This window comes from Nostoc sp. DedQUE12b (assembly GCF_034530835.1).
Lineage (GTDB): Bacteria > Cyanobacteriota > Cyanobacteriia > Cyanobacteriales > Nostocaceae > Nostoc.
In genome coordinates, this window is the sequence record NZ_JAVRCI010000002.1 from 57,672 (window position 1) to 173,014 (window position 115,343).

Below are 115,343 nucleotides of genomic sequence, written 5' to 3' on the forward strand. Positions count from 1 at the left end.
ACTGTTGATACCCTCAACCAAAGAGAGAGTTTTGGCCAAATGTATGGCTGAAATGGTTTCATAGAAACTTTGAGGAATGCAGTGCAGGTGCTTGAGGAAAAACTCCTTCTAAATGCGCCCAGTGGAGAGGTGCAAAGCACTTCCTGGCAACAGCGCCCGCTACGCGATCGCACTTCAGGAGATATTGCCCACAACGACAAACAGGACAAGCACAGGACTTACGCAAGTATCACAAGCAAAGGTAGAGAGTATGCTTTTCTCCAACACCTAACCACCGATATCCTTATAATCCCCTCACTCCAGACGAAATCCTGCATCAACTTCTATTTCTGCCTTAGCAATTGGGTCATCCTCATCATCATTAAAGAACCCATCATCTTCGGAATCTTCTCCCACAACATTTGATCCCACTGGTTCTGCCGTAACAGGTAACGAGACAGGACTTGGCTCAGTGGCATCAAAAAAAGAAACCGAAGGAGGAACCAAATTAGGTGAAACAGGAGTTATTCCTACTCCGTTAGTTCCAATTGTTGGTTGTAAGCCACTTGCACCCTGCGAGAAAACTCCACTATGAGGATTAACAAGAACTATCTGGGGCAACCCCTCCATCCCAAACGTCCGTTTCATCTTAATTATCTGAACTTCAAGTTGCGCGATCGCATCATGGAGGGCTGACTGCAATTCAACACCAGATACCCCCGCAGCAGATAGCGCAAACGGTAGGTAATACGCCCGCAGCGCCTCACATACTAACTCAGTTTGCCCTCGCTTCTTTGACTGGAGGTAGCTAATCACTATCCCATCCTCCATATCTTTATTCCGCATGATACGCGCCAACTCAACCGAATCAGCTGGCTTACTCGCTCTTGCCATAACTTCTCTTCTATATAACGTGCAAATCAAGCTTCCCAGTAAGCTATTTGTCAATACTCTTACTTTAACCATACGGAAGGAGAACTCACCCCCGTATTTACTCCGAACTACCCCAATTGACACACTAATTACCCCAATTAAGTGAAATTGGGTTTGATTTTTGTCAATCAAAATAAATAATTAGCTGAAAAATAAACTCTAACAATCCCCATAATTGAGGTATTCTGAGGGCAAATTAACCCAATTATTTCAGCATTACGTCGAAGTTAATCAACTTAGGATAGAACCCCACAGCCCGCTCTGCACAAGCATTTACTTCAGTCGCATTCCACTACAGACCATTGCTGTCGCCGTACAGTCCTGTCACTAAGACAAGGTATGTTTAGTAGGGTCATTTTATCACTAAGGTTATTATCAATAAACTAGATTAATTGACAGTGCCTTTAATACCAATCGTCTTATCTTGTATCACAAAATGCTACTTTTGTAATATATTTACTGTTTGATAAATAAACAGATTGAAAAAATAATACCTATAGATAATTGTAATTACGTATAATTTAATTCACGATAATGGATAGCACCCACTACGCGATAGCGAAGCGCCGACCTGTCGGTTCGCACGCTGGCGACATAACCATACAATCTCTACAACCCAACAATTGCATCATTAAAAACAAGGTTTACGGCTTCAGTGTCAGTTACAAGACGAACCATAAGATATTACCTTGTATTATCACAAGTTACAGTACTCTCACTGGCGGCATCTAAATCAAGTATAGTTTATACCAAAAATAGCAGCGATATTGTCCGCAATTGAGACCATACACTGTTGTCAGATTTCCGGTTATCCCCAACTCCCTCAGTGCAGTCTCCAACTATGCCACTCAGTCCCGCAGTGAAACAAGGTATGGTAAGTAACTCCATAAAGCGAACCAAATCCATCAAGGTATACCTCTTTGAGAAAGAGAAAATTACCATTGAAGAGAAAGCGATCGCCACAGGGGTAACTGCATCTGAGTATTTACGTTCCTGTGGGTTAAGACGGGTACTAACGGCAAAACCGTCTGCCGACTTGATAACTATCCGCGCTACTGCTGGAACCCTCAAAAGCGAACTGATGATGTTATCTCACTTAGCGAAGGAAACAAATAACCAGCAAATTTTGGATACTGTCAATAATGCGATCGCACTCGTAGATCAGACTATCGCAGCTGCATTTAACCTAGACGTTCTAGATAAATCACCCTCAAGCCAAGATAAATAAGGCATTACAGGTTCTATATCCCCCACTTTCAACTCCCTCAATTTGATTCCCGTCATCTATAAAAAACCCAATTTTCTCGACACGCTCAAGTATGTCTTGGGGAAAGATGATGCTGGGATTGTCGATACTAATATGATGGGAACAAACCCCGATGAATTCAACCAGCAGTTTCTCAACATCAAGTACACCAAAAAAGCAGTTAAACGGCAGTGTGCCCACCTGATTATCTCAATAGCACACCGCCCCAGCTATCATGAGCATTTATCGGACAGTCAATACAGCTATGTAGCAAGAGAATATCTCAAGGATATGGGATACCTGCCCAAGGAAGAATCATCTGTAGCAGCTACGAGTCAGTTCGTTGCAGTACGCCACCACGATCGCCACCACGAACACCTGCATATAATCGCCTCCCGAATTCGGTTAGATGGCAGTTTAGTTAATGATTCCTATGATTATTTCAACTCCCAAGTCTCAACTAGACGCATCGCGGCGGAACTAGGGTTAGAGGTGACACCGACAACGAATGAAGCCGTCGCCTCTAAGTTACAGCAAGAGTATGGCATAACTGCACTCACCAGCCCCAACCGCTCGAAAAGTATTAGAGCAGTCAACAGTAAGCACAAAACCCCAACAAGTAAGGAAATTATTCGCCAAGCAATAGGAGAAGCCATCAAGGATAGTCCCACTGTCTCCACCTTCATTCAACGCTTGGAGGAAAACAACATTGGGGTATTGCCTAAAATGCGGGGGGAGGAACTACTAGGCTTTACCTACATCCATAATGATGTGAAAATCGCTGGTTATCAAGTATACAAACCCTATAGTTGGAACAAACTGCTGTCTGAATACGGAATAACATACGACCAAGAGAAAGATAAGGAAGTAATTCAACAAGCTAAAGCCAGAGCAATTAACCGCATAAATATTAATACTATAAGTAATAATGAGTACTTGTATGCTGATAAACCTACTAGCAGCAGTACAAGTGATGGTAATGGCGATACCGATAGTAACTCCAAAACACTTGGGAGTACAAAAGTATTAAATAGTAATTATCCAGATAAGATTTCGATAATACAACCAAAATTAGAAGATAAATCCACGTCGGAAGCAAATAAGGTTAAGAAAAAAGTACAGCCGGATCTGAAGGAACAGCACCCACAACAGGATATTTCAGAAGAAAACCGTCTATCCACTGCTCAACAAATCCTGCAAGAGCAATCTTCCCCTACTCCCTTTTTTCCTAACCTTCTCCCTTCTAACCTCAAACATCTGCCTTCTACAATCACTGACTATATGCTTATTACCAATAATTCCCGTATCAAAGGACGGGAGTTGAGTGCCAGTTTAGATGGCAATATTCTGACTGTTTATCGTCATGGGGATAATACTCCTGTGATGCAAACCTGCTATAGTCAGGGAAACTGGTACGAAGAGATACCAACTCGACTAACAACAAACGAAATCGAGCAGATTGAAAGCTTGCGTATCTTTAGCCAACAAGCGTTAATGAATAAATCGCGATCGCAAAGAGGCATTGAGCAATAGTAAATCTGTTGGTAGAGAAAACTTAATCCACAGTGCCTCTATGACTGTGGGTAAAAAGCTGTTGGGAATTACTATCGTCTTTACGAAGTGTTCAAATTTGAATACTTCGTACAAACCATATCCTACTCAGGTGAAAAAATCCTAATATCGTTTATCTCTGTGGGTTTGCACATAACCCCATAGGAAATAACTCTACCTCGTTCTAGCTATATTAAATTATAAAAGTAACTAGAACTAAAGGATGTAAGCTATGCCTAAGAAAAAATGCGGACTTGGATTTGACTGTGCCAGTATGATGCAATACCCAGGCATAGACTCTGGCGACTGCTTAAATTACAAAACCTGTGGGAGTGCGGTTCAACTAAGCCCCGATGAAGAACTCGAACTTGTTCGTATTCGGGAAGAACAAATGCGCCAGTATCAAGAACAAATTCGCCTGACCCGTCGTTCTGCCGCTATCATGATGCTGATGAGGCGCGGTTGCCCACAATCACCAGAATCGTTAAGTGTTATCCCGGACATTGAGGCGATCGCCACCACATTAGATAATATTCGTACTGGACTTACCAACTTCGACGGACAGTACATCGCGCCACCTGGTTGCGAACTCCACATCTACAATGTCAAACGGCCGAGTGGTACGTACTCGTACTATAAATTAACCGCCGAAAACGCAATGTTTGCACCTTCAGAGAAAGAACAAGAAGTACGGGTAATTCATCTCAGTCATCAGCATGATGCGCGGTATATAGAAGCACAACTTGGTATCGAACGGCGGAACAAGTTAACCCAAGTGCGAACACTGCTTCACAACGCAAGCACATTGCTTGAGGAAGCAACACGCCTACTCGAACAAACCACAGATATGAACAGTCCAAATGCTACAGTTGAAGTTTTCAACAGTGATGAAATTATACCCATCGACTCATAAAACCAGCAAAAAGGGAAAATTTACTTCATTACTGCCACAAAATATAGATACTGAAATACAGGATTATCTTATCTGTAAAGCTGCTTTATCTACCAGTACGCTGTGACGGTTACGATCGAATTGCTCTGATAGGTATGCCAACAGGCTAAAAACCGACTAGGGAGAAATGAAAAATGACCATAAGTTTTAGAGAATGGCTCAAACAATTTAAAAATCAAGATGCACCCTTTGGTGATTTATGGAATGATGCCACATCGACTAAAAGAGGAAGATTTCAAGATAAGATTTTAGACTCTTGGCAGGGTGACACTATAGAAAGCTTGATAGAGTTTATGGTTAAAAACGAAGCATCATATCAATCTCATGGTGTTCTTAATGAAGCTAATGAGGCATATCATAATTATTTAGGTTTAGAACCTATAAAATCATCTAAATTGGAAGAGTTAGAGAACCAACTTAAAGCCAAATATTACGCAGAACGTCTACAGCACTATACAAGATTATCTATTTTATATAGGAATCCTACTTGAATCTTGCTCAGTATACTGAGAAGTCAAGCTTTGTATGTCAAGCCACTTTGTTCTGGTTACTTTAAATAAAAATAATAGCTAGAACAAAGGACAGTTCCAAATTGAAAAACTACAGAAGGGTAAAAAATTAGGTAGACATAAAATTATCAACCTGCTGCCACACTAATTTAGCTTTCTCTCTCAAACTACAAACATCGGCACAATGGCAAACATTAAGAATGTTACTACTGATTTAGCATTAAGCAAGAAGTAATTGAGAAGTTTGTATATTTTTTTCATACTTAAATTTTGAGATCACGCCGAATAGGTCTTCAGGAGCCATAGCCTAAGTAATAATTACATTAACTTGTATTAACAGTTACATTCATTTTGTAAATAGAAATTAGAAAATTGTTTAATAAATTACCGATATAGAGAAAGTAAAATCAAGCTCTAAGGGTATTTTAGTGCCAAAAAGTAAAAATTTATATTTAAATTTATAAGTTTAATTGTTTATATATGACAATTCAAGCTAAACATTTTGACACTAGGTTAAATCAGTGGATTCATACAGATGGTAATACGGTTAATCCAGATTCACTGTTAAAAGAAGAACTTAATAATACCTTAATAGAACATTTCTTTCCTGGGGTTAACTTTTCGTTCGGGCATATGGACGAAAAGTCTACTGTGGAACAATTAATTAATCATCCTGAAGATCACAAATTATTATTATCATCAAAAACACGGTTGCTATATGGGCCGGAAGAATGTCTAGATACAATTAAACAATTATGCCCTGATAACAAAGATAGAGGTGCTTACGGATCTATTTTTCTCGGTTCGTGTAAAAATAGCGTCAATAAAGAGTTAAATATTCTAATTGTTGATGACAGTAATGGTAAAAATGGTGACGTTATTAACAAGAACCAAGCATATCGGCTAACAGGAGACTGTTACGGGCAAATATCCACAGACCTATATCACGAATTAACCAAGCATCAAAAAGGTGATAAATATCGAGTAATTCAGCACCGCTTCGGCTGGACTGACCAAGACGGAGACGATAACAAATACCGCTTTGGCAAAGGTACTTTACGACCTGCAAACCTTGACCAAATCCTCAATTATTCAGATCCCAACAAATCAACTAAAATTGACTTAATTCTTCCCTTATCTGCATTCAAGGGAACTGATAAAGACAACCCTAATGGGCCAAGCAAGCCCCAAATTCAACCTGGACTGTACAGGCAAAATATCTGGCTAGGGGAAAAATCACAATCTGAACTCGGTAAAACAGCTATCTCCCAGTTACTCGCTTCATTCCCTAACGGACTGAAAGACTTTACCGAACAGCTAGAACTTGAAGCCAAAAAGCTTAAGGAAGTACAGGACGACCCCCGGCAACTTGCACAACTTTACTGCAAAAAGTACGAGAAGCGGAAAACCTTTCTTGAAGAACAAGCAACCACACTAGAAGAACAAGCAGCAGAAGATCCAACAGTAGCAGAAGATTTAGAAGCTTTGCGCGATGGCGCGGGAGCGCCCGCCGTAGGCGATCGCATTGCTACTGACTCGTTTATTTACAAACTTATCAAAGCTGACCTGCAAGGAGAGGGTCAACTTCTTGAAACTGAGAAAGTACAGCGCGAACTCGCCCGGTTCGTCCAAAACGAGTGGAAAGAAATCGCCATCGGCAAGACACTCACATTTGAGCGGGCAATGGTCATTCCCTCCAAAGACTTGCAAAATGGGGAAATCTGCATCCCGCATTATCAAGGCGGGGAAGAAGTTCTCAACTTCCGTTCCCCTTTCCTCAACTCAAATGGTCTGTGCGTCTCAACTAACAAAGTTGTAGAAGAAATCCTTGGGCCTGATGGTAAACCTCTCTTAGGTGCGATCGCTGTCTCGGACGAAACAAGCGATCGCATTTATAACCGCCTTAACGAGCAAATTAAATCTATCCTCTCAGAAGCTCAAAGTAAAAATATTCAGTTAGAAGGTATTGAAAATTACTTAGATCAAAATATCAACAAGCTCCAAACTAAAGACAAAATCGAGTTTACCAACAAATTTAATGAGTATATTTCAGAACTAAAGTCAGCTGGTTATGAACTAGAAATTCTTCCTCAAGAGTCCGAACAAGAGCGTCAGGCACGCGACTACGATGGTGATTGTATTGGCTTCGAGCGGGCAAGCAGATATCCAAACCTCACTGCCGAGGCAAGGGAGCGCAATCTGCCTGAAAACGCTTACGATCCAACTGTTAAACTCAAAAAACAATCTTTTTACCAGGAAGATGGCAGTCAGCCAGAATTTGAAGAAATCGCCATCCACATGAGCGATGGTATTTCAGATTTAACGAGTTTAGTATCACTGGCTTCGACAGAAGTAGTGAATTATTTCATGAAAATAAACCTCAAAATATTCGATTTAATCTAGCTGAAGATGGAAAAAGTGTCATTGAACTCCAGAATCAGGAAGGTAATTACGAAACATTTGGAAATATAGAACAAAGTAACGCACGACTACCAATTGGTACTACTGCTATTGCTAGCGTTGAAAAAGGGGAAGTATATACCACCTCTGTTACAACCAAAGTACCCGGACTACCAGAACTTACCTTTAAAGTAGGTGAAGTTAATAAGTTTGGAAATTCCCAGAGGTTCAATAATGAACCTGTAATGTTAACAATCGAAAAAGTTGATCTTATTCGTGAAGACTATAGCATTTATCTTCAAAATGGTAATAAACCTGAGAAACTAGGGAACATTGATAAGGAATCAATCAAAGAGGGTATTGCTGAAGGTTGGCTAGCAGAAAAACCCGGTAATGGGCAACAGTTACAGCTTAAAATTCAAACCATCATCACCGGACAAAATGCCTATGCAATAGCAGAGACATCTAAGGAAAATTTTTTACGAATTAATATTACTAATCCAAAGTACAAAAAACAGGAGATTAGCAACCAAGCATTTAAAGAAACTTTAGTTCGGGCATTTGATAAAAAGCACGTTTATATTGCTAAAATTGGCGACCAATCACTCGGCATTATTGGTCAGCATAGTGAACGCCTCGAAGCCGATTTAAATAGAGAGAATGTACAAAGACAGTGGCAAAGGAAAGAAAGTAGCACTGTACAAAAACTAATTGATACGGGTATTATCCGCTTAAACCAACAACGAACTAGTATCCCTGTACAGATTATCAGTAATGAAAGTACCTGTAAAATAACTATTAATCCAGAAACAGTACAGTATCCCGACAAATGGGTTAAGCGCAGTCAGCTTATCAGTAATGAGAAACCTGTCAGAAACGAACAGCAAGAAAAACGTAACCAAATACTCGGTAAAATTAACGAACGTCCTACAATCATATTCCAAGATAAAGAACAAAAATTAGTAGGGCTTTTAGGATTAGCAGTTGATGAACATATAGCCGGAAAAACCAAAAAATATCTAGAAAAAGTAGGAGTATCATACGAACAGCTTCCCGGATCACAAGCTCGGTTAGAAGCCAAAAAAGGTATGACTGTATTCGTACTCGATGAAAGTACCATTAGTGAGGAATTAAAACAAACATTTATTGACCGTGCTGGTGGTAATATCAAGAGCGCAGATACACCTTCACAAATCACTCCAATCATTCCAGAACAAACTGCATATTTTTATAACCCAAACCAACAATATACTTCTCCAGATGGATCGCTCTTAGAAACTAAAGAAGCTCTCGGATTAGTTGTTCCCGCACAAGACACGATCGCTGTAGCTACTTGGCTAGAATCAAAATCTACTGAAAATCATTATTTTATTGAGAGTAACACAGCTACATTCATTTTTAATAAAAATGAGATTAGTGAAAAAATAAACGAAGAACTAAATAATTTACTTGGAGAACCAATTAATATCGGTGAAGCTGATGGATTTGACCGCTACGAACAGCTTAGTGCAGAGTTAAATCAAAAAGTTGCAACTGAAGGTAGTCTTTTACAATTAAACCAAATTCCAGAAGATAGTGAGTACAAAACAACTCTACAAGCACTACTTAACCGTCCCAGAGAGCTTAATCAAGAAGATTCTCCAGTACCAATTATTCCTGCGAAAGCTGTACCAGAAAAGAATACAACTAACACTCAATCAAATACTAACGCCACAGTTGCAGGAATTTCACAAGTCTATCAAAACGCAGCTGAGATACAAGTAGTAACAGATACACAATCAGAAGCTAAGAATCAACCAATATTACTACCCAACTCGCGTCAAGCCGATCCAACTAAAGCTATCGAAATATTGGGTAAGGTAAGCGAGGAAAAAGTAGAACAATTGCGATCGCACCTTGAAACCCACCTCAAACCCGTACTTGAAAACGATAAATCCAACTACGCACTACTGAGACAAGTCGCATGGGTCGGTGCAAAATGGGATTTGAAGGATAAAGACTTCAAGCCAGGGGTACAGGACAACAAGTTAATGGAACTTGTCAAACAAGTATATCCTGACGCTGATATTGTGCTGGTAACTTATTCCAAAAACCCCGGCGCTGGCATCAACTACCACCGCGATGACTCCTACGCCGCGACGGAAGCCCGCAGCATTAATATCGGAAATTCTGATTGGGGGTATCGCGCTGCAAAGGAACGAATGGCATGGACTAGGGAGGAGAATCAGGACGCACCATACCAAGAATTTAAACTTGAGTCGGGTACAGTAACCCGCTTTAACTGCAAGAATGAACACGCTGCCCTCAATACTGAGGCTGGCAGATGGTCTATCAACATCTGGTCAATTAAAAATGACCTGGGCAGAGAAAACAGCGTTCGCCAAAAATTTGAAAACTTACTCGCCTCAAACCAACCTCCTCGTGCGATAGTCCAAAGCAACAGCGACCTTACCATCAAAACTAACGAGTGGACACCTGGGGGAGAAATTAAAGTAGAACGTAGCTATACAAGCCTCAGAGAAGTTGCTCAAAATACTCCCTCACACCCTTTAAACCAAACAACTGTAGAAGAAATTATCGCTATTGGGAATTCCACTGCGGCACGCGCTGCTAACCCTCAGATTCCAGACAACCCGACTATATCTGGAAAACCAGTACCAATGGTTTATTCGCTACATCTGCACGGCGAACCTTCCAAAGTACCAGTCGATACAACCATTGATGCCATGCGCGGATACGGTAGGATACACACCACCAGAGGTGTAGATTACCAAAAAACTTATGGTGTCAAAGAGGGAGATATTGCGATCGCCCAAGGTAAAAACGGCGAGCAAGTTGCTTTCCGGGTGGGTAAGCAGTACAAAATTCCCCCCGAAATGATTCAAGATCCAAGTTACCAGCAAGCCTGGGCGAAATGGGAAAAGCATTCACCGAAAGAACTTACCCAAACCCAGGCGAGTAAGAGTCAGGTATATGGCTTATTCATGGAGCCGCTAGGGGATTATGTCAATGGCAAAATTATTCCATTCCCAGCCATCCAAAAACAAACTGTCACCCCGATAAATATCAGCCCCGACTCCAAAGATGGACTTGGAGTAGCACTCAGCCTTGCCACTGCACTCGCAAAAGAACAAGGCAAGCTACAAAACGATTACCAAGTTTCAGTCAATAATAATCCAGAAGCCCCTGCTGGACAGTATGGAGTAGAAACCCATGTCCAAAAACCTGAAGGACTAGCATACGCATCCGCCGAACACGCATTTAATCACCAAAAGCAGTTGCATCCATCAGCTGATGAATACAAGTTAATGGTAGAAGTGCTTCAGGCTAAACTGGAGCAACACCCCCGGCTAACTGAGGCGATCGCCAAACGCGGAGGAGGTGAGTGGCTGGAAAACTGTACGGCAGTTGCTACAACGGGGGGAACCCCCACAACGCACTGCCTCACCAATATAACTAACGCCCAGGATAAACAGTGGGAAGGTAAGGGTAAAGAATCCGCATTTATTCAAGCCCTCAGCGAAGCATACACCAATGTAGTTGAAAAGTCACAACAAACTACAGTACAAACTCAGCAGGAAAAATCCGAACAGACTGATCGGCCGCTAACAAATCCACTATCCCAACTCGAACCCATAAACGCCGCCGTCGCTGAACACATGAAAAAAGATATTGCGATGGCACAAATAGCTACCCAGTTTATCGGTAAATCAGCTGCGCCCCCCGAGACACCTTCAAGCACTCGGAATTACGAGCAAGCATGGGGAGAACGCGCCAACACAGGAAATTACTCGAAAGACGACATCATTATGGTATCCGGGTCTGGCCCGTGGCGCGGAGTGACAAGCGAGCGAATTGCTCAAACTTTTGAAAATCACTACAAACCTTTACTTAATAAAGCAATAGAAGCGAAAAGCTCTTTCATAGTTGGAAATGCACAAGGAAGTGACCAATTAGTTCAAAATTACCTTCAAGAAAAAGGGTACAAGGTAGAACAAACTTCCCAAGGATACGCTGTATTTAATTCTGTAGAAAATACCAAAATTATTACTAACACTATTTCTTCCAATACACAAGTATTACATAACTCGTTTATTGCTAAAGACAAGAGCATTTTCCCTCCACAACAAAGCCAACAACCAAATATTGACCAAGCACTCGCATCACCTTCTCAACCCAGAATGCAGCAGGTTGGAGCGATGGATAGCATTATCGAGCGGATGAAAGCTAATACAATGCAAAATCTTCAAGACTGGTATGTAGCAGCTGAAAAGCTCGGTAAATCAGAAACATATCTCAATATAATTCAGGAGATAACTGATTTATACATCAAACAAAATATCAGTCTTGAGAACGCTTTTAAGGCAATGGAGCAAGATATTAAGGAGCTAGAAAAAATTAATGAAATGACCAGTCTTGCCCAAAGTTTAGTTAAAATCATTGGACAGGAAGATATCAATGGCATTATGTCAGTACAAACAGAAAAATCCCAAATTGCTACAAAAGCCCAAGACAAAATTCACTTAGTTAAAGATAAACATGACAACATATTATTATATATTAAAGAAGGAAAAACCCAAGTAAGTAACATCAGTAATGAAACATTACAGGACTTTCAACTCATGAATTCCCGTATCGATAATGCTCTCAAAGATGTCAAAAAAGATTTAGTAGAGAGGTAATTTTAGTATGAAAGAACTAATCGAACTTCCAGTAGAAGGTTTAACTCCAGCTATGCAAGCTAGTCTCCTCAGAGAATTGATCAAACAGCTTAACATCCCTGATGATAAATTTGAAGAATCTGCAAAAAAGCCTCCAACTGCTGAGGAAACAAAAGAGGCTGTGCTAAAGTTGAATTCGGAAATTAACAGAATCAGTGAAGTAGTGCAAGATGAAGCAAAAGTAAACTCTACAGAACTTGAACCTATCACTTTTGTTCATCAAGTTAATCAAGAGTCAACTTTACAAGCCGAAGCAAGCCAGTTCACAGGAACCACAATTGAACCAGAGGTTATAAAAAACCCCACAAATAAAAATGACGACAATAATGGCAACCCAGTAGAAGAGAGTCCAGAAAATAGAGTACAATCTATTACCGCAGATTCTCAAATTAGACAGTTTGTTATTCCTGTAATTTTAGACCGCTTAGATATATTTGGAAAATCAGATAAAGAGACACAAGGTATTATTTATAAAAGTGAAGAATATACTGCAAGTATAAAATTAGAAGAAGATTCGCAAACTCTTAACCTTGATAGAAATTTGCCTGATTCCGAACAAAGTCGAGAAGCACTCTTGGCATCTCGTGACAATAACTCAGAAGAGTACTCTATCACCATTAATAATCTCACCAAAGAGGAATTTGAACGTTTCAAGACTCTGTTCAATGAGCAACAAGCACGCCGCGAACAGAGTCAAAAACAATTCAAAAACCAGGATTCTGCTAAAGAACTAGATTAAATCAACCCATACCACACACCATACATAAAAGCTATAAATCCAAAAATCAGCTTTTTATTAAAACTCAGTGGAGTCTTGGGACAAATAACAACCGCAACAGCAAAATAGTAAAAAGACGCAGTAAAGTCAAACAAACTCGTCGGGTTAACAGGCAATCTGCCTAACCCGACCAAACATAGCATCCCTATTAAAGACCAAACAATAATCTTTTCTATCCATCCTAAAATTTTATCGCTCTTCATAAAAAATTATTTATTCCTCCATCAATTCGCTGATAACTATTAAAAGCAGGACTGATAAATAAAGTCATCTAGTAAATAGATTGCTTAATGAAAACTACATAAACTACCCAATAAGTTTGTAAAGTTTTTACAAATAATAATAAAGATTTTAAATAAGCTAATTATTTTATAGTAATTGTAAAGATTAAAAATTCTAAAAAAGGTAAGTGCTATAAGTATTATTATCAGGGACAATACCAATACCAAACCAAAAAAGCATATAATATGAAACCTATTAATGTTGTCATCATTGAAAATGAGAACATATCTAGGATTGGCGCGGCAACAATATTATCTGAAACTGGGAAAATCCAAGTCTGTGGCCTTGCCAAATACGGAAAGCAAGGAATAGAAATTGTTGACACAGAAAAGCCAGATATCGTAATTATAAATATTGATTTACCTGATATCGATGGCATTGATGTAATAAATGTAATTAAATCCAAACACGCATCGATTAAAATCGTGGTTATGACTGCAAATAGCAGTCGAGATACCATTAACGCAGCAATTAGTAATGGCGCAGACTGCTACTACTGTAAAAATAGTGTTAGAGAAGAAGTAGGAGAAAGATTCGTTGAAGCAGTAATGGCTGCGTACAATAATGAATCATGGATTGACCCAACTATTAATCGCATTCTAATTGATAGTCTCAGGTTAAATGAGACACCCGATAGAAATACACTAGATTTATTAAGTGATTTCTCTAATAAAGAAATAACAGTTCTTAAATTAGCTGCCGGAGGCATGAAAAATAATGAAATTGCCAATGTAATGTATGTTTCAGAAGGTACAGTAAGGTCATATCTACATAACTCATTTATCAAGTTAGGAGTCAAAGATAGGTTAAACGCTATCCGCGAAGCAATCCGCCTGGGAATCCTCAGCTTTACAGACATGAAAATCGAAGAAGAAGTTACTCAAGAAACCCACGCAAGAGTCAAAACTAACCAAAAAAGTCAAAAAGATATAGCTAAAACGAGTAATAAGGGATACAAAGGCTGGGTTGCTTAGAAAATTAATCAACTGCAATTATGCAGCCACCTGAATACTTCTTCTGCTGGCGGCAAGTTTTAATGATGGCGGCGTTTTTAACATAAATACTACGCGCTACCTTACCTTCATTGGATTTAGCCCAATCCAGAAGCTTTTTATCTTCGGGTTGTAAGATGGCAGATCCAGAAGCTGCCTGCTGAAAAGTTACACTTCCAGCGATGGTCTTGTGTGTAAAAACACCAATTGCAGTCCCTAAAGCTAGTACAAAACCCAATACCCCGGCTACTTGTGCCAATCGCCAATTACTTACATCGAAGTGAGGCAAAACCCCACCACCTTGCTTAGTCATCTTAACTAAATCCTTCGCCGCTTCTGCGATCGCACTCTTTTGTTGGTGTATAGCCACCTTAGAAGCACTATTAAGCTTATCGTCTACCATATCAGTCCAACCAACCATAAGCGAGTCCAGCCTACCTGGTAACTGCTGCAACGCAAACTGGGTTGTACCTAGTTCGGCGTATAGGTTAAACAAGGGGTCATCAGGCCGAATACCCAATTTAAGTATCCAATCAGTAACCTCTGCTTTTTTTTCTTCAGAATATTCTGCAACAACTTTTTCAACAACTTTTGCAATATTGGTCATAGGTTGTTTAGATAGCCAATTTTAAATCTCACTGTTAATTTGGTAAAACAAATAATTACCATTTCTCAGATTCAACATCTTCAGTTACATCAAGATTGGAAGGACTTTGTTTATTTGCACTTATAGAAGCCAATTCTGCATAGTTTGTACTCAACCCTAGATAATTAGAAGCTATTCCATTAGAAACAATAGAGTTATGAAAATTCTCCATCCAGTTGAATACTATCGAACGCTGAATAGTATTAAGAGGAGAGTTAGTTTCAATCAGTTGAGTATAAGGTAAACTAGCATCCTCAAGCAACTGGTAAAAGTCATTATGCAATCCGCCTAAAACTAGTTCTAAGCCGTTTAATTTTTGAATATCAGCTTGGAATTGACTCCCTTCATAGTATCGAAATTGCTTGCCAAAGTAATGATTTTGGATAATAACATAATCAACCTGACTACCAAAATGCTCATATAAATCCTGAAGATAATCTTCAACGCAGTCTTTACGGTGTGATATCGGGTGCAAGAAAGTAACACGATATCCTAGACAATTAAGATTTTCTATCAGTGAAACATCTCTCTCAAAAAACTTGAATTCTCGGAGGTTTTGACCTGGCATATCAGTCAAAATAACTTCAATTTTTGGAAACATTTCTAAGTCGAGTAATAACCTATCAGAATCACCTCTAGAGAATCCCAAATGGTTTATCTCAAAGCGTTCTGTTTGATACATCGATAGCTTATTGCGATGCCCGTGGTAGAAAACACGCACATTGAGTTTATTTTTCAAGTACAACTCTAGCAATAGCCTAGAAGCTGTAGACTTACCTACACGAGCATCACCCGATGTAATCACAAAACGCTTTCTAAACATAATAAACTAAGCAAACTACTAAATTAAGCAGCTATATTTTCAGATTTTAAATTTGAATCTTGATTTTTAGCTTTTTCTTTTTCTTCATTTTCTCTAAGCTCTTTAGATTTTTCAACAACTGCTGGATAGTAACAATCATCTGGTTGTATATCAAAGCCAAATAAATTAAATGCTGGCTTGATTTGCGCTTCAAACTCAGCAAGCCAAGATTTAATTCTCGACTTAATCACAATATTTGTTCCTTTATGAGTCTGACCTTCATTAAATGTCAGAGCATGGCGGTCAATAAAGTCGTAGGATTTGTAGAATAAATCTGGCATCACAAGTTCTACTAGACCTTCTGCAAGCATATTTTGACGTAGAAAAGCGTCATTGTATCGCTCAAATTTTTCTTCTTCACCATGAAATAAGTTCTTAACAACAATATAATCTACTTGATTTTTACAAAGTTCACGCAGTTTTTCTAGAACATTTATGGAATCAAGAACCCTACTAATCACTGAAACCATCGTAACTTGGCAATTAATATCGGTTTTAAGCACTTCAAAAAATGAAAGTTCTTTGACATAACTTTCAAAGAAACCTCCAGATTGTGCTGGTAAGTCTAATAGCGTAATAGGACAATCACTCTCATCTAAATTAATTAATAAATCGTCAGCACCACCTCTATGAAAGATATCAATGTAACGTATTATCGGTCGGTAGTCTTTTTGAAAATATCTTTCTAACTGAGGATTTCTTAAGTCAGCTTCATAAGTGACACAGGGTAAATTTTTATTAATGTACAGTTGAAATAGCGCTCGTGCAAAGGTGCTTTTTCCCACGCCACCTTTATCACCTGTGACAATTATTAGCCGCTTTTTAGGTTTACTATTATTAATATTGGTTGTATTATCCTCAGACATGGCTTTTTTACCCTTATTGTTTCTATTTGGAGACATAACATTCCTCGACAAAGCAAATACACTTTGTTGATGTAAATCAAAACTTTTAAACCTTATTTTGAAGAAAAGAATTCATTTGTAATAGTTAAAAACCATTTACTATAAGCAACCTTTAACGATAAAACTAGTTGATTATACAGGTTCTCAGCAAACCACATAAAATAGCTATATTCTTCTATGAATACTTCCAGAATAAATAATCAAAAGTATACTTATGCAAAAATGTAAATGCCTGCATCAATTCTAAAATGCTCATATCCTTGCCCTAAAAATTAGCTATATAATGGAGCAAATAAAGTCTCATTATTCAATGAACCCTAACTACTTTGTTTTATGATTGATTTTAGTATGTAACTTTTACCTCAAAAAGCCAATCAACAAAACTTCAATATTTAAGCAACATTTGTTAATATATAAATTAGTAATAAATTTTATTTAGTTTGCCTAAAGTATCATAAAATATGAAAATATATACAAAAATATAGGGAATTTACTCAGCTAAAATCTCCTCCAATCAACTTATAAAAATCACAAAAATTACCAGATGAAAGCGATGCCTAGTGTAAACTCATGGAACGCTACTCAACAAAAAGACGAAGCTACAGATATGCCGGTTTAGAATCAATTTTTTGGTCGGTTGAAAACTTGGATGATGCTTTCTAGTCAGTTTCAGTATCATCATCATCTTCATTTTCCTCAGCAAAAGCTAGTTCAAATACTTCTTGTAACTCCTCCGAATCTATAAGTCCATCATCATTAATGCAAAGGTCTTTTCTACAGTCTTTACAGATAACCTCACCTATTTATGTATAAAGTAAATCGCTAGATGAGCCGCAACTGAAACAATCATAGTTAAACTTATCAAACTTTCCTAAAATTCTAATTGTAATGTTTTTGTCTTCTATGCCGAATTGCTCCATTGCCTATTTGATATCTAGCATAGTTATTTTCTGGTAGATTGAGCTTTGCTATAGCTTTTGATTATCCCTCAAAACTAATCAATAACTACACTTGTGGAATAGTGCTACTGATCCGCAGTTGTTACAGTGCGATCGCTCTTGTGAAAGGTGCGATGCCTACGCTGGTAACTGAGCGCGTCCGTTATGCGGGCTGTTCGGTGTCGCATTTTCCCTTTAAGAGTATCTCATCGCTACCATGCCAAAAAACGAACTAAAGGCATAAGCTTGTTAGCCCCACTTCTCCTCTAAAAATTAATCCGCTCCCTCTGTCTTATCTTCTGAGGAATTCTGGGAAGAAATTTTTTTGGCGATCGCATCCAATATTGTTGATATCTGATCGGGACTATTTAAATTAACTTGGTATACATTCGTAGCATGAACTTGATTACTCCCTATTACCACTTGTAACCCAGGTTCACCCAGCAGATGCAAGATTTAACTTAGCTTTTCCCTCGGCATCCAAGTGATCGCAGTTTTCCATTAATTTTTCTAAAAAATCATCCTCACCCTTATTTACCACAATAAGCGCCTAAGTGTATATGAAAAATTTCTCAGGCTATCATACTGCTACTTGCAGGTCTGTAGTATCCGTATTTTTTCCAGATATGGCCCCTGGTTGTAATACCCAAGCGGCAATCGCTTGGAGTATTTCAGCCTTTTCTTTCGGTGTGGCAGATTCAATTAGTTGAATAGGCGTTAACTCAACCACTCCTATTCTCGCTAGTGCTGGAATTCTACAATTTTCTGGCAGGGCATGAAGGATTTTGAAGTAATTACCAGCTTTTAGGTCGTTTTTGCCATCAAGAAACTTACTAATAGTACTCTCGTGGACACCAGCCCTAACAGAAATCTCTCTTGCTGTTAAGCAACTTTCCCTAATTGCTGTAATTAATATTTCTTGATGTTTATCCATATTGCCACTACTTGCTTTTTTTCAAGTTATTGAATACTATCAAATCTGTCTAGAAAATACAATTTAGCAAAAATCACACTGGCTTAATGGTGCTGGGGTGACAGTTTTGTGAAATTTTAGCGACTTTTACAACAAACTAGCTCTACTTGCATATGCGGGTAAGGGCAAAACTCATTTTATCCATATTATGACAGACACAAAGATTCAGGGGAAGTTCTACCCGCTCCAACATGAAGAATGGCTAAGAGCCTGCCGGGAACTAACCCCAGCACAGAGGGATGTACTCTACTATCTTCGCACTCTCGACCCATACAGCACCGGAATGGAAGTATCACCCTCAAGGATTGCCAAGGATTTATCTACCGCAGAAAAGCCAGTTCACCGCAGTACTGTAGGGCGTGCCCTCAAAGCGTTGGATGAAAAGGGATTTGTCGATATGGAGCTTCTTAAGGTTAAGGTTCACGTTCTCACCAAAGGCTTGCACTGTTGCGATGAGGCAACAAGTTGTGATGAGGCAACAAGTTGCGATGAGGCAACAAGTTGCGATGAGACAACAAGTTGCGATGAGACAACAAGTTGCGATGAGACAACTTTGTTGCCTGACCGCAACTTAGGTGATCATGACGCAACTTGCGCGATCGCTACGCAACTTGCGCGATCGCCACGCAACAAGCACGAGCCAGAAGTATTGCCAGATAAAGATTCCAGCACACCTAAGATTAATAAGACTTATTTAGAATTTATAGACTCTCTCTCAGAAACCGAGCGAGCGAATTTTTTAAATTTTTGTGAGGAAAAGACAAAGAACCTCAGCCAGCCAGTGAACGACATTGAGGCTTGGTTAGCTCACACCACTAAAGCCGGACAGAACCGTTGGGAAGTTTATTACAAAAAATTTGTGACCTACCAACAAGCCGAGTCCAAAAAATCTCAAAGTAGCCGTAGCAGTCAAATGAAAAAGTTTCAAGAGGAACTTGAGCAACAACGACAACAAGCTATGTCCATGTACGGCAACACAAATGAATCAATGGAAGCTTTGCCCAATTCAATCTAAAGTTTCAAGTTGCTTATGACAGAACAACTAAGTTTCCAAGGTGATGGTAGCGATCGCTTACCACCGCAAAATATTGAGGCGGAAGAGGCAATTTTAGGCGGTATCATGCTTGACCCAGAAGCAATAGGTAGAGTGAGCGATTCTTTGATTCCAGAAGCTTTTTACATCAGCGCTCACAAAGATATCTATCAAGCAGCTCTTAGGCTCTACAGTCAAAGTAAACCCACGGACTTGCTTACAGTCACCAGTTGGCTGACTGACCATGATTTACTTACCCGCATTGGCAGGAGAAATAAATTAGCAACTCTAGTAGACCGCACGGTGTCAGCTGTGAACATCGACGCTTTGGCAGGGTTAGTAATGGAAAAATACCTGCGGCGGCAGTTAATCAAGGCTGGCAATGAAATTGTGCATCTGGGTTACGAAACTGAAACCGAGTTACCACAAGTTTTAGATCAGGCAGAACAGAAAGTATTCCAGCTTTCTAACCAAAGCTTTGGTTCAAACACCGAACACAACAGCACAATTAGTATTGCTGCTTACAAGGAATTAGATTCAGGAAGCCCTATCTACTCTACAGGACTTGATGAACTCGATAATTTAATGGTCGGATTTGAAGGCGGTACGCTCACCATAGTTGCGGGTAGACCGTCAATGGGAAAGTCCCAGATTTCGCTACAACTAGCTCTCAAGATGATATTGCTCCACGATTTACCTGTGGCTATCTTCTCGTTGGAGATGACAAAGAAACAATTAGAGTACAGGCTGTGGAGTTTAATTAGCGTCACCAATGCCTACAAACATTTAGGATTAACGCCACTAAGGAGCGATCGCATCCGCAGACATCGAGCTAAATTTCAACCTTTAGCAGATTGGGAATTCACGCTTATTGCCAAAATCGTTGATATTGCCTCAGAACTGCCGCTTTATATGAATGATTCAAGGGGCATCACCGTTTCACAAATTGCATCAGAATGCCGTCAAATTAAGGCCAAAGAGGGAAAACTGGGGTTAGTTGTAGTTGATTACCTACAAATGATGGCAGAAGATTCAGGCGGCAACCGGAGTTATGAACTAGGAGATGTGGCCAGGGGACTTTACAAAATGGCAGGGGAACTGGATGTACCCGTGCTAGCACTGTCCCAAATCTCTAGGGGAGTTGAGGGTAGACAGAATAAGCGCCCAATGATGAGCGACCTTAGCCAGTCAGGAATTTTAGAAATGGTGGCAGACAATATTATTCTCGCTTATCGGGATGAGTACTACAACCCAGACACTACAGAGCAAGGAATATTAGAGCTAATCATGGCTAAAGCACGGCACGGTGAAACAGGTACAGCAACGGTATTTTTTGACAAGTCCTATGGAATTATCCAGAATTTGCGCTCCGGAAATATTTGAGTCCTCAAACTGCTGTCAAAACCATCCGCCTCCTGTATCGGAATTTTTACTGGGGGGTATTGATAATAGCCCTAGTAAAAACTCTGAACAAATAGAAATACCCCCCAGTAACGACAACCCTAGTAAAAAGCCTGAACAAATAGAGATACCCCCAAGTATTGACAACCCTAGTAAAAAGCGCAGAAATTGGGGTGAGGGTAACGGTACTATTCATTGGCGCACCATTACTAGGGGTGGAAAGGACTACCCCCAGGCTTATTATCATTGGCAGGAAAAAGGGAGAAAGAAGACCAAGTACATTCCCAAGCATTTACTTGGGGATATTCAAGAAGCAGAGTTCAAGAAGCGCCCAATTAGAGAAATTTTGGCATTACTGGGTGTTGTGCCTAGCCCTAGTAAAAACACATTACTGGGGGATATCGAAAATAGCCCTAGTAACGATGTCGAGCAATCAAAGATACCCCCTAGTAAAAATAGCCCTAGTAATAATGGCGGACAATCAGAAATACCCCCCAGTAAAGATAGCCCTAGTAAAACTAGACGACACAAAGGATTAGGTAGTGGCTCCATTCAGTGGAAAACCATCACCCTTCACGGCAAAGATTATCCCCAAGCTTGGTATCACTATGAGTTCTGGAAAGATGGCGATCGCTTGGTTAAAAAATGCAAGTATATTCCAAAACGACTATTAAGCAGAATAGAGAAGCTAGAAGCAGATAAAGCGCCAGTCAAAGAGATTTTGTCAATATTGCGAGTAAAATTATAGAAAAATCATTACCTCAGAAAAACTGTGCAAATCGCAAATACCAGGTAATACCAATTCTATTAACAATACCGTTGCCAATTTACGAGGGTTCAACGTCTCTTGTTTTTTACCTAAAGAGTTGAAAAATAGTTGCAATAAGTTTAAAGTAATATCTTAATTTCTCATGCAACACCTAAAAAAATACTTAGCCGAAAATTTGTATATTTAGTTACTTTTTGAAATTTAATAGCCAAATATTTTATCAAAATTATCAATTTGATGGCTAAGAAACAATTAACTGTAGAGAGAATTCATAAATAGAATGATAAAAGCGTCCACAATGTCGCCTAGAGAATGGAAAAAGCCACAATTATCACTCTTTGCTGGTCTAGTTTTGGCACTGGTTATCCTGTTGATTTGCTTGGTATACAGTGTGACGCTTGGTGCAGCAGAAATATCTCTAGACAAGGTTTTGACATCTTTCATAGCCTTTGATGGTTCATACGATCACTTAGTTATTCAAACTGTGAGATTACCGCGATCGCTGATTGCTATCCTTGTAGGAGGAGAGCGATTTTTTTCGGGGGAGATGGGCAAGAATTAATCAAGGGGTTTAAACATTAATCATCCCAAAGCCCCTGAAATTTGGTAGATGCAAGTTCGGTGTAACGAACAGTATGCTGAATATTTTTATGCCCCAAATAACTCTGAATTGTTCGGGTATCAATCCCTATACGTCAAAAGAATACGCACCAGCTTGGGCATAAGTCAAACTGAACTTGCTCTCATTGCCGGGATTCATCTTCAAAGTCTGGGTAAGATTGAACGCGCTATGACTACCAAACTCAATAGCAAAAGTCAGCGTGGGTTAGCTTATGCATTGCAAATTCCAAGCGAGTATCTTGATGCTGCTGTTCGTGGTACACCGATAGGAGCGTCCGATTCCCTCAAGTTCTGTCCTCACTGCTGGCAACCTGGTACTCCGCCAGAGGAAATTTGGTTATTAGTGCGATCGCAATGCTGTTTTCTTTGCGGTACTCGTTTACGCAATAGCTGTGCTAACTGCAACGAGCCGATTACGTCTTTGAAGTTTCGTTTTTGTCCTTACTGTGGCAAGACATACAAAGAATCAAATGATTCTGAATCTCAAACCAAATCACCCAAGAAAAATTGAGTCTGCATATTTTAACTTGTTAAGCACTTAAAGATTGCATGTTGAGATAGTGCAACTTGTAGGCGCAACAGCTTATATCTATAAAAGTAATACCAGTATGGACAAGCCATCAATACCAAAGTGACATCAATTGAACGTACCGCTTACCCTAGATTCAAACGCCAATTTACCACCAAAGAACTTACCGAGATTTATACTCCAACTAAATCCGAAATTGCTTTCGCTTACAATACGACGAAAGGTGAAAGTAATATTTTGAGTCTGCTCGTCATCTTAAAATCATTCCAAAGACTGGGTTATTTCCCATCGATTGCAGATATCCCACTGAAAATCATTAACCATATTCGTAGTCATTTAAAATTGGCTCTTGATATTGTTGTGAGTTATGAAAATAACAAAACAATGTACCGACATCGAACAGCTATCCGCGAATATCTTCAAGTTAAATCTTTTAATCAAACTGCGCTACATTTAGCGGTATCTGCGGTGAATGAATCAGCCCAGGTGATGGATAACCCTGCCGATTTAATGAATGTCGCTATTGCCGAACTGATTAAAAATAGATATGAGTTACCAGGATTTAATACATTAAATAGATTAGTACACCGAGTTAGAAATGTAGTCAATCAAAACCTATTTAGGTTGGTACTTAGTCGCCTAAGTAACGATTATAAACAACGTCTACTCGACCTTTTAGATAATCATCCAGTAGAATATAGAAGTCTCTACAATAATCTCAAGCAACTTCCTAAACGCCCGACCCGCAATCACCTCAATGATTTAATTGTACATTCAATCTGGCTTGATTCCTTGGGAGATATTAAACCACTCCTTGCTGATATGACAGCAGCTAAGATTCAACACTTTGCTGCCGAAGCGAGAGTATTAGATGCGAGTGAAATCAAAGAGTTCAATTTGCCAAAACGAATTACTCTAATATTATGCCTGATTTACTCGGCAAGCGTGATGACGCGAGATAACTTGGTTGAGATGTTTCTCAAAAAAATGCAGTTAATTCATAATCATGCTAAAAGAGAGTTAGAACTTATCAAACAAAGATATCAATCAACGGTTGAGAAGTTACTGGGGGTGTTCAGTAATGTTCTACAAGTATTAGTTGATGAATCGCCAGAAGTTGGGACTGTCGTTAAGGTCGATAAAGTTGATAAGGTAGAGCAAGTTAATCAAGTACTCATTCCATCAGGTGGTGCGGAAAAACTATTAAGTGAATGTGAAGCGATAAATGCCTATAAGGGAAATAATTATTTTCCCCTATTGTGGCAATTTTATAAAAGTCACCGCAGTACTTTTTTCCGGTTGCTAGGTGCTTTGAAGTTTTCATCCACTACCAACGAACAAAGTGTAGTTGAGGCATTGAATTTTATTTTAGAAAATCAGTCGCGGCGTGGTCAATTCTTCAATAATACTATTGATTTAGATTTTGCTTCTCCTCAATGGCAGAAACTTTTATTCGTCGAACAAGGAAACAAAACTAAAATTGTGCGTCGCCATCTGGAAGTTTGTGTTTTTTCTTACTTAATGGCTGAATTGAGGTCGGGGGATATTTGTGTCAAGGGAAGTGAGAATTACGCTGACCACCGAGAACAGTTGTTGCCTTGGTCAGAATGTTTACCATTGATTGACCAGTATTGTGGGGATTTGGGTTTTGCTTCGGATGCAGTTGGTAATGTTTACCAACTCAAGTCTTTGTTGACTGATACGGCATGTCTTGTGGATGCTGGTTATCCAGATAATCGTCAACTTGTGATTAATGATTTGGGTGAACCTGTATTAAAAAAATCTCCGCGTCATGATTTGAGCCCATCAGCTAAGGCTTTACTTGATGCTGTGGAAGAACGATTTGGTGAACGTAATCTAATTGATATTCTGCGGAATGTTGATTATTGGACTAATTTTACACGCCACTTTGGGCCGATGAGCGGCAGCGATCCGAAGTTAGAACGGGCGACGGAACGTTATTTGTTGACTAGTTTCACTTATGGTTGTAATTTGGGGCCGACTCAAGCTGCAAGACATATGCGGGGTATTGTCACAAGCAAGGAAATATCGTTTGTTAATCGCCGTCATGTGAGTGTGGATAAATTGAATGCAGCCCTTGTGGATATTATTAATCGCTACAATGTTTTAAAGCTTCCGAGCATTTGGGGTGATGGGACAACTGCGGCGGCTGATGGGACTAAGTACGAACTCTACGAAGAAAATTTACTCTCTGAGTATCATATCCGCTATGGTGGCTACGGAGGCATTGCTTACCACCATGTTTCTGATACCTATGTGGCGCTATTTAGTCATTTTATTTCCTGCGGAACCTGGGAGGCTGTTTATATTATTGAGGGTTTGTTAAAAAATCTTTCTGATATTCAGCCTCATACGATTCACGCAGATACTCAAGGGCAATCAACGCCTGTGTTTGCATTATCACATATGTTGGGGATTAAGTTAATGCCCCGGATTCGGAATTGGAAAGATTTAAATTTCTTCCGCCCAGATAATGATACGGTTTACAAGCATATTGATTCTTTGTTCAAGGATGCGATTGATTGGGAGAAAATTCAAACCCATTGGCAAGACATTTTACAGGTTGTACTTTCGATTCAAACTGGCAAGATTTCCAGTGCGGTATTGTTACGAAAGCTGGGAAATTATAGTCGTAAAAACAGATTATACCAAGCTTTTCAGGAGTTAGGACGGGTAATCAGGACGGTATTTCTGTTGCAATATATTTCGGATATGAAGTTACGACAACAGATTACTGCGGCAACGAATATTGTTGAGTCTTATAACGGTTTCTCGAAGTGGTTTTTCTTCGGTGGTTTTGGGGTTATTGCTAATAATGACCCAATTGAGCAGGAGAAGATTGTTAAATATAATGATTTGGTTGCTAATGCTGTGATCTTTCACAATGTTGTGGATTTGACTGAGGTTTTGCGGGATTTGCTGAAGTCTGGTTATTTGATTACTCGTGAAGATGTGGCGGCGTTGAGTCCTTATATGACGAGTCATATCAAGCGTTTCGGCGATTACTTGATTGATATGGAGACTGTGCCGAATTTGTTGGATGATGACAAGCTCTTAGTTTTGGCTTGAGAAATTGTGAAGGTAGGTCTGGTAGGGGTTGTAGAGTTTTTGTTTACATAACTTTACAACGTGTCCCATTTTGCACGTATCCCGGCTGTACCCCAAATAGAGGCACTACTGACTTTGGGCGCAACCCGTTGGGAAGCTGCACATCAAACTATTAAAGAAGCCCTCAGAACAGGAATGATTCCTACTATTAACTCAATGATGGTGATGGGATTAGTTAGCCTACCAGGAATGATGACTGGTCAAATTCTGGCTGGGGCTAGTCCTAATGATGCCATACGTTACCAGATTGTGATTATTTTTGCACAGGCATCAGGAACAGCGATCGCGACAATCGGCGTTGTTATCCTAGCTTTTCTGGCTCTGTTTAATCGAAATCATCAGTTTACACATTTGTTAAGTAAGCTTGGTTAGCTGGATTTTTATTTCCTCTACAAAAGACAAAATATATCAGGCTTAACTTGCAGTTTTTTTAAAGGAGCGATCGCTCGCAAATCCTGCCCATTGGTAATGGTGTCCAAAAATTTGGGTCGCTCCGAAATAGAGTGAGTTCCAGACTGGATAATAATTTTGGGGATTTTTGCGCTCTCGCAGAGCAAGCATTCAACCATAAAACTAGTCAGATTCTGGGTTCGGTAACTCCCTCACGAATTACGTCAGTCCTCCTAATCGGCGTTGACGTGATTTCAAAAAGCCTGACGTTCTTCTAAATGGGCTAAAATATCAGAGCGCTTATGCCAAGCTGGACGCAACTTTTGATTAGCGAACATCTGTAACTGATCGCCAATATGGGGCGAACCGGGTTGACTAGCATTGCCATAACTGTTAAGTACCATTGCCCGCACTGGCTGAGAAAATTCCACCGCCGCCACAAAAGAATCTCCACCAACAGACTTAAAACTTCCATTTGACTGTGGTGAAAACCAGACGCTGCGGAAGATACCGAGAGGATCTGGGGCACCATTGGCAGGTAAATTTATACCATTATAATCTAGCTTAAAAACCTCTCCCCATGCTACATCTAGCTTTCCATAGGTCTTTTGTACTTGAGCCGCTGCTGCTTTTAGTTTGGCCACTGCTTCTTGAGGATTAGCTAAACCATCAGGTGTAGTGCGCGGTTTGTTTTCACTCCAAGGTATACTAAATACCTTGTGTAAATCTATTTGTTGTACCCAAGTTGCAAATAGTACCGCACCCTTGCTATTGGCATTTGCTTTTTTGTCCCAATTTGCTAACACATTAGCTGCATCTTTCGCTAATTCACTTCCATTTTCTCGGGCTGCGGGGATTAAATCATCCAAGATGCGATCTGCTAGTTCCATACGAGTTGAGTGTTTATATCCCACCATCTCATCAAAAGTGATTTTTTCATCCTCAAAGAGCATTCTGGCAGAACGCTGCGCCCGGAAATCCATAAAACGTGGTGCCATGTAACGGGGGTATTTATCTGCCTTGATAGCAGTAGGAAATGTGGTTGTCCAGGGTGGGTCGTTAGCATTTTGCAACCAGCCACTTTTGGGGTCAACTATGCGCGGTAAATCTTGATAAGGGTGAATTTTTGTCCATAAGGTTTCAGAAGTGTTACCTGGGATAATACTTTGCCAGTATTGAAAGTCACCTTTTTTTCTAATGGGAACTTGACCGTTGAACAGGTGCATAATATGACCGTATTTATCTGCATATATGACCGTAAACATCGGCAGTTGCAAGCGTTTGAGTGCAGCTTCAAACTGGGAAAGGTTTTTTGCCCGTGCCATATCCCACCATTCTTCGAGTACATAAGGCCTATCAAGACCAACCACCCGCAACGCCACAGCTTGATTACCTGTTTGTGATATGACAGTCCCGTGAACAGAATGTTTTACGATTAAGGGTTCTGTTTTCAGAGTGCCGTCTTTTTGTTTGACTTTTAATGAAAGGGTTGTTGTCTCAAACGGTAAGACTTTGCCATCGAAGCGATAACCATTATCAGCTAAGTTGAGTTTGTAAGCATCCCAGCCGTCGTGAGTGTTAACAGTATGAGTCCAGCCTAAATTATTATTGAAGGCGATCGCTAACACGGGAATGCCCACAAGTGCAGCTCCATAGGCATCAAACCCTGGAGCAGTGATTTGCGCTTCATACCATAAAAATAAGTCTGACCAAGGCAAATGGGGATTTGCTAACAACATTGCCTTACCACTGGCAGAACGTTTAGGTGCGATCGCCCAACCATTAGATCCTGCTTTTGATTCCTGCTGTTTAATACCTCCAATCGTTTCTGGGTCAACAACAAAAGTAAAATGCAGAACTCGATGTAGATGAGCCAGCACATCTTCTGCTTTGACTGGCAATACCACTTTTACTTCATCATCAATTAATTTGCCATGCTCCTGAGCATAAGCATTGATTCCAGCAGCAAAAGCATCCAGATAATTGCGAAAAGCTGGACTTTGTAATTTGTACCAAGAACGAGCGCGATCGGGGACTCCCATAGTCAGTACCCAACGATCTGACTCTAAATATTTTTCTCCCCAGTATTGGGCAGCCCGTCCTCGTGCTTGACCATAAAGACGTAAAACCAGATTACCGTGACTTTGCATTTGCGCCCAACCAAATGCTTGGAATGCACTTTGGGTATCCTTACCAAAAATATGGGGTACGCCATAAGTATCCCAAAGTATTTCAGTGGATGTCGCTAGTATCGCTCCATTCTGGAGTACCACAACTAAGGCAAAGATCAAACCGAGTATAAACGGTAAAACACGGAATACTTTTCTTGTAAAAACTCTCACTAAATAGCGCATATTTTAGTTTTTTAATTAATAAAGAGAATGTAAATAGCCTCTAATAATGATTTAGGCTTGCTATATTAATATCATAGTTATAAGAAACAAGTTTAAAATTTAAATATCATGTTTTAGGTAATAAAATTTTAGTCAATTATGTTGATATTTAGTATTTTCATTATTGTCTCTTAACTATAATTCGCTCAACAATATCTTCCGGCAGTTTATAAAAACTAGCAATCTCACTAATAGTAGCAACTTCTAGCTCAAACATATTCCTAATCTCCAAAATTTGCTTATTATTAAGGATTTTTCCATCCAAATTATCTAGATTTGTACCAGATGTCTCTGGCTGACCAAACTCATAAATTCGTAACCCTTCTTTATATGGGAGTGTGCCTTGTATATATGCACACTCAACCCAAATCAATGCTTCTTCACTACGATTCTTGCCTACAGGACAAAGACGGTAATGCCTTCTTCTGTGGTAACTACTAAACTGCCTTTTAGGTTCAGTACTACTGACCACTTCTGATAGTTGAAAGTTATCAACTTTACCTATTTCATCACTCGAAAAAACTCCTGTTTTACAACTACGCTTACCGCATATTTTAACTAGTGAATATCCCTGCTTATCTATTTTTAAAAGTGCTTTACTCCTTGTATTTGCATCATCTGATTCTAATTCTTTACGTAAATTATTGGGAACAAATCCAGGTATTTGTTCTGAAATATCTTCAGTTAACCGATAATTAGTTGTGTAAAATATAGCATTTATAACTAGTTTGAGAATCTGTAATATAAATTTATGACACTTAATATCATGAAATTCTTCAAATTCATAGAATAAAAGATCGTTCAAGAATTCTATATTAAAATTAACATCAATTTTATCAAGTAAATTATTCTCCTCTAGATAATGAAATATGGCTTTTTTATGAGAGGCAGAAGTATCTATTATCTCCCAGTCTAAAGCTTCACCAATAGTTGTATCTGGATTAATTAAAGGAATTTTTACAGAAAGTGCTTCAGTCGGATACTCCAGCCAATTATCACTCAAAACTGGAAATTCTGGAGAACCAATTAATGCTAATTCAAAACCACCACTAGCTATTTCTTTTACATATACCCCCTCCAAGTAATATTTATTTATTTGCTTAGTTTTTGTTGACAACGAACATAAAAATTCACTGTTGACCACATGTCCAAGTTCTAACTCTAAATCTTTTTGCAAACCAAAATGTAAATAAAAAGCTGGATATGGCAGTTTGACATCGCGTAAAGGAATGTTTTCTATATTTGTATTCTTAAAAGACTCTAATAAACATTGAGGAAAATCAAAAATATTTTTGCCTAAGTTATAAAAGTTTATAAAATCTAATGCCAACTTTAATTCATGGAGAATGTTGGCTCTCCAAGTGTAGACAACAGGTGAATATTCATCATCAATTATCTCTGTACCTAAAGATTCTGGATTGAGAACTTGATTTGTCACTTCTGTGAAAGTCTTTTTCAGATATTTTGCATAAGTTGTATTACCAGGAGTGTCGCATACTATCTCAGTAAAAAATTCATAAAAATCAGTTTGCAATGTACTAGTATTAAATATCTCGGTTGAAGGTAAAACAGCAAAATCTACTAGTTGATCGGCATATATTTTTTGATATTTATTGACAAATTTAGGTAAATACCTGCGAACTAGAGCATACCGATAAGGAAAATACTTTTGTTGTCTTTGAAATCCCTTAAGAGTCTTAGAATCGATTCCCAATAATGAAGAGGTACTCATATGCAATCCTAATTAACAAATTTCTTGTACCAACAATATTCAATATCGCTTATGGGGTAAGCGGAAGTGAAAAATTTGTAAAAATATGCCTTTAAAGTATTGTATTTGGTTGATTAAAACAGAATTTAGTAATCATTATTCAGTATGAATTTGAATCCTAATGTCGAACCCGAAGAGCGGATGAATAAGTGTGAAATACTGCGCTAAATCGTTCAAGTAAACTCTCTGGCAGGAGAAATTTAGCAGTCTATAATTAGCTGCGATTCTGTAGCAAGAACCCGTAGGATATCTGCCACTTTCTTGTTCTGAATTCTTGCTCAAACAGGTGAAATCTTTATTTGCCATCTGCTCAAGGATTGTGTAAATACTGATTGAAAAAATCTTAGTGGATAATAGATTCTACTAATTAGAAATGCAAGGCAAAATCAAGAACAATACAAAGTCAATCAGAATTCAACTGTAAACGGTTTATTTTACTGGTAATTTGCTGTAGTTCTTGAGAAAGTGACTGTAGCAGGAGTGATTGGGCTGAGTGTAAAAAGAAATGATCGCCCTTGAACATTTGTAGTGAGAATGCAGCATTTGTCTGCTCGCGCCAAGCTTGAAGTTCATCACAATTGACCTCTTGATCCTGTAAGCCACCAAAAGCAGTAATAGGACAATCAAGTGGTGGCTCAGTAGTATATACATAAGTTTCTAGAACTTCAAAGTCTGCTCGTAGAATTGGGACAAGAAGTTGCATTAATTCGGCATTTTCCAGCAGTGCTTCGGGAGTACCATTGAGACGGCGTAGTTCTTCTATGAACTCAGGCTCACTGAGAGCATGGATAGGTGGATCTGGATCGGGAATTTGTGGAGCGTGGCGGCCGGAAACAAACATATGTACTGGTTCAAGACCGTACTGTTTGCGGAGTAAACGGGCTAGCTCAAAACTAACAACTGCTCCCATACTGTGACCAAAGAAGGCGAATGGCTTGTTTAAATGTGGAAGTAAGGCGGGAGCAAATTGATTCCTTGTCAGCGCTTGGGCGATCGCACCGACAAGAGGTTTTAGCCGCGAGAATGGGGCTGACTTCATCTGGGTTCCTCGTCCAGGAAGTTCAATAGAGCAAACTTCCACAGTTTTAGGTAGACTCTCGGCCCACGTGCGAAAAATGATAGAACTACCACCTGCATAGGGAAAGCAGAATAAACGCACTGAAGCATGAGGATTAGGTTTGGTATATGTTAGCCAGGAGTTAAATGTTTGTGCAGTTGTCATACTTTCATGTCGAATTTCTGTTGCTTCGGTCAAGAGTCCAGAGTTTTTTGACCCTTCACTCTTGACCTTGGACAACCTTTACGAAAAATCAAATGTGTTATGATTTACTTCCAGCAGCTTCTTCCATTTTCTTGCGAAGGCTAAGTGGTCTCATATCAGTCCAAACTTCTTTGATGTAATCTAGACATTTTTGTTTCAAACCACTTTTGCCAGCATCCTTCCAGCCGAGTGCGTTTTCTCTGTCAGCAGGCCAAATGGAATACTGTTCTTCATGATTGACTACAACTTTATAAATTGTTGTGTCTTCTTTGTCGTCTTGGTACATAATTGCTGTCCGTGGTATTTAATTGGCTATGTTTTCTAAGATTTGATAATCCAGTACTTTACTATAAGAAGTTAGTAGTCGGTGGCTCTAGTCGTCATTTAAGCCAATAAAGTGCTTACTACTAACTCGTTTAACCTGTCATAATCACACTTGGGAGATTACGAGTACTAACTGCCTGTAATTCCTAATACTCGCTTGAAGGCGAGAAGGAAACTACGTAATTAAGTTTGGGCAAAAGTTTCAGGCATTTAAAATGGGTGGCTTATTTACCTCAATGTCTACTAATCCATCTACCTTAATAATTTACACGGGGAAATCTCACGATTCCACTGATTCAAGGTGTCCCTTACCTTCTAAACTTGCCAGTTCAATATCTGCAATACATCGAATTTTCACGTAATTCAATGTCAAGTTCCCAACCAGATGAACCCTCCCTGTTTGATGCTCAAAGTCAGCTTCTTGCAAATTAGATGCTTCTGGGTCGAGTCTGACACCTAAATCAGTACCTCCGCTAGTATTTGTGAATTTGATATGTACGTACCCTCGGTCAATACTTTCTTTCAGTGCTATAGCTGTTTTTTCCGGTCGTAAGCTTGCTTCAACAGGATGTTCCCCGGATGACAAACGTTGCACTAATTCATTCATACAGATGTCTCCCTCTTAAGAATCACTTTTGTTTTGATTTGTTGATGCTTGTACTTTTACTGGCTCGTAGACTGGAATCTCAAATGCTAAGGTTTTGTGGCAAAACTCTTTCCATTCGGGAGTTATATTGTCAAAAATGATATTCTCATCCTTGAAGATCCCATCAGTCACTAGGTAATTTTCTTGTAGGTAAAGAAAGTCATCATCAGTTAACTCTCTATTACTTTCGACTTCCTTACCCTCAACTGATTTGTTTTCTCTTTTTGCATTTTCAGCATACTCAGTCCACTGACTGAACTCACGTAATTTTTTCAAAGAGTAAGCTTTGCAATATTTTCCCATTGTTGCCATAGTAATACCTCAGTTCACATTCTTTTCGCCAGTGATGTTATCAGGCTATGTTTTAACAAAACAGAATTCAGGAGTCAGAATGGGCTAAACCTTAGCTATCCGCTAACAGAATTGAATTCTGAATGATAAAGCGAATAAATAAAGGGGTTTAAGTCCTCCACTAAATCTGCATGTTTAGTGGTCAACTGTCGTAGTGGCGGGTCTGAATCCCCCACTTTCTTGTTCTGAATTCTGCATTCTTCTTCAATATTTCAACAAAATTGGCAGAATTGGTCGTGCATCGAGATTTTTTTCTCTGATACCCTCGTCAAAGGTCAACTCTAGTAGTGGAGATTCTCCTCGTTCAATAGCGACAGCACTATGTGTACTAAGCAGAGACATAGCATCAGTCAAATGTTTGTCGCTATTAATTGTGATTTTTACGCTCGTTAGTTTTTTGACACCCAAAGGATGAGAAATTAACTTCTGATGCGCTGTTAATGATGGATCAAGCCAAGCTGTCAGAGCAATACTATCAGGAATCATAAAGCAAAAAGGTTCTTCCTGATTCACAAGATTTTCTGCTGCAAAACTAATAGACATCTGCGTAGGCGTAGCCCGCCGTAGGCATCGCATCCACTCAGACCAGTATAAAGTTGAATGGGATCGCAAGTTGCCATGATTAAACTTCCTACGTAGAGCGATACCAAAGGGTGATGCTCTTGTATGCTGCCCATGAAGACGACTTAGGGTATAAACGCCTGTGTGTACAGACTGTTGTTCTACTAAATGTTTATCTTCTATCCAAATTAACTCAAGATAGGTATTCTCAAAAAAAATTATTTTTGAGGCTGTTCCTTGTTTGAAATGTTGCACCGTCTGATTAGAGCAGTGAAGACCAAGTTCTTCAAGAACTGAGATACTTTCAGTGTCTTTGGTCGTACAGACAAAAATGTGGTCTACCTCTAGAAAAAAATCATCCACGCTTAACTGGGGTGATGGTGTTTGCATAGCAACTAATTCTCAGCTTTAATTTTTCTTGCTGGACTCAAATCTAGACTCTAGCTAGATAAAGAGATTTGCCTTGCTCAGGAACCCATGTGTGGAAAGTTAACTCTTAGTATCTAAAAGTTATGCCTTAGAAACTATTTTGGGTAAACTCTATTTACTCGTACTAAAACAAGTGGAGTTGTTGGAAGTGTAATAGATTACTTATCCCACAGGTGTTGTGCCACTAGTTAGGAATATTACTTAAGTTGAACTATGCATAATTTGGTATTAGAAGCTAGTTTTTACTTTTTGTCATTGTCAATAAAGTCAGTTCACTAGATCCAAAAGTTTTGCAAACTAAAAAAAGAATCAGGGTTTATGCCCATGTTTGGAAAACTGGCAATGATCAGTGGTTGCGATGGCGCAAAGCACCCGCAATATGCGACCTCAGTCAATCCATAACAAGGTTAGCCAACAGATAGATTCTAAGGTGATTTTAGAGGATTGTATTCCCCATCCCAAATCAAGGGCTGGTAAGACCTTTGGAAAACTTTTTGATCTGCTGAATTTATTTAATAACAAAGATTATCATTAAGTTGAGAAAATATCAAGCAACTTACTTTACGTCTTCCCTCATTCTTCTCCTTCTTGAGCGTGATTATTATTCTTGTTATGAAAAACTATGCCCACAAGGGGAATGGGGAGCAGAGGTAGAGGGCAGAGAGGAAAGACTTACTGCCTTATACCTCTGTATCTTATGCCTATGGCACTTTCAATAAATTTATTTCTATATTTAGACGTATTGACAAAAAACATTTAAATTTAACTTTTCACGGATGATAATTAATTCAAAATTAACTATGATAAATTTTGTGTAGAAAATAATTTAGATAATATTGTGAGCAAGTTAAAAAAACAGAGCGAAGTAGTCACTGGCTTCGACTATGAAATTTTGGATTCTGAACAGCGAATTGTTGTTCAGCAACGAACAGGAGAAATTAAGGAGCGCTTACGACGTTCCGCACAGGATATTTGGGAAATTGGTCAGAAGTTGACTGACGTGCGTTCTCGGCTCAAACACGGACAGTTTGAGACTTGGCTGAAAGCTGAGTTTGGTTGGAGCCGACGGACAGCTTACAATTTTATTAACGTTTATGAAACATTGGCTGAACGTGCAAATTTTGCACAAATAGATATTGCCACGTCTGCACTCTATCTTTTGGCAGCACCATCAACTCCACAAAACGTGCGCGAGGAATTTCTACAACGTGCTCAGGAAGGCGAAACCATAACTCATAAGAGTATTCGTCAAGTAATTGAGGACGAGAAATCACAGTCTATCTCTACTCCTGCTTTGCCTGAGCCATCACAACCACTCACTTCTAAGAAGCCGGAAATCCTGGCTATCATTCCCAAGGAGCCGATTAAAGTTGAAACACCAGCATTAGAGGTGACTATAGCAACGTCATCCTCAGTCTCGCCTGTTGTTGTGAATCTTAATGAAATTCAGTCAAGTTGGTTTTTACTAGAAAAGCAACATTTTGTCTTCTGTGGTGATACAGCTTCACCACAATTCATCGAGCGCATACCCTTTGCGGCTCTTGCCATTGCCATTACCTCCGATGACTGGGATCATGATTGGTTAATTGAACGGGCGAAAACTGTGATTATCTTTCCGGAATCAGATTTAAAGGAGCAGCTGATTGAACAGCTAATCAAGATGTTTTCGGCATCTGGGGATATAGTGATTTTTCCCTGGCTACCAAGTAGGGATATGATAGAAATGGCTCATCAGCTAAATAGGCGAGTATTTGCGGGAGATCCCAGCATTGAGCGTTGTCGTCAGGCGATCGCACAGTCCCAATTAAAATCTCAGCCATTGGACTATCCTTAGACTACGGAATTTCATCTTCAGCTAAAATCAGGTCGTTGAAAGCCGCAGACTGTTTCCAGCCGTTGGCATCTATCAAAAGTTATAGAATATTTTGGTAATAGTCTAAAATGACACATCTTTTAAATATTGATAATTATTCCCTATTAATTACAGGATTGCCAAATACCACAATCCCTAGTAATGTAAGAAAGTCTAAATGAAAATAACTAGCAATATAGAAGCTTACACGGCTGACTTACTAATTTTGCCCTGTCTTCCATAGAGCAATTGAGGTTTGTTCAAGAGTTTTCCCAATTGAATTAAATAATTCTGTAAAAACGCCATTTTGAGTAAGAAAGAGGTCTGTCTGTTTAAGGTTTGCTGTATTTAAGTGGATTTTTAAACTAAGATACCCACAATAACTGACTCCAACCCTTGTTCAGCCAGGATTGAGTGTGAGATTAATTTTGCCACTATTGTTTGCCTATATCTGATTAACTAAGGCATCATAATGACCCAAATTATCAATAAATTTCAACAAATTCCCCCTCAGTATGCGACTATCATTGATATTCTGCGCGATCGCAGTTTCAAGATGCCGCACAAACAAGCCTTTACTTTCCTTGAAGATGGAGAGACTCAGGAATTAACACTGACTTACCATGAATTGGATCGCCGCAGTCGGGCTGTAGCAGCTCAACTCCAAGCTCTTGGTTTGAGTGGGGAACGTGCCATATTACTGTATCCTTCTGGACTGGATTACCTAATAGCATTTTTTGGTTGTCTATATGCTGGAGTAGTGGCGGTTCCAGCCTATCCGCCTCGCAATCAACGTAAAACGCCAAGAATACAAGCTATTAGCATAGATGCACAGGCAAGTGTTGCTCTCACCACAACAGCAATGCTCCCCACATTACAATCAATACTCACACCACAAACAAAACAGGGAAATTTTCACTGGCTGACAACTGACAACATCGCACAGGGTATAGAAGATTCTTGGCAACAACCTGTAATTAATGGGGATACCCTAGCCTTTCTGCAATACACATCGGGTTCTACAGGCACACCAAAGGGAGTCATGCTCAGTCATGGCAACCTGCTGCACAATGCCGCTGTAACTTATCAACTCATGGAACATTCACCCAGCAGCAAGTTTGTATCCTGGCTGCCTGTTTACCATGATATGGGGTTGATTGGTGGGATTATGCAACCTTTATATGGTGCTTTTCCTTGTATCTTAATGTCGCCAGCATCTTTCCTACAACGACCTTACCGCTGGTTGCAAGCAATTTCCCGCTATAAAGGCACAACGAGTGGTGGCCCCAACTTTGCCTATGAACAATGTGTTCAAAGGATTACTCAAGAACAAAAAGAAACTCTTGACTTGAGTAGTTGGAGTGTCGCGTTTAACGGCGCTGAACCAGTCCGACAAAATACTATTGAGCAATTTGTAACCACCTTTGCTGAGTGTGGTTTTCGCCAGGAAACATTTTACCCCTGTTACGGTATGGCGGAAGCAACTTTAATAGTTTCTGGTGGGATCAAAACAGCCTTAGCTCAGATAAAAACTGTAGAAAAATCTGCACTTTCACAGAACCAGATAGTTGAAGCAACCGCCCAGAGTCAAGATATCCAAAGCTTTGTCAGTTGCGGTCAAACTATTCCTCAACAACAGATTGTTATTGTTAATCCTGAAACATTAACACGCTGTTCATCAGATGAAGTTGGCGAAATCTGGGTATCTGGACTGAGTGTAGGTCAGGGTTATTGGAATCGAACAGAAGAAACAGAACAAACATTCCACGCTTATTTGAAAGATACAGGAGAGGGTCCGTTTTTACGGACTGGTGACTTAGGCTTTTTGGAGAATGGTGAGCTTTTCATTACAGGTAGAGCAAAAGATTTAATTATTATTCGCGGTCGCAATCTTTACCCGCAGGATATCGAATTAACCGCCCAAGGCTGCCATTCATCCTTACGTTCCGGTGCTAATGGAGCATTTACAGTAGAGGTTAACAACGAAGAAAGGCTCGTAGTTGTACAAGAATTAGAGTTTCGCGCCAAGCCAAATTTAGCAGAAGTAGTTAATGCAATTCGGCAAGCGATCGCCCAAGAACATGAAGTACAAGTTTATGCTGTGGTTTTAATTAAACCAGGTAGTATACCCAAAACTTCCAGCGGTAAAATTCAACGTCGTGCAACTCGCACTCAGTTTGAGAATGGTGAACTGAATGTAGTTGGAAGTGACATTCTCAAGATTAGTGATATTGCCAGAAACGAAACTCAATTACAGCGTTCTGAACTGTTGGCACTTTCCCCAAGCGAGTGTCAACCAGTTTTAGAATCATATCTGATTGAACTCTTGGGGCGAGTACTTTCAATTGCAACAGATGATATTAATCCCGAAGAACCATTAAGCACGCTGGGACTTGATTCTTTAAAAGTATTTGAGTTGAAAAATCTAATTGAGGTTGATTTAGAGGTAGAAGTATCCGTAACAGACTTTTTTGAAGGGATGAGTACGCTCACGCTAGCTACAAAGATCCTTGCTCAACTGACAACAGACGCAATACCCTCAATATCCCTTACTCAACAAGATAAAAACACATCTATTTATCCTCTATCCTTTGCCCAGCAGGGATTATGGTTTATCAATCAGCTAACTCCCGATATTCCTACATATAATATTCCTATAGTTATTAACTTCAAAGGTTGTATTAACTTAACAGCTTTACAAGATAGTCTCAACGAAATTATTAGACGACACGAAGTATTACGCACAAGCTTTACAGTAGAGAGTGGACAACCCGTCCAAGTTGTAAATCAAGCTGTACCCGTAACTTTGGCGGTTGAAGATTTGCGTTCTTTATCAGAAAATGAGCGTACCCAAGAAGCCCAACGTTTGGCTATAGAATTTGCACAGCAGCCATTTGACTTATCTGCTCAATCGCTTGTGCGTACTAAAATTTTACATTTAAATGATAAAAGTTATCAATTATTAGTGACTCTGCATCATATAATTGCAGATGGTTGGTCTATCGGTATTCTGATTAAAGAACTAGCTGCACTATATGAAGCATTCTCAACAGGCAAACTCTCTCTACGTTCGCGCAGCGTGTCGCAGACAGACGCTACGCGTAGCTTGCTTCCCCAAAGGGGTACACCATTTGCTGAATTACCAATTCAATATGGAGATTTTGTCAATTGGCAACGAAAATGGGTTGAATGTGATCGTATTCAACCAAAACTTACCTATTGGAAACAAAAGTTAAGCGGTGAGCTACCTGTACTGAATTTACCAACAGACCGGGCGCGATCGCCAGTTCAAACATTCAAAGGTGCTAAAGCAAAATTAGTTCTTTCTCAAACTCTAACAAAAGAGTTAAAGAATTTGAGCCGTCATTCGGGAGTAACTCTGTTTATGACCTTGCTGACAGCCTTTAAAACCTTGCTGTATCGTTACACCGGTCAAACTGATATTTTAGTAGGTTCACCAATCGCCAATCGGAACAGAGCAGAAATTAATTCATTAATCGGATTTTTTGTCAATGTTTTGGTGTTGCGTACAGACGTTTCTGGCGACTTAAGTTTTCAGGAGTTGTTAGAGCGAGTCAAGTCAACAGCTTTAGAGGCTTATGTTCATCAAGACCTACCTTTTGAGAAGTTAGTAGAAGAACTCCAGCCAAATCGAGACTTGAGTTACAATTCACTATTTCAGGTGATGTTCGTTCTCCAGAATGTTCCAGAACCGAACTTAAGTCTATCGGATGTATCAGTTAGTTATGAAGAAGGTTACAACGGGACATCTAAGTTTGATTTGACATTGTTCATGGAGGATTTTGAGCAAGGGTTGGTTGCAACTTGTGAGTACAACACGGATTTATTTAATGCAGATACTATTACCCGGATGCTGGGACACTTCCAAACTTTACTCTCAAGCATCGTTAGCGATCCCGAACAATGTATTTCAGACTTGCAATTACTAACCCCATCTGAAGTACAGCAGTTATTAGTTGAGTGGAATGATACTAAAACAGATTATCCTCAAGATAAGTGCATTCATCAATTGTTTGAGGCACAGGTAGAAAAAACACCAAATGCTGTTGCAGTCGTCTTTGAAAATCAACAAATAACCTACCGGGAGTTAAACAACCGAGCGAATCAACTAGCGCACTATTTGCAACAGCTAGGAGTAAAGCCAGAGGTACTGGTGGGAATCTGTACAGAGCGCTCTCTAGAGATGGTCATTGGACTTTTGGCTATTCTGAAAGTGGGTGGTGCATACGTACCACTAGATCCAATGTACCCACCGGAACGCTTAAATTTCATGCTAGAGAATGCCGACATATTCGTCTTGTTGACTCAAAAACGGCTAGCAGAGAGTTTATCGGAGTACAAAGGGGATATCATTTGTTTGGACGCGGATTCGCAAGCCATTGCCGAACAAAGCCAAGAAAATCAAGTCAGCGGTGTCACACCAGACAATTTAATCTATGTGATCTACACTTCTGGCTCAACAGGTAAACCCAAGGGTGCAGGAGTCTATCAGCGAAGCTTTACCAACCTTCTGAATTGGTTTGTGACGGAATTTGATTTTTCCTGCAACGACCGTGTTTTACTGATATCTTCTTTGAGTTTTGATTTGACGCAAAAGAATATTTATGCCCCTCTGCTCGTCGGAGGTGAGTTACACCTTTTGTCATCTGGATGCTATGACGCTGCACAAATCGTTGAGTACGTCTGTAACAAACAAGTGACATGGCTAAACTGCACTCCGAGTGCCTTTTATCCATTAATAGATCGGGGTGATAAAAGCTTGTGCATGAAGAAGACGTTGAAGTATGTATTTTTGGGTGGTGAACCTATTTCAATATCTAGGCTAAAGGTATGGCTCGACTCTGTTAAGAGCAAAACACAAATTGTAAACACCTACGGCCCTACCGAGTGTACAGACATCTGTGCGGCTTATCGGGTAGCTCAACCAGAACAATGGCTAGAAAAAGTAGTACCGATTGGGAAGCCGATCCATAATGCCAAAGTATACGTGTTAGATGAAAACCTCCAGCCTTTGCCGGTGGGTATGGTAGGTGAACTATATGTTGGTGGTGAAGGAGTCGGACGAGGCTATATCAATAATCTCGATCTGACTTTAGCTAAGTTTGTTTGTGATCCTTTCAGTGCCAAGGAAAACACATGGCTATATAAAAGCGGGGATCTAGCTCGTTATTTAAGCGATGGGAACATCGAGTTTCTCGGTCGTATTGATAATCAGGTGAAGATTCGCGGCTTCCGCATCGAACTCGAAGAAATTGAAGCACTCATTAACCAACACCCAGCAGTACAGACAAGTGTGGTTGTAGTTCGTGAGGATGAGCCAGGTTGTAAGCGTTTGGTAGCCTATGAAGTCCTTCACCCAGAGCAAGCACTCACAGTTACTGAGTTGCGCCGCTTTCTAGAGTTTAAGTTGCCGAACTACATGATACCAAATGCCTTTGCGATCCTAGAGGCACTGCCATTAACGCCCAACGGCAAAGTTGATAGGCGCGCGCTACCTGCACCAGAAACTCTTGACTCAGAGTTAGAAGTTGCTTATGTGATGCCACAAACTGAGATGGAGCAAACCATCGCTACTGTTTGGCAACAGGTGTTACACCTAGAAAAGGTAAGCGTAAATGACAATTTCTTTGACATCGGTGGTCATTCGTTATTAATGGTTCAAGTCAATAGCAAATTACAAGAAGTTTTACAACGGGATTTATCAATTGTAGAAATGTTTCAGAATCCAACTATCAATTCCTTGGCGCAGTATTTAAGTCAAAAGCAACAACTTTCTTTTGTAGGAACACGCGATCGCGCGAATAAGCAAATAGAAGCGCGTCATCAACAAAAACAATTATTGATGAGGAAATCAAGAAATAATTCTCACTAAAATTGAGTGAAAGTTTTGGAGTTTTTCAAAAATGCTTACTAGTCCTTCTCGTCCTTGGCAGTTATTAGTACTTTCTGCTCAGACTGACTCAGAACTAAAAACTGCGACTGTAAACCTTGCAGATTACTTGAGACAGCATCGTGACTTTAACCTAGCAGATGTTGCTCAAACATTGCAACGCGAACAACAGGCTTTTAGGCATCGGCGGACAGTTGTTTGTCGGGATATAGAAGATGCTCTAGTTGCACTTGCAGATCCCAAGCGGGTACTTACCAACATCCAAGAAACACAAGAACGTTCTGTAGCTTTTATGTTTCCTGGACTTGGTACTCACTACGTTAACATGGCTCTTGAACTTTACCAGGTTGAACCTGTGTTTGGCGCCTGTGTTGACTACTGTTGTGAATTTCTTAAACCCCTTCTCGGTCAAGATTTGCGAGATGTAATCTATCCAAACAGAGCTTATACACAAGACCAGCAGTCGCCACAAGAAAATTCTCAGGGTTTGGATTTGCGAAAAATGTTAGGTCGCAGCCAAACACAAACGGATACAAAGATGGTAACTGCAACATCTTTACTCAATCAAACTCACCTCGCTCAACCAGCCATTTTTGTTATTGAATATGCCTTAGCACAGCTATTGATATCCTGGGGAATTCGTCCGGCGGCAATGATTGGCTACAGCATTGGTGAATATGTAGCAGCGACTATAGCAGAAGTTTTATCTTTGGACGAAGGTTTAAAACTAATTGCTGCTAGAGCACAAATGATTCAAAAGTTGCCAAATGGAGCAATGCTTGCAGTTCCACTTTCGCAAACAGAGATATTTCCCCTACTCAATGACAAACTCTCACTTTCTGCGGTCAATGGCCCATCTATGGGTGTAATCGCAGGTGAAACTGATGCTATAGAAGCTTTAGAACAAAAGTTAACTAAAAAAGGTTTAGCTTGTCGTCGTCTAGAAACTTCTCATGCTTTTCACTCTCAGATGATGGAGGGTGCTAGTTATGGTTTACGTGAGTTAGTAACAACATTTAACCTGCAAGCACCAAAAATTCCTTATATATCTAACGTTACAGGAACTTGGATAACAACAGCATCAGCTACAAATCCCGATTATTGGGTTAAGCATATGTGTCAACCTGTGTTATTTGCTTCGGGTCTACAACAGTTGTGGAAACAACAATATCCAATTTTGTTGGAAGTAGGCCCTGGACAGACTCTAGGTAGCTTTGCGCTGCAATGTATAGAAAATAATCCAGCAGTCAGTCAGATTATCTTGCCTTCTGTTAGATATTCCTACGATCGCAAACCAGATTTAGCATTCTTACTGAAAACATTAGGCAGGCTGTGGTTAGCAGGAGTGCAAATAGATTGGGCAGGATTTGTATCGGCTCAATAAGTTGGGGTAGGAGTTATTCTGGCTGCCAAGCCAATATTGAGTAATCCACGATTATATTATGTCAGAAAAACTAATAGTACCGAAACCTACACTTTCTACAATCGATGCAGGAGCTTTGATTGTTGGAATGGTGGTGGGTGTAGGTATTTTTGAAACGCCAAGTTTAGTAGCAGCAAATGCCCAAACTGCTGGGATTACCATATTTGCATGGTTTTTGGGCGGAGTCATGTCTTTGATTGGTGCTTTGTGCTACGCAGAGTTAGCCACAACCTATCCGGATGCTGGTGGTACTTATTATTACCTCATGCGAGCTTTTGGTAAGAATTTAGCCTTTTTGTTTGCTTGGGCACGGATGGCAATAATTCAGACAGGCTCTATTGTGCTGCTAGCATTTGTGTTTGGTGATTACGCTTCCCAGATGTTACCTTTGGGAGAATTTTCCTCAGCCTTATATGCCAGTGGAGCGATCGCACTGTTAACAGTTATAAATCTAGTGGGCTTAAAGCAAGGTAAACGGGTGCAAAACTGGTTAACAGTAGCAAAAGTTTTGGGATTGCTATTGGTGATTGTTGCTGCAATCATTCTCGCAACTCCACAAACTGGGAATGAAGCGATGCTGGAAAGCGGCCACCTTGTAGCGAACGCATCTAGCAATCAAACAGGTAATTTTGGTTTGGCGATGGTATTCGTCTTGCTTACCTATGGCGGTTGGAATGAAGCTGCATATATTTCCGCTGAGGTAAGAGAAGCGAAACGAAATATGGTATTAGTATTATTAGGAAGTATTATTATTATCACAGTCATATATTTATTAATTAACTTTGCTTACTTGCACGGCTTGGGACTAGTAACAATGCAAGCATCCAAAGCACCAGCAGCCGAATTAATGCGTCGTGCTTGGGGAAATAATGGTGCAATCTTTGTGAGCTTATTAATAGCAGTCTCTGCCTTGGGCACAACCAACGCCACTATTTTTACCGGAGCGCGGACTAACTATGCTTTGGGGCGAGACTTTCCAGTGCTGGGATTTTTGGGAAAGTGGGGACATGGCACCTCTTCACCTAGCAACGCCCTGATTTGGCAAAGTGCGATCGCCATCCTTCTAGTAGTCTATGGTGCAATCCAACGTCAAGGCTTTAGCACAATGGTAGATTATACTGCCCCCGTCTTCTGGTTTTTTTTCCTACTCTCAGGAGTCAGTCTTTTAGTTCTACGCTTCCGAGAACCAGAAACACAACGTCCCTTCCGAGTTCCTCTCTACCCTATGATCCCCTTGCTTTTCTGTGGAATTTGCGGATATATGCTGCAATCCAGCCTTGCTTACACGGGTTCCGGCGCACGCCTGGGAATCGTTGTTTTACTTACAGGCATACCTGTATTAATGCTTAACTACCGCATTTCCCGTAGCCAGCAGTATTCAAGTATCACACAAAAGGAAAAAGTTTAAATCTTTCCTTTATCAAATCACATTCATAATGACAAATATCATGTCAGCAAACTCACTTTTAAAAATCTTTTTCGTCACTATGAGTGCAGCTAGCCTCTTTTTTGCGGGCTGTAGCCAACAGAAAACTTCCGAACTTAACACCAACCCTGCAACAACAAACCCCAATACGGTAGAGGTTCAGCAATCTACCACCGAAATTAAACCCATAGAAAAAGACCCAGATGCAGAGTACATACCTACACCCCAAGGAGTAGTAGAACAAGCCATGAGAATAGCGAAAGTAGGCAAAGATGACATCGTTTACGACCTCGGTAGTGGTGACGGTAGGATACCTATCACCGCAGCAAAGAAATTTGGTGCTCGCGGCACTGGTATAGAAATTGACCCGCAACTTGTCAAGAAATCGAATGAGAACGCTAAAAAAGAAGGTGTAACCGATAAAGTTAAGTTTCTTCAGCAGGATATTTTTAAGAGTAACTTCAGCGACGCAACAGTTGTGTTTCTGTACTTGGGAGATGATATTAACATCAAACTAAGACCACAATTATTTAAACAATTGAAACCTGGTACTCGCGTGGTATCTTTACAGCACCATATGGGGGACTGGGTAGACTACGAAAGAGTAGAATACTTTAAATGCAACCCAGAAGATACCTGTAGTCAAGAAGATAGGTGTAGTCAAATTTATATGTGGACGATTCCGGCGAATGTGCCAGCAGATTTGTGACCCGATCCTAACATCGATTCCCTGCGTCTTAAATAGTAAGGTTTTTGTACTACAGGGGTAACGTGGCCCAAGGCAAACTGTTAGCATTTTTAGAGGATGATGAATTGAAGTTATGAACATTCAAACAGTAGGTGTTGTCGGTGCGGGCGTAATGGGGATAGGAGTTGCACAAAACCTCGCTCAAACAGGCCATCAAGTTATCCTAGTAGATATTTCCGAAAATATCCTAGATAAAGCTAAACATGAAATCAGGAATAATATCCGCTTTCAGAGTTTTTTTAACAAAAGCGATCGCCAAGAAACTCCAGATAAGATTCTCGAAAAAATAGAATTTTCAATAAATTATAAAATTTTAGAAAATGCAGATTTTGTAGTTGAAAATGTCACCGAAAAATGGGATCTTAAAAAAGAAGTATATCCCTTACTAGATTCTATTTGTCCACCAGACTGCGTATTTGCCGCCAACACGTCAGCAATTCCAATTACCCGCATTGCTTCAGTCACCAAACGGGCCGATAAAGTTGTTGGTATCCACTTTATGAATCCCGTACCAATGAAGCCGATGGTCGAGATGATTCGTGGATATCATACCTCTGAGTCAACAATTGAGACAGCAAAACAAATGCTGACTCAAATGGGTAAAGAGTGCATCATTGTCAATGATTCTCCGGGTTTTGTTTCCAACCGCGTGTTGATGTTAACTATTAACGAAGCTGTTTTTCTATTGCAAGACCAAGTGGCTACAGCAGAAGATGTGGACAAAATTTTTAAAGGCTGTTTCGGTCACAAAATGGGACCTTTAGAAACAGCAGATTTGATTGGACTAGACACCATTTTATTTTCTATCGAAGTCTTGTACGAAAACTTTAACGATAGCAAGTATAGACCATGCCCTTTACTTAAAAAAATGGTAGATTCTGGGTTGCATGGAAGAAAAAGTGGTAAAGGATTTTACGTATATCAATAATTAATTAGGAAATATCAAACTCATGAACGAAATTAAAGCTAAAATCAAATCTTTTCTTTCAAAATTTTTCGGCAATCACGATCTGCAACCAGATGAAGATATTTTTGCTCTGGGTTTTGTCAATTCTATGTTTGCTATGCAACTTGTTTTATTTGTAGAGCAAGAGTTCCAGATTGCCATTGAAAATGAGGATTTAGAGTTTGAAAATTTTCGGACAATAAATTCTATTACTAATTTAGTTGAGCGTAAGACTGCTGTAATAATGCATAAATGATGAAAAACTAATATTTATTATGGCAATATTTATAAAGCGACGCAAAACTCACAGTTACAGAAGCTAAAACAGTTAAATTTTTATGGAAACTCAATCTAACAAGTCAATTTTAAAAATCAAAAATCCTAGCACAGAAAAATTTTTAGATATCTGGAAGCAATATCAGCCTTTTTTAATTGAAGATGTTGCAGAACATTGGGATGCTTGTCATAAATGGTCTAATGATTATTTGATCGAACATTGTGGTAATAAAGTGGTTTATATATGGTTTTTTCAAAAAAATTTTTTGTACGACTATAAAAAGTTTGCTTACGATAATGATTCTTATTACATAAAAGAGATGCAATATAAAGAGTATGTAAAGGACATAGAAGAAAGAGCTAATGGAAATAATAATGATGATATAGGATGTTATTCAAATGAGATAGATTTTGAAGATCGCTTTCCTGAACTTGTTGGAGATGTTACTTATCCAAAATACTTAGATAGAAAGCCATGGGTTAACTTATGGCATGGTTTCTCAAATAAAAATTTTACTTCAGCTAGTACCCTTCACTTTGACCGAGTACATAATATTTATGCTCAAATTCGAGGGAGAAAAAGATTTCTTTTATTTCCTCCTTCAAATTATCTATCATTCTATCCACCTCTTAATGAGAGTTCTGGCATAGGACATAATAGCAAAGTAAATCCGGATCTGCTCCAATTGGAATTATTTCCAAAATTTCCTTGGCAACAAAGAATAGAAGTTATACTTCAACCGGGAGAAATACTCTATATACCACCTTTTTGGTGGCATCATGTTACAGCAATAGATGAGAATATATCATTATCATTTTGGTACGATCTTAAAATTCAAGATTTTTTCAAACAAAAAAATATGTTACAAGTTGTTTTAAACATTGCACCTCCTTATCTTCGTCATGTAATTTCTGGAGGATCTCTAAAGGATACCATAGACTTATTTAAAGGTCTTATATCATAGATTGTTTTTATATGTTCGGATAAAAATGGGTAGTGATTCATATTCAGGAGGCAGGAGGAAACTCTATTCATGAAACTAGAACTATCTACTCAACAAAAAAACGCTAAAGCTGAATTTCAAGCTTTTGTTAATCAGGAAATATGTCCTCATGCTGGCGAATGGGATAGAAAAGAATTTACTCCGCCAGAACTAATTAAGAAAATAGCTCAACGTGGTTTCCTCGGTGCCATATTACCTCAAGAATATGGCGGTCAAGGAATGGATATGATTACCTATGGCATTCTCAACGAGGAAATTGGACGGGGATGTTCTTCTATTAGGAGTTTGCTGACGGTTCACAACATGGTTGCTCATGCTTTATGTAAATGGGGTAATAAGTCTCAAAAACAGTATTGGCTTCCTAAATTTGCATCTGGAGAAATCATCGCTGCTTTTGCATTAAGCGAACCGAATGTCGGTAGCGATGCCAAAAGTGTAGAAACAACAGCAACACTTACTGGTGATGTTTATATTTTAAATGGGCAAAAGAAATGGATAACCTATGGTCAAGTAGCAGATATATTTTTAGTCTTTGCTAAATGTGAGGGTAAACCTACTGCTTTTTTAGTTGAAAAAAATAGTCCAGGACTGTCAGTCAAACCGATGTCTGGAATCTTAGGTGTTAGGGCTTCAATGTCAGCAGAATTGCAGTTTGATAACTGTCACGTTCCTTTAGAAAATTTAGTAGGTAAATTAGGTTTTGGATTTTCCTACATTGCTTCTACTGCGCTTGATTATGGTAGATATAGTGTAGCATCAGGTTGTGTAGGTATTGCTCAAGCTTGTTTAGAAGCTTGTATCAAGTATACAAACGAGCGAAAACAGTTTGGTGTTTACCTTAAAGAACATCAATTAATTCGTCAAAAGATTACTCAGATGATAACTAACACCAAAGCAGCAAGATTGTTATATTATCAAGCTGGTTATCTCAAAGATATTAACGACCCAAACTCGATTATAGAAACTTCTATTGCGAAGTACTTTGCATCCACAGTAGCTAGCAAAATAGCAAATGATGCGGTGCAGATTCATGGTGGTAATGGTTGTAGTAGTCAGTACCCAGTCGAAAGGTATCTACGAGACTCTAAAATTATGGAAATTATTGAAGGTAGTACTCAAATTCAAGAAATTACTATCGCAGAGTCAGGTTATCAGGATTATCTTTTTTCAAATTGTTTTATACATAAAGTAAGAGTTACAGATTGCCATTGAAAATGAGGACTTAGAGTTTGAAAATTTTCAAACAATAAATTCCATCGCCAATTTAATTGAACGTAAAACTGCTCTCATAATTAATTCATAGATGAATAAAAAACATTCATTCTATATGGTGATAGCGATAAGGCAGCGCCAGTTTTTCAGTTAAAGCAAATTAAGAATGTTAGAGTTTTTATGAAAAGTCAAGCTCGCAAATCGATTTTAAAAACTAAAAATCCTAGTCTCAAGCAATTTTTAGAAATGTGGAAGCAATATCAGCCTTTTTTAATTGAAGATGTTGCTAAACATTGGGATGCTTGTAATAATTGGTCTAATGATTATCTGATAAAATACTGTGGAAATAATCTGATTAATGTAGAAGTTTCTCAAAAAGATTTTTTGGATCATTATAAGAACTTTGCTTATGATAATGCTGATGATTGTGTAGATGAAAAAGAAATGAAATACAAGGAGTATATAAAACACGTAGAAGATAAAGTTAATGAAAATCAAAATGATGATGATTTAGGATATTATTTAACTGGTGTACTTTTTGAAAAGTCTTTTCCTGAAATTATTGGAGACGTAACTTATCCAGAATACTTAAACAGGAAGCCATTAGTTAGCTACTGGCATGGTTTCTCGAGTAAAAATTTTTCTTCAACTACTGTCCTTCATTTTGACGGATTTCATAATATTTTTGTTCAAATTCGAGGTAGAAAAAAAATACTTTTATATCCTCCTTCAAATTATTTGTCATTTTATCCACCTCTTGAGGATAGTCATGGTTTAGCAGATTATAGTAAGGTAGATCCGAATCTCCCCAATTTGGAATTATTTCCAAAGTTTCCTTGGCAAGAAAGAATGGAAGTTGTACTTCAACCGGGAGAAATGCTCTACATACCACCTTATTGGTGGCATTATGTAACAGCAGTAGATGAGAATATATCATTATCATTTTTCTACGATGTTACAATTCAAGATTATTTCAGGCAAAAAAATATGTTATCAGTTTTTTTAAATATCGCACCTCATTATCTATATCATGCAATCTCTTCTCAAGACGGTCTACGGACTTCTATAGCTCTGATTAAATCTATTATCTTACCGGGTAGTTTCACAGAGAGCATTGAGCAGAAAAATTCCAACAAATACAAGTAAACCATTGATATCTACTTAGTACGGAAATCAACTGAGCTTTTGATTTAGCTACAAGTTATCAGCTAATAAATCATAGCTGATAGCTGAGCGCTCAAAGTATAAGTACATCAAAGATAGAGAAATCAATATATGATTAATACTCAAAAACAAAACTTAAATAGCAAGCAAAAAGACAAAAAAGTTATTAAATGTGTCGTTTGGGATTTAGATAATACCCTATGGCAGGGAGTTTTGCTAGAAGATCGGAAAGTCTCTTTGCGAGAAAATATAATAAATCTTATTCAAACTTTAGATAATCGTGGTATCCTACAATCTATAGCTAGTAAGAATGATTATGCTACAACAATAGCTAAACTAGAAGAGCTTGGTTTAAAAGAGTATTTCTTATATCCCCAAATAAATTGGAATTCTAAGGCTTCTTCTTTACAAGAAATTGCGAAGTTACTTAATATTGGTATAGATGCGATCGCATTTATCGACGATCAATTATTTGAACTAGAAGAAGTTAAATTTACCTTTCCAGAAATCCTGTGTATAAATGCAGATGAAATCGGCAATATTTTAGATATGCCAATCATGAATCCTCGTTTTATTACAGATGATTCACGAATTAGACGGTTGATGTATATTAGTGATATCGAGCGTCAAAATGCAGAAAAAGAATTTGTTGGCACAACAGACGAATTCTTGTCTACTCTCAATATGAATTTTACTATCTCTTCTGCTCAAGAAGAGGACTTACAGCGTGCAGAAGAATTAACACTACGAACCAACCAATTAAATACAACTGGTTATACCTACTCCTATGACGAACTCAATCATTTTCGCCAATCAGAAAACCATAAATTGCTAATTGCAAATCTGGAAGATAAGTATGGCAGCTACGGTAAAATAGGTTTAATTCTTATTGAATGTCAGCCTCAGTCATGGACGATAAAGCTTTTGCTGATGTCTTGTCGCGTGATGTCGAGAGGAGTTGGCACAATTATGTTAAATCATGTTATGAGTCTGGCTCAAAGTAACAATGTTCGTCTTTTGGCAGAGTTTGTACCAAACGATCGCAATAGAATGATGTATATATCTTATAAGTTTGCCGGGTTTAGGGAAATTGAGAATAATGGCAATTCAGTTATTTTTGAAAATGATTTAAATCGAATTCAAGCTGCGCCCGCCTATGTAAAGTTTCAAGTCATTGATTGAGTTATTATATTTAATTACAATTTGTTCTGAAGATGCGCTGAACTTTTGTTAGACGAACCGCAGAGGCGCAGCGAAAAGTCGGAGCGCCGGCTTCCGGCGTTAGCGTAGCGGTAGCGAGTCCGCGAGCGTCTCTGAACTTTTCAAGACAGAGAACACAGAGGAAGAGAGAATTGGTATCTGATTTTAATTGATTAACGAGTTTTAATACAGTAAAAATAAGAAAGGTTCAATGATATGAATAAACAAGATGATACTGAAAAAAGTTATGATTTGATGGAAGGTGTTGCTATTATCGGGATGGCAGGGCGTTTTCCTGGAGCCATCAGCATAGAATCTTTTTGGCAAAATTTACAAGATGGGGTGGAGTCATTATCTTTATTTACAGATGAAGAGTTAATCGCTGCTGGTGTACCTTCGGCGTTAATAAGTAATAGTAATTATGTCAAACTTGGTGGTATTTTAGAAAATATTGATTTATTTGATACTGCATTCTTTGACCTAAATCCGAAAGAAGCGGAAGTCACAGATCCTCAACATCGCCTATTTTTGGAATGCGCTTGGTCAGCTTTGGAAAATGCTGGGTATGACTCCACTAAGTGTGAAAGTAGAATTGGGGTCTATGCTGGTGCTAGCTTAAATAACTATTTCTATTTTGATTTAAACAATGACCAAATAGGATCGGCGCAATTATATCAAAAGATGATTGGAAATGATAAAGGGTTTCTCTCTACCCGTGTTTCTTATAAATTAAATCTCACAGGGCCAAGTATTACAGTTCAAACAGCTTGTTCTACATCATTAGTTGCTACTACCCTCGCGTGCCAAAGTTTGCAGAATTATCAATGCGATATGGCTTTGGCGGGAGGGGTTTCTATCCGATTGCCACAAAAAGCTGGTTATTTGTATGAACCAGGAGGAGCACTATCTCCTGATGGTCATTGTCATGCTTTTGATGCCAAAGCACAGGGAACAACTATTGGTAACGGTGTGGGAGTAGTTGTTCTCAAGCGAGTCAGAGATGCGATCGCTTCGGGTGATTGCATATATGCTGTGATTAAAGGTGCTGCAATTAACAACGACGGTTCGATGAAAGTTGGCTACACAGCACCTAGTGTAGATGGACAAGCAGAAGCGATCGCTGAAGCGATAATGTTAGCAGAGGTAGAACCGGAAACAATCAGCTATATTGAAGCTCACGGTAGCGGCACAGCCTTGGGTGACCCGATTGAAATTGCCGCGCTGACTAAAGTTTTTCGTGCCAGTACCGAGAAAAAAAATTTCTGCGCCATTGGTTCAGTCAAGACGAATATTGGTCATTTAGATTCAGCTGCCGGGGTTGCAGCATTAATCAAGACTGCTCTGGCTCTAAAACATCAGTTAATTCCACCAAGCTTAAACTTTGAGCAGCCCAATCCTGAAATTGATTTTGCCAATAGTCCTTTTTATGTCAACACCAAGCTAAGGGAATGGAAAACAGGTTCGACTCCCCGCCGTGCTGGTGTGAGTTCTTTAGGAATGGGCGGAACCAATACCCACTTAGTTCTGGAAGAAGCCCCAACACTTCCAGCTTCTAGTGCTTCCCGTCCTTGGCAATTGTTAGTACTCTCTGCGAAAACTGAGTCGGCGTTAGAAACTGCTACGCAGAATCTAAGCCAACATTTGATGCTACATCCCGATCTGAACCTTGCAGATGTAGCTTATACCTTGAAAGTAGGGCGCAGAGACTTTAATCATCGGCGAATATTAGTTTGCTCCGATGCCCAAGATGCAATTAAGGCATTGAATCAGCCAGCCTCAGAACGAGTTGTAACTCAGTTTCAAGAGTCAGGAACTCGCTCCGTTGCTTTCGTTTTTCCCGGACAAGGTGCGCTGTATGCAGACATGGGCAAAGAACTCTACGAAACTGAGCCGATGTTCCGCAAGCAGGTAGAAAAGTGCTGCCTCATATTAAAACCACATCTAGAGTTAGATTTGCGATCGGTAATTTATAAGAGCGAATCTGAGCAGGAAACCGCAGTAGAGAAACTTCAACAAACTTGCTTTGCTCAGAGTGCCCTGTTTGTCATTGAGTATGCCTTGGCTCAGTTGTGGATGTCCTGGGGTGTTTCCCCTCAAGCAATGATTGGGCAAGGTGTTGGAGAATACGTTGTTGCCGCTTTAGCCGGAGTTTTTTCCCTGGAAGATGCCCTTGCCCTGGTGGTCAATGAATCTTCCACAGAGTTGTTGCAAAAAGTCCAACTCAATCCTCCAACAATTCCATTTATATCTAATGTTAGTAGCACTTGGATTACTCAAACTGAAGCAATAGACCCTAACTATTGGGCACACATACAGCAACCAAGACATTTTAATGAAGGAATTGCAGAGTTACTCAAAGACAATCAGCGGATTCTACTAGAAGTTGGTTGTGGAGAGACTTTGAGTTCTGAAGAATTAACTGTGCTGACCTCAATACCCCATCCTCACGAACAGCATTCAGATGTAGCATTTTTACTTAACACCTTGGGTCGCCTATGGATGTTGGGAATCAAGATAGATTGGTCAAGTTTTTACGCCAATGAACGTCGTCATCGCCTCCCCTTACCAACCTATCCCTTTGAGCGTCAGCATTATTGGATTGAGTCATCAGCCTCGCAAAAATCGTTAGATCAAAATCCTCTAAGTCATCCTGTTGAAAATCAGCGTTACTCTATTGAGCTAGATTCCTCATCCACTTCAGAAACAGCATCACAACAATCATTAGAGAAAAAGCCAAATATCGCTGACTGGTTTTATATTGCAGTATGGAAACAATCCATACCACTTGAGTTTTTCCAAGGAGAAGAACCGAGCAAACAAAAGTTGTGCTGCTTAGTCTTTGTGGATAACTATGGAGTAGGAACCGAATTTGCCAAACGACTTGAGCAACAGAGTCAAGATGTCATCACTGTGCAGGTGGGCGAACAGTTTAGTAAGCTCGATGACCGGATGTATGTCATCAATCCCCAACAACCAGATGACTATGATGCCTTGCTTCAAGAACTTCAAAAGCAGGATTTTAAGCCAAATACAATTGGCCACTTTTGGAGCGTTACACCAAATGATACTTTGCTCAACAACGAGCTAGGATTATTTGAAGATTACCAGCATCTTGGTTTCTATAGCCTGTTGTTTTTAGCACAAGCAATCGGAAAACAAGATATTTGGGATTCTCTCAAGCTGATAGTTGTCACCAGCAATGTCCATAATGTAACTGGCGATGAAAATTTGTGCCCACAAAAGGCTACGGTATTAGGGCCATGCAAAGTAATTCCCAAGGAATATCGAAATATTAATTGCAGTAGTGTTGATTTAGTTATGCATTCTGCTCAAACTCCTTTATCTAAAAAACTCATAGATAATTTGGTAGCAGAATTCACACTGCAACAGACTAATGAAATAGTTGCCTACCGTGGAACTCAGCGTTGGATTCAAACCTTTGAACCACTCCCATTAGATGACCGCATTGCAGGCAAAACTAAGTTAAGAGAAGGTGGAGTTTACTTAATTACTGGTGGACTCGGTGGTATTGGTTTAGTATTAGCAGAACATCTAGCAAAGACGCTACAAGCTAAGTTAATACTCATCGGACGAAGGGGACTACCGGAACGCTCTGAGTGGGAACAATGGTTAGAAACTCATGATAGCCAAGATTCTATCAGTCGTCAGATCCAAAAAGTGCGATCGCTTGAGGAATTAGGGGCAGAGGTTGAAGTTAAAAGTGCCGATGTGACTAATTCCGAACAAATGCAGGCAGTAATTACTCAAGCATTCCAAAAATTCGGTCAAATTAATGGCGTAATCCATGCGGCTGGGATTGCGGGTGGTGGTGTTACCCAACTAAAGACGCGGGATATAGCAACCAATGTCTTAGCACCGAAAGTGAAAGGAACATTAATTTTGGAGGAGGTTTTAAAGAATATAAATCTAGATTTCTTGGTGCTTTGTTCATCTGGAACCTCTATTTTGGGTGAATTTGGACAGATAGATTATTGTGCAGCCAATGCCTTTCTAGATGCTTATGCCTACAGTTATACTTCCACATCTGGTCAATTAACAGTATCAATCAGCTGGGATGTTTGGCAAGAAGTTGGGCTGGCAGTGGAAACTGTATTACCAGATAAAATTAAACAGGAGCGCGACAAAATTCTCAAAAAAGGAATATTACCTCAAGAAGGAATCGATGCTTTTAATCGCATTCTGCAAAACAGACTGCCTCATATAATTGTTTCAACACAAGACTTCCCAACTTTAATTAAGCAGAATAACTCTCCCCAGTATTTGCAAGAGCAATTAACGCTTTTGGAGTCAAAATTATCTTCAGTCAATCTCTCCAAAGCAAATCATCCCCGCCCTAATTTAGGCAATGATTACATCGCTCCCGAAAACGAAATCGAGCAAATGCTGGCTGACATTTGGCAAGAAATTCTGGGAATTGACAAGATAGGTATTCACGACAACTTTTTTGAGTTGGGAGGAAATTCTATCAACACGATTCAAATTGCTGCCAAAGCTAACCAAGCAGGTTTGAAGTTGACATCTCAACAGTTTTTTCATTACCAAACAATTGCTGAATTAGCGACAGACTTATGCATTAGTCAAACTACCCAACCCGAACAGAGGTTAGGAACAGAAGGGTTGCAACTCACACCGATTCAGCATCAGTTCCTTGAACATAATCAGCCCGATATACACCATTGTAACCAGTCTTTACTGCTGGAAATACAGCAAGCGTGCGATCGCAATTTATTAGAGCAGGCTTTACAGCATTTGATTGAACATCATGATGTATTTCGCCTGCGTTTTATCCAAAAAGAATCTGCTTGGCAACAAACTTATGCTAGTTTTAATGATACTATTGAATTGAAACGAGTAGATTTATCGGTACTACCAGAAATTGAACGAAAACTTGCTATTGAATCTGTAGCTGCGGAACTAGAAACAAGTTTGAACTTATTTGAGGGGCCACTTGTACGGTTTGCCTTCTTTGACTTAATACCACAGCAAACTAGCTACTTACTAATTATCATTCATCACCTAGCAGTTGATACTGTCTCTTGGCAAATTTTGCTAGAAGACTTGCAAACAGCTTATCAGCAAATCATTCAAGGTCAGGCGATACATTTGCCATCTTGTACTACTTCATATATGCAGTGGACAGAATGTCTACAGGAATATGCTGAATCTTCAGAAATGATCCCAGAACGAGATTATTGGCTCCAAGAAATGCAAAAACCATTTAGCCACTTACCCGTTGACTATTCAACAGGTGACAATACAGTAGCTAATGTAGATATAGTATCCGTCTGTCTCAATAAAAAAGAGACAAAAACTTTATTATCAGAGATACACAAAGCTTATAATACTCAAATTGATGAAGTGTTACTCACAGCTTTAGTGCAAGCTTTTGCAACATGGACAGGAGAACAAAGATTGTGGGTAGATATCAGAGGTAATAGTCGAAAGGCAATCTTTAAAGATGTAAATTTATCTCGTACAGTTGGTTTATTCACAACTTGCTTTCCAGTTATTTTGGATATTACCAAATCTTCTAATCCAGGAACTTCATTAATAACAATAAAAGAATATTTACGTAGTATTCACAATAGTGGTATTGGTTATGGCATCCTAAATTACTTAAGCAATAAGCAGGAAAAGCAAGCGAAACTGCAAGGTTTTCCGAAAACTGAAGTGAGTTTCAATTACTTCGGCGAATATGATCAAATGGTTTCAGAATCGTCTTTATTTGGTTTACCAAATAAATTTCAAGGTATCAATTCCAGCACACCCAAGAATCTATTTTATTTGTTAGAGATTAATGCAATTTTTCTTAACAAAGAATTGCAAATTTCTTGGAAGTATAGTCAAGCTATTCACCGCCGAGAAACAATTGAGAAATTGGTTGATAATTTTATAAAAGTACTGCGCTCTCTGATGATTGATTGTCAATCTGTAGAAGCAGAAAGATATACACCATCTGACTTCCCTAGAGCAAAATTGAACCAACAGCAATTGGATAATTTACTATTAAAAATTAACCAAAAGAGGTAGAAAATAGCCAAATGAACACAAAAACTATTGAAGACATATACGAACTAACGCCTGTACAAAAGGGGATGTTATTCCACTGTTTGTTTGATAGCAAATTGTCCTTATATTTTTTCCAGCATATCTTTATTGTGCGTGGCAATCTTAACATAGAGTTCTTTGAAAAAGCTTGGCAACTAGTAATGGATCGGCATCCCATTTTACGGACTTGGTTTTATTGGGAAGAAATTGAAAATCCACTACAAATTGTGTACAATCAAGTAGAAGTGCCCCTAAATCTCCATGACTGGTCTAATATAAATACAGTTGAACAAGAAGCGCAATTTCAGTCTTTTCTTTTAAGCGATCGCCAAAAAAGTTTTGACTTTTCCCAGCCATGTTTGATGCGTCATACTTTAATTCGCCTGACTGATGACTGCTATCGATATATTTGGAGTGTGAACCATATTATCTTAGATGGTTGGGGTGGTTCATTAGTATTTCAAGAGTTTGTGGAAGTTTATGGAGCACTTTGTAAAGATAAAGAAATCTGTTTAGCACCTACTCGTCCTTTTAGAGACTACATTGACTGGTTGCAGCAGCAGGATATATCTAAAGCCGAGCTTTTTTGGCGACAAGCATTACAGGGTGTCAAAGCACCAACTCCTCTCACTTATATAGAAAAAATCAACCAATCATCTACCGAAGAAGTAAGGTACAGTGAAGAAATAATTCAGCTATCATTAACAAGTACACAGGCGCTACAATCTTTTGCTGCCCAACATCGTCTTACTCTTGCTACTATAATTAACGGTATATGGGTCATTCTCCTTAGTCGCTATACTTGCCGCAACAATATATTGTATGGCTACAACGTTGCTGGACGACCAGTAGAGTTGAATGGAGTGGAGTCAATGGTGGGCATGTTTGTTAATACCTTGCCTATTCAAGTCAATATAGATGCTGAACTACTTTTCTTGTCATGGCTACAGTGTTTTCAGCTTCAACTAGCTGAGGTACGCTGCTATGAATACACTCCGTTGACAGAAATTCATCGATGGAGTGAAGTCCCACAAAAATTAACTTTATTTGAAAGTATTGTGGTAATTGAAAACTTTCCAGTCAGTGAATTTATCCGAGATTGGAAGGGAAATATAGAATTTCAACATACAGGATTATATTATAGAAATAACTATCCTCTGAATTTAGTCGTCTACCCCAATAAAGAGTTATTAATAGCTATTTCCTATGATTCTATAAGATTTGATACCGATACTATTACTGGAATACTAGAAGATATTGAAATTCTTTTACAAGAATTAATGACTAATTCTAATATTCAAATTAAATACTTACCATTTTTGACTCTGGAGCAACAACAAGTTACTTCAATTTTAGAAAAAGAAACATTGTTTTATTAAGCTTATAATCCAGATATTTAATCGATGCAATTACGCAGCGATCGCAAAAAATCCACCTAACAAATAATATGTCTAAATGTGGATTTCATTACATATTATGCTAAATATAATTCGTAATACTTACTAGTTAAACGGGATAAATGAATATGCATTTACGCAAAAGCAAAGTATTTTCTCAAAAGATTTATTGGCTAAATAAATTATCCGGAGAACTTCCAGAAACTAATCTGATTTTAGACTATATAAGACCTTCGCTTTCTAGCACTAAAAATAAGTCTGTTAACTTTGACTTATCGCATGATTTATCTCAAGAAACCATGAAGCTGGCTAAAGGTTCTTACTTTTCAGTGTACTTGATACTTGTATCTGCATTGAATATACTGCTGCAAAAATATACTCGAAACAACGATGTTATTGTAGGCATACCAATATATGAGAAAATTTGCACAATTGATTTAAGTAGCAAAGTTATTCCCTTGCGTATTCAGATAACACCTGAGATATCATTTAAGGATTTTTTGTTTCAAGTTAAAGATTCAGTTATTGGTGCTTACAGTCATCAAAACTATCATTTTGACGAATTAATTAATTTATTAAAAATACCAAAAAGTTTGAACCGTTGTTCAATTTTTGATATAGTGGTTTTATTAGAAAATATTCATAATAAAAATAGTTTAAATCATCTCAATAATGACATTACATTTTCTTTTCTGATTAATGATAAAAAAATTAGTGCCAAGATAGAGTATAGTGAGCAAATTTTTCAAAATGAGACTATCCAATTAATTATTAAATATTATACTAATGTTATTGAAAGTATTGTCAGTAATATTGATACTAAAATATCGGATATTGTTTTTTTGAAAGACTCCGAGCGATACCATTTGTTAAAACAATTTAATGACAATAATAAAAATAAAGAATATCCCATTGAACAGACGCTCAATAAATTGTTTGAACACCAGGCCAATAAAACCCCTAACAATATAGCAGTAGTTGATGGACAAACAAAACTAACTTATCAAGAGTTAAATGAAAAAGCTAACCAGTTAGCAGTAATGCTGCGTCAACTAGGACTTGCTAAAGGTGAGTTTGTAGGCATATTTAAAGACCGTGATATAAATTTTCTGATCGCTATTCTGGCTATATATAAGGCAGGTGGTGCTTACGTACCGATTGATAGCACTTATCCGTCAAATAGAATTGAATATATGTTGTCTAATAGTGAAGTTAACTTTCTTTTAACTGATACTTCCTTATTAACTGTTTTGACACACTTAATAAATAACTGTCCTCAATTAAAATCGATTATTTGTTTAGACGAGGTTATTCCTGAAAACATACAATTAACTCATAACCAGGAATTAACAATATACGATAAACTTGGCTTCAGTAACCTCCCTAAAGAAAATCTAGAAGCAGTGAACGAGGGAATCGACACTGCTTATATGATATATACCTCTGGTTCCACAGGATTACCAAAGGGAACAGTTATCAGACATGATGGTGCAATCAATCATATTTATGCCCAATTCGATCAGCTGGAGTTAAGGTCAGAATTTTGTTTTCTGCAAAGCGCTTCTTCTTCAACAGATATTTCTGTGTGGCAATTTTTGGCACCACTTTTAATCGCTGGAAAGACAGTAATTGTAGATATTGAAACTGTTGCTATTCCTGAAAAACTATTCAAGGCACTGAAATCACAAAAAATAACAGTTGTTGAATTGGTACCAGCATTATTTGGGGGCTTACTTGAATATACCTCCCAATTGACAAGCCAAGAAAGGGAGTTACCAGATTTAAAATGGATGATGCTATCGGGTGAATCTGTGTCGGTCAGTTGGGTAAATAAATGGCTCCAGATATATCCCGAAATCAAAATCGCTAATGCTTATGGTCCGACCGAAGCTGCTGATGATATTACCCAGTTTATCGTTGACAAGCCTTTGCCAGAAAATCAGCGAACAATTCCAATTGGGAAACCGCTAGCGAACTTAAATCTCTATATCCTGGATGAGCAAATGAAGTTATTACCGATTGGTGTTCCAGGAGAGATTTGTGTATCGGGAATCGGTGTGGGTGCTGGTTACTGGAAAAACGAAGAAAAAACTAAATTAAGCTTTGTGACAAATCCGTTTACAGAAACTAAAAAGAATTTACCAAGAAATCGTGCAGATTTGATTTATAAAACAGGAGATTTAGGAAGGTGGCTGACCGATGGGAATATAGAATTCCTCGGACGCATTGACAATCAAGTAAAGATTCGTGGCTTCCGCGTCGAGCTTGGAGAGATTGAAACATTTTTGGGTCAGCACCCGAATGTACGTGAAAATGTTGTGGTGGCTGATCAGGAGGAACCAGATAACCTTCAATTAGTTGCTTATGTAGTTGTGAAGACAGAACCAGTTCCTAGTATCAGTGAATTGCGTAGTTTCTTAAGAAAAAAGTTACCTGACCACATGTTACCTTCTGCCTTTGTGATGCTAGAAAGCCTACCACTAGCACCTAGCGGTAAAGTAGACCGTAAAGCTCTGCCCAAACCAGATAATCTTCGGCCGGAATTGGAAACTACTTATGTTAAACCACGAAATGAGGTAGAACACTTAATTGTTGATACATGGCAGAAAATACTTAAGGTTGAAAAAGTAGGTATTCAAGACAATTTCTTTGACCTTGGTGGACATTCTCTAAACGTGCTTCAGGTACATAGCAAACTGCGCGAACTTTTGAAAGTGGATTTAGCTATAACTGACCTTTTCAAATATCCAACTATAAGCTCTTTATCAAACTATTTCAGTCAAAAAGATGATAGTGATGAAGTATTTGCTTCTGAAACTAATCAAATCAGTCAAAAGCTGGGAGCTGGTAAAGCTAGATTAAAGCAAAGTTTTGTAAGAAAAAAGCAGAGTATTTAAAAAAGTCTAGATAAATTATCTTAAAAGGGTGAAAATCATGGATAGTTCAGTAGATAATTTAACTAATAAAACGGGCTTAGAAATAGCTGTTATTGGGATGAATGGCTATTTTCCAGAAGCTCAAAATATAGAGCGATTTTGGCAAAATCTCCGAGACGGAGTAGAGTCAATTCATTTTTTCACTGATCAAGAACTAAAAGATTTAGGTGTAGATTCTGCTGACCTGACAAACCCTTATTATGTCAAGGCAGAGGGTGTAGTTGAAGATATAGATTTGTTTGATGCTTCATTCTTCGGTATAAATCCCAGAGAAGCTGAAACTATGGACCCCGGACTTCGTTTGTTTTTGGAATATGCATGGACAGCACTTGAAGATGCTGGCTATAGTTCCGAAGCTTACAATAAGCCGATTGGAGTTTTCGCTGGTTTTGGTTTTGGCGGTTATCTACCTAATATTTATTCAAATCCCGATATTGTAGACTCTGTTGGTCAATACCAAATAGAGAAAGGAATCTCTCCAGCTTCCATTACACTTGCTTCTTACAAGTTAAACTTGCAAGGACCAAGTTATGCAGTTCAAACCACCTGCTCAAGTTCATTAGTTGCTTTACATTTAGCCTGTCAAAGTTTGCTAAGTGGCGAGTGTGATGTTGCCTTGGTTGGAGGAGTCTCAATATCAGAAGCAGTCGGTTATGTGTATCAGGAAGGAGGAACTTCATCTCCTGATGGACATTGCCGTGCTTTTGATGCAAAGGCAAAGGGATGTCCGAGAGGAAGGGGTCTGGGTATTGTAGTTTTAAAACTTTTAGAAGAAGCGATCGCAGATGGAGATTGCATCCATGCGGTCATAAAAGGTTCCGCTATTAATAATGATGGATCAGACAAAGTTAGCTACACTGCACCCAGTATTCATGGTCAGGCAACAGTGATTAGAGCGGCTCAGATTATGGCTGAGGTTGAACCCGAAACAATTACTTATATAGAAGCTCATGGAACTGGAACTGCTCTAGGTGATCCCGTTGAAATTGCAGCCTTGACACAAGCTTTTCAGACCAAAACTCAGAAAAAGGGCTTTTGTGCGATCGGTTCTTTGAAAACCAACATTGGACATTTGGACGAAGCTGCTGGAATTGCAAGTATAATCAAAACCGTTTTAGCCCTCAAGCATAAACAGATACCACCTAGCTTAAACTTTGAAGAACCATCACCGCAGATAGATTTTGCTAACAGTCCTTTTTACGTTAACAACACATTGTCTGAGTGGAAAACCAACGGTACTCCTCGTCGTGCTGGAGTTAGTGCTTTTGGCTTTGGCGGGACAAATGCCCATGTAATTTTAGAAGAAGCTCCAATAATTAAACCCTCTAGCCCTTCTCGAACTTGGCAATTATTATTACTTTCAACTAAAACGAGTACAGCACTAGAAACTGCTACAGAAAATCTCGCTAATTACCTACAAAAAAATCCAGATTTAAACCTCGCTGATGTTGCTCATACTTTGCAAGTGGGTCGGTGGACTTTGAACCATCGCCGAATTATAGTTTGCCAAAACCAAGAAGATGCAATAAAAGCACTGCAAGACCCTCAAAGAGCTTTCACCCATTATCAAGAGTTTTGTAATCGCTCTGTAGTGTTTATGTTTTCTGGGCAAGGGACGCAGTATGTAAATATGGCTCGAGAATTATACGAGAGTGAAACCGTATTTAGAGAGCAAGTTGATTGCTGCTGCGAACTGCTCAAACCTCACTTGGAAATAGACTTGCGTACAGTCCTCTATCCCAATGAAGAAAAAGCGTTAACAGCAGCACAAAAGTTACAGCAAACAGCAATTACTCAACCAGCGCTGTTTGTGATTGAATACGCTCTAGCCAAGTTATGGATGGCGTGGGGCGTGCGTCCTGAGACTATGATTGGTCACGGTGTAGGAGAGTATGTAGCTGCCACTTTAGCTGGAGTTTTCTCTTTGGAAGATGCCTTGGGGATAGTGGCGAATCGAGGAAAACTCATGCAGCAGTTACCTGGTGGTGCTATGCTCTCGGTTCAGCTTCCAGAACAAGAAGTACAACAACTACTAGAAAAGGAAATCTCTCTAGCTGCGAGTAATGCACCTTCAGAATGCGTGGTGTCTGGTTCGACAGAAGCGATAGACCAATTCCAACAGCAGCTACAACAAATAGGTGTAAACTGTAGGCGCTTGCATACGAACCACGCCTTTCATTCTCAAATGATGAAACCCATCATTGAGACTTTCACTCGGTCGTTACAAAAAGTAAAATTCAATCCCCCAAAAATTCCGTTTGTGTCCAATGTTAGTGGAACTTGGATTACCGCAGACGAAGCGACAGATCCTAACTATTGGGTTAGGCATTTAAGGCAACCAGTGCGTTTTAGCCAAGGGGTAAAAGAGTTACTCAAACAGCCAGAACGAATACTGTTGGAGGTTAGCCCAGGACAGACTTTAAGTAATTTGGCTAAACAACATCAAACAGATGAACTGATAGCACTAACGTCTATACGGCATCCTCAAGAGCAACAATCAGATGTCGCATTTTTACTTAACACTTTGGGTAAACTTTGGATAGTAGGGGTTCAAATTGATTGGTCTGGTTTTTATATAGATGAGAAGCGTCATCGCGTACCCTTACCTACTTATCCTTTTGAGCGCCAGCGTTACTGGCTTGAGGTAAATCGAAATGTACCTCTGGCAACGATTTGGCAAAAAACCTTAGACCTAGACGAGAAGCCAGATATTGCTGACTGGTTCTACATACCTCGCTGGAAACAATCTACACCCCTTGAGCTTTTCCAAAAGGAAAAACTGGTAGAACAAAAGTCATGTTGGTTAGTTTTTGTCGATAGCTATGGAGTCGGAGTCGGAATTGCAGAAAGACTTAAACAACAAGGTCAGGATGCGATTACCGTCAAGGTCGCAGATGATTTTGCGAAACTCAGTGACTTTACATATGCAATTAATCCCCAACAAAGAGATGACTATGATGCCTTGCTTCAAGCACTACAAGAGCAAAATTTGACTCCACAGGCGATCGCCCATTTATGGAGCGTTACTCCTAACGATACTTTACCCAATCAAGAGCTAGATGAACAAACACAAAATCGATTTTTTGAAGATTGTCAAAATCTCGGTTTTTATAGTCTGCTGTTTCTAACACAAGCCTTGGCAGAGCATAATATAATTGAGTCAATCAAGCTAATGGTTGTCACCAGTAATGTATCTGATGTAACTGGCAGCGAGAATTTATGCCCACAGAAGGCAACTGTATTAGGACCATGCAAGGTAATTCCACAGGAATATCCAAACATTAACTGTTGTTGTTTTGATGTGGTGATTGCAGGATATGAAACTAAGCCATCATATAAAACGGCTAAATTAATAGATTATTTGCTTGCAGAATTTGTCGCACAGCCAACTGAAAATGTTGTTGCCTACCGTGGCCATCATCGCTGGATTCAAACATATGAGCCTATCCGCTTAGATGAAAGTATTGTTGGTAGAAAGAGGTTGAGGAAAGAGGGAGTTTACCTAATCACTGGTGGACTAGGTGGTGTTGGTTTAGTATTGGCAGAATATTTAGCTCATACTGTGCAGGCGAAATTGATTCTGCTTGGACGAAAGGGTCTTCCCGAAAAAGACCAGTGGCAAGAATGGCTAGCAACTCACGATCAGCAGGATAGTATTAGCCGCAAGATTCGCAAAGTGCAGGCTTTATTGGCTTTGGGTGCTGAGGTTTTGGTCATCAGTGCTGATGTCGCAAATGAACAACAAATGTACAATGCAATTGCGATCGCCACTAAAAGATTTGGTGGAATTAATGGTGTCATCCATGCCGCAGGAAATGCCGAAGATGTACATTGCACTATTATGGAAACTTCCAAAGCGCAAGCACAATCGCAATTTCACCCCAAAGTTTATGGACTATTTGTCTTAGAAAAAGTCCTGCAAGGGCAAGAACTAGATTTTTGTCAATTAACATCGTCGTTAGCATCTGTGTTGGGAGGTCTAGGATTTATCTCCTATTCCGCAGCAAACATTTTTATGGATGCTTTTGTTCATAACTACAACAAAACCAACTCTTTCCCTTGGAGTAGTTTTAACTGGGATGATTGGGTAACTGAAGAGGAACAGCAAAATACAAGTGTTCTAGAAACCTTGTATAAATATGGTATGAGATCGAAGACTGCTAGTATAGATGCATTTGAACGTCTATTATCGATGTGTGGATTTCCTCAAATTGTTGTCTCCACTGGAAACTTGCAAGCTAGAATTGAGGAATGGATAAAGCTTGAATCTTTGCGAACTAAAGAATTATCAAATAACGAAAATTTATTTTCAAAACACCAAAGACCAAACCTGGGCATAGAATATCTTGCACCTAGAAATGAAGCGGAAGAAACAGTTGCTAATATTTGGCAGGAAATTCTAGGTATCGAATGCATAGGTATCGATGACAACTTCTTTGAATTGGGAGGAAATTCCATAAATGCGATTCAAATTGCTGCCAAAGCTAACAAAACAGGTTTAAAGTTAACACCTAAACAGTTTTTTGAACACCAGACGATTGCAGAATTAATGACAGATTTAGGCATTACTCAAACTATCCAACCTGAACATAATTTAGAAACAAAAGAGTTATACCTCACACCTATTCAACATTGGTTATTTGCCCAAAATCAGCCCGATCCACATAATTGGAACCAGTCTTTGCTACTGGAAATACAGCAAGCGTGCGATCGCAATTTGTTAGAGCAGGCTTTACAGCATTTGATTGAATATCATGACGTATTTCGCCTGCGTTTTATCCAAAGAGAATCTGGTTGGCAACAAATTTATGCTAGTTCTAATGATAATATTGAATTGAAACGAGTAGATTTGTCATCACTAGCAGAAATTGAGCGAAAACTTGCTATTGAGTCTGTAGCTGCGGAACTAGAGGCAAGTTTGAACTTATTTGAGGGGCCACTTGTACGGTTTGCCTTCTTTGACTTAGTGCCACAACAAACTAGCTACCTGCTAATTATCATTCATCACCTAGCAGTTGATAATCTCTCTTGGCAAATCTTGGTAGAAGACTTGCAAACAGCTTATCAGCAAATCAGTCAAGGCAAGGCGATACATTTGCCAGATGATACTACCTCATATATGCAGTGGACAGAATGTCTACAGGAGTATGCTGAATCTTCAGAAATGATGCGAGAGCAGGACTATTGGCTCCAAGAAATACAAAAACCATTTAGTCGCTTACCCGTTGACTATTCAACAGGTAACAATACAGTAGATAATGCAGATATAGTATCAGTTTGTCTAAATAAACAAGAAACAAAAACTATACTAGAAGAGATACACAAAGCTTATAATACTCAAATCAACGATGTCTTACTCACAGCTTTGGTGCAAGCTTTTGCAACATGGACAGGAGAACAAACATTGTGGGTAGATATCAGAGGTAATGGTCGAGAAAAAACCTTCAAAGATGTAAATCTTTCCCGTACAATTGGTTCATTTACAACTTGTTTTCCAGTTATTTTAGATACAAGAGAATTTGATGAATCGGGAAATTACTTAATATCAATAAAAGAATATTTACGTGGTATTCCCAATAGTGGGATTGGTTACAGTCTACTAGAGTATTTGAGCAGTGAGCAGGAGATACAATCGAAACTGCAAGTTCTTCCTCAGACGGAAGTGAGTTTTAATTACTTAGGTCAATATGACCAAATGATTTCAAAGTCGTCTTTATTTTGTCTACCCCAAGAGTCGAAAGGACTCAACTACAGTACACCTGCTAACAGAGTTTATTTACTAGAGCTTAATGGAATTGTGGTTCAAGAACAATTGCGATTCCACTGGACGTACAGTAAGGCTATTCACCGCCGAGAAACAATTGAAAAATTGGCTGATGGTTTTATAAAAGCACTACGCTCCCTGATTATTCACTGTCAGTCTATTGAAACAGCAATTTATACACCTTCCGACTTTCCAAAAGCTAACTTGAGCAAACAAAAATTGGATCGGTTTTTAGCAAAAATTACCCAAAAAAGTCAGGAAAACGCAAATGAAAGCAGAAAATATTGAAGATATATACGAACTCACACCTCTACAAAAGGGCGTTCTCTTCCACTGTTTATATGAAAATGAATCGCAGCTATATTTCTTTCAGCAAGTCTATACTGTGCCTCATCTTAACATAGATGTGTTTGAAAAGGCTTGGCAAATTTTAGTGGCTCGACACACCATTTTACGTACTGGGTTTTATTGGGAAGAGATTGAAAATCCCCTACAAGTTGTATACAAACAAGTAAAACTACCTTTAAATCAGTATGACTGGCGTCATCTGGAGCGAGTTGAACAAGAAAATCGATTAAAATCGTTTATTGACAGCGATCGCAAATTATATTTTGACTTATCGCAACCATGTCTAATGCGTCTAACTTTAATTCGCTTTACTGATGACTACTACCAATTTATTTGGAGCAATCACTTCATCATCGTAGATGGTTGGAGCGATTCACTAATACTTCAGGAGTTTGTGCAAATTTATGAAGCACTTTCTAAGAATAAAGAAATACCTTTAGCACCTACTCGCCCTTTTAGAGACTACGTTGACTGGTTACAGCAGCAGGACATATCTAGAACCGAAACTTTTTGGCGACAAGCATTACAGGGTGTTAAAACACCTACTCCTCTTACTTACATAGAAAAAATTAGCCAATCGCCTACTCAAGAAGAACGGTATGATGAGGAAAGAATGAAGCTATCATCAACAAGCACACAGGCAATAGAATCCTTTGCGATACAACATCGTCTCACCCTTGCAACTATACTTAACGGGATCTGGGCTATTCTCCTGGGCCGATATAGCAGACGCAACAATATACTATATGGCTGTACTGTTACTGGACGCCCGGTAAATTTGGATGGAGTAGAGTCAATAGCTGGTGTATTTGTTAATACCTTGCCAATCTATGTCAAAATAGACATTGAACAGCCTTTATTATCATGGCTACAGCATTTACAGATTCAACTTGTTGAAACACGTGACCATGAATATACTCCATTGATAGAAATTCATGGATGGAGTGAAATACCACGAAACTTAACTTTATTTGAAAGTTTTGTAGTGCTTGAAAACTTTCCGGTAACCCAATTTGTAAAGAACTGGGGGACGAATTTAGAAATTAAAGAGGATAAAGTGTATTACAGAAGTAACTACCCTCTGAATTTAGTTGTATATCCCGACGAAGAGTTGTTAATAGCTTTTTCTTATGATGCTAGAAGATTTGAGATTGATACTATTGCCGGAATACTCAAAGATATTGAAATGCTCTTACAACAGTTGATAATTAATCCTAATTTACAAATAAAAAATTTACCATTTTCAACACCAAAACAGCAACTAATTACTTCAATCTTAGAAAAAGAAGCATTAGGCGTGGAGCTTTTCCAAATTTAGTAGCTATACAAGGTTTGTAGAACTCATGCCTTAGAGCTTAATGTTGTTATCTAGTAAGATGGAGAGGACATGGATATATTTGAAAAGTGTGAATCAAACGTCAGAAGCTATTGCCGTAACTTTCCTGCCATATTCCATCGAGCTAAGGGTTCCATAATTTATGCGGAATCAGGTGAAGAATACATAGATTTTTTTGCAGGAGCAGGCGCTTTAAATTACGGACATAATCATGACTATATAAAACAAAAAATCATGTCCTATTTAGATGCCGATGGAATAGCTCATGGTTTAGATATGTATACTTCCGCTAAAGAGAAGTTTTTAGCTAAGTTTAATGAGGTAGTACTAAGTACAAAACAGCTAGATTATCGCATCCAGTTCTGCGGACCAACTGGAACAAATGCTGTCGAAGCAGCTTTAAAACTAGCTAGAAAAGTCAAAAAAAGGCCAGGTATATTCTCTTTTATGGGAGCTTATCACGGAATGACTTTAGGGAGCTTATCAATTACTGGTAATACTGGAATTCGAGCCGGAGCAATTGGTTCATTAAACAATGTAACATTTATGCCTTATCCCTATGGATTCATGGAAAGTTTTGACACAATAAAATATATAGAGTCAGTTTTAAATGACGTTAGTTCCGGAATTGAAAAACCAGCTGCGATAATCTTTGAAACGATACAAGCTGAGGGGGGAGTTGTTGTTGCTCCAATTGAGTGGATGCAAAGATTAAGGAAGTTGTGTGATGAGAATGATATTTTATTAATCTGCGATGATATTCAAGTTGGTTGTGGTAGAACAGGTTCTTTCTTTTCTTTTGAAAGAGCAGGTATTGTTCCCGATATAGTCATACTCTCTAAATCAATCAGCGGATATGGATTTCCAATGTCGGTATTATTAATTAAGCCAGAATTGGATATTTGGGAACCTGGTGAGCATAATGGCACTTTTAGAGGTAATCAATTAGCATTTGTAGGAGCTACAGCTGCTCTAGAGTACAGAGAAAGTAGTAATATGGAACAGGATGTTAAAGTCAAAGAGCTTTTTTTGAAAAATTTTCTATCTCAACAAATATCACCAATCAGTGAAAACATAGCAATACGTGGAATAGGCATGATTTGGGGTATAGATTTGATAAAATTTGGTGGCAACAGTTTGGCTAAAAACATCACAATGCGTTGTTTTGAACAGGGATTAATAGTTGAAAGAGCGGGGAGAAATGATACCGTAATTAAATTATTGCCTCCTCTAACAATTGAAATGTCTACCTTAAAGAAAGGTTGTTCAATTATGGAAGCAGCTTTTAATGAATGTGTGTAAAGCAGATTTAAACCTAAATATTAATATTGTTATAGCAGTTTTGCTAAAATAGCCAACTTAAATCAGGTAAAAATGATGACTACAACATTAGAAGCCCAAGAGTTATTTTCTCAAAAAATCTACTGGTTAAACAAACTCTCTGGAGAGCTATCAGAAACGAATCTTATACAGGATTATGTTAGACCCTCCCAGTATATTGGTAAAAATAAAAGCCATAATTTTGAGTTACCTAATTACTTATCTCAAGCAATAATCAAGTTAACTAAAGGGTCTTACTTTTTGGTCTACTTAATACTTTTATCAGCATTCAAGATACTGCTGCAAAAGTACACTAGAAATAATGACCTTATCGTCGGAATACCAGTATATAAAAAAATAGATGGTATAAATCTAGATTATTTAAACGATCAGGTTATTCCCTTACGTACTCAGCTAAGTAATGAAATTACATTTAAAAATTTTCTCATTCAAGTAAAAGATGCTGCAATTGAAGCTTACAGCCATCAAGACTATTGTCTTGATGAGTTAATGAAATTATTAAATTTACCCCAAAGTCAGAATCGCTGTCAAATTTTTGATATAGTCGTATTATTAGAAAATATCCACAGTAAAACTGAATTAGCAAAACTTAATAATGATATTACCATTTGTTTTCTTATAGAAAATGATGTTATTAGTGGCTCTATAGAGTATAGTGAACTCATTTTTAATGATGAAAATATTAAATTAATGAGTCATTATTACATAAATGTTATTGAAAGTATTGTTATTAATATTGATATAAAAATATCAGATATCGTTTTTCTAAAGGACTGCGATAAACATCAAGTACTGGAACAATATAATAACAATATTCAAGAATACCCAATTACACAAACAATAAATGAATTGTTTGAAAAGCAAGTAGAGAAAACACCTAACAATATAGCTGTCGTTCATGAAGAAACTAAGTTAACTTATCAAGAACTAAATGAAAAAGCTAATCAGTTAGCTATCATGTTGCGTAAACTAGGAGTAAGTAAAGGTGAATTTGTTGGGATATTTAAAGACCGCAATATAAATTTTCTTGTTGCTATTATCGCTATATATAAGGCAGGCGGAGCTTACGTACCTATTGATAGTAATTATCCGTCAGATAGAATTGAATATATGTTGTCTAATAGCGAAGTAAGGTTTCTATTAACTGACTTTTGTTTATTAAATAACATAACAGAATTGATAGATAATTCTTCTCAATTGAAATCTATTATTTGTTTAGATTATATTGTTCCAAAAAATATACAGTTTTTCCAAAACCAACAATTAACAATATACGATAAACTTGATTTCAGTAATCTTTGCAAAGATAATTTAGAGCAAGTAAATGATGCTGTTGACCCGGCTTATATGCTCTATACCTCCGGTTCTACAGGACTACCCAAGGGAGCAATAGTTAGACATGATGGTGCAGTTAATCATATTTATGCCCAATTTGATGAGTTAGAGTTAACAGAGGAATTTTGTTTTCTCCAAAGCGCTCCTTCTTCCACAGATATTTCTGTCTGGCAATTTTTGGCACCACTTTTAATTGGTGGAAAAACTATAATTGTAGATATCGAAACTGTTGCGATTCCCGAACAATTATTTAAAGCACTGAAATCAAAAAAAATTACAGTTGTTGAATTAGTCCCAGCATTATTTGGGGGCTTACTTGAATATACTTCCCAATTATCAAACCATGAAAGGGTATTACCTGATTTAAAATGGATGATGTTATCAGGTGAATCTGTATCGGGTAAATGGGTAAATAAGTGGCTTGAGATATACCCCCGTATTAGAATTGCTAATGCTTATGGTCCCACTGAAGCGGCTGATGATATCACCCAGTTTATCGTTAATAAGCCTTTTCCGGAAAATCAGCGAGCAGTTCCAATTGGTAAACCATTAGCAAACTTAAATCTTTACATTCTTGATGAGAAGATGCAACTATTACCCATTGGCGCTCTTGGAGAGATTTGTGTATCGGGAATAGGTGTGGGTGATGGCTACTGGAAGAATGAAGAAAAAACCAATTTTAGCTTTGTTCCTAACCCGTTTACAGATGCTAGGAAGAACTTACCAGGAAATCGCAAAGATTTAATTTACAAAACTGGAGATTTAGGAAGGTGGCTTCCTGATGGGAATATAGAATTCCTCGGGCGCATTGACAATCAAGTGAAGATTCGCGGTTTTCGCATTGAACTTGCAGAAATCGAGGCATTTTTGGGTCAGCACGACGCAGTTAGGGAAGCTGTAGTTGTAGTTCGAGAAGATGAACCTGATGATAAACGCTTGGTGGCTTATGTTGTGCCTAAGTTTAAGTTTGATCGGGATACCTTAGCAAGTGGCGAACTAATCCAACAGTTACGTGATTTTCTTGAAGAAAAGCTACCAGGGCATATGGTACCTTCTGCGATTGTACAGCTAGAAGCATTGCCCCTAGCCCCTAGTGGTAAAATAGATCGCAGCGCATTACCTGTACCAAGTTTCAAAAATGAGTCAGAGTTAGGCTTTGTTGCACCTCGTACTCCCACAGAAGAGATAGTTGCTGATATTTGGGGTCAGGTATTAAAGCACAAGCATGTCGGTATTCACGATAATTTCTTTGATTTGGGTGGACATTCTTTACTCGCAACCCAGGTTATTTCTAGGTTACGAGAAGCTTTTAAGATTGAGTTGCCTTTACGCAGTTTATTTGAATCACCGACTATTGCTCAATTGGTAGAAGATATCGAGAAGATGCTGACAGTTCAACGACTACAGCTTGTTCCAACGAATAGGTTAGACAGTGACCGTGAGGAGATAGAATTATGAAAACTACTGAAGAGTTTTTGTCTTACCTTTGCAGTTTGGATGTCAAGCTTTGGGTTGAAGAGAATCGCTTACACTGTAGCGCTCCAAAAGATGTGCTGACACCAGTTATCAAGGAAGAACTTGCTGAACGCAAAGAAGATGTCCTTGCTTTTATACGCAATAACAGCGTAGCTTTAGTTGCTGATAAACAGCCTATTCGCCCAGTAAAACGGCAGGAAAATTTACCACTATCATTTGCCCAACAACGACTGTGGTTTTTAGCTCAATTAGAACCAGACAGCCCATTCTACAATCTTCCTGCTGCTGTTCGCCTAGAAGGAGAATTAAATGTAGAAGCATTACAACAAACTTTCAACGAAATTATCAATCGCCATGAAGCGTTACGAACCAATTTCCAAATAATAGAGGGCCAAGCAGTAGCTGTCATCTCTGAAGAAAAGCCCCTAAATTTATCAATATTCAATATTAGCGAGTTACCTGCAAATAAACAAGAAGCCGAAGTCAAAAAACTGGCTTTTCAAGAAGCACAACAACCTTTTGACTTAAAAAGCGACCTGTTATTGCGGATAAAACTATTACGTCTTAGTAAGCAAGAACATATTGTATTATTGACAATGCACCACATGGTCTCTGACGGTTGGTCAACAGGTGTACTGGTGCAAGAATTAGCAACACTTTATCCAGCTTTCTGTAATAGACAAGCCTTTCTACGAGACGCTACGCGAAGATCATTGCCGAAACTGCCAATACAGTACGTAGACTTCGCAGCTTGGCAACGACAATGGCTGCAAGGAGAGGTATTAAAATCTCAAATTTCTTACTGGCTTAAGCACTTAGAGAACGCACCGAGAGTACTGGATTTACCCACAGACTACCCAAGACCAGCAATTCAGACTTTCGGAGGTGCGACCTACTCATTTGAGCTATCAAAAGAATTATCCGCAACCCTAAATAAATTGAGTCAGCAGCAGGGAAGTACCTTATTTATGACCCTGCTGGCAGCTTTCCAAATACTGCTATGGCGTTATACTCTTAGCGAAGATATTGTAGTCGGTTCGCCCATCGCTAACCGCAACCGAGCAGAAATAGAAGGGTTAATTGGATTTTTTGTCAATACCTTAGTACTGCGAACTAACTTGGCAGGAAATCCCAGCTTTGAAGAGCTACTAAAACAGGTGCGGGAAGTAGCACTAGGAGCTTATGCACATCAGGATTTGCCTTTTGAGTTGTTAGTTGAGCAACTACAACCACAGCGAGACTTAAGCCATACGCCACTATTTCAAGTGATGTTTGTGCTTCAGAATGCACCGATGTCTGCCTTAGAGTTGGCTGGTTTGACTTTAACTCCCTTGGAAAGCGATACTGGTACTGCTCAGTTTGATTTAACCCTATCGATGACACAAACAGAGTCGGGGTTAGTTGGAAGTATAGAATACAATACTGATTTATTTGAAGAAAATACGATCTGTCGGATGTCTGGACATTTCCAGACCTTGCTTAAAGAGATTAGTGTAAATCCGAAGCTACGGCTTTCAGAATTATCACTGCTAACAGAATCTGAAAAACGTCAATTACTGCTGGAGTGGAATAATACAGAAGTTGAGTATCCTAAAGAGCAATGTATCCATCAGTTGTTCGAGGCGCAAGTAGAGAGTACACCTGATGCAGTAGCAGTAGTGTTTGAAGACCAACAGCTAACCTACAGTGAACTAAATGCTAAAGCTAATCAATTAGCACACTATTTGCAAAAGCTAGGAGTAAAACCAGAGGTATTGGTAGGGATTTGTGTAGAGCGATCGCTCTCTATGCTCATCGGACTATTAGCCATCCTCAAAGCAGGTGGTGCATATGTACCCTTAGATCCAGCCTATCCACCAGAACGTTTAGCCTTCATATTGCAGGATGCTCAGGTGTCAGTACTACTAACACAGCAGCACCTGATAGAGAATTTGCCACAACGCCAAACAAGGGTTGTTTGTCTAGATACAGATTGGGAAAACGTAGCTCAACAAAGCTCACAAAACCCAATTAGTGAATCTACAATTGATAACCTAGCTTACATCATCTATACCTCTGGCTCAACAGGTCAACCCAAGGGTGTCTTAGTCAATCACAGCAATGTTGTTCGTCTGTTAGCAGCAACTGAACATTGGTATAACTTTAACCAACATGATGTTTGGACACTCTTCCACTCCATAGCCTTTGATTTTTCCGTTTGGGAAATCTGGGGTGCGTTACTTTATGGTGGAAAATTAGTGGTAATACCGTATTGGCTGAGTCGTTCACCAGAAGACTTTTATAAATTGTTGTTAACACAGAAAGTAACAATACTCAACCAGACACCTTCAGCTTTCAGCCAACTGATACAAGTAGAGGAATTATTGGCAAATAGTAACAACTTAGCCCTACGAAAAGTTATTTTTGGTGGGGAAGCATTGCAAATTGAAAGCTTAAGACCTTGGTTTGAGCGTCATGGTGACCAATCACCAGAGTTAATCAATATGTACGGCATTACAGAAACTACTGTACATGTGACATATCGTCCATTAACAATGGCAGACTTAGAAGTAGCATCAGCAAGTTTAATCGGTCGTCCAATTGGTGACTTACAAGTTTACTTACTAGATAGATATAGGCAGCCAGTACCCATAGGAGTACCAGGTGAAATGTATATTGGTGGTGCTGGTGTGGTCAGGGGTTATTTAAACCGACCAACACTAACTTCTGAAAGATTTATTCCTAATTGCTTTAGTAATAAACCCAATGCGCGTCTTTATAAAACCGGCGATTTAGCTCGATATTTACCCAATGGAGACATTGAGTATTTAGGTCGCATTGATAATCAAGTTAAAGTACGTGGTTTCAGAATTGAACTAGGAGAAATTGAGGCAATCATTAGCCAACACCCAGCAGTACGAGAAACTGTAGTTGTAGTCAACGAAGCTTCAGCAGACTCTCAACGAATAGTCGCCTATGTAGTTGCTCAAAGAGAGCAAACATTGATAATTCCCGAACTACGTAACTTTTTAGAATCAAAGTTGCCAAACTACATGGTGCCAACAGCTTTTATCACACTAGAAGCACTACCACTCACACCTAATGGTAAAGTCGATCGCAAAGCACTAAAAGCACCTGATACAGCACGCCCCGAATTGGAAACAGTTTATCAACCACCGCAAACTGAAATAGAAAAAACTATTGCTGATATTTGGCAAGAAGTACTTAATATTGAGGACGTAGGAATCCATGATAACTTCTTTCAAATCGGTGGTCATTCGCTGCTTTTAGTTCAAGTTCATAGTAAATTGCAAAAAACATTTCAAAGAGATTTTATCTTGGTAGAAATGTTTCAACATCCAACCGTAGGTCACCTAGCTAGATATTTTAGTCAGGAAGCAAAAGAAGAAATATCTTTTATCAAACATTCTCATATTCCTGAAGGTAGGACAGCTTCATTACAGCGTCGAAAACAAGCCAGAAAAGAACACCGGACAGCAATCAAGGAAGGCGGAGTTTCATCTCAATCAGGTGAACAAAATTTATAAAATTAAAAAAACTAGCCGCAAAGAACACAGAGAAATAAAAAATTGAGAGTTTTTTTGCGTCAGTCCTAAATAGTATTAGCAATGCAGAATAAAAATTACCTATCGAAGGAGACAAAATGACATTAAGTGAAAAACAGTTTTTATCCACAAATAATTTTTCTCAAACTGAGCGAATATTACATTCGGAAATTGGTGAGTATGTAAAACAAATGTTCGTACCTACTCTGGGTAAATCTATTGAAACCCAGATAGATGAGATAGTTAATGATTTTTCTGAAGAATTTTTAATCACAAAAAATCCAAATACCAATATTGACATTGATTTGATAATCAGAAATTTTGGCGAGAGCAAAATACCTTTAGAACCTACTGACTTTGAAAGCTATTTCCAGTACTTAGGTGATAACGTTATTTCTCACTCCATACACACATCTTCGCCACAATTTATCGGTCATATGACCTCAGCACTTCCTTCTTTTGTCCGACCTCTAGCCAAACTAATGACAGCAATGAATCAAAACGCTGTCAAAATAGAGACTGCTAAAGCTTTGAGCTTTTATGAACGTGAAGCTTTAGCAATAATGCATCGACAAATTTATAGTTTTCCCGATAATTTTTACACCCAGCATATTCAAAATAATCAGAGTACATTAGGAGTTTTAACTTCTGGTGGTACAACAGCCAATATCACAGCCCTGTGGTGTGCTAGAAATAAATCGTTGGGAGCTAAAAATGAGTTTTTAGGCATAGAAAAAGCAGGTTTAACAGCAGCCCTAAATTTTTATGGCTACAAAGGAGCAGTTGTCATTGGCTCTGAATTGATGCATTTTTCTTTTGATAAAGCTGCCGATTTAATGGGCATTAGTACGCAAAATGTCATGAGAGTAGCGGTTGACTCTAACAATCGAGTTAACATACAAGCACTACGTCAAGCTGTTGCAGAATGCCGCGAAAAAAACTTACATATCATAGCCATTGTCGCCATTGCTGGAACTACAGATTCTGGTAGTATCGATTCGCTAGAAGATATTGCCGAGATAGCCCAAGAAAATAATATACATTTTCATGTAGATGCTGCTTGGGGTGGTCCAATTATCTTTTCTCGGAAACATCAACATAAGCTTGCTGGTATTGAAAAAGCTGATTCAGTAACCATTGATGGACATAAACAATTGTATTTACCAATGGGTATTGGTATGGTCTTTTTCCGCGATCCTTATCTAGCTTCTTCAATAGAAAAACAGGCTAGTTATACCATGCGTAAGGGATCGTTTGATTTAGGTAAACGTGCTTTGGAAGGTTCTCGACCTGGCATGGCTTTATTTTTACACGCTGGTTTAAAGCTAATTGGGCTTAAGGGATATGAGTTTTTAATTGATGAAGGAATCAGAAAAACTCAATACATGGCTGCTCGTATTTCAGCTATGCCCGAATTTGAATTATTGGCAGAACCTGATACCAATTTGTTGATTTATCGGTATATCCCCGAGGAATTTAGAGAAGCTATTGCCAATAAAAACTTAACAGAAATAGATAATCAAATTGTCAATAATTTTAATGAACATTTGCAAAAGATGCAGCGTCATATTGGTCGCACTTTTATCTCACGAACGACAAAAAATACTATCAAGTTTGATCGAGAAATTACTGTAATTGCCATGCGAGCTGTAATTGCCAATCCATTAACTACTGAAGAAGATATTGATGCAGTTTTAAATGACCAGATTCAGATTGCTTCGGGAATTTCAATTAACAAACTTCGGCGGGTTTAAGTCCCCGGCTACAAAAGAAGTCGCAAGTTTTGGGCTGCTTGTCTTTATCCCCGTTACAAAACTGTACTTCCGACTTCTTTAACTAATTCTCATTCAATGCTTTAACATTAAACAAAAATATTTAGGTTCGGACTTTCACTTATGGATATAGCAAATAAAGACGAAATTGCTATTATTGGTATGGCAGGTCGTTTTCCTGGAGCAAATAAAGTTGATAGTTTTTGGAAAAACCTGCGGGATGGTGTAGAGTCAATTTCTTTTTTCACAAATGAGGAACTAATATCTGCTGGGGTAGACCCATCATTGCTTAACGATCCAAATTACGTGAAAGCAAGCGGTATATTAGAAAATATAGATTTATTTGATGCTTCATTTTTTGGCTTTTCTCCCAGAGAAGCTGAAATTACAGACCCACAGCACCGGCTTTTTCTAGAATGTGTTTGGTCAGCTTTAGAAAATGCTGGCTATAATTCGGAAACTTATGACGGTTCAATTGGTATTTTCGCTGGTGTCAGCCCAAGTACATACCTACTTTCAAATTTATATTCCAATCGAGATTTGATGGAATCGCTAGATGGTCATCAACTTTTGATTGGAAACGATAAAGACTTTTTACCCACGCAGATTTCTTATAAATTAAACTTGAGAGGGCCAAGTATTAACGTCCAAACTGCTTGCTCGACATCATTAGTTGCTGTGCATTTAGCTTGCCAAAGTTTACTCAATGGTGAAAGTGATATTGTTTTAGCAGGGGGTGTTACTGTTACAACGCTGCAAAAAATTGGTTACCAATATCAGCAAGGAGGAATTCAATCTCCTGACGGTCATTGCCGAGCTTTTGATGCTCAAGCCAAAGGAACCAATGGTGGCAATGGTTTAGGTGTAGTGGTATTGAAAAGATTAGAAGATGCTATTGCTGATGGTGATTTTATCCATGCAGTAATCAAGGGTTCAGCTGTTAATAACGATGGTTCTTTAAAGGTTGGATATACAGCCCCTAGTGTTGATGGTCAAAGAGAAGTAATTTTAGAAGCTTTAGCTTTGGCTGGAGTCGAGCCTGAGACTATTAATTATATAGAAGCACACGGTACAGGAACCATTTTAGGAGATCCGATTGAAATTAAAGCTCTCACACAAGCTTTTCGTGTTAGCACAAATAAAAAAAGTTTTTGTGCTATTGGTTCAGTGAAGACTAATATTGGGCATTTGGATGCAGCAGCGGGTGTGACAGGATTAATTAAAACAGTCCTGGCATTAAAACATCAACAAATACCTCCTAGTTTGCACTTTCAGGAACCAAATCCACAAATAGATTTTGCTAATAGTCCGTTTTACGTCAACACTAAATTATCAGAGTGGCAAACTAATGGTACACCTAAAAGAGCAGGTGTCAGTTCTTTTGGCATTGGTGGGACTAATGCCCATGTGATTTTAGAAGAAGCTCCAATAATTCCGGCTTCGAGTTCCTCGCGTCCTTGGCAATTGTTAGTTCTTTCAGCCAAAACCAGCACGGCTTTAGAAACAGTAACCGCCCAACTAAGTGCCCATTTGCAGCAAAATTCTGAGATTAATTTGGCTGATGTTGCATACACCCTACAAGCAGGTCGTCAAGCTTTTAATCATCGCCGCATAGTCCTTTGTAGTAACGTTAAAGACGCAGTTAAAGCGCTAGCTGACCTCGAACCACAACACGTTTTTACTAACTACTACAAGCCTAGTCACTGTCCAGTTATCTTCATGTTTTCAGGACAAGGAACGCAATATGTAAATATGGCAAAGGAATTATACGAAAGGGAAGCAACATTTAAAAAACATATAGATAATTGCGCTGTTATATTGCAATCTTACCTTGGTATTGATATTCGTTGCCTACTTTATCCCAAGGAACAAGATATTGAAACTGCTGCTTTTCAACTACAACAAACAGCTTTTACCCAAAGTGCATTATTTGTCATTGAATATGCCCTCGCTCAATTATTCATGGAATGGGGGATACGTCCAGAAGCAATGATTGGTCACAGCATTGGGGAATATGTTGCAGCCACAATAGCCGGTGTATTTTCTTTAGAAGATGCATTAGCAATTGTGGCAGAAAGAGGACTAATAATGCAACAATTATCCACAGGAAGTATGCTGGCAATTAAACTTCCAGAAAAAGACGTACAGTTACTTTTAGAAACAGAGACATTATATAAATATTCTCTACAATTAGCAGTTATTAATAGCCCATCTTCATGTGTTGTTTCTGGAACAAATGAGGCAGTTGCTACACTACAAAAACAATTATCCTCTCAAGAAATTGAATGTCGTCTGTTGCACACATCTCATGCGTTCCATTCTGTGATGATGTCACCAATATTAGAGGAGTTTGTGCAGTGGGTAAGTAAATTTAAACTGAATCCGCCTCGGATACGCTTTATTTCCAATGTAACTGGTAGTTGGATTACAAATGAACAAGCCACAAATCCCAGTTATTGGGGCGAACATTTACGAGAAACTGTGAGATTTTCAAATGGTATATCCCAATTGATACAGCAGTTTGAAGGCGTTTTTCTGGAGGTTGGCCCAGGACATACTTTAAGCACATTCACAAAACAGCATTTAAATAGAAATTCTAAACAGGTGGTGTTGACTTCCTTACGCCATGTCAAAGAACAAGTATCAGATAGTAACTTGTTGTTGCAAACATTAGGTCGCCTGTGGCTTAGGGGTGTAAATATCAATTGGTCAGGATTTTATACTCACGAATTCCGTCATCGTTTACCTTTACCTACATATCCCTTTGAACGACAAAGATATTGGATTGAGCCTCAAAAGTCAGTACAAGAAAAAAATGGCGATGTCTACGACGGGCTAAGCCTACGCACTCTAGAATTATTGGCTAAAAAACCTGACATAGCCGACTGGTTTTATATTCCTTTTTGGAAGCCTTCTTTACCTCCACTACATCTCCAATATCAAGAATTAGTATCTGATAAATCTAGCATTTTAGTGTTTGTGGATGAATGTGGTTTGGGTATCCAATTAGTAAAGGAATTAAAAAAACAAACCCAGGATGTAATTACTGTAAATTTTGGTGACAATTTTACTATAGTAAATAATTTTGAATATATTATTAATCCAAAAAATCAGCGTGATTACGATATTCTTATACAGAAAATTTTCAATCAAAAACAAGTAATAAAAAACATTGTCCATTTATGGAATGTCACACCTAATACTAACCAAAAATTAGAAATTAATACAATTAATCAAGGTCAAACAAGAGGATTTTACAGTCTCCTATTTCTTGCCCAAGCTTTGGGGAAACAAGAAACGACTGATGATTTAGAAATTACAGTTATTTCTAATGGTCTACAGTCAGTAACAGAAAATGAAATCTTGTGTCCAGAAAAAGCCACTTTACTTAGCCCAATTAAAGTTATATCTCAAGAATATTCAAATATAAACTGTCGGAGTATTGATGTTATTCTTCCAGAATGTGGAAGTTGGCAAGAAGAAAAACTTTTAGAACAATTGCTGGCGGAATTGAAAGTTCATGATTCTGAAAAACTCATTGCTTATCGAGGTTTGAATCGTTGGCTGCAAACTTTTGAGCCAGTGCGCTTTGAGAAAAGTAAAATCGAAAAGCCTCGACTCAGAGAAAAAGGAGTTTATTTAATTACAGGTGGACTGGGTGGTATTGGACTTGTTTTGGCTGAATATCTGGCTCGAAATGTACAAGCAAAACTTGTATTGATAGGACGTTCTACGTTACCTAAAAAATCCGAATGGGAACAATGGCTCAATACTCATGATGAAACTGATAGCACTAGTCATAAAATTCAGAAAGTTCAAGAACTAGAACATTTAGGTGCAGAAGTTTTAATGGTGAGTGCTGATGTGAGCAATATTCAAGAGATGCAAAATGTCATTGTTCAAGCTGAACAGCAATTTGGTCAAATAAATGGTGTTATTCATGCTGCTGGGATTGTTGAAGGGAAATCTTTTGCAGCAATTGAAAATATCACTCAAGTTGATTGTCAGCAACAATTTCAACCCAAAGTATATGGACTTTTAGCTTTAGAACAGGTTTTAGGAAATAGAGAGCTTGATTTTTGTTTATTACTATCTTCATTGTCTTCTGTGTTAGGAGGATTAGGGTTTGTTGCTTACTCAGCAGCTAATATCTTTATGGATGCTTTTGTACACCAACATAATCGAAATCACCCTGTTTCATGGACTAGCATAAGTTGGGATGGCTGGCAAACTGAAAAATTAGATGCACAAAATACAACAGTAGGTGAAAGTTTGACAGAACTGGCTATTACATCGGAAGAAGGAGCGATCGCTTTTGCAAGGATTTTAAATTTCGGCGTATTAAATCAGATAGTTGTTTCCACTGGAGAACTTCAAGCAAGAATTAAGCAATGGATTAAGCTTGAATCCTTGCAACAAGAAACAGAGAGCAATTTATTACTACATTCTAGACCGGATTTGCAAAATCCTTATGTTGTTCCTAGTAATCAAATTGAACAAGAAATCGCCAATATTTGGCAAGAAGTTCTCGGAATAAAAAATGTAGGTCTTCATGATAATTTTTTTGAATTAGGAGGAGATTCTTTATTAATAATTCAGGTTCGCAGTAAAATACTCAAATTATTAAATAAAACTTTATCAATTGCCGATTTCTTTGAATATTCGACCATAAGTACTTTAGCTGAATATATCGGTGGAAAGCAGATTGAAGAACCGATATTTCAACAAGCTGATGACCGTGCTAGCAGAAAAGAAGCAGCTATGCAGGAAAAACGACAATTAATGAAGCAAAGGAGAAAAATAGATGTCTAATCAACAAATGGATGATTCTATTAAAGGCATAGCTGTCATTGGTATAGTTGGTCGTTTTCCCGGAGCCAAAAATGTTGATGAATTTTGGCAAAATTTGTGCGAGGGACGGGAGTCAATTTCTTCTTTCAGTAATGAGGAATTAGAGGCTTCAGGTGTAAATCCAGCTTGGTTAAGTAATCCTCAATATGTAAAAGCTGGCGCTATTTTGTCAGATATTGAGATATTTGATGCTTCTTTTTTTGATTTATCACCAAGGGAAGCTGAAACCATAGATCCTCAGCATCGTATTCTTCTAGAATGTGCTTGGGAAGCTTTGGAAAATGCTGGTTATGAACCTGCTTCAGGCACAGGTTTGACGGGTGTTTATGTCGGAAGCAATATGAGTTCTTACTTTCTAGGAAATTTAAGTTCTCATCCTGAGTTAATTGAATCGATGGGTCTTCCGATTATATATAACAACAGTCAAGATTTTGCTGCTACACGAGTTTCATATAAATTGAATCTTAAAGGCCCAAGCATCAATATTCAAACTTCTTGTTCTACATCATTGGTAGCCGTTCACTCAGCCTGTCAAGGATTGCTAAATTATGAGTGCGATATGGCTTTAGCTGGTGGTATTTCTATCGAATCTCTGCGAAAAGAAGGTTATTTTTACCAAGAAGGGGGTATCACTTCTCCTGATGGTCATTGTCGCGCCTTTGATGCTAGTTCTAAAGGAACTGTTTTTGGGGATGGAGTCGGTATTGTCGTCCTTAAGAGATTAGAAGATGCTTTGGCAGAAGGTGACTATATCTATGCAGTAATCAAAGGTTCAGCTATTAATAATGATGGTGCTGCTAAGGTTGGATATACAGCTCCTAGTGTGGCTGGTCAAGCTGAGGTGATTGCTGAGGCTCAGGCGATCGCCGACGTTACTCCGGAAACAATCACTTACATCGAAACTCATGGAACTGGTACGCAATTGGGAGATCCGATTGAAATTAGTGCCTTGAAAAAAGTATTTGCACGGACTCAAGAAAAGGGATTTTGCGCGATCGCATCAGTAAAAACCAATGTTGGACACTTAAATACAGCATCCGGTATAGCAGGACTAATCAAAACAGTTCTGGCATTAAAACATAAACAAATACCTCCAAGTTTACACTTTGAACAACCCAACCCAGAGATAGACTTTGCCAATAGTCCTTTTTACGTCAACACGAAATTATCAGAGTGGCAAAGCAATGCTACACCCAACAGAGCAGGTGTAAGCTCTTTTGGCATTGGCGGGACTAATGCCCATGTGGTTTTAGAAGAAGCTCCACTAATTGAAGCTTCCAGCGCTTCCCGTCCTTGGCAATTGTTACTGCTTTCAGGCAAAACCGATACGGCTGTGGAAACCGCAACAGCCCAACTATCTACTTACTTGCAGCAAAATCCTGACATTAATCTACCTGATGTTGCTTACACCCTAAAAGTGGGTCGTCGGGGTTTTGACTATCGCCGTATACTAGTTTGTCAAGATGTAAGTGATGCAGTAAAAACGCTGAGTTATTTCCATCCAGAACGTATTTTTACTTACCAACGCCAGTCAAATCATTGTCCAGTTATCTTCATGTTTTCCGGACAAGGGGCGCAATATGCAAACATGGGAAGGGAATTATACGAAATCGAACCAACATTTAAAAAATATATAGATACTTGCGCTGTTATTTTGCAACCGCAACTCAATCTTGATATTCGTCATATACTATTTCCCCAACAAGAACAAATTGAAGCAGCTACTCAACAACTACAACAAACAGTGCTTACTCAACCAGCATTATTTGTTATTGAATACGCCTTAGCTCAGTTATTTATGTCTTGGGGTGTGCTACCTGCGGCGATGATTGGTCATAGTATTGGGGAATATGTAGCAGCCACAATTGCAGGTGTATTTTCTTTAGAAGATGCTTTAGGAATTGTGGCAAAAAGAGGACAACTTATGCAACAGTTATCCCCAGGAAGTATGCTAGCAATTAGACTACCGGAAAAAGATGTGCAACTGCTGCTGGATGGAAACGAGTTATATCGAGAATCTCTACAAATTGCAGTAATTAATAGCCCATCTTCCTGTGTCGTATCGGGAATAAACGATGCTGTTGCGGCCCTAGAAAAACAATTATCCTCTCAAGAAGTTGAATGTCGTCAGTTGCATACATCTCATGCGTTCCATTCTGTGATGATGGAACCGATATTGTCAGCATTTGCTGAGGCGATTAAAACAGTTAAATTAAGTCCACCCAAGATACGCTTTATTTCCAATGTGACTGGTAGTTGGATTAGTTCTGAACAAGCGACAAGTCCAGATTATTGGTGTCAGCATCTACGACAAACCGTGAGATTTTCGGATGGCATATTGCAATTAATACAACAGTTTGAAGGTGTGTTTCTGGAGGTGGGGCCGGGACGAACTTTGGGCACCTTAGCAACGCAGCATTTAGAGAAAGATGCTAAACAACAGATATTGACATCGTTACGCCATGCTAAGGAGCAACAATCGGATGTTTGCTTTTTATTGCAAACATTGGGTCGGTTGTGGCTTGCGGGTGTAGAAATTGATTGGTCGGGTTTTTATGCTCATGAACAGCGTCATCGTTTGCCTTTACCCACTTATCCTTTTGAGCGACAACGCTACTGGATTGATGCGAAATCGTCATCGCATTCCGTAAACATCAAACCGACGACATTAGATCAAAAGCAAGATATTGGCGACTGGTTCTATGTTCCCTCATGGAAGCGTTCTTTACTGATTTATACATCATCCGAAGAAATCAACTCTACAAATGAAGAAAAATGGCTATTTTTTATGGATGATTTGGGAGTAGGGGAGCAACTAATTAATAAGTTAAGAAATCAGGGGAAAAGTATAATTATTGTTAAGCAAGGAGATGAGTTTAGTAAACTAAGTGAGGGTATCTATACAATTGCTCCATGTATAAATGAAGATTATGATAAGTTATTACAAGAACTAATATCATTAGGTCAAAGTCCTGAAAAAATCGTTTATTTATGGAGTCTAAGTAATCTTGATAACCGCCCATCGGTAAAATATTCAGAATTTAAAAGCCTACTATTTTTAACCCAGAGCCTTAGCAGACTAAAAATTAGTGCTCACCTACAACTTAGGGTGATATCAAACAACGTTCAAGAGGTTAATGGGAATGAAGAACTAAACCCAGATAAAGTTGCAATATTAAGTTTATGTAAGGTAATTCCTCAAGAGTATCCCAATATTAGCTGTCAGTGCATTGATATTGCTTTAACTAACAGCAGAAACTTAGAAGAAAGACAAGAAAATTGTGAGAGTAATCTTATTGACAAACTTCTGAACGAGTTAACATCTGTATCCTTAGATACGGTAGTTGCTTATCGCGATCGCCACCGATGGGTACAAATATTTGAGCCAGTTCACGTAGAGTCAATAGTTGAGGGAAAAATACCTTTAAGAAAACAAGGTGTTTACTTTTTTCCTGGTGGGTTAGAAAATATTGAGGTTGTGCTTGCGGAATATTTAACAAAAACTTTCCAAGCAAAACTCATATTTATTGAAGATGTTAAATTTCCAGAGCAAGATCATTTCTCACAATGGCTTGAAACTCATCCTCAAGATGATGAAGTGAGTCTCAAAATACAGCAAGTTTCAGCATTAGAAAAATTAGGTGCAGAAGTTTTGTTATTACGTGCCTATACCACTAATTACGAGCAGATGCATCAAGCTCTTGCATCTGCAAATGTTAAACAAATTAATGGCGTAATTTATTCAACTGGAATCAAGCGCGATAACCTATTTGCTTCTATTCCCGAAATTACTGAAATAGAATTTGAAAATATATTAGAATCACAAAGTAGTAAGATTCTAGTATTAGAACAAGTCTTACAGGATTTGAAGATAGATTTTTGTATCATTTTTTCTTCTTTGTCTTGCATTTTAGGAGGATTTGGGTTAGGCTTATATTCAGCAGCTAACCAATTCATCGATACTTTTAGCAATCGGCATAATCAAAAGACTTCTTTGCCGTGGTATGTTATAAATTGGGATAAATTCCAACCGAATGTAAGTCAGGTAGAAACAGCACCGGATAGATTATCTGGAGCAAAATTAGCTATCACCCCAATAGAAGCAGTAGAAGTATTTAAACGAGTTTTTTCTTTAAGGGAAGTAACTCAGATTATTGTTTCTACAGTAGACATTAATACTAGTAAAAATCATACAATTAGCCTGGAATCTTTGGTGGATTCAAAATCTACTAATCAATTAGATTCATCGTCACGCTACTCTCGACCAAGCCTAAGTAATTCCTATGTTGCCCCCACAAATGAGTTGGAAAAACAAATTACAGAGATATGGCAAGAGGTACTTAGGATTACAGAAATCGGTATTTACGACAACTTCTATGAGTTAGGGGGTGACTCCCTAATTGCAACTCAATTAGTGTCTCGATTGCGAGCAAAATTCCCTGTAGACTTACCACTGCGCGACCTGTTATTAGAAGCGATGATACCAATTAAGCAGGCAAAAATAGTTGAGCAACTTTTGTTGGAAAAAATAGAGGAATTATCTGAAGAAGAGACAAAATCTTTTTTAGCTAATATTGTAGATAATTGAGGAACAGTTTATGTCTTTAGTCGATAATGTTGCAAATTACAATCCTATAGCTTGAAAGCATTACTATGCAATAATAACAGTCATTATTTATACAATAATGGATAATACAGCAATGGATAAAAAATATTCTAATTTATCACCAGCGAAAAAAGCCCTTTTAGAAAAATGGAAAGGGGGAAAACTTCAAGCTGATGTGATTCCTAAACGTCAAGATTGCCAGAATATTCCCTTATCTTTTTCCCAACAAAGGCTGTGGTTTATTGACCAGCTTTATCACGGCAGTTCGTTCTACAATATTCCTATAGCTTTTCACATACAAGGAAACCTCGATATTGCAGCACTTGAGCAAAGCTTGAATGAAGTTCTTAAGCGTCATGAAGTTTGGCGGACAAATTTTAGGCTTGTGAATGGAGAGCCAATACAAGAAATTTCTCCTCAATCTACTTGGGATGTATCTATTATTAACATAGAATATTTATCTGGTAAAGATTGGGAAGCCGAAGTTAAACAATTTGCAGCAGAGTCAGCAAAACAACCTTTTAATTTGGCTAAAGGGCTATTAGTGAGGGCTACTTTACTGCGATTGAATGAAGAAGAACACGTTTTGCTTGTGACCATGCATCACATTATTACAGATGGATGGTCTTGCGATGTGTTCCTGCGCGAACTGTCAACGCTGTATGCTGCTTTCTCAAAAAATCAACCTTCCCCCTTACCCGAACTCCCGATTCAGTATGCAGATTTTTCCATTTTGCAACGCGATCGCCTCAAAGGTGAATTCCTCGCAACCCAATTAAATTATTGGAAGCAGCAACTTCAAGGTGAACTGCCTGTACTACAATTACCTACAGACCGTCCACGCCATAACCTTACTACTTTCAGTGGTGCCAAGCAATACTTTATACTCTCTGCATCCCTAACTAATGCTCTCAAGCAATTAAGTCAGCGAGAAAACGCTACTTTATTTATGAGTTTGCTAGCAGCATTTAACATATTACTATACCGCTATACAGACCAGGAAGATATCTTAATTGGCTCTCCAATTGCTAACCGTAACCGTGCAGAATTGGAAGGGATGCTGGGTTTATTTGTTAATACTTTGGTATTACGTAATAATCTCAGTGGTAATCCCAGTTTTCGCGAACTTTTACATCGAGTACGGGAGGTGACTCTAGATGCTTATGGACATCAAGATTTGCCTTTTGAGATGCTTGTAGAAGAATTGCAACCAGAACGGGACTTAAGCCGAAATCCGCTTTATGAGGTAATGTTCGTCCTGCAAAATACTCCAGGCTGTGTAGAGGAAGTCTCTGGTTTGACTTTACGTACTTTGGAGTTTGATAGCGGTACCGCTCAACTAGACATTTTTCTATCAATGTCTGAATCTGAAGAGGGATTAGCAGGCTGTTTAGAATACAACACAGATATTTTTGAATCAGCAACAATTACCCAATTTATTAACAATTTCCAAACTTTATTAGAAAATATAGTCGCAAATCCAGAGCAGCGTCTGAGTGAATTATCCCTACTTACTGCCTCTGAGCAAGAAGAATTATTATTTAAGTTTAACCAAACTCGTGCAGATTACCCTCAAAACGTATCTCTGCATCAATTATTTGAGCAGCAAGTAGAACTAACGCCTAATTCTGTAGCACTAATTAGCGATTCTCAAGAAATAACTTATCGTCAACTGAACTATAGAGTTAATCAACTGGCACATTACTTACAGAAACAGGGTGTAACAAAAGAAACTTTGGTTGCTCTATGTTTGGAACGTAACCTAGATATGGTAGTGGGGATTTTAGCTATTCTCAAAGCTGGTGGTGCATACATTCCCCTTGACCCAAGTTATCCGGTGGAACGTTTGAATTTTATGCTCTTTGATTCCCAAGCATCGCTGTTAATTAGTAAGCAAGAAATTTTAGAAAAACTATCATTATCTGCGGCTAAAACCGTTTGCTTGGATATCGACAAAGAGGAAATTTCACAAGAAAGCTTGGAAAATCCGATTAACATTTCTGCTTGGGATTGTCTCGCTTATATTATCTACACTTCTGGGTCAACTGGAACACCCAAAGGTGTTCTTAGTACGCATCGCGGTACAGTAAACGGCTTACACTGGTTATGGAAAACCTATCCTTTCACTCTAGGCGAAGTTTGCTGTCAGAAAACAGCTATTAGTTTTGTCGATTCTGTCTGGGAAATTTTTGCTCCTTTACTTCAAGGAATTCCCACAGTAATGATCTGCAACGCAACTATACTAGACCCGCAATTGTTTATAGAATCTCTAGCACAACACAAAGTTTCTCGGATTATACTTGTACCTTCATTACTCCGACTACTTTTAGATAAGTATAGTCATTTACTTAAGAAATTAACCCACCTAAAATTCTGGATAACTAGCGGAGAAGCATTATCTGTTAAATTAGTTCAAACTTTCCGAGAATTGATGCCATTTGCAAAACTAATTAACCTTTATGGCTCATCGGAAGTTTCCGCTAATGCAACCCACTACGATACTAATTTATTACCAGAACAAGCCCACAGTGTGCCCATTGGTAGTCCAATAGATAACACTCAAATCTATGTGTTAAATCGCGATTTACAACCAACACCCATAGGAGTAATTGGAGAACTTTATCTTGGTGGTGATGGGTTAGTAAAGGGTTATTTACATCGCCCAGAATTAACCCAGGAAAGATTTATTGATAATCCTTTTATAGCCAGAGGTAAACTTTATAAAACAGGGGATTTAGTTCGATACTTCCAAGATGGTAATCTTGAGTATTTGGGTCGCCATGATGAGCAAGTAAAAATTAGGGGTTTTCGAGTAGAATTAGGTGAAATAGCAACTGCGGTCGCACAACATCCAGATGTGCAAGAATCGGTTGTAATTGCTAAGAATGATGCTCAAGGGAATCAGCGTTTGATTGCCTATGTTGTCACAGATAAGCAGGATATTAATACACAACTATTATCCTATTTACAACAGAAACTACCTAATTACATGTTGCCATCTGCTTTTATTGTAATTGATAAACTTCCGCATACACCTAATGGAAAAGTAGATAAGCGTGCGCTGCTGAGTAGTGAGATGATCCAGTCAAATACAAATAAATCCTTTATCGCCCCCCGAAATTTTACAGAATTAGCTTTAGCAAAAACTTGGGAAAATCTTCTCAATGCTAGCCCTGTTGGAGTGACGGATAACTTTTTTGACTTAGGTGGTCACTCATTTTTAGCGGTTCGCTTAATGGCTCAAATTTATGATAAATTTGAACATAATCTTCCTTTATCTACTCTTTTTGAAAACCCAACTATTGAAAAACTAGCTGCAATTGTAAGTCAACCATCTCGTAAAAGTTCTAATTCTCATCTAGTAGCAATTAACTCTTCAGGTGACAAGACACCTTTCTTCTGCATACATGGTGCTGGTGGGAATATTAGCCCATACTTTAACATATCCAGAAGCCTGGGTGAAGATTATCCATTTTATGCTTTGGAAGATAGCTTAGAACAAGATAGACCCGAAATTATTTCGGTAGAAGAAACAGCAGCTCGTTACCTGCAAGAAATTCGTAAAGTGCAACCAAATGCTCCCTATCTTCTAGGTGGTCATTGTTATGGTGGTGTATTAGCCTTTGAAATGGCAAGACAATTACATAATCAGGATGAAACTGTTGGTTTATTAGTTATTATTGATGCCATATTACCAGAAACGATAATTGAACCTACAGATGATGACGATGCTAAGTTTTTGCTTCGTATCGCCGAATCAATGAAAACCGATAGTGATGTGGATTTTTCAGTACCTTTTGAAGAACTTCGAGATTTGCCATTAACAGAAAAGTTAAATTTGATTAATAAAAAGGCAAATTTTATCTTCAGTGATGCAGAAATTCAAGATTTTCTCAATTATTATAAACTTTTCAAACTGCATGTTCAAGCAATGCGAAATTACGTTCCCCAAGTTTATCCCCAACCCATAACTATATTTAGAGCTAGTGAAGAAATAATTCATGACTTTGATAATCCAGAGTGGTCTAGTAGTGACCCTCTATTAGGTTGGGGTAAATATTCTAGTAAACCCATTAAAACTGTTGATATTTTAGGGGACCATTTCTCGATTCTCGTTGAACCTCATATCCAAGATTTAACTAAACAGTTGAAAAGATGTATTGATAATGCTGTGTGCAATCTAAATTGATAATGGCAGTAAACAAATTATGCAACTACCCCCAGGACCAAAAACTCCTTCTTGGTTAATAGGTCTGCAATTCGAGACTAATCCCTTTGGTTATATGGATGCGATTTCCAAACGTTATGGTGATATTGTCACTCTCATGTATGGTTCCACACCAATAGTTTATGTAAGCAATCCGTCAGGAATCAAGGAAATTTTCACAAATACCAAAGAAATTATTGCAAAGGGTGATTTGAATCGAGATTTCGTCTTAGGGACAGGAGAAAAAGGAGTCCTTCAACTTGATGGTTTAATTCACAGAAATCGACGCAAAATATTAATGCAGACTTTTCATGGAGCGCGGATGCAAGCCTGTGGAAAACGGATCTGTGAACTTACGGAAAATATTATTGGTCAGCAGACAGTTGCAAAACCTTTCATCGCATACTCAAAAATAGAAGATATTACCTTAAAAGTAGGTATAGAAGTTGTTATGGGTTTAGACAAAGGAGAACGTCATGAAAAAATTAAGCATTTATTTACCTCCGTTCTGAGATTAAATGTACAATCGCTAATAGATAAGATTCTGCTTACTATTTTTGGAGAAAGAGATTTAGGTCGGTGGAGTCCACACGGTTATTTTCTCCACCTTCGACAAGAACTTTTCCAATTACTATCGACAGAAGTTGAAGAACGTCGCAATCAATTAGACTTTTCACGCACCGATATGCTTACCGATCTTATCTTTGCAGAAGATGAAACAGGTCAACCACTAAGCAATGACGAAGTGCGTGACCTTTTATTATCTCCCATATTTGCGGCTGGTGATGCTTCCGGAACTGCGATCGCTTGGGCTTTGTACTGGATTCATCGTTTACCTGCTGTGCGATCGCGTTTGCTATCAGAACTCGACAGTTTCGGCGAAAACCCAGACCCCATGAGCATTTTTACACTACCATACTTAAGCGCTGTTTGTAATGAAGCTTTGCGAATTTACCCAACTCAGTTATTTGCATTTCCGAGATTGGTAGAGTTTCCCATCAAGTTAATGGGCTACGATTTGAGTCCCGGAACAATACTAATTGCTAATATTTATTCGACACATCAACGTGAAGATTTATATTCACAACCAAAGGAATTTCAGCCAGAACGCTTTTTAGAAAAACAATATTCTCCCTACGAATTTCTACCTTTTGGCGGTGGTTCTCGTGTGTGTATCGGCGGAACTTTTGCCCTATTTGAAATGAAACTGATATTAGCAACTATTCTTTCACGTTATGAATTAGAGTTAGTCAGTCAGCGTCCAGAACGTCCCAAATTTGGAGGTCTGATTTGTTATCCTGCTAGCGGTGTGAAGATGGTCGTGCGCGGTGTGCGTCAAAATAAAGTACAGTCACAGCCATCGGTTCTCGGCTTAGTTTAAAACCGAATTAATTATTTAACATTTATCAGAAAAATACTAATGAAACTACCTGATGGGCCAAAAACTTCTCCCCGATTACTCAGTCAATTTGAGACCGATCCCCTTAGCTTCATGGATACTATGGGCGATCACTATGGCGACATTTTCACTATTATGGCTGATTCGATACCGCTAGTAATAGTCAGCAACCCAGAAGGGATGAAGCAAATTTTTACCAATGCTAGAGAGATTATAGCTTCTGGAAAGTTAAATCAAGGTGGAGAATCAATAGTCGGGAATAACGGGTTGCTCGCACTAGATGGGTTGCGTCACAGAAATCGTCGTAAGTTATTGATGTCACCTATGCGCCAAACTCAGACACAAGAGTACGGACAGCGTATCTGTAAAGTAACAGAAAAAGTAATGAATCAACTAACCTTAGGTAAATCTTTTCTAGCTTACCCTACTATGCAAAAGATTACCTTAGAAGTAGTTTTGCCATCATTATTTGGCTTACATGAGGGAGAGCGTTATGAGCAATTTCGACAACTGTTTTCTAAACTAATAAGTTATGCGAGGTCTCGCTGGTTAGATATATCTCTGTCCTATCCCGTTCTAAAGAGGGATTTGGGTCGCTGGAGTCCTTGGGGATACTGGCTTCATTTACAACGACAATTTGACAAACTACTCCATGCCGAAATTGAAGAACGTCGCCAACAAGTAAACTCTTTGCGTAGCGACGTATTATCAGAATTGGTGTTTGCTTGCGATGAAACAGGTCAACCAATGACCTATGAATATATACGAGATTTGTTTCCATCATTGCTATTTGGTGGTCAAGATGCTTCAGCCACTGCTATAAGTTGGTCTTTATACTGGATTCATAGTACACCTGGAGTTCGCGAACGATTGTTAGAAGAACTTGATAGTCTTGGTGAGTTCCCAGAGCCTGGGAAGATTATTGCATTACCCTACCTGAGTGCTGTTTGTAATGAATCCCTACGAATTTATCCAACTCAGGTTGTTACATTTCCACGGCTTGTAGAATCATCAATTGAAGTAATGGACTACAAATTAGAACCAGGTACAGTAGTAAGAGGATGTATATATTTAACTCATCAACGGGAAGACTTATATCCACAACCAAAGCAATTCAGACCAGAGCGCTTTTTAGAAAAAGAATATTCACCCTATGAATTTCTCCCATTTGGTGGTGGTGCTCGCCGCTGTCCGGGTGAGCTATTAGCATTTTTTGAAATGAAACTAGTATTAGCAACAATTCTCTCACGTTATCAATTAGTATTGGCAGAGAAAAAAGTAGAGAAACCTAAGGCTAGGGGTGTTAACTATCCTCCAGCTAGTGGCTTGAAAATGATAATGCTTGGGTCACGGTAATACATAAATAAAAAATGATTTTACAAAAACAATCTCAAATAAGAAATGAAATCCTTCAAGGTAATCTCTTAAAACTGATGTTCAAGTTATCAGCCCCTGGCATTCTAGTAACGCTGCTGAGTAATATAAATGCTTTTATTGATGCTCTATTTGCAGGTCAGTTTATGGGAGAAACAGCTATTGCTGGCATATCTCTAGCTCTACCACTTACTGAGATCATAGATGGTTTTGCTTTCTTAGTGGGAACAGGTTCAGCTTCTGTCCTGAGCCGAGCTATTGGTGCAGGAGATATAAAAACTCAGTCCAAAATATTTGGCAATTTAATTATAATGGGTATGTTTATATCCTTTTTTATTACTATAATTGGTTATAGCTTTAGTTACGAACTAATTAAATTCATGGGAGGAGATGGTCAAGTAGCTTTTGCCGGGTCTGAATATTTTAAAACTTATATATTAGGTTCAGTATTTTATATACTAGCAGTAGCTTCTAACCAACTTATTAAGTCAGAAGGTAAAGTTAGATTAGCTATGACTTTTGCCGCAATTTATGTGATTATTAATATAATTTTAAATCCTATATTTGTTGTAGTTTTTCATTGGGGTATACAGGGAATTGCTCTTGCTACTGTTATTGCCATGATAGGTTTTTGCTTAATAAATTTTACATATTTTTTGTCTGCAAAAAGTTCCATTCCAGTTAATCCTAGAAAATTTGCCATAGCAATAAATTTACTTCCTGGAATTTTATCAGTGGGAATATCAGCGCTACTCGCTAGTGTTATGGACTTAGTTCAAAGTTTTATTGTTTTTAAATCTATCTCTTATTTTGGAACAAAGAGTGATATTGCCTTCTACGGAGCAACACTAAGATTAACTTCATTAGCATTCATTCCTTTAAATGGATTTGTTCAAGCATTACAACCAGTCATTGGCATAAATTATGGAGCCGGAAATTATGAGAGACTCAAAAAGGCTTATTTTATTTTTACTATTTCTGTGACTGCTTTGGCTGTATTATTTTGGTTACCAATGCAATTATCACCAGAAATACTTTTAAGTTGGCTATTGCCAAATTCAACTTTCACAAACAATGATTTACTTAACTTTCGTATACTTAGTTTATTAATACCAATAATGGCTTTTGTTCCCTTTGGTTCAGTTTTTTTTCAGTCTATAGGAAAGGCAAAAACTGTCTCTATAATAATTATTCTACACAGTATAGTTTTATTTATTCCATCAATGATAATATTATCAAAGTTCTTAGGTGTTAACGGTGTGTATTATGGAATGGTCACAACACATTTGTTGCTTATAATTATTGCACTTTCATTAACATTTGGTGAGTTCAAAAAGATGAATACAATATCAAAGAATAATCATTGTTAAACTATTAATACACTTACAATTGTATTGATTTTAAATTGTAGTTCTCATCCTATGCACATATATTCACCATAAAGGTCATAAAAATGCTTCTAAAACAAAAAGGTGCTATCGTAATTACAGGAGCATCAACAGGTGTGGGCAGAGCAGCAGCTCTTATGCTTGACAAAAAAGGATATCAGGTGTTTGCATCAGTCCGTAAAGAAAAAGATGCAGAATCTCTCAAGAGTGATTCCTCTGAGAATTTGACACCAATCTTCATGGATATTACAAAAACAGAAGAAATTAAATCTGCGGCAGATGTTGTTTTAAAATCTCTTCATAATGAAGGATTAGTAGGATTAGTAAACAACGCGGGTCTGTTAGTTGATGGGCCACTGGAGTTTATTTCACTTGACGATCTGAGATGGCAATTTGAAATCAATGTTTTTGGGCAAATAGCTGTAACACAGGAATTTTTACCATTAATCCGAAAAGCTAAAGGTCGGATTATTAATATCGGCTCTGTCGGAGGAGTATTGTCTGCACCGTATGTCTCTGCTTTATGTGCTTCCAAATTTGCATTAGAGGCATTTAATGATGCTTTGAGAATAGAATTACATCCTTGGGGAATCGAAGTTATCTTAATTGAACCAGGCTCAATTGCGTCTGCGGCTCCGGATAAAGTAGAGGAAAGCTTTAGAAAAAATTTTGCCAATATGTCACCTGATGCCAAAGCAATGTATGGAGATAGATATAAACTTTTTGTAGAAGGTTTAATTAAATCAAATCGTGAAGGAATGCCGCCGGAGCAAGTTGCAGATGCAATTATAAAAGCTTTAGAAGTTAAAAAGCCTAAAACACGTTATTTCTTGTCTAACGATCAGTTAGATTTAATGCTTGAGCTAATGCTTAAAAAATTCGGACCAGACCGTAGTTATGATGCAATGATTCTAAAAAGTTTGAAAGTAATTTAGAGGAAAATCATGGTTTTATCAGAGTTTAATCCCAGCACAGTTCAGTCTCCATTGGACATGGAAGAATGGATACATGCCTACCAGGTTTCGCGGTGTATCTATGTTATTGCAAAACTTGGCATTGCTGATTTGCTCAAAGATGGTTCTCAGCACTGCGATGCTTTAGCCGCTGCAACAAATACCCACAGCGATACCCTTTATCGAGTGTTACGATTTTTGGCTGGGATCGGAATTTTTGCTGAGACACAACCCCGATGCTTTAAACTCACTCCACTAGCAGATTGTCTGCAAAGCAATGTTCCTGGCTCTGTAAGGAGTACAGCAATCCTTCGTGGCGAGGAGTATTACCATAAACCCTGGGAAAATTTAATGTATAGTGTCCAGACAGGAGAAAGTGCCTTTCAACATTTGTATAGCATGGATTTGTTTGAGTACTTGGAGAAAAATTCTGTTGCAAGAGAATTGTTTCACGATCATGCTTTTATGTCAAAAGAGGTATCTGCTCCATACGTAGAGGCTTATGATTTTTCATTAATTGGCAAGCTAGTTGACATTGGTGGTGGCACAGGTCAGTTGCTTGCTGCTATCCTCAAAGCTAACCCCACTATGACAGGAGTGTTGTTCGATCTCCCAAAAGTGATCGATCAAGCCAAGAATTTGTGTGAATTAGCATCTGTTAACCATCGCTGTCAACTGATAGGGGGTAGCTTTTTTGAGGCTATCCCAGAAGGAGGAGATGCTTATCTACTCAGGGAAGTTGTTCATCTCTGGGATGATGAGCGAGCTATCTCCATTCTTAAGCGCTGTTATCAAGCCATGAGAGAACAAGGGCGATTGTTATTGATAGAAAAGGTAATACCCCCTGGAAACGAGTATTCTTTTAGCAAGTTAGTAGATATCCACATGTTGGTGATGTGCTCTGGTGGACGTGAGCGTACTGAAGGTGAGTTCCAAAACTTGTTTGAATCTGCCGGGTTCAAACTCACCAAAATTATCCCCATAAATGAAGACTGCATCATTGAGGGAGTTAAAATAGATATCAATTAATAGTCAATAGGCTATTTCAATTAGACACACTCAAGCTGCTTTTTAAAATGAAATAGCCCCGGATACTAAGGCTATTTCATTCTAAAATGTCAACGTTTTATGTTGGTCGGTTAATTCTCGCAAAATTGACTTTTCTGAGGGCTACGTTCAATTGCTAAATTGTTGTCTTGCCCAAAAATATTTATGTAACCCAGACAGATGTGTTTCTCAGTATTATCTCGTAGCCTTTTTTAAAAATCAAATCTGATTTTTATATATGCAAACTCAACACACTCACCAATTCCTCACAACAGACTGTCGTTTTTGTTCACTGGTTTCTAAAGCCAATGGAGAAGACCCAATTGGCACAGCAGGTACTTACGACCATTGGTTGATTATAGAAATTCCACAACCTTGGCCGCAAGAAATTTTTGAGAAAAATCCAACTATCAAGTCATTGACGGGTTTATTCCAAGAGTTAGTTTTTGAGCATGAGATCAAATTGAGACCAATGCTAATTGCTCCTGACCGCGAGTACTCTCGTCCTGGCTTCACCCGTGTGTTGTACTACTATCGCCCTGCAAAGCTGTTTTCTCAGTTTGAAAAACAGGAGTTTGTTGTTCCAGAAAACGAAGCTGCTGCTTTAGTAAGAGCAATATTCAAGCAGTTAATACAACAAACCAACGATTTATCGCAATTTCAGCAATATCAACAACAAACAAGTGACATTCGTGAACTGATGATTTGCACCCATGCTCAAGTTGACCTTGCTTGTGGCAGATTTGGGACTCCCATATATCGAAAATTACGTAAAGAATATGCTCCTGCTTCCAACGGAAAGTTAAGAGTCTGGCAAACAACTCATTTTGGCGGTCATCAGTTTGCTCCTACCTTAATTGATTTACCTCAAGGCTGCTTGTGGGGACATCTAGAGCCAGAGGTATTGGATTTACTGGTGCAGCGAAATGGTTCAGTCTTTGGTGTACGTCAATACTACCGAGGATGGACTGGTTTAAGCAAATTTGAGCAAATAGCCGAGCGCGAAATTTGGATGCAGTCTGGGTGGAGTTGGCTTAACTATTTGAAAGCGGGAAAAGTAGTGACGATGGAAGAAGTCGCTGAAGGGAAGGAGCCTGACTGGGCAGAAGTTCGGATTGATTTTGCAGACCCAGATAGTAGTACAAAAGGTGCCTATAATGCCAAAATCGAAGTCTGTGGAGAAGTGATGACAGCATTGAACTCAGCAAAAGAAATCGAATTAGAAGCAGTAAAGCAGTATCGCGTTAGCCATTTAGCTAAGGTTGAGTAAATAAATGACTTCACAAAAACAATTTCAAATTAGGGGTAAGCTAATCAGCATTTAAGCTGCAACATAGCTGAAATTACCTTTATGTTTGATGTTCCGATGCCACTTAATCACTAACTCGCCTTGATTCAACAGCTTATCTAGCAGTGAGTTTAATTCATCTACTGATTTAAACAACCGATGAGCAATATATTCTTTGCATGAATGCCAAACTAACTCGATAATATTGTAATCAGGACTGTAAGCAGGCAGAAATTCTAAAACGAAATTGGGAAACTCTTGAGATATCTTAGCCAGAATATCTTTGCGTTTATGAAAACTAGCATTATCTAAAATTAAAATAATCTTTGGCCCATACTTAGCAAAATCTTCACCAAGGTTTCCTTTACTTATCCACTCTTGCTTAATTAATTCATTTAATTGTTGTAATTGCTCGTAAAAAATATCTGCATTACCTTTTTTCACGAAAAAGCATACCCGTTTTCGGTCTAATTCTCGGATTGCTCCCATCACATTAACCCTACCACAACGCCGTTGCCCTGGAACATTTTTACGTTTTCCTTTTTTACCCCAATTCTTCCGGCGAATTACTCGTAAACTAAAACCGCTTTCATCCCAAAACCATACCTGCAAACGCTCTGGCTGTTCTCGTGCTATTGATAAATATTGAGCAAGTTTTTCTTTAAACTTAGCTCTTTCGATTGGGTCTTGTTTATCTTCTAGGTCATATTTAGCCCAGATATAACTATACTTTTTTCGCTTTAATATCCTCCTGACTTGAGAGCTACTTAAATCAATGCCTGTCTTCTCGGTTAAATATGTAGCTAATCTTTCTGCTGTCCATTTTCCAAATTCGTAACCTAACTCTGATGGTGATTGCTTAACAGTTTTTAATAACAGTTCAATAAGCTAATGCGCCTACAAATTGCACAACATTCGTTGAGGCAGTCAAGAGTCCAGAGTCAAGAGTCCAGAATAAACCTTGACTCTGGACTTTTGACTCTGGACAGCCCTGATGAATAATTATGCAATTTAAATGCGTAACAGCTTATATTCAGGCGTAGCTTTTCGGTAATGCTCGTATTCTCTTTTATTATGTAAAGTCTCTAAATCATCTGGATCGCCATGCATACACCAGTATGCTACTGTTCTGTGCGAACAGCCTAAAAATTTAGCAATTTCGTGTTGCGGTTTCCCATCGTTCTGGAGCAGAATAATTAAAATTCTTTCCCTGACGTGGGGTTGCTCGCTCTCTTTTAGAGCTTGCTGTAAGGAGCTAACTTGTTCTGGCGTTAAAAAGTTCTTGGCTGGGGGCGGCATCGTTGCTTTTAAACGGCTTCATTTTCTTATTATGCAACTTAAGTGCCGATTAGCTTATTAGTATCATTGGAACAGAAAACTGGGTTAAGCATTATTACATATATAATACAAATTTATTTCAACGCTGAAACCCTTGTTTTATCGTTAAGCAGCTACCTGGTAACTTGAAAAATCAGCTACTGCAACCCTCAAGAAAATCCTTACAGGACAAAACTTTTAAGCTTAACTCGGTTTTCTGTTCCGATGATACTTGTACCCTTATTTTCAACAGTTCCCAGGTTCCATCAGTTAGTTTTACACTTCAATTGCTGATAATCATTCTCATAATGAGAATTGCTGTTTCAAACACCCTCTTAGAGACCTAACAAAACTGGAGCATTTGGGAAAAACCCTAATGAATCCCAGACTGTACGCGCCACAAACTAGCATAGATACTATCAAGTGCCAGTAAATCCTCGTGCTTACCCTGCTCGACAATTTGACCATGATCCATCACATAAATACAATGACTGTGGCGAATCGTAGAAAGACGATGAGCGATCGCAATTGTCGTGCGATTCTGGGTAATCATAGCCAGCGATTTCTGAATAGCCGCTTCAGTTTCATTATCCACCGCAGATGTCGCCTCATCCAAAATCAAAATTGGTGGGTCTTTGAGAATAGCACGAGCGATCGCCAGTCGTTGTCGTTGTCCTCCAGAAAGTTTCTGTCCCCGTTCGCCCACAATTGTGTCATAGCCCTGGGGCAGTTGCTCGATAAATTCATCAGCTGCGGCTAACTTGGCAGCATGGATAATCTGTTCTTGATTGGCATGGAAACTACCGTAACAAATATTTTCAGCAACCGTACCGTGGAACAAAAACACGTCCTGACTCACCCAACCAATACATTGCCGTAAATCGAATAAATTGAGGTCGCGGATATCTATGTCGTCAATTAAAATCCGCCCACTCTCTACCTCATAAAAGCGTAGCAAAAGCTTAACTAACGTACTTTTACCTGAACCAGTTGCTCCGACAATGCCGATGGTGGTTCCAGCAGGAATCTGTAGGGACAAATTTTTGAGTATATGGTTGCGCTCATTGTAGGCAAAGGTAATACGATCAAATTGCACTTTACCAGCCACAGTTTCGATTGGTAAGGAATTATCGCCTCCTGGAATTGCGATCGCAGTATCCAGTAAGCCCATGACACGACGTACCGATGCCATCGCTCGCTGATATTCATCCATGATTTTACTTAGTTCGGTGAAGGGCCAGAGTAAATCTTGAACAATAAACACCATAAAGCTATAGGTTCCCACACTCAGACGACCTTGTAGCACTTCCTGACCACCTAGATACAGCGTCAGCACAAACCCAAACAAAATCAGAAATCGCAGCACTGGCTCAAAGGCTACACTCAGGGCGATCGCTTGTTTGTTACTGCGACGATAGGCATCACTTTCAGTATAAACCTGATTGCTTTCATAGGCTTCGGCGGTAAAGCTTTTAATCGTGGCAATACCAGAGAGGTTGTTAGCAAGGCGATCGCTAATGATTCCAGCGCGATCGCGCACACTGTCATAGCGGGGAGCTAAACGGGATTGAAACGCGAACGTTCCCCACAGAATAAATGGGATGGGTAGCATCGCTAACCAGGCAATACCGGGAACCAGCAGCACAAAGCTAATCCCCACTGCAAATACTCGTGTGAAGAAGCCGATCAGGTCTTCAGCGCCAGAGTTGAAGAAACCTTCAAGCTGGTTGATGTCATCATTGAGAATAGATAGCAGGATGCCCGTGCTGCGGTTTTCAAAGTAAGCAAGTTCTAGTTCTTGTAAGTGATTGTAAGTATCGACACGTAGTTCGTGTTGTAGGGTTTGTGCTAAATTGCGCCAGAGTTTTTCGGTTGTATATTGGCTGAGGGATTCCAAACCCCAGGTGGCGATCGTCAGCACAGACAGCACTAATAACTGAGTTAGGGGATTTTGAATGCCAAACCGAGCAATTAATGAAGTTTCTTGTTCGACTACCACATCCACCGCAACGCCGATGAGATAGGGGGGTGCTAGGTCTAATAGGGTACGCAGAATCGAGCAAAGAATTGCACCCCAAATTTGAAGTTGATAGGGTTTGGCATAGCGGAGTAAACGCAGGAGGGGGTGAGCAGCAGGTTTTGACATTGTGATGGGCAGGTTTATAAGGGGAGCGAACTAAAAACTAATATTTTTTTGATAAAAATTTACTTTCTGCAACTAGGTCGAATGAGATAATTTCCAGATGTGCATCTAGTTTAGACATGGCAAAATCTTCCGATATCTGGATGCCTAAGCCAGAAAGTCACCTCTCTGACTCGGCTACAAAACCGTGCATGAAACGTTAATTTCACACGGCTCCTCAATGATTTGGTGCTTGTCACGCACACCTCTAAGTTCAGAGTTAAAAGGGATGAAAGTTGAGATAATCCTCATCTATCTCTGGAACTGTAACAGCAAATTTATCTACTGCCGTTTTAGCATCATGGCAATGTCCATGAAGTAATTGAAGGTTGTCATAACTATCCTTACCGCCTTGGGAGCGGGGGATTTTATGGTCGATTTCCATCAAATCTTCATGGTGAAAAAACAGTCCACAGTGAGCACACTTTCCTTTCTGCATCTTCAGGAGTGTTGCCACTCTTGTTGGCGCTTCAGGATGTTTACCCATTCTGGAACTCCAGTACACCCAGTCACCATCAAATGGGCTACGGCTTCCTTGCATTTGTATGTGTCTCACAATAGGAGTTTCACGGTGCTTGTATAAGCGAATCTTCTGGTTATGGGGTTTAAATACCCAATTATCAGACCCTACAGTTTGCCAATACTTTTGACAACTCCATCGGGAAGATTTTATTGGGGTGACGATGTTCTGCCCATGCTTTTAGCTGGCTGAATAATGTTGTATCAGCCTGGTTAAATATGCGTTTACTAACGACACCTGACTCGAATATTTCTATTCGTTTCGACAGAACGAATCACACTAACGACCTGCAATACTAATCGCTCAAACCTGCAATCAAGACATTTACAAACCAGGATTAAATGCAACTGAGCCAGGATTATTTGCAACCAACCTGCTTTTCCTCTGTTTGAGCCAGGATTAAATGCAACTATAAAGTACCTATACTCAAAGGAGGAGATGATGAGTCAATAATTCGAGAAGCATTGCGATTGCTGCGTGCAGACGATCAGTTAAATCAGTTGGAGACGGTTTTAGCATTTTTTGCTACTTTTGTGTTAGAGAGTGAATTAGTTCAACAAATTATGAGGTGGGATATGGCAATTTTACGTGAGTCTCTGATATTGCGGCTGATTTAGTGAATTTGGGTGTATCAAAAGAAGATATTGTGTTAGGTTTCCATCCTCCTTTTATGCGTGAGATGAGTGACTACGCGGTAGGTTAAAAGCGGAAAATCTAGAGAAGCGATTGATCGCCTGGTTGATGAAAAGTGCTTTTGCGATAGGTTTAGAACTTATTGATGAAATATACCCTGAGTTTTTTAGTTCCGTCTAGAAAAGTAAGGGTCTTGTTTTGCTTCTAAAAGATACTTAGAAAGATCGTCAAGAAAAAGATTCATGCCAATGGGACCATAAAAGTCCCAAACTCTCCCATCAACAATGTAAGCTCGACCATTTTTAACAGCTTTCAGAGATAGGATCAAAGGATTCTGATACAGATGCGGTGAAGGGTTATTATAATCAGTAAAAAATAGGATATCAGCATCAAAATCACTAATCTTCTCAATGCTGATTTGAGTATGGTTTTCTTGCTTCAGAAGGATTGGTTTAATGGGTAAATCAATATCTTGGAAAACCTGGTGGTAGTGTGAAGAATTGCGTGAAATATCAAACTGATTCTCATAATAGCCAATTACTGAGATTTCCAAGCCTCGTAATCGATCGCCTAATTGATTCTTAAACTTTGAAACACGCTCTTGGTATTGGGCAAGAACTTTTTCTCCTTCCTTCTCTTTTCCGATAGTCTTGGCAATCTGTCGAAAATTTTCTTTTATCGGTATTCTGTCTTTCCATGTATCTATGAGTACGGCAGGAGCAATTTTCGATAGCTGTGGGTATGCTAGTTCAGATTGATTTGCTAGAAGAATTAAGTCCGGTTTTAGCTTCAAAATCTTCTCCAAAGAGGGAGTTCCTTCTGCCCCCACTGACTCAATTCCTGCGACAAGTTCAGGCAACAAAGCCGGAAAGAATCTTTTCCCACTCCAACGCTCACCAATACCAAAATGATCGACTGCCGTACCGACTGGTTTGATACCAAGAGCTAGTAAAGAATCTAATATGGCTGGAACATCCAAAACAACAATGCGCTGTGGTTCTAATGGAATACAGGCTTCACCAAGCCTATGCTTGATGACTCGACACTCCGACGTGGCTTTTGCTTGTGCGGTTGAAAGATTGTTTTTTTGGGTGCTGGGCTTGTAACAAGCTGCAATCATTAATAGAAATGATAAAGCTATTAGCAGAAATGGCTTTATCAGCTGACGTATTCGGTGGGTCATCATGGCCATTTTGATGTTGCTCGCGCAATTAAACAGGATTCTGCTACATTTATCTAATCAACAACCTTGAATTGTGAGTTAAAATTCCCAACTGATAGTACCCGTGATTGTAAAAGGGTTACCTCTATAAACAGACAGCCTGCCGTTAGCATATTCTGCATAGTCTATATCGAATAGATTGCGAACATTGATCGCTGCCCTAAAACCATCTCTTTTGTAGAAAAGCGATGCATCAGTTCGGAAGTAATCTCGGAGTATCGTCTCGTTTGCCAGGTCGGCTTGCCGCGCACCGACATAAAATAGTCCTAATCCAAATCCCAATCCCTTTAAATCACTCTGCTGGATTTCATAGGTTGTCCAAAGACTGACTTGATTTTCTGGCACGTTGCTCAATCGATTACCGACATTGCTCAATCGATTACCGACACTAGGAGGATTATCCTTCGTGACTTCGGCATCCGTATAAGTATAGGAACCAGTGACTTTCCAACCGGGCAGAATCTCACCTGCAATATCCAACTCAATCCCCTGGCTGCGCTGTTCGCCAGTCTGAACAGAAAAACCTTGAGCCGCCAGCACAGGATTGGGATCGGGCGTGATCACATTGGTCTTAGTCAGGTGGTAGGCGGCTAAGGTGGTGGAAAGTCTTCCATCTAGAAAATCTGCTTTGACTCCAACTTCGTACTGGGTTCCCCTGGTTGGCTGAAAGTTTCTCGATCCATCTGCTGCAAATCCGAAGGCAGAAGGTCTAAAGGAACGACTGTAGCTGGTATAAAGAGCAACTGTTTTGCTGGGTTGATACACCAGACCAAGCCGGGGGCTAAACGCACTATCATTTAAAGAGCTGTTCTCAAAACCAGTTCTTTGAAGCTCATCGGAAACCCAATCATAGCGACCTCCAATCAGCAGCTTCAGGTTATCGCTGAATGCAATTTGATCCTGAAGGTAAAGCCCGTAGGACCGACTCGTACGAGAGAAGTTGGTGATGTTTGAAAGGGGAAGGTCTGGAACACCGTAGTTTGGATTGCGGATATCGAGATCGGGCAGACCACTGACATCAAAAAAGAAGCCCTCATTAACTACTGCAAAATCGTTTACATCAAACCCTACTAAAACCTGGTGTGAAATTGAGCCAGTGTTGAATTTCCCCAACAAGTCGACTTGTCCAAAATAGTTGTTCTCCAAATCGGTAAAGGGGTTTACACTAAAACCATCGGAGAATGTTAAAAAGCGATCATCCCGGACTCCACCGTACTGAGTTCCGGGGCGCTCATAGCGTTGTAGCTGTATCGCAAGACTATTCCGGATCTGCCAGTTATCGCTGAAGCGATGGTTGAACGTGTAGCCAATTCTTTGCGTCTGAAATGAGGCATTTGGTGTATTAAGATAGCTCGTAAATAAATTTCGAGGGGTTATGAAGCTACCATCCGAACGAACCACATCTGTAATATAGATTCCAGTGTTTAAAGAGGCACGGCTAAATTCATAGTATAGATTCAGGTTAGTTCGCTCGCTAAAGTTCACAGTGATGGAGGGCGCAACTGAAAACTGCTCACTACCAGTGAATTCCTTAAAGCCATCTAGTGCTTCATACCCAGCAATCAGACGGTAAAGCACTTTTTTATCAGTCGTCAGCGGACCTGAGAAATCAATGGTGGGTTGATAAAAATTACGATTTCCTGCCTGAAATTCAAGCCTGTAATAGGGTTCACTCAACGGTTGGCGAGTCACCGTGTTGACAATTCCACCTGGCTCGATCGCACCAAAGAGAACTGAGGCGGGACCTTTGAGGACTTCCACTCGCTCAATGGTGCCAATGGGATCTAATGCGTAGATCTCATTACCTTGAGACAATCCGTTGCGGAAGGTGCCAAGTTGCTCAAATCCTCTGATGAATCGACCACCCGACGTGACACCACTCCCGTCCAAGGAAAAAGAACTCGAAACACCACTGACTGTTTCCAGTGCCTCGTTTAGTCTTCTCACATTTCGATCTTCAAGTATCTGTCGCGGCACCACCTGAATCGATTGGGGAATATCCCGCAATGGTGTATCCGTCCGCGTCGCTGTACTCGCATCTGGTACGTTATACCCATCCTGCTCACCTGTCACCACCAACTCAATCGGTTCATCTTCCTGTGCTGATGGTTGCTGTTGCGGTGTCTGGTTTTCTGGCTTCTGTTCGGCTTGCGGCGTTTGGGGCTGTTGTGGTGGCTGTGTCGCTGTTGCAGTAGAAGCTATCCCAAAAACCAGCCCTGCATCATCATCATATAACTCAACTGTTGGTAAAGACTTCTCACCCACCACCATTACTCGCACAGTATTTGCATCAATATTTGTAACCGTTATTTCAGTAATTCCCTCAACTGGTTTTTCGGAACGAAATGTAAAAGCATTGCCATCAGCTAAACGTAACTGCCCACCAGCCACATCCACAATAAAATTATTACCCGTACTGCGATTTGTGACTTGCAGTTGAGTTCCAAGTGGTGTCTCTAAAATTACCTCCACACCTTTGTCTGTGGGATTTGCTTTTACACCCGTAATTGCGACAACATCCGCTTGGGTACTGGGTGGGTTGGTTGGTGTTGGTGTCTGTACCAACATTTGAGCGTTAGTTGCAGGAAGTTCGATTTTGCTCAGTTGGGGAATATTTTTACTGACTTCCTGCAAGGCGATCGCATTTAGCTCTGTAGAATTAGATTTATGTTCCTCATTGCTTAATTTTTCCTCAGCCAACCCTGGCTGAATTACAACAATACCTAAAAATCCTGATAAACTGACTACCAACAAACGAACACCGACAAACAACTGCCAATGCTTCATAATAGTTCCTTAAAATAACTCCTCACACTTTTTGAAAAGCAAAATACAAAAGTCCCTCAACCTGCTTAAAAAGCTGGCTAAGAAAAATTCGGATACCTGGGATTATTGAAAATAGTTCTTATTTGCTTTGTAAAGCTGAGTATATAAAAGAGTTAGCAATCAAGTCTACTCACAAAGGGCATCTATCTACTCACAAAGGGCATCACGCTATTTTATTACCTGATAAGCACTGCCTTGGTGTGATGTAGAATCGGCGCTTAAAAGCAGCAGCAAAGTGTCCTGGGTTAGAATAACCAACTTGATTAGCTACTTCAGCAACGGTAATGCTTCCTTGTCGCAGTAACTGTTCTGCACAGTCCATGCGTCTATCTGTCAGATAGCCAAACACTGTTGTACCAAAAAGTTCGGGAAATCCGCGTTTAAGGGTGCGAGTACTTACCCCTACCATCGCGGCTAACTCTAATAATGATGGGGGATTTTCGAGATGGGAGATGAGAATTTCCCTTGCGTAATCAAGTCGGGTGATGGTTTTTGGCTTTAGCCGTAGTGGCGATAGCGAAGCGCTGCTGCTTTCAGCAGATCGCAATCTATTATCATCTGCGATCAGTGGAGCTAGTTGTAATGCCATCAACTCCAACACCTTACCTTGCAAATATACCTGCTTTGTTATTCCTTGAAAAGGACAGTTAATAATTTGCTGTGCTACTCCCAGTATTGCTGAAGTGGTTTTTGGGTAAAGTTGTGTCTGCCAGTCATTACCCTTTGCCAGTAGTTTCAATTGAGGAAGCATTTCTCCATCCTCTCCAGGGAAGAAATTTATCAACATCGACGGTGGCATCAAAATTTGAACGCCTAAAATATGTTGAAATTTCTCAGTCTCGTCAGTCCTCTTAGGTTGAATCCCACCACCAGAAATGAGTGTGTATCCTTCCCCAAGCTTTCCATAGTCGCTTTTGATTTTTCCTGAAAGTAGGACATTAAAATGTAGGGGATGTTCGGAAAGGGGTATTTCACAACGCACATTATCGTGATATTGCCAATTAAAAATTGAAAGCCAGAGATGTGGAAAGACCTCTATGTTTCTTTCACAACCTTTGCCCAGTTGTCTGGGTATTTGACAAATAGTTTCAAATTTCTCTGGATTTTGCGAGCTGCTACGTTCGGCTTCCTCCCACAGTTCGGAGTCTTCTTTGTGCGTTAGGGTGATGGTCATGCTTGGTGTTGAGTAATGATAATTTATATATAATAATTAATAAATTTTATCAATAAAAAGCCAATTATAAGCAAACAGTAACAAACTGGAAGAAAAAGTGGATATCTTGTACCATAACATCGGAAACCTTGGAAGATGCGATCGCAAAGGTAAATAATGTATTAGGTGTGAACGCAGGCAGACCTAAGAAGTGCAAGAGCGCAGAGGCGAGCAAAATTGTCGAAATCAGCGAATGGAGCAAGAACCGAAAACCCAGTCGTTCAAAGCACCATTACCATACGCAGGTAGCTGAGGAAGCTACTCGGAGGGGATTACCGACATTATCGCCAAGAAGTATAGGACGCATCTTGGAAGCCCAAACTTAATAGAAGGAATTATCAAGCAAGCACCATCCTATCTCAAGGAAGTAGTTTTGAAATCCCAATTTTTACCGAGGCTTTTCATTAAACTCTAAGCAAGCATTTCCACAAACTCGACCACTTGAGCAAAAGTTACTTGTTGTGCGATCAGAAAGTCAACGAGTCCATCGAGTTTTTTACGGTTGTAGACGGTGGAATAGCCTTGAATCTGGCGTTCCTTACAGAACTGTCGCAGCTTCCGCGCGCCTAAATCCAAAAGCTTCTTCCTCTCTTCGGTAACATCTATTAGCACAAGTTGTCTGGCTTCATCCGCAAACCTAGTTTCAACAAGTGGCGGTGCAGTTTCAATAATCGAAGATTCTGGTTCAGAAAATTCTTTCTCATTAGAAACAGCACCAACAACAGTCAAATACCCCTGAGTTTCCAAAACTAGCGACTCTTCAGAAATCACCCCAGCGCTATTACTAACTTGAAGTGATGCTGATTGAGCAGGGATAAAAATCACGTACAAGATTGGGAAGATAATCAAAAACAACTCGATTGGAAACAAAACATCGTTAACAGATTGTACAAAAGGTGATATTGCAAAAGCAGACATAATGTGATTCCTCCATGAATTACTGATGGGCGGCGTTGTAGCGGCTTGCCACCCAGTAGCGGGGGGAAACCCCCGTACTGAGTGAAAGCTTTTACACGTATCCCATCCACCAGTAGGAGGAAGGAGGGTAAATTGCCTTTAAGCAATTAGACGAACCAAGTTTTCCAAAATTTGCAGTTGTTGAATTTTAGAAATTACCAATCCAAGATACAGAAATTACAAAAATGCGATTTTTCCGACTTGCACCCGCAGCTTTTAGAAACTTCCTTATTCATCCCAGCACTCCAGATTTTTTACTTTTAAGGTAGTTGACGTAACTAACCAAGTTGTAGTTATATTTGAGTTCTTGGGGAACAAAAGTTGAGTAAGGATGCAGCGCTACACCATCACGGCGAAAGCGGTGACAAGGCGCATATATATCAAAAAAGATAGATATCTTATCACCATCAACCTCGATTTTGGCTATGCCCTTAAGTTCCTTCGTAAACTCCGAAACTCGCCCTGATGCTACGTAGTCAAAGACCACTACATTTCGAGTGCGGAAATACTGGATGTAGGAAAGAAGTCTCGCTTCCGTACCAAGCTCAAGCAGTCTATCAGAATGTTTCAGCAAGATACCGGAATAAGAAAAAGAAAACCTACGATTAGCGTATTCATCCCACAAAATAAGGTCGCCGTAAAACTTACAAAGATTCGCCTGATTGGACGATATTTCTCTATTTAAGCTTTCGACAACAGCATCATCTTCAAATGGAAACAACGCCTTACGTTCATCCCATTGCTTATCTGGACAGCAACCATCTTCAAACCATCCGTATGGATAAATTCCACAAACAATATTATTGGCACCATGCAGTAACTTACACCCAGCACACACTTGCAAATAGCAAGAAGTAAATTCTTCGCTATTAACTGCATTAACATAGCGTCGGTGGATATCTAAATGTTCCTCTAAAGCTTCACAAGGTAAAGGCTTATATGAGGAAAAGGTTTGTCCAATTAATTTGTCTGGATCAATTTCATCATAGATTACTGTCAAGTCGTCAATGTGGTGAGAACGTAATTCCTCGTAAAGTACCAATTTCCGATACGGTTCTTCCTCAAATCTGCAAACAACCAAGCCCTTAAAATCAGAATGCCCCTCAAAAGTCATCACTGTATAGGTGTAAATAAAAGGCACGCCATTAGATTTTTCAAAGCTCTCAGGTTTTGTAAATACAAGCGGTTTTATGTCAGTTATCTTTGCAGATTCTATACCCGAATTAGTTTCCTCCAATTCTTCAAAAACACTTAAGAAAACACCGCCCAAGGAAGCAAAAATAATTCCGGTAAAACCCAATACAATAGCACCAATGCCGGTAGAGGCAATTTGTTCAGAGCGTTCTTTCTCAACAATTGGGAATCCGCCCCTAGCTAAGTACAATAAACCCAAACCAGAAAAAGTTGCTATAGCGCCCAAACCAATAGCAGTCAAAGACACCATTCCAAAAGCAGCATTAATGTTTCTCAAGCAATTAAACGCAAACTTCTTCAACATAATTTATCCCTCCAAAATGCAGGTTACAAGGTTTTTAATTACTCTTGCCCCGGCACGAATTGGGATTTGCTGAGAACTACACCACTAACCTACCGCTTACTCTATTAACAATTCCAAAACTATTTAATAGATTCGTCCTGGTTAATTTTCAGTATCGGCAGTAGTTTCATCCTCAATGGTGATAGCAAGAGTCGAACTTGCTTTATTGCTTAAAACAACACTCCACCCGGAGTAAAATATCACCAAAAACGATATTTACAAACAATATATCTACTGTCCAAAAGTCCAAGTATTAGTTTCGTTCAATTCCAATTTTTCAAAATAGTTAGTAAAACCTGAAAAATGGAAATATTCTAGCGGCATCCGAGATATTAATATTAAAGAAAAATTTTTTAATTGAGCTAACTGTTGTAATCGAAATAAGTCGTGGCTAAAAGTATTGCTAACAAAGTGCAATCTATCAAAATTATCTATCACCAGCAGCCTATTATAACCATCAGATAATTCGCTTATGATATTTTGCCAATCCTGCTGGTAGTAAAAACTGAAGCTCATAGGAATAACGTTGAATAGATGATCCACACTAAAAGGATATTCAAGATTGAGGTAAACAGACTCTAAGTTAATATCCTTGAGTAAACAGTTTTTAACAGTAAGAGTCTTACCAATATTTTGCTTGCCCCATAGGTTAATATTTTTACCTGCATTTACCTGATCGATTAACTGACGGTAGTCTTTATAACGTAACATTATCGTCATCCTTTAAATCCAATATATCTAAAAATTAAGTTAACAGTAAATATGTGATTTTTTGACTATGCTTTTCTAAGCTGTTTCGGGAAAATTGGTTAGATACAATAAAATTATCTAACAGAAAATCAGGTGATTGTGAAAGTCTCAAAAGCACACCATCATCACCACTACTGCGATGATAATAATGAACTACAGGTGATTGGATAACTGTCAAGTTATCGTTACGGATTGCTTGTCCTGTAACCAGACCATCCATGATAAATTTGGCGGCAGCAGCTACGTTATCGCTATCTCGTCCAAAATTTTTGACATACCAATGAAATTCAATCCAAACTGCACCATCTAAATAAAATCCACATTCTCTAACAAATTCACCAATTAAGTTTGTCCAGTACTTCTTAAGTTCAGCACTAGCTTGCCAACTTGACCGTGCCTGGTTAATAATTTCGTTCATACAAGGAGGTAAAGGCATGGTTAGTTCAAATATCATCTTCACCGCCACCTTTAAAGTTATTTAAAAATTCTTCGACAACGTTTCTAAATTTCTTGTATGACCTACCATCTTGACGGGATAAATTAAATACCGCTTTGACAATTTCATCAAGTTGATAACCCTTTTGATGCAAATTTAAAATTGAGTTTCTTGCTTCCTCGTCAAGCTGTACCTTAAAGTTAAAACTGCCCTCAAAATCAGTTTTGGACTGTTTAGTTTTAGTAACAGCAGTAGTTTTAGATTTACCTATGTCCTTACTATTGCGCTCGCCGTACAAACTAGCGACAAATTCATCAAAGTCTAACCCAGACTGCCAAGCTGTGTAGGGGTCGTTCTGATTTTTAGCTTCTAGGAGTAATTGCTGGAAGTATTCAGGGTCTTCATCGTCAGCTACATAAAGCGCCTGGAGTCGCAGCACTTCAGTCGTTTTGTACAAGAAATCTCCGTATCCCAGTAAATAAACTGCACGTTTGTCTTTATCGTCTCCAAGGATAATACAACTGTCTTCAGGGCGAGTCGTAACAAAGGCTGTCTTGGCTGGAAAGTTTGAGCGAATCAACGGATCAATCACGTTTTTATCAGGCCGTTGCGTGTACAACAGTACATGAATCCCTGCACCACCCGCTTTTGCAAGCAACTTCATTAGCGCAGTCTCAATGCGATCGCAGTAGTTATCATCAGAAAGTAGATCAAAACACTCGTCAATCAGGCAAATCACTCGCGGCATGACAAAATCAGGTGCAAACCGCATATTGTACTGTGCGATCGTTTCAATACTGCTGTGGCGCTCAAATTCGTGATACCGTAATTCCATCTCTTCAACCAAGTAATCAAGCAAGTTAGCGGTAGACTCTGCATCACGCGCAACTGGGGCAACAAGATGGGGTAGCCCATCAAATTTACCAAAGGTCACGCGTTTGACATCCGAAAGTGCTAATCGAACAACCGAAGGGGGATATCGTCGCACCAAATACAAAATTGCTGCTTTCTCAAACTGCGACTTCCCACCCCGTGTCCGCCCACCACCCAAGATATGAGTCACGTTGTCGCTATAAAGTGGAATTTCTACATAGGTGCCATCTACATCAACACCACCGGGGATAGATACGGAATGAATATCAGGTTCGCCGTCAAAAGTAAAATAATTGCGGAAATAAGCAAATTGTCTATCTAACCGGGGTATGTCAAATACAACTCCCCCAGGCACAACACTTACCATTGGTGCAACTTTCAAGTTTAACTCTTCACCAAGCTGCTGCACTAAGTCATTGCCAATATCTTCTACTTTTTTATAACTTACACCTCGTCCTAATTTTACCTTAATGCGGTTGAATGTTGGTCCCGTTTTAGCATCAACATATTTGGCATTAATACTAAATTCTTCTAAAGTATTAACTAATAGTTTTCCTGCCTGTACCATAGTTAAAATTTGTGAAGCAACAATTTCATTTGCACCAGTATTTATATCTAAATATTTAGGCTCTTTTAAAATAATTGAACCATCATCTGTCAGTTTTAAATCTAATGGCTTACCTGTGGCACGCGCAACAAGCACTGCCGTTCGGCAGCAATAGTTTTTAATGAAGTTATCTCTAGATTTATTAGCTAAATCAGTAAAATAACTAGTTTCTTTATTGCTCAAAAATAAATTATAAAGATTCTCATGAACTACTTTATAACCAATCTGCTTGAGATAAATATTTTTGATTGATTCAATGTATTCAAATAAAGATTCAATGGGTGATATATTAACTATCTCAATCATTTTTTGATATACGTTATTTTGCTCCCACTGCGATGGCATCCGATTGAGATGAATATATTCAAGTGCGTAACGTACAAACTCGTACTGGTTTAAAG

At 38.9% G+C, this 115,343-nt stretch carries 71 protein-coding genes and 3 pseudogenes (2 of these 74 cut by a window edge); 47 read left to right on the plus strand and 27 right to left on the minus strand.

The features are described 5' to 3' along the window. On the plus strand, positions 1-64 hold the 3' portion of the coding sequence (locus RMY16_RS01250; RefSeq protein ID WP_322734830.1) for a hypothetical protein. The gene continues 98 nt to the left of window position 1, outside the view; 64 of the gene's 162 nt are visible here — the last part of the coding sequence; its start codon lies off the left edge, out of view; the stop codon is at positions 62-64. A gap of 230 nt (positions 65-294) precedes the next feature. On the opposite strand, the gene RMY16_RS01255 is transcribed toward RMY16_RS01250, so the two are convergent. Continuing rightward, entirely contained in the window at positions 295-873 is a 579-nt protein-coding gene (locus RMY16_RS01255) for a hypothetical protein (protein WP_322734831.1), read from the minus strand. 880 nt (positions 874-1,753) lie between these two features. Here RMY16_RS01255 and RMY16_RS01260 point away from each other — a divergent pair. From RMY16_RS01260 to RMY16_RS01290, 7 genes are all read left to right on the plus strand, one after another. Next, positions 1,754-2,140, plus strand: a complete 387-nt coding sequence (locus RMY16_RS01260; protein WP_322734832.1) for a plasmid mobilization protein — start codon at positions 1,754-1,756, stop codon at positions 2,138-2,140. Between the two features lie 42 nt (positions 2,141-2,182). Next, positions 2,183-3,691 carry a relaxase/mobilization nuclease domain-containing protein gene (locus tag RMY16_RS01265; protein WP_322734833.1) on the plus strand — a complete coding sequence of 503 codons (1,509 nt, stop codon included), beginning with the start codon at positions 2,183-2,185 and terminating at the stop codon, positions 3,689-3,691. Between the two features lie 250 nt (positions 3,692-3,941). Then, positions 3,942-4,622 carry a hypothetical protein gene (locus tag RMY16_RS01270; RefSeq protein WP_322734834.1) on the plus strand — a complete coding sequence of 227 codons (681 nt, stop codon included), beginning with the start codon at positions 3,942-3,944 and terminating at the stop codon, positions 4,620-4,622. A gap of 173 nt (positions 4,623-4,795) precedes the next feature. Continuing rightward, a complete protein-coding gene (locus tag RMY16_RS01275; protein WP_322734835.1) occupies positions 4,796-5,152 on the plus strand; it encodes a hypothetical protein in 357 nt (118 codons plus the stop codon). 498 nt (positions 5,153-5,650) lie between these two features. After that, positions 5,651-7,573 (plus strand): hypothetical protein, encoded by a 1,923-nt coding sequence (locus RMY16_RS01280; RefSeq protein WP_322734836.1) that lies wholly within the window; start codon positions 5,651-5,653, stop codon positions 7,571-7,573. Positions 7,574-7,815: 242 nt separating this feature from the next. After that, positions 7,816-12,252: a hypothetical protein gene (locus RMY16_RS01285; protein ID WP_322734837.1), complete on the plus strand. Its 4,437-nt coding sequence runs from the start codon at positions 7,816-7,818 to the stop codon at positions 12,250-12,252. 7 nt (positions 12,253-12,259) lie between these two features. After that, positions 12,260-13,030 (plus strand): hypothetical protein, encoded by a 771-nt coding sequence (locus tag RMY16_RS01290; RefSeq protein ID WP_322734838.1) that lies wholly within the window; start codon positions 12,260-12,262, stop codon positions 13,028-13,030. On the opposite strand, the gene RMY16_RS01295 is transcribed toward RMY16_RS01290, so the two are convergent. Beyond that, on the minus strand, positions 13,027-13,272 hold the full coding sequence (locus RMY16_RS01295) for a hypothetical protein (RefSeq protein ID WP_322734839.1): 246 nt from the start codon (positions 13,270-13,272) through the stop codon (positions 13,027-13,029). The two genes, RMY16_RS01290 and RMY16_RS01295, sit on opposite strands and share 4 nt — an antisense overlap. A 264-nt stretch (positions 13,273-13,536) precedes the next feature. Here RMY16_RS01295 and RMY16_RS01300 point away from each other — a divergent pair, with 264 nt between their 5' ends. Beyond that, on the plus strand, positions 13,537-14,325 hold the full coding sequence (locus RMY16_RS01300) for a response regulator transcription factor (RefSeq protein WP_322734840.1): 789 nt from the start codon (positions 13,537-13,539) through the stop codon (positions 14,323-14,325). A gap of 4 nt (positions 14,326-14,329) precedes the next feature. On the opposite strand, the gene RMY16_RS01305 is transcribed toward RMY16_RS01300, so the two are convergent. The 5 genes from RMY16_RS01305 to RMY16_RS01325 all read right to left on the minus strand — a co-directional run bounded on the left by RMY16_RS01305 (position 14,330) and on the right by RMY16_RS01325 (position 18,628). Continuing rightward, positions 14,330-14,950: a DUF6753 family protein gene (locus RMY16_RS01305; RefSeq protein WP_322734841.1), complete on the minus strand. Its 621-nt coding sequence runs from the start codon at positions 14,948-14,950 to the stop codon at positions 14,330-14,332. A 55-nt stretch (positions 14,951-15,005) separates the two neighbouring features. Then, positions 15,006-15,812: a hypothetical protein gene (locus RMY16_RS01310; protein WP_322734842.1), complete on the minus strand. Its 807-nt coding sequence runs from the start codon at positions 15,810-15,812 to the stop codon at positions 15,006-15,008. 23 nt (positions 15,813-15,835) lie between these two features. After that, complete coding sequence (locus RMY16_RS01315) at positions 15,836-16,753, minus strand: chromosome partitioning protein ParA (RefSeq protein ID WP_322734843.1); 918 nt, start codon at positions 16,751-16,753, stop codon at positions 15,836-15,838. Positions 16,754-17,967: 1,214 nt separating this feature from the next. After that, positions 17,968-18,117 (minus strand): hypothetical protein, encoded by a 150-nt coding sequence (locus tag RMY16_RS01320; RefSeq protein ID WP_322734844.1) that lies wholly within the window; start codon positions 18,115-18,117, stop codon positions 17,968-17,970. A gap of 157 nt (positions 18,118-18,274) precedes the next feature. Beyond that, positions 18,275-18,628: a helix-turn-helix domain-containing protein gene (locus RMY16_RS01325; RefSeq protein ID WP_094330968.1), complete on the minus strand. Its 354-nt coding sequence runs from the start codon at positions 18,626-18,628 to the stop codon at positions 18,275-18,277. 187 nt (positions 18,629-18,815) lie between these two features. Between RMY16_RS01325 and RMY16_RS01330 the strand changes: the two genes are divergently transcribed. From RMY16_RS01330 to RMY16_RS01345, 4 genes are all read left to right on the plus strand, one after another. Beyond that, positions 18,816-19,682 (plus strand): MarR family transcriptional regulator, encoded by an 867-nt coding sequence (locus RMY16_RS01330; RefSeq protein ID WP_322734845.1) that lies wholly within the window; start codon positions 18,816-18,818, stop codon positions 19,680-19,682. Positions 19,683-19,697: 15 nt separating this feature from the next. Beyond that, complete coding sequence (gene dnaB / locus RMY16_RS01335; RefSeq protein WP_322734846.1) at positions 19,698-21,083, plus strand: replicative DNA helicase; 1,386 nt, start codon at positions 19,698-19,700, stop codon at positions 21,081-21,083. Continuing rightward, positions 21,046-21,849, plus strand: a complete 804-nt coding sequence (locus tag RMY16_RS01340) for a hypothetical protein (protein ID WP_322734847.1) — start codon at positions 21,046-21,048, stop codon at positions 21,847-21,849. Before dnaB ends, RMY16_RS01340 begins: the two co-directional genes overlap by 38 nt. 319 nt (positions 21,850-22,168) lie before the next feature. Continuing rightward, positions 22,169-22,432 carry an iron chelate uptake ABC transporter family permease subunit gene (locus RMY16_RS01345; RefSeq protein ID WP_416211638.1) on the plus strand — a complete coding sequence of 88 codons (264 nt, stop codon included), beginning with the start codon at positions 22,169-22,171 and terminating at the stop codon, positions 22,430-22,432. 16 nt (positions 22,433-22,448) lie between these two features. On the opposite strand, the gene RMY16_RS01350 is transcribed toward RMY16_RS01345, so the two are convergent. Further along, a complete protein-coding gene (locus RMY16_RS01350; protein WP_322734953.1) occupies positions 22,449-22,529 on the minus strand; it encodes a hypothetical protein in 81 nt (26 codons plus the stop codon). A gap of 11 nt (positions 22,530-22,540) precedes the next feature. On the opposite strand from RMY16_RS01350, the gene RMY16_RS01355 reads away from it, so the two are divergent. The 3 genes from RMY16_RS01355 to RMY16_RS01365 all read left to right on the plus strand — a co-directional run bounded on the left by RMY16_RS01355 (position 22,541) and on the right by RMY16_RS01365 (position 26,521). Further along, on the plus strand, positions 22,541-23,002 hold the full coding sequence (locus tag RMY16_RS01355) for a double zinc ribbon domain-containing protein (protein WP_322734954.1): 462 nt from the start codon (positions 22,541-22,543) through the stop codon (positions 23,000-23,002). A 120-nt stretch (positions 23,003-23,122) separates the two neighbouring features. Continuing rightward, positions 23,123-26,110: a Tn3 family transposase gene (locus RMY16_RS01360; protein ID WP_322734848.1), complete on the plus strand. Its 2,988-nt coding sequence runs from the start codon at positions 23,123-23,125 to the stop codon at positions 26,108-26,110. A 60-nt stretch (positions 26,111-26,170) separates the two neighbouring features. Then, a complete protein-coding gene (locus RMY16_RS01365; protein ID WP_322734849.1) occupies positions 26,171-26,521 on the plus strand; it encodes an ABC transporter permease in 351 nt (116 codons plus the stop codon). A 272-nt stretch (positions 26,522-26,793) separates the two neighbouring features. On the opposite strand, the gene RMY16_RS01370 is transcribed toward RMY16_RS01365, so the two are convergent. From RMY16_RS01370 to RMY16_RS01400, 7 genes are all read right to left on the minus strand, one after another. Further along, positions 26,794-28,893, minus strand: coding sequence for an acylase (locus RMY16_RS01370; RefSeq protein WP_322734850.1), 2,100 nt, complete (start codon positions 28,891-28,893; stop codon positions 26,794-26,796). A 160-nt stretch (positions 28,894-29,053) separates the two neighbouring features. Continuing rightward, the gene (locus RMY16_RS01375; RefSeq protein WP_322734851.1) at positions 29,054-30,664 is read right to left on the minus strand and encodes a hypothetical protein; all 1,611 of its coding nucleotides are present in this window, start codon (positions 30,662-30,664) and stop codon (positions 29,054-29,056) included. A gap of 442 nt (positions 30,665-31,106) precedes the next feature. Beyond that, positions 31,107-31,925, minus strand: coding sequence for a thioesterase II family protein (locus RMY16_RS01380; protein ID WP_322734955.1), 819 nt, complete (start codon positions 31,923-31,925; stop codon positions 31,107-31,109). Positions 31,926-32,022: 97 nt separating this feature from the next. Beyond that, positions 32,023-32,250: an MbtH family protein gene (locus RMY16_RS01385; protein ID WP_322734852.1), complete on the minus strand. Its 228-nt coding sequence runs from the start codon at positions 32,248-32,250 to the stop codon at positions 32,023-32,025. A 318-nt stretch (positions 32,251-32,568) separates the two neighbouring features. Then, positions 32,569-32,895 carry an MbtH domain protein gene (locus tag RMY16_RS01390; protein ID WP_322734853.1) on the minus strand — a complete coding sequence of 109 codons (327 nt, stop codon included), beginning with the start codon at positions 32,893-32,895 and terminating at the stop codon, positions 32,569-32,571. 15 nt (positions 32,896-32,910) lie between these two features. Next, positions 32,911-33,246, minus strand: a complete 336-nt coding sequence (locus RMY16_RS01395; protein ID WP_322734854.1) for a hypothetical protein — start codon at positions 33,244-33,246, stop codon at positions 32,911-32,913. 243 nt (positions 33,247-33,489) lie between these two features. Continuing rightward, positions 33,490-34,236 (minus strand): VOC family protein, encoded by a 747-nt coding sequence (locus RMY16_RS01400; RefSeq protein WP_322734855.1) that lies wholly within the window; start codon positions 34,234-34,236, stop codon positions 33,490-33,492. An 877-nt stretch (positions 34,237-35,113) separates the two neighbouring features. On the opposite strand from RMY16_RS01400, the gene RMY16_RS01405 reads away from it, so the two are divergent. The 29 genes from RMY16_RS01405 to RMY16_RS01545 all read left to right on the plus strand — a co-directional run bounded on the left by RMY16_RS01405 (position 35,114) and on the right by RMY16_RS01545 (position 99,851). Then, complete coding sequence (locus tag RMY16_RS01405; protein WP_322734856.1) at positions 35,114-36,109, plus strand: DUF3102 domain-containing protein; 996 nt, start codon at positions 35,114-35,116, stop codon at positions 36,107-36,109. Between the two features lie 490 nt (positions 36,110-36,599). Then, the gene (locus RMY16_RS01410) at positions 36,600-42,020 is read left to right on the plus strand and encodes a non-ribosomal peptide synthetase (RefSeq protein WP_322734857.1); all 5,421 of its coding nucleotides are present in this window, start codon (positions 36,600-36,602) and stop codon (positions 42,018-42,020) included. A 31-nt stretch (positions 42,021-42,051) separates the two neighbouring features. Next, on the plus strand, positions 42,052-43,422 hold the full coding sequence (locus tag RMY16_RS01415) for an acyltransferase domain-containing protein (protein ID WP_322734858.1): 1,371 nt from the start codon (positions 42,052-42,054) through the stop codon (positions 43,420-43,422). A gap of 58 nt (positions 43,423-43,480) precedes the next feature. Next, complete coding sequence (locus RMY16_RS01420; RefSeq protein ID WP_322734859.1) at positions 43,481-44,869, plus strand: APC family permease; 1,389 nt, start codon at positions 43,481-43,483, stop codon at positions 44,867-44,869. A 40-nt stretch (positions 44,870-44,909) separates the two neighbouring features. After that, positions 44,910-45,596: an SAM-dependent methyltransferase gene (locus RMY16_RS01425; RefSeq protein WP_322734860.1), complete on the plus strand. Its 687-nt coding sequence runs from the start codon at positions 44,910-44,912 to the stop codon at positions 45,594-45,596. Positions 45,597-45,708: 112 nt separating this feature from the next. Continuing rightward, a complete protein-coding gene (locus RMY16_RS01430; RefSeq protein ID WP_322734861.1) occupies positions 45,709-46,563 on the plus strand; it encodes a 3-hydroxyacyl-CoA dehydrogenase family protein in 855 nt (284 codons plus the stop codon). Between the two features lie 22 nt (positions 46,564-46,585). Beyond that, on the plus strand, positions 46,586-46,837 hold the full coding sequence (locus tag RMY16_RS01435; protein WP_322734862.1) for an acyl carrier protein: 252 nt from the start codon (positions 46,586-46,588) through the stop codon (positions 46,835-46,837). Positions 46,838-46,919: 82 nt separating this feature from the next. Continuing rightward, positions 46,920-47,822, plus strand: coding sequence for a cupin-like domain-containing protein (locus RMY16_RS01440; RefSeq protein ID WP_322734863.1), 903 nt, complete (start codon positions 46,920-46,922; stop codon positions 47,820-47,822). Positions 47,823-47,891: 69 nt separating this feature from the next. Further along, the gene (locus RMY16_RS01445; RefSeq protein WP_322734864.1) at positions 47,892-49,073 is read left to right on the plus strand and encodes an acyl-CoA dehydrogenase family protein; all 1,182 of its coding nucleotides are present in this window, start codon (positions 47,892-47,894) and stop codon (positions 49,071-49,073) included. A gap of 180 nt (positions 49,074-49,253) precedes the next feature. Next, complete coding sequence (locus RMY16_RS01450) at positions 49,254-50,219, plus strand: cupin-like domain-containing protein (protein ID WP_322734865.1); 966 nt, start codon at positions 49,254-49,256, stop codon at positions 50,217-50,219. A gap of 129 nt (positions 50,220-50,348) precedes the next feature. Next, positions 50,349-51,419, plus strand: coding sequence for an HAD-IIIC family phosphatase (locus RMY16_RS01455; RefSeq protein ID WP_322734866.1), 1,071 nt, complete (start codon positions 50,349-50,351; stop codon positions 51,417-51,419). A 234-nt stretch (positions 51,420-51,653) separates the two neighbouring features. Then, complete coding sequence (locus RMY16_RS01460) at positions 51,654-57,488, plus strand: type I polyketide synthase (protein ID WP_322734867.1); 5,835 nt, start codon at positions 51,654-51,656, stop codon at positions 57,486-57,488. A gap of 11 nt (positions 57,489-57,499) precedes the next feature. Next, on the plus strand, positions 57,500-58,885 hold the full coding sequence (locus RMY16_RS01465) for a condensation domain-containing protein (protein ID WP_322734868.1): 1,386 nt from the start codon (positions 57,500-57,502) through the stop codon (positions 58,883-58,885). A 146-nt stretch (positions 58,886-59,031) separates the two neighbouring features. After that, positions 59,032-61,800, plus strand: coding sequence for an amino acid adenylation domain-containing protein (locus tag RMY16_RS01470; RefSeq protein WP_322734869.1), 2,769 nt, complete (start codon positions 59,032-59,034; stop codon positions 61,798-61,800). 37 nt (positions 61,801-61,837) lie between these two features. After that, the gene (locus RMY16_RS01475) at positions 61,838-67,891 is read left to right on the plus strand and encodes an SDR family oxidoreductase (RefSeq protein ID WP_322734870.1); all 6,054 of its coding nucleotides are present in this window, start codon (positions 61,838-61,840) and stop codon (positions 67,889-67,891) included. After that, entirely contained in the window at positions 67,872-69,269 is a 1,398-nt protein-coding gene (locus RMY16_RS01480) for a condensation domain-containing protein (RefSeq protein WP_322734871.1), read from the plus strand. The genes RMY16_RS01475 and RMY16_RS01480 overlap by 20 nt, the downstream gene beginning before the upstream one ends. Positions 69,270-69,338: 69 nt before the next feature. Further along, the gene (gene ectB, locus RMY16_RS01485) at positions 69,339-70,589 is read left to right on the plus strand and encodes a diaminobutyrate--2-oxoglutarate transaminase (protein ID WP_322734872.1); all 1,251 of its coding nucleotides are present in this window, start codon (positions 69,339-69,341) and stop codon (positions 70,587-70,589) included. Between the two features lie 75 nt (positions 70,590-70,664). Continuing rightward, positions 70,665-73,421 (plus strand): non-ribosomal peptide synthetase, encoded by a 2,757-nt coding sequence (locus tag RMY16_RS01490; protein ID WP_322734956.1) that lies wholly within the window; start codon positions 70,665-70,667, stop codon positions 73,419-73,421. After that, positions 73,418-76,966, plus strand: coding sequence for an amino acid adenylation domain-containing protein (locus RMY16_RS01495; RefSeq protein WP_322734873.1), 3,549 nt, complete (start codon positions 73,418-73,420; stop codon positions 76,964-76,966). Before RMY16_RS01490 ends, RMY16_RS01495 begins: the two co-directional genes overlap by 4 nt. Before the next feature lie 116 nt (positions 76,967-77,082). Continuing rightward, complete coding sequence (gene panP / locus RMY16_RS01500) at positions 77,083-78,738, plus strand: pyridoxal-dependent aspartate 1-decarboxylase PanP (protein WP_322734874.1); 1,656 nt, start codon at positions 77,083-77,085, stop codon at positions 78,736-78,738. 141 nt (positions 78,739-78,879) lie between these two features. Next, complete coding sequence (locus RMY16_RS01505; RefSeq protein WP_322734875.1) at positions 78,880-83,568, plus strand: type I polyketide synthase; 4,689 nt, start codon at positions 78,880-78,882, stop codon at positions 83,566-83,568. After that, positions 83,561-88,195, plus strand: coding sequence for a polyketide synthase (locus RMY16_RS01510; RefSeq protein WP_322734876.1), 4,635 nt, complete (start codon positions 83,561-83,563; stop codon positions 88,193-88,195). The genes RMY16_RS01505 and RMY16_RS01510 overlap by 8 nt, the downstream gene beginning before the upstream one ends. A gap of 112 nt (positions 88,196-88,307) precedes the next feature. Further along, on the plus strand, positions 88,308-92,402 hold the full coding sequence (locus tag RMY16_RS01515; RefSeq protein ID WP_322734957.1) for an amino acid adenylation domain-containing protein: 4,095 nt from the start codon (positions 88,308-88,310) through the stop codon (positions 92,400-92,402). Positions 92,403-92,421: 19 nt separating this feature from the next. Next, positions 92,422-93,801, plus strand: coding sequence for a cytochrome P450 (locus RMY16_RS01520; RefSeq protein WP_322734877.1), 1,380 nt, complete (start codon positions 92,422-92,424; stop codon positions 93,799-93,801). Positions 93,802-93,840: 39 nt separating this feature from the next. Beyond that, positions 93,841-95,175 (plus strand): cytochrome P450, encoded by a 1,335-nt coding sequence (locus RMY16_RS01525; RefSeq protein ID WP_322734878.1) that lies wholly within the window; start codon positions 93,841-93,843, stop codon positions 95,173-95,175. Between the two features lie 14 nt (positions 95,176-95,189). Beyond that, on the plus strand, positions 95,190-96,563 hold the full coding sequence (locus RMY16_RS01530) for an MATE family efflux transporter (protein WP_322734879.1): 1,374 nt from the start codon (positions 95,190-95,192) through the stop codon (positions 96,561-96,563). 83 nt (positions 96,564-96,646) lie between these two features. Beyond that, positions 96,647-97,516 carry an SDR family oxidoreductase gene (locus RMY16_RS01535; RefSeq protein WP_322734880.1) on the plus strand — a complete coding sequence of 290 codons (870 nt, stop codon included), beginning with the start codon at positions 96,647-96,649 and terminating at the stop codon, positions 97,514-97,516. Positions 97,517-97,525: 9 nt separating this feature from the next. Next, positions 97,526-98,563: a methyltransferase gene (locus RMY16_RS01540; protein WP_322734881.1), complete on the plus strand. Its 1,038-nt coding sequence runs from the start codon at positions 97,526-97,528 to the stop codon at positions 98,561-98,563. 256 nt (positions 98,564-98,819) lie between these two features. Continuing rightward, positions 98,820-99,851, plus strand: coding sequence for a sucrase ferredoxin (locus tag RMY16_RS01545; RefSeq protein WP_322734882.1), 1,032 nt, complete (start codon positions 98,820-98,822; stop codon positions 99,849-99,851). Positions 99,852-99,902: 51 nt separating this feature from the next. On the opposite strand, the pseudogene RMY16_RS01550 reads toward RMY16_RS01545, so the two are convergent. The 4 genes and pseudogenes from RMY16_RS01550 to RMY16_RS01565 all read right to left on the minus strand — a co-directional run. Continuing rightward, positions 99,903-100,754: pseudogene (locus RMY16_RS01550) on the minus strand (IS630 family transposase); the annotation flags it as partial. Between the two features lie 144 nt (positions 100,755-100,898). Further along, positions 100,899-101,168: pseudogene (locus RMY16_RS01555) on the minus strand (helix-turn-helix domain-containing protein); the annotation flags it as partial. Between the two features lie 391 nt (positions 101,169-101,559). Further along, entirely contained in the window at positions 101,560-103,332 is a 1,773-nt protein-coding gene (locus RMY16_RS01560) for an ABC transporter ATP-binding protein (protein WP_322734883.1), read from the minus strand. Positions 103,333-103,588: 256 nt separating this feature from the next. Continuing rightward, entirely contained in the window at positions 103,589-103,909 is a 321-nt protein-coding gene (locus RMY16_RS01565) for an HNH endonuclease (RefSeq protein ID WP_322734884.1), read from the minus strand. A 395-nt stretch (positions 103,910-104,304) separates the two neighbouring features. Here RMY16_RS01565 and RMY16_RS01570 point away from each other — a divergent pair. After that, positions 104,305-104,484: pseudogene (locus RMY16_RS01570) on the plus strand (transposase); the annotation flags it as partial. 20 nt (positions 104,485-104,504) lie between these two features. After that, positions 104,505-104,591 (plus strand): element excision factor XisI family protein, encoded by an 87-nt coding sequence (locus RMY16_RS01575; protein WP_416211639.1) that lies wholly within the window; start codon positions 104,505-104,507, stop codon positions 104,589-104,591. Positions 104,592-104,687: 96 nt separating this feature from the next. Here the strand turns inward: RMY16_RS01575 and RMY16_RS01580 are convergent, their stop codons facing one another. The 8 genes from RMY16_RS01580 to RMY16_RS01615 all read right to left on the minus strand — a co-directional run. Next, positions 104,688-105,707 carry an iron-siderophore ABC transporter substrate-binding protein gene (locus RMY16_RS01580; protein WP_322734885.1) on the minus strand — a complete coding sequence of 340 codons (1,020 nt, stop codon included), beginning with the start codon at positions 105,705-105,707 and terminating at the stop codon, positions 104,688-104,690. Between the two features lie 75 nt (positions 105,708-105,782). Then, positions 105,783-108,530, minus strand: a complete 2,748-nt coding sequence (locus RMY16_RS01585; RefSeq protein ID WP_322734886.1) for a TonB-dependent siderophore receptor — start codon at positions 108,528-108,530, stop codon at positions 105,783-105,785. Positions 108,531-108,732: 202 nt separating this feature from the next. Further along, the gene (locus RMY16_RS01590) at positions 108,733-109,743 is read right to left on the minus strand and encodes an AraC family transcriptional regulator (protein WP_322734887.1); all 1,011 of its coding nucleotides are present in this window, start codon (positions 109,741-109,743) and stop codon (positions 108,733-108,735) included. 450 nt (positions 109,744-110,193) lie between these two features. Continuing rightward, the gene (locus RMY16_RS01595) at positions 110,194-110,700 is read right to left on the minus strand and encodes a hypothetical protein (RefSeq protein WP_322734888.1); all 507 of its coding nucleotides are present in this window, start codon (positions 110,698-110,700) and stop codon (positions 110,194-110,196) included. Between the two features lie 271 nt (positions 110,701-110,971). After that, complete coding sequence (locus tag RMY16_RS01600) at positions 110,972-112,237, minus strand: hypothetical protein (protein WP_322734889.1); 1,266 nt, start codon at positions 112,235-112,237, stop codon at positions 110,972-110,974. A gap of 270 nt (positions 112,238-112,507) precedes the next feature. Next, complete coding sequence (locus tag RMY16_RS01605) at positions 112,508-112,987, minus strand: ATP-binding protein (RefSeq protein ID WP_322734890.1); 480 nt, start codon at positions 112,985-112,987, stop codon at positions 112,508-112,510. A 34-nt stretch (positions 112,988-113,021) separates the two neighbouring features. Continuing rightward, entirely contained in the window at positions 113,022-113,480 is a 459-nt protein-coding gene (locus RMY16_RS01610; protein WP_322734891.1) for a hypothetical protein, read from the minus strand. Continuing rightward, a protein-coding gene (locus RMY16_RS01615) for a DNA translocase FtsK (RefSeq protein ID WP_322734958.1) crosses the window boundary here: on the minus strand, positions 113,470-115,343 show its 3' portion. Its footprint extends 307 nt past the window's final position; 1,874 of the gene's 2,181 nt are visible here — the last part of the coding sequence; its start codon lies off the right edge, out of view; its stop codon occupies positions 113,470-113,472. The genes RMY16_RS01610 and RMY16_RS01615 overlap by 11 nt, the downstream gene beginning before the upstream one ends.

Coding starts and splice junctions, on each gene's coding strand:
- RMY16_RS01255 (WP_322734831.1), bottom strand. CDS start 873: ATGGCAAGAGCGAGTAAGCCAGCTGATTCGGTTGAGTTGGCGCGTATC.
- RMY16_RS01260 (WP_322734832.1), top strand. CDS start 1,754: ATGCCACTCAGTCCCGCAGTGAAACAAGGTATGGTAAGTAACTCCATA.
- RMY16_RS01270 (WP_322734834.1), top strand. CDS start 3,942: ATGCCTAAGAAAAAATGCGGACTTGGATTTGACTGTGCCAGTATGATG.
- RMY16_RS01275 (WP_322734835.1), top strand. CDS start 4,796: ATGACCATAAGTTTTAGAGAATGGCTCAAACAATTTAAAAATCAAGAT.
- RMY16_RS01280 (WP_322734836.1), top strand. CDS start 5,651: ATGACAATTCAAGCTAAACATTTTGACACTAGGTTAAATCAGTGGATT.
- RMY16_RS01285 (WP_322734837.1), top strand. CDS start 7,816: ATGTTAACAATCGAAAAAGTTGATCTTATTCGTGAAGACTATAGCATT.
- RMY16_RS01290 (WP_322734838.1), top strand. CDS start 12,260: ATGAAAGAACTAATCGAACTTCCAGTAGAAGGTTTAACTCCAGCTATG.
- RMY16_RS01295 (WP_322734839.1), bottom strand. CDS start 13,272: ATGAAGAGCGATAAAATTTTAGGATGGATAGAAAAGATTATTGTTTGG.
- RMY16_RS01300 (WP_322734840.1), top strand. CDS start 13,537: ATGAAACCTATTAATGTTGTCATCATTGAAAATGAGAACATATCTAGG.
- RMY16_RS01305 (WP_322734841.1), bottom strand. CDS start 14,950: ATGACCAATATTGCAAAAGTTGTTGAAAAAGTTGTTGCAGAATATTCT.
- RMY16_RS01310 (WP_322734842.1), bottom strand. CDS start 15,812: ATGTTTAGAAAGCGTTTTGTGATTACATCGGGTGATGCTCGTGTAGGT.
- RMY16_RS01315 (WP_322734843.1), bottom strand. CDS start 16,753: ATGTCTCCAAATAGAAACAATAAGGGTAAAAAAGCCATGTCTGAGGAT.
- RMY16_RS01325 (WP_094330968.1), bottom strand. CDS start 18,628: ATGGATAAACATCAAGAAATATTAATTACAGCAATTAGGGAAAGTTGC.
- RMY16_RS01330 (WP_322734845.1), top strand. CDS start 18,816: ATGACAGACACAAAGATTCAGGGGAAGTTCTACCCGCTCCAACATGAA.
- dnaB (WP_322734846.1), top strand. CDS start 19,698: ATGACAGAACAACTAAGTTTCCAAGGTGATGGTAGCGATCGCTTACCA.
- RMY16_RS01340 (WP_322734847.1), top strand. CDS start 21,046: ATGGAATTATCCAGAATTTGCGCTCCGGAAATATTTGAGTCCTCAAAC.
- RMY16_RS01345 (WP_416211638.1), top strand. CDS start 22,169: ATGTCGCCTAGAGAATGGAAAAAGCCACAATTATCACTCTTTGCTGGT.
- RMY16_RS01370 (WP_322734850.1), bottom strand. CDS start 28,893: ATGCGCTATTTAGTGAGAGTTTTTACAAGAAAAGTATTCCGTGTTTTA.
- RMY16_RS01375 (WP_322734851.1), bottom strand. CDS start 30,664: ATGAGTACCTCTTCATTATTGGGAATCGATTCTAAGACTCTTAAGGGA.
- RMY16_RS01380 (WP_322734955.1), bottom strand. CDS start 31,925: ATGACAACTGCACAAACATTTAACTCCTGGCTAACATATACCAAACCT.
- RMY16_RS01385 (WP_322734852.1), bottom strand. CDS start 32,250: ATGTACCAAGACGACAAAGAAGACACAACAATTTATAAAGTTGTAGTC.
- RMY16_RS01390 (WP_322734853.1), bottom strand. CDS start 32,895: ATGAATGAATTAGTGCAACGTTTGTCATCCGGGGAACATCCTGTTGAA.
- RMY16_RS01395 (WP_322734854.1), bottom strand. CDS start 33,246: ATGGCAACAATGGGAAAATATTGCAAAGCTTACTCTTTGAAAAAATTA.
- RMY16_RS01400 (WP_322734855.1), bottom strand. CDS start 34,236: ATGCAAACACCATCACCCCAGTTAAGCGTGGATGATTTTTTTCTAGAG.
- RMY16_RS01410 (WP_322734857.1), top strand. CDS start 36,600: ATGACCCAAATTATCAATAAATTTCAACAAATTCCCCCTCAGTATGCG.
- RMY16_RS01415 (WP_322734858.1), top strand. CDS start 42,052: ATGCTTACTAGTCCTTCTCGTCCTTGGCAGTTATTAGTACTTTCTGCT.
- RMY16_RS01420 (WP_322734859.1), top strand. CDS start 43,481: ATGTCAGAAAAACTAATAGTACCGAAACCTACACTTTCTACAATCGAT.
- RMY16_RS01425 (WP_322734860.1), top strand. CDS start 44,910: ATGTCAGCAAACTCACTTTTAAAAATCTTTTTCGTCACTATGAGTGCA.
- RMY16_RS01430 (WP_322734861.1), top strand. CDS start 45,709: ATGAACATTCAAACAGTAGGTGTTGTCGGTGCGGGCGTAATGGGGATA.
- RMY16_RS01435 (WP_322734862.1), top strand. CDS start 46,586: ATGAACGAAATTAAAGCTAAAATCAAATCTTTTCTTTCAAAATTTTTC.
- RMY16_RS01440 (WP_322734863.1), top strand. CDS start 46,920: ATGGAAACTCAATCTAACAAGTCAATTTTAAAAATCAAAAATCCTAGC.
- RMY16_RS01445 (WP_322734864.1), top strand. CDS start 47,892: ATGAAACTAGAACTATCTACTCAACAAAAAAACGCTAAAGCTGAATTT.
- RMY16_RS01450 (WP_322734865.1), top strand. CDS start 49,254: ATGAAAAGTCAAGCTCGCAAATCGATTTTAAAAACTAAAAATCCTAGT.
- RMY16_RS01455 (WP_322734866.1), top strand. CDS start 50,349: ATGATTAATACTCAAAAACAAAACTTAAATAGCAAGCAAAAAGACAAA.
- RMY16_RS01460 (WP_322734867.1), top strand. CDS start 51,654: ATGAATAAACAAGATGATACTGAAAAAAGTTATGATTTGATGGAAGGT.
- RMY16_RS01465 (WP_322734868.1), top strand. CDS start 57,500: ATGAACACAAAAACTATTGAAGACATATACGAACTAACGCCTGTACAA.
- RMY16_RS01470 (WP_322734869.1), top strand. CDS start 59,032: ATGCATTTACGCAAAAGCAAAGTATTTTCTCAAAAGATTTATTGGCTA.
- RMY16_RS01475 (WP_322734870.1), top strand. CDS start 61,838: ATGGATAGTTCAGTAGATAATTTAACTAATAAAACGGGCTTAGAAATA.
- RMY16_RS01480 (WP_322734871.1), top strand. CDS start 67,872: ATGAAAGCAGAAAATATTGAAGATATATACGAACTCACACCTCTACAA.
- ectB (WP_322734872.1), top strand. CDS start 69,339: ATGGATATATTTGAAAAGTGTGAATCAAACGTCAGAAGCTATTGCCGT.
- RMY16_RS01490 (WP_322734956.1), top strand. CDS start 70,665: ATGACTACAACATTAGAAGCCCAAGAGTTATTTTCTCAAAAAATCTAC.
- RMY16_RS01495 (WP_322734873.1), top strand. CDS start 73,418: ATGAAAACTACTGAAGAGTTTTTGTCTTACCTTTGCAGTTTGGATGTC.
- panP (WP_322734874.1), top strand. CDS start 77,083: ATGACATTAAGTGAAAAACAGTTTTTATCCACAAATAATTTTTCTCAA.
- RMY16_RS01505 (WP_322734875.1), top strand. CDS start 78,880: ATGGATATAGCAAATAAAGACGAAATTGCTATTATTGGTATGGCAGGT.
- RMY16_RS01510 (WP_322734876.1), top strand. CDS start 83,561: ATGTCTAATCAACAAATGGATGATTCTATTAAAGGCATAGCTGTCATT.
- RMY16_RS01515 (WP_322734957.1), top strand. CDS start 88,308: ATGGATAAAAAATATTCTAATTTATCACCAGCGAAAAAAGCCCTTTTA.
- RMY16_RS01520 (WP_322734877.1), top strand. CDS start 92,422: ATGCAACTACCCCCAGGACCAAAAACTCCTTCTTGGTTAATAGGTCTG.
- RMY16_RS01525 (WP_322734878.1), top strand. CDS start 93,841: ATGAAACTACCTGATGGGCCAAAAACTTCTCCCCGATTACTCAGTCAA.
- RMY16_RS01530 (WP_322734879.1), top strand. CDS start 95,190: ATGATTTTACAAAAACAATCTCAAATAAGAAATGAAATCCTTCAAGGT.
- RMY16_RS01535 (WP_322734880.1), top strand. CDS start 96,647: ATGCTTCTAAAACAAAAAGGTGCTATCGTAATTACAGGAGCATCAACA.
- RMY16_RS01540 (WP_322734881.1), top strand. CDS start 97,526: ATGGTTTTATCAGAGTTTAATCCCAGCACAGTTCAGTCTCCATTGGAC.
- RMY16_RS01545 (WP_322734882.1), top strand. CDS start 98,820: ATGCAAACTCAACACACTCACCAATTCCTCACAACAGACTGTCGTTTT.
- RMY16_RS01560 (WP_322734883.1), bottom strand. CDS start 103,332: ATGTCAAAACCTGCTGCTCACCCCCTCCTGCGTTTACTCCGCTATGCC.
- RMY16_RS01565 (WP_322734884.1), bottom strand. CDS start 103,909: ATGCAAGGAAGCCGTAGCCCATTTGATGGTGACTGGGTGTACTGGAGT.
- RMY16_RS01580 (WP_322734885.1), bottom strand. CDS start 105,707: ATGATGACCCACCGAATACGTCAGCTGATAAAGCCATTTCTGCTAATA.
- RMY16_RS01585 (WP_322734886.1), bottom strand. CDS start 108,530: ATGAAGCATTGGCAGTTGTTTGTCGGTGTTCGTTTGTTGGTAGTCAGT.
- RMY16_RS01590 (WP_322734887.1), bottom strand. CDS start 109,743: ATGACCATCACCCTAACGCACAAAGAAGACTCCGAACTGTGGGAGGAA.
- RMY16_RS01595 (WP_322734888.1), bottom strand. CDS start 110,700: ATGTCTGCTTTTGCAATATCACCTTTTGTACAATCTGTTAACGATGTT.
- RMY16_RS01600 (WP_322734889.1), bottom strand. CDS start 112,237: ATGTTGAAGAAGTTTGCGTTTAATTGCTTGAGAAACATTAATGCTGCT.
- RMY16_RS01605 (WP_322734890.1), bottom strand. CDS start 112,987: ATGTTACGTTATAAAGACTACCGTCAGTTAATCGATCAGGTAAATGCA.
- RMY16_RS01610 (WP_322734891.1), bottom strand. CDS start 113,480: ATGATATTTGAACTAACCATGCCTTTACCTCCTTGTATGAACGAAATT.